The 115,343-nt window shown below is 65.6% G+C and carries 90 protein-coding genes and 2 pseudogenes (1 of these 92 cut by a window edge); 52 read left to right on the plus strand and 40 right to left on the minus strand.

Annotated elements, in window-relative coordinates; genetic code table 11:
• The first annotated feature begins 32 nt into the window (after positions 1-32).
• Together LJ754_RS12015 and LJ754_RS12020 are read left to right on the plus strand one after the other, a co-directional pair.
• Positions 33-1,250 carry an NRAMP family divalent metal transporter gene (locus LJ754_RS12015; RefSeq protein ID WP_227926761.1) on the plus strand — a complete coding sequence of 406 codons (1,218 nt, stop codon included), beginning with the start codon at positions 33-35 and terminating at the stop codon, positions 1,248-1,250.
• A 33-nt stretch (positions 1,251-1,283) separates the two neighbouring features.
• Positions 1,284-2,108 carry a putative hydro-lyase gene (locus LJ754_RS12020; RefSeq protein ID WP_227926762.1) on the plus strand — a complete coding sequence of 275 codons (825 nt, stop codon included), beginning with the start codon at positions 1,284-1,286 and terminating at the stop codon, positions 2,106-2,108.
• Positions 2,109-2,130: 22 nt separating this feature from the next.
• Here the strand turns inward: LJ754_RS12020 and LJ754_RS12025 are convergent, their stop codons facing one another.
• The 4 genes from LJ754_RS12025 to LJ754_RS12040 all read right to left on the minus strand — a co-directional run bounded on the left by LJ754_RS12025 (position 2,131) and on the right by LJ754_RS12040 (position 7,220).
• Positions 2,131-2,793: a GntR family transcriptional regulator gene (locus tag LJ754_RS12025; RefSeq protein WP_227926763.1), complete on the minus strand. Its 663-nt coding sequence runs from the start codon at positions 2,791-2,793 to the stop codon at positions 2,131-2,133.
• Between the two features lie 91 nt (positions 2,794-2,884).
• On the minus strand, positions 2,885-4,624 hold the full coding sequence (locus LJ754_RS12030) for an acetyl/propionyl/methylcrotonyl-CoA carboxylase subunit alpha (RefSeq protein ID WP_227926764.1): 1,740 nt from the start codon (positions 4,622-4,624) through the stop codon (positions 2,885-2,887).
• On the minus strand, positions 4,621-6,465 hold the full coding sequence (locus LJ754_RS12035; RefSeq protein WP_227926765.1) for a carboxyltransferase domain-containing protein: 1,845 nt from the start codon (positions 6,463-6,465) through the stop codon (positions 4,621-4,623). Before LJ754_RS12035 ends, LJ754_RS12030 begins: the two co-directional genes overlap by 4 nt.
• Positions 6,462-7,220: a LamB/YcsF family protein gene (locus LJ754_RS12040; RefSeq protein WP_227926766.1), complete on the minus strand. Its 759-nt coding sequence runs from the start codon at positions 7,218-7,220 to the stop codon at positions 6,462-6,464. Before LJ754_RS12040 ends, LJ754_RS12035 begins: the two co-directional genes overlap by 4 nt.
• A gap of 366 nt (positions 7,221-7,586) precedes the next feature.
• Between LJ754_RS12040 and LJ754_RS12045 the strand changes: the two genes are divergently transcribed.
• Together LJ754_RS12045 and LJ754_RS12050 are read left to right on the plus strand one after the other, a co-directional pair.
• Complete coding sequence (locus LJ754_RS12045; protein ID WP_227926767.1) at positions 7,587-8,006, plus strand: hypothetical protein; 420 nt, start codon at positions 7,587-7,589, stop codon at positions 8,004-8,006.
• 50 nt (positions 8,007-8,056) lie between these two features.
• Positions 8,057-8,578, plus strand: a complete 522-nt coding sequence (locus LJ754_RS12050; RefSeq protein ID WP_227926768.1) for a hypothetical protein — start codon at positions 8,057-8,059, stop codon at positions 8,576-8,578.
• A gap of 56 nt (positions 8,579-8,634) precedes the next feature.
• On the opposite strand, the gene LJ754_RS12055 is transcribed toward LJ754_RS12050, so the two are convergent.
• On the minus strand, positions 8,635-9,759 hold the full coding sequence (locus LJ754_RS12055) for a thermonuclease family protein (protein WP_227926769.1): 1,125 nt from the start codon (positions 9,757-9,759) through the stop codon (positions 8,635-8,637).
• A gap of 351 nt (positions 9,760-10,110) precedes the next feature.
• Between LJ754_RS12055 and LJ754_RS12060 the strand changes: the two genes are divergently transcribed.
• The 5 genes from LJ754_RS12060 (at position 10,111) to LJ754_RS12080 (ending at position 15,284) form a co-directional block, all read left to right on the plus strand.
• Positions 10,111-10,503 (plus strand): hypothetical protein, encoded by a 393-nt coding sequence (locus LJ754_RS12060; RefSeq protein ID WP_227926770.1) that lies wholly within the window; start codon positions 10,111-10,113, stop codon positions 10,501-10,503.
• A 248-nt stretch (positions 10,504-10,751) separates the two neighbouring features.
• Entirely contained in the window at positions 10,752-11,873 is a 1,122-nt protein-coding gene (chvE, locus tag LJ754_RS12065; RefSeq protein WP_227926771.1) for a multiple monosaccharide ABC transporter substrate-binding protein, read from the plus strand.
• A 122-nt stretch (positions 11,874-11,995) separates the two neighbouring features.
• The gene (gene mmsA, locus LJ754_RS12070; protein ID WP_227926772.1) at positions 11,996-13,558 is read left to right on the plus strand and encodes a multiple monosaccharide ABC transporter ATP-binding protein; all 1,563 of its coding nucleotides are present in this window, start codon (positions 11,996-11,998) and stop codon (positions 13,556-13,558) included.
• 23 nt (positions 13,559-13,581) lie between these two features.
• Positions 13,582-14,757: a multiple monosaccharide ABC transporter permease gene (gene mmsB / locus LJ754_RS12075; protein WP_227926900.1), complete on the plus strand. Its 1,176-nt coding sequence runs from the start codon at positions 13,582-13,584 to the stop codon at positions 14,755-14,757.
• A 110-nt stretch (positions 14,758-14,867) separates the two neighbouring features.
• Entirely contained in the window at positions 14,868-15,284 is a 417-nt protein-coding gene (locus LJ754_RS12080) for a VOC family protein (RefSeq protein WP_227926773.1), read from the plus strand.
• A 9-nt stretch (positions 15,285-15,293) separates the two neighbouring features.
• Here the strand turns inward: LJ754_RS12080 and LJ754_RS12085 are convergent, their stop codons facing one another.
• On the minus strand, positions 15,294-15,563 hold the full coding sequence (locus tag LJ754_RS12085; protein ID WP_227926774.1) for an Atu4866 domain-containing protein: 270 nt from the start codon (positions 15,561-15,563) through the stop codon (positions 15,294-15,296).
• Positions 15,564-15,717: 154 nt separating this feature from the next.
• On the opposite strand from LJ754_RS12085, the gene LJ754_RS12090 reads away from it, so the two are divergent.
• The gene (locus LJ754_RS12090) at positions 15,718-16,521 is read left to right on the plus strand and encodes a helix-turn-helix domain-containing protein (protein ID WP_227926775.1); all 804 of its coding nucleotides are present in this window, start codon (positions 15,718-15,720) and stop codon (positions 16,519-16,521) included.
• 30 nt (positions 16,522-16,551) lie between these two features.
• Here the strand turns inward: LJ754_RS12090 and LJ754_RS12095 are convergent, their stop codons facing one another.
• A complete protein-coding gene (locus tag LJ754_RS12095) occupies positions 16,552-17,100 on the minus strand; it encodes a VOC family protein (RefSeq protein ID WP_227926776.1) in 549 nt (182 codons plus the stop codon).
• A 98-nt stretch (positions 17,101-17,198) separates the two neighbouring features.
• Between LJ754_RS12095 and LJ754_RS12100 the strand changes: the two genes are divergently transcribed.
• From LJ754_RS12100 to LJ754_RS12110, 3 genes are all read left to right on the plus strand, one after another.
• Positions 17,199-18,053, plus strand: coding sequence for a helix-turn-helix transcriptional regulator (locus LJ754_RS12100; RefSeq protein ID WP_227926777.1), 855 nt, complete (start codon positions 17,199-17,201; stop codon positions 18,051-18,053).
• A gap of 53 nt (positions 18,054-18,106) precedes the next feature.
• Positions 18,107-19,264 (plus strand): GDSL-type esterase/lipase family protein, encoded by a 1,158-nt coding sequence (locus LJ754_RS12105; RefSeq protein ID WP_227926778.1) that lies wholly within the window; start codon positions 18,107-18,109, stop codon positions 19,262-19,264.
• A gap of 210 nt (positions 19,265-19,474) precedes the next feature.
• Entirely contained in the window at positions 19,475-20,215 is a 741-nt protein-coding gene (locus LJ754_RS12110) for a hypothetical protein (protein ID WP_227926779.1), read from the plus strand.
• Positions 20,216-20,220: 5 nt separating this feature from the next.
• Here the strand turns inward: LJ754_RS12110 and LJ754_RS12115 are convergent, their stop codons facing one another.
• The 3 genes from LJ754_RS12115 to LJ754_RS12125 form a co-directional block, all read right to left on the minus strand.
• On the minus strand, positions 20,221-21,801 hold the full coding sequence (locus LJ754_RS12115) for an SIR2 family NAD-dependent protein deacylase (protein WP_227926780.1): 1,581 nt from the start codon (positions 21,799-21,801) through the stop codon (positions 20,221-20,223).
• Positions 21,802-21,857: 56 nt separating this feature from the next.
• Positions 21,858-22,781: a GIY-YIG nuclease family protein gene (locus LJ754_RS12120; RefSeq protein ID WP_227926781.1), complete on the minus strand. Its 924-nt coding sequence runs from the start codon at positions 22,779-22,781 to the stop codon at positions 21,858-21,860.
• A gap of 69 nt (positions 22,782-22,850) precedes the next feature.
• On the minus strand, positions 22,851-24,323 hold the full coding sequence (locus tag LJ754_RS12125; RefSeq protein WP_227926782.1) for an ADP-ribosylglycohydrolase family protein: 1,473 nt from the start codon (positions 24,321-24,323) through the stop codon (positions 22,851-22,853).
• Positions 24,324-24,427: 104 nt separating this feature from the next.
• On the opposite strand from LJ754_RS12125, the gene LJ754_RS12130 reads away from it, so the two are divergent.
• The gene (locus LJ754_RS12130) at positions 24,428-25,090 is read left to right on the plus strand and encodes an NUDIX hydrolase (RefSeq protein ID WP_227926783.1); all 663 of its coding nucleotides are present in this window, start codon (positions 24,428-24,430) and stop codon (positions 25,088-25,090) included.
• 11 nt (positions 25,091-25,101) lie between these two features.
• Here LJ754_RS12130 and LJ754_RS12135 read toward each other — a convergent pair whose 3' ends face one another.
• Positions 25,102-26,799 (minus strand): nuclease-related domain-containing DEAD/DEAH box helicase, encoded by a 1,698-nt coding sequence (locus tag LJ754_RS12135; protein ID WP_227926784.1) that lies wholly within the window; start codon positions 26,797-26,799, stop codon positions 25,102-25,104.
• Positions 26,800-27,042: 243 nt separating this feature from the next.
• Here LJ754_RS12135 and LJ754_RS12140 point away from each other — a divergent pair, with 243 nt between their 5' ends.
• Positions 27,043-27,696, plus strand: coding sequence for a TY-Chap2 family putative peptide chaperone (locus LJ754_RS12140; protein WP_227926785.1), 654 nt, complete (start codon positions 27,043-27,045; stop codon positions 27,694-27,696).
• 15 nt (positions 27,697-27,711) lie between these two features.
• Here the strand turns inward: LJ754_RS12140 and LJ754_RS12145 are convergent, their stop codons facing one another.
• From LJ754_RS12145 to LJ754_RS12170, 6 genes are all read right to left on the minus strand, one after another.
• Complete coding sequence (locus tag LJ754_RS12145) at positions 27,712-28,104, minus strand: TY-Chap domain-containing protein (RefSeq protein WP_227926786.1); 393 nt, start codon at positions 28,102-28,104, stop codon at positions 27,712-27,714.
• Positions 28,101-28,751, minus strand: a complete 651-nt coding sequence (locus LJ754_RS12150; protein ID WP_227926787.1) for a hypothetical protein — start codon at positions 28,749-28,751, stop codon at positions 28,101-28,103. The genes LJ754_RS12145 and LJ754_RS12150 overlap by 4 nt, the downstream gene beginning before the upstream one ends.
• A gap of 47 nt (positions 28,752-28,798) precedes the next feature.
• Positions 28,799-29,299: a hypothetical protein gene (locus tag LJ754_RS12155; protein ID WP_227926788.1), complete on the minus strand. Its 501-nt coding sequence runs from the start codon at positions 29,297-29,299 to the stop codon at positions 28,799-28,801.
• A complete protein-coding gene (locus tag LJ754_RS12160; protein ID WP_227926789.1) occupies positions 29,292-32,606 on the minus strand; it encodes a UvrD-helicase domain-containing protein in 3,315 nt (1,104 codons plus the stop codon). Before LJ754_RS12160 ends, LJ754_RS12155 begins: the two co-directional genes overlap by 8 nt.
• Positions 32,603-35,419 (minus strand): PD-(D/E)XK nuclease family protein, encoded by a 2,817-nt coding sequence (locus LJ754_RS16950; RefSeq protein WP_227926790.1) that lies wholly within the window; start codon positions 35,417-35,419, stop codon positions 32,603-32,605. Before LJ754_RS16950 ends, LJ754_RS12160 begins: the two co-directional genes overlap by 4 nt.
• Positions 35,420-35,987: 568 nt before the next feature.
• A complete protein-coding gene (locus LJ754_RS12170; RefSeq protein WP_227926791.1) occupies positions 35,988-36,911 on the minus strand; it encodes a ribonuclease HI in 924 nt (307 codons plus the stop codon).
• 280 nt (positions 36,912-37,191) lie between these two features.
• Between LJ754_RS12170 and LJ754_RS12175 the strand changes: the two genes are divergently transcribed.
• Positions 37,192-43,695, plus strand: a complete 6,504-nt coding sequence (locus tag LJ754_RS12175) for a DUF4011 domain-containing protein (RefSeq protein WP_227926792.1) — start codon at positions 37,192-37,194, stop codon at positions 43,693-43,695.
• Between the two features lie 388 nt (positions 43,696-44,083).
• On the opposite strand, the pseudogene LJ754_RS17050 reads toward LJ754_RS12175, so the two are convergent.
• Together LJ754_RS17050 and LJ754_RS17055 are read right to left on the minus strand one after the other, a co-directional pair.
• Positions 44,084-45,868, minus strand: a pseudogene (locus LJ754_RS17050) (sigma-70 family RNA polymerase sigma factor); the annotation flags it as partial.
• A 51-nt stretch (positions 45,869-45,919) separates the two neighbouring features.
• Positions 45,920-46,576: pseudogene (locus tag LJ754_RS17055) on the minus strand (DEAD/DEAH box helicase); the annotation flags it as partial.
• A 91-nt stretch (positions 46,577-46,667) separates the two neighbouring features.
• Between LJ754_RS17055 and LJ754_RS12185 the strand changes: the two are divergent.
• The 8 genes from LJ754_RS12185 (at position 46,668) to LJ754_RS12220 (ending at position 61,583) form a co-directional block, all read left to right on the plus strand.
• A complete protein-coding gene (locus LJ754_RS12185) occupies positions 46,668-47,105 on the plus strand; it encodes a very short patch repair endonuclease (protein WP_227926794.1) in 438 nt (145 codons plus the stop codon).
• 71 nt (positions 47,106-47,176) lie between these two features.
• Entirely contained in the window at positions 47,177-48,532 is a 1,356-nt protein-coding gene (locus tag LJ754_RS12190; protein ID WP_227926901.1) for a DNA cytosine methyltransferase, read from the plus strand.
• Complete coding sequence (locus tag LJ754_RS12195) at positions 48,532-50,976, plus strand: hypothetical protein (protein ID WP_227926795.1); 2,445 nt, start codon at positions 48,532-48,534, stop codon at positions 50,974-50,976. The genes LJ754_RS12190 and LJ754_RS12195 overlap by 1 nt, the downstream gene beginning before the upstream one ends.
• 6 nt (positions 50,977-50,982) lie before the next feature.
• On the plus strand, positions 50,983-52,422 hold the full coding sequence (locus LJ754_RS12200) for a hypothetical protein (protein WP_227926796.1): 1,440 nt from the start codon (positions 50,983-50,985) through the stop codon (positions 52,420-52,422).
• Complete coding sequence (locus tag LJ754_RS12205) at positions 52,419-58,079, plus strand: ATP-binding protein (RefSeq protein WP_227926797.1); 5,661 nt, start codon at positions 52,419-52,421, stop codon at positions 58,077-58,079. Before LJ754_RS12200 ends, LJ754_RS12205 begins: the two co-directional genes overlap by 4 nt.
• A gap of 323 nt (positions 58,080-58,402) precedes the next feature.
• Positions 58,403-59,470, plus strand: a complete 1,068-nt coding sequence (locus LJ754_RS12210) for an MrcB family domain-containing protein (protein WP_227926798.1) — start codon at positions 58,403-58,405, stop codon at positions 59,468-59,470.
• Positions 59,471-59,638: 168 nt separating this feature from the next.
• Complete coding sequence (locus tag LJ754_RS12215; RefSeq protein WP_227926799.1) at positions 59,639-60,910, plus strand: arginine deiminase; 1,272 nt, start codon at positions 59,639-59,641, stop codon at positions 60,908-60,910.
• A gap of 61 nt (positions 60,911-60,971) precedes the next feature.
• The gene (locus LJ754_RS12220; RefSeq protein ID WP_227926800.1) at positions 60,972-61,583 is read left to right on the plus strand and encodes a phosphatidic acid phosphatase; all 612 of its coding nucleotides are present in this window, start codon (positions 60,972-60,974) and stop codon (positions 61,581-61,583) included.
• 4 nt (positions 61,584-61,587) lie between these two features.
• Here LJ754_RS12220 and LJ754_RS12225 read toward each other — a convergent pair whose 3' ends face one another.
• On the minus strand, positions 61,588-61,965 hold the full coding sequence (locus tag LJ754_RS12225; protein WP_227926801.1) for a hypothetical protein: 378 nt from the start codon (positions 61,963-61,965) through the stop codon (positions 61,588-61,590).
• Between the two features lie 184 nt (positions 61,966-62,149).
• Here LJ754_RS12225 and LJ754_RS12230 point away from each other — a divergent pair, with 184 nt between their 5' ends.
• Both LJ754_RS12230 and LJ754_RS12235 read left to right on the plus strand, forming a co-directional pair.
• On the plus strand, positions 62,150-62,632 hold the full coding sequence (locus LJ754_RS12230; RefSeq protein WP_227926802.1) for a hypothetical protein: 483 nt from the start codon (positions 62,150-62,152) through the stop codon (positions 62,630-62,632).
• 356 nt (positions 62,633-62,988) lie between these two features.
• Positions 62,989-65,745, plus strand: a complete 2,757-nt coding sequence (locus LJ754_RS12235) for a beta-glucosidase (RefSeq protein WP_227926803.1) — start codon at positions 62,989-62,991, stop codon at positions 65,743-65,745.
• Between the two features lie 46 nt (positions 65,746-65,791).
• Here LJ754_RS12235 and LJ754_RS12240 read toward each other — a convergent pair whose 3' ends face one another.
• Entirely contained in the window at positions 65,792-66,727 is a 936-nt protein-coding gene (locus tag LJ754_RS12240) for an alpha/beta hydrolase (protein ID WP_227926804.1), read from the minus strand.
• Positions 66,728-67,004: 277 nt separating this feature from the next.
• Here LJ754_RS12240 and LJ754_RS12245 point away from each other — a divergent pair, with 277 nt between their 5' ends.
• Complete coding sequence (locus tag LJ754_RS12245; RefSeq protein WP_227926805.1) at positions 67,005-69,752, plus strand: beta-glucosidase; 2,748 nt, start codon at positions 67,005-67,007, stop codon at positions 69,750-69,752.
• Positions 69,753-69,868: 116 nt separating this feature from the next.
• On the opposite strand, the gene LJ754_RS12250 is transcribed toward LJ754_RS12245, so the two are convergent.
• The gene (locus LJ754_RS12250; RefSeq protein ID WP_227926806.1) at positions 69,869-71,119 is read right to left on the minus strand and encodes a serine hydrolase domain-containing protein; all 1,251 of its coding nucleotides are present in this window, start codon (positions 71,117-71,119) and stop codon (positions 69,869-69,871) included.
• Positions 71,120-71,367: 248 nt separating this feature from the next.
• Here LJ754_RS12250 and LJ754_RS16955 point away from each other — a divergent pair, with 248 nt between their 5' ends.
• The gene (locus tag LJ754_RS16955) at positions 71,368-72,507 is read left to right on the plus strand and encodes a sensor histidine kinase (protein ID WP_227926807.1); all 1,140 of its coding nucleotides are present in this window, start codon (positions 71,368-71,370) and stop codon (positions 72,505-72,507) included.
• A complete protein-coding gene (locus LJ754_RS12260) occupies positions 72,504-73,178 on the plus strand; it encodes a response regulator transcription factor (protein ID WP_227926808.1) in 675 nt (224 codons plus the stop codon). The genes LJ754_RS16955 and LJ754_RS12260 overlap by 4 nt, the downstream gene beginning before the upstream one ends.
• 52 nt (positions 73,179-73,230) lie before the next feature.
• Here LJ754_RS12260 and LJ754_RS12265 read toward each other — a convergent pair whose 3' ends face one another.
• Positions 73,231-73,758, minus strand: coding sequence for a hypothetical protein (locus LJ754_RS12265; RefSeq protein WP_227926809.1), 528 nt, complete (start codon positions 73,756-73,758; stop codon positions 73,231-73,233).
• A 477-nt stretch (positions 73,759-74,235) separates the two neighbouring features.
• Between LJ754_RS12265 and LJ754_RS12270 the strand changes: the two genes are divergently transcribed.
• Positions 74,236-74,811 (plus strand): excalibur calcium-binding domain-containing protein, encoded by a 576-nt coding sequence (locus tag LJ754_RS12270; protein WP_227926810.1) that lies wholly within the window; start codon positions 74,236-74,238, stop codon positions 74,809-74,811.
• 180 nt (positions 74,812-74,991) lie between these two features.
• Positions 74,992-76,173, plus strand: a complete 1,182-nt coding sequence (locus LJ754_RS12275) for a hypothetical protein (RefSeq protein ID WP_227926811.1) — start codon at positions 74,992-74,994, stop codon at positions 76,171-76,173.
• On the opposite strand, the gene LJ754_RS12280 is transcribed toward LJ754_RS12275, so the two are convergent.
• Positions 76,170-77,330, minus strand: coding sequence for an acyl-CoA dehydrogenase family protein (locus LJ754_RS12280; protein WP_231706329.1), 1,161 nt, complete (start codon positions 77,328-77,330; stop codon positions 76,170-76,172). The genes LJ754_RS12275 and LJ754_RS12280 overlap by 4 nt on opposite strands.
• A gap of 329 nt (positions 77,331-77,659) precedes the next feature.
• Between LJ754_RS12280 and LJ754_RS12285 the strand changes: the two genes are divergently transcribed.
• Together LJ754_RS12285 and LJ754_RS12290 are read left to right on the plus strand one after the other, a co-directional pair.
• Positions 77,660-78,778, plus strand: coding sequence for a hypothetical protein (locus tag LJ754_RS12285; protein ID WP_227926813.1), 1,119 nt, complete (start codon positions 77,660-77,662; stop codon positions 78,776-78,778).
• 51 nt (positions 78,779-78,829) lie between these two features.
• Entirely contained in the window at positions 78,830-80,014 is a 1,185-nt protein-coding gene (locus LJ754_RS12290) for a thiolase family protein (protein WP_227926814.1), read from the plus strand.
• A 114-nt stretch (positions 80,015-80,128) separates the two neighbouring features.
• Here LJ754_RS12290 and LJ754_RS12295 read toward each other — a convergent pair whose 3' ends face one another.
• Complete coding sequence (locus LJ754_RS12295; RefSeq protein ID WP_227926815.1) at positions 80,129-80,785, minus strand: FMN-dependent NADH-azoreductase; 657 nt, start codon at positions 80,783-80,785, stop codon at positions 80,129-80,131.
• A 78-nt stretch (positions 80,786-80,863) separates the two neighbouring features.
• Here LJ754_RS12295 and LJ754_RS12300 point away from each other — a divergent pair, with 78 nt between their 5' ends.
• From LJ754_RS12300 to LJ754_RS12320, 5 genes are all read left to right on the plus strand, one after another.
• On the plus strand, positions 80,864-81,214 hold the full coding sequence (locus LJ754_RS12300) for a winged helix-turn-helix transcriptional regulator (RefSeq protein ID WP_227926816.1): 351 nt from the start codon (positions 80,864-80,866) through the stop codon (positions 81,212-81,214).
• 67 nt (positions 81,215-81,281) lie between these two features.
• Positions 81,282-81,686, plus strand: coding sequence for a VOC family protein (locus tag LJ754_RS12305; protein WP_227926817.1), 405 nt, complete (start codon positions 81,282-81,284; stop codon positions 81,684-81,686).
• 398 nt (positions 81,687-82,084) lie between these two features.
• Positions 82,085-82,402 (plus strand): hypothetical protein, encoded by a 318-nt coding sequence (locus tag LJ754_RS12310; protein ID WP_227926818.1) that lies wholly within the window; start codon positions 82,085-82,087, stop codon positions 82,400-82,402.
• Positions 82,403-82,492: 90 nt separating this feature from the next.
• Positions 82,493-83,107 carry a hypothetical protein gene (locus LJ754_RS12315; protein ID WP_227926819.1) on the plus strand — a complete coding sequence of 205 codons (615 nt, stop codon included), beginning with the start codon at positions 82,493-82,495 and terminating at the stop codon, positions 83,105-83,107.
• 33 nt (positions 83,108-83,140) lie between these two features.
• Positions 83,141-83,578, plus strand: a complete 438-nt coding sequence (locus tag LJ754_RS12320; protein WP_227926820.1) for a hypothetical protein — start codon at positions 83,141-83,143, stop codon at positions 83,576-83,578.
• On the opposite strand, the gene LJ754_RS12325 is transcribed toward LJ754_RS12320, so the two are convergent.
• The 11 genes from LJ754_RS12325 to LJ754_RS12375 all read right to left on the minus strand — a co-directional run bounded on the left by LJ754_RS12325 (position 83,575) and on the right by LJ754_RS12375 (position 94,671).
• Positions 83,575-84,381 (minus strand): HAD family hydrolase, encoded by an 807-nt coding sequence (locus LJ754_RS12325; RefSeq protein ID WP_227926821.1) that lies wholly within the window; start codon positions 84,379-84,381, stop codon positions 83,575-83,577. The genes LJ754_RS12320 and LJ754_RS12325 overlap by 4 nt on opposite strands.
• On the minus strand, positions 84,378-87,200 hold the full coding sequence (locus LJ754_RS12330; RefSeq protein WP_227926822.1) for a phosphoribosyltransferase domain-containing protein: 2,823 nt from the start codon (positions 87,198-87,200) through the stop codon (positions 84,378-84,380). Before LJ754_RS12330 ends, LJ754_RS12325 begins: the two co-directional genes overlap by 4 nt.
• Positions 87,197-88,381, minus strand: a complete 1,185-nt coding sequence (locus LJ754_RS12335) for an HpcH/HpaI aldolase/citrate lyase family protein (protein WP_227926823.1) — start codon at positions 88,379-88,381, stop codon at positions 87,197-87,199. Before LJ754_RS12335 ends, LJ754_RS12330 begins: the two co-directional genes overlap by 4 nt.
• Positions 88,382-88,385: 4 nt before the next feature.
• The gene (locus LJ754_RS12340; RefSeq protein WP_227926824.1) at positions 88,386-89,333 is read right to left on the minus strand and encodes a hypothetical protein; all 948 of its coding nucleotides are present in this window, start codon (positions 89,331-89,333) and stop codon (positions 88,386-88,388) included.
• 9 nt (positions 89,334-89,342) lie between these two features.
• Positions 89,343-89,894, minus strand: a complete 552-nt coding sequence (locus LJ754_RS12345) for a TerD family protein (RefSeq protein WP_227926825.1) — start codon at positions 89,892-89,894, stop codon at positions 89,343-89,345.
• Positions 89,895-90,413 carry a hypothetical protein gene (locus tag LJ754_RS12350; RefSeq protein ID WP_227913382.1) on the minus strand — a complete coding sequence of 173 codons (519 nt, stop codon included), beginning with the start codon at positions 90,411-90,413 and terminating at the stop codon, positions 89,895-89,897.
• Positions 90,414-90,451: 38 nt separating this feature from the next.
• Complete coding sequence (locus tag LJ754_RS12355) at positions 90,452-91,642, minus strand: toxic anion resistance protein (protein WP_227913381.1); 1,191 nt, start codon at positions 91,640-91,642, stop codon at positions 90,452-90,454.
• A gap of 98 nt (positions 91,643-91,740) precedes the next feature.
• Positions 91,741-92,322, minus strand: coding sequence for a TerD family protein (locus tag LJ754_RS12360; protein WP_227913380.1), 582 nt, complete (start codon positions 92,320-92,322; stop codon positions 91,741-91,743).
• A gap of 30 nt (positions 92,323-92,352) precedes the next feature.
• On the minus strand, positions 92,353-92,934 hold the full coding sequence (locus tag LJ754_RS12365) for a TerD family protein (RefSeq protein WP_227913379.1): 582 nt from the start codon (positions 92,932-92,934) through the stop codon (positions 92,353-92,355).
• Positions 92,935-92,958: 24 nt separating this feature from the next.
• Positions 92,959-93,549 carry a TerD family protein gene (locus tag LJ754_RS12370; RefSeq protein ID WP_227913378.1) on the minus strand — a complete coding sequence of 197 codons (591 nt, stop codon included), beginning with the start codon at positions 93,547-93,549 and terminating at the stop codon, positions 92,959-92,961.
• A gap of 12 nt (positions 93,550-93,561) precedes the next feature.
• Positions 93,562-94,671: a DUF475 domain-containing protein gene (locus LJ754_RS12375; RefSeq protein ID WP_227913377.1), complete on the minus strand. Its 1,110-nt coding sequence runs from the start codon at positions 94,669-94,671 to the stop codon at positions 93,562-93,564.
• A 307-nt stretch (positions 94,672-94,978) separates the two neighbouring features.
• On the opposite strand from LJ754_RS12375, the gene LJ754_RS12380 reads away from it, so the two are divergent.
• The 7 genes from LJ754_RS12380 (at position 94,979) to LJ754_RS12410 (ending at position 105,436) form a co-directional block, all read left to right on the plus strand.
• Positions 94,979-95,380 (plus strand): variant leucine-rich repeat-containing protein, encoded by a 402-nt coding sequence (locus LJ754_RS12380; protein WP_227926826.1) that lies wholly within the window; start codon positions 94,979-94,981, stop codon positions 95,378-95,380.
• A 763-nt stretch (positions 95,381-96,143) separates the two neighbouring features.
• Positions 96,144-97,301 carry a type I restriction enzyme HsdR N-terminal domain-containing protein gene (locus tag LJ754_RS16960; RefSeq protein ID WP_227926827.1) on the plus strand — a complete coding sequence of 386 codons (1,158 nt, stop codon included), beginning with the start codon at positions 96,144-96,146 and terminating at the stop codon, positions 97,299-97,301.
• Positions 97,302-97,454: 153 nt separating this feature from the next.
• Entirely contained in the window at positions 97,455-99,815 is a 2,361-nt protein-coding gene (locus tag LJ754_RS12390) for a hypothetical protein (RefSeq protein WP_227926828.1), read from the plus strand.
• Between the two features lie 181 nt (positions 99,816-99,996).
• On the plus strand, positions 99,997-102,423 hold the full coding sequence (locus LJ754_RS12395) for a DUF7937 domain-containing protein (protein WP_227926829.1): 2,427 nt from the start codon (positions 99,997-99,999) through the stop codon (positions 102,421-102,423).
• Between the two features lie 81 nt (positions 102,424-102,504).
• A complete protein-coding gene (locus LJ754_RS12400) occupies positions 102,505-103,617 on the plus strand; it encodes a GDSL-type esterase/lipase family protein (RefSeq protein WP_227926830.1) in 1,113 nt (370 codons plus the stop codon).
• A 159-nt stretch (positions 103,618-103,776) separates the two neighbouring features.
• Positions 103,777-104,574, plus strand: a complete 798-nt coding sequence (locus tag LJ754_RS12405; RefSeq protein ID WP_227926831.1) for an enoyl-CoA hydratase/isomerase family protein — start codon at positions 103,777-103,779, stop codon at positions 104,572-104,574.
• Between the two features lie 55 nt (positions 104,575-104,629).
• Positions 104,630-105,436 carry a 3-hydroxyacyl-CoA dehydrogenase family protein gene (locus LJ754_RS12410; RefSeq protein ID WP_231706335.1) on the plus strand — a complete coding sequence of 269 codons (807 nt, stop codon included), beginning with the start codon at positions 104,630-104,632 and terminating at the stop codon, positions 105,434-105,436.
• A gap of 23 nt (positions 105,437-105,459) precedes the next feature.
• Here the strand turns inward: LJ754_RS12410 and LJ754_RS12415 are convergent, their stop codons facing one another.
• Together LJ754_RS12415 and LJ754_RS12420 are read right to left on the minus strand one after the other, a co-directional pair.
• Positions 105,460-106,206: an anti-sigma factor gene (locus tag LJ754_RS12415; protein WP_227926833.1), complete on the minus strand. Its 747-nt coding sequence runs from the start codon at positions 106,204-106,206 to the stop codon at positions 105,460-105,462.
• A complete protein-coding gene (locus LJ754_RS12420; protein ID WP_227913369.1) occupies positions 106,203-106,829 on the minus strand; it encodes a sigma-70 family RNA polymerase sigma factor in 627 nt (208 codons plus the stop codon). The genes LJ754_RS12415 and LJ754_RS12420 overlap by 4 nt, the downstream gene beginning before the upstream one ends.
• 320 nt (positions 106,830-107,149) lie before the next feature.
• Here LJ754_RS12420 and LJ754_RS12425 point away from each other — a divergent pair, with 320 nt between their 5' ends.
• Positions 107,150-107,923 carry a hypothetical protein gene (locus LJ754_RS12425; RefSeq protein WP_227926834.1) on the plus strand — a complete coding sequence of 258 codons (774 nt, stop codon included), beginning with the start codon at positions 107,150-107,152 and terminating at the stop codon, positions 107,921-107,923.
• 8 nt (positions 107,924-107,931) lie between these two features.
• Positions 107,932-108,615 (plus strand): class F sortase, encoded by a 684-nt coding sequence (locus tag LJ754_RS12430; protein WP_227926835.1) that lies wholly within the window; start codon positions 107,932-107,934, stop codon positions 108,613-108,615.
• A 42-nt stretch (positions 108,616-108,657) separates the two neighbouring features.
• Here the strand turns inward: LJ754_RS12430 and LJ754_RS12435 are convergent, their stop codons facing one another.
• Positions 108,658-109,386 (minus strand): helix-turn-helix transcriptional regulator, encoded by a 729-nt coding sequence (locus LJ754_RS12435; protein WP_227926836.1) that lies wholly within the window; start codon positions 109,384-109,386, stop codon positions 108,658-108,660.
• A 203-nt stretch (positions 109,387-109,589) separates the two neighbouring features.
• On the opposite strand from LJ754_RS12435, the gene LJ754_RS12440 reads away from it, so the two are divergent.
• From LJ754_RS12440 to LJ754_RS12460, 5 genes are read left to right on the plus strand one after another with little or no spacing between them, the layout of a single operon-like run.
• Positions 109,590-110,558, plus strand: coding sequence for an ABC transporter substrate-binding protein (locus tag LJ754_RS12440; RefSeq protein ID WP_227926837.1), 969 nt, complete (start codon positions 109,590-109,592; stop codon positions 110,556-110,558).
• 2 nt (positions 110,559-110,560) lie between these two features.
• Positions 110,561-111,505 carry an amino acid ABC transporter permease gene (locus LJ754_RS12445; protein ID WP_227926838.1) on the plus strand — a complete coding sequence of 315 codons (945 nt, stop codon included), beginning with the start codon at positions 110,561-110,563 and terminating at the stop codon, positions 111,503-111,505.
• Positions 111,505-112,314 (plus strand): amino acid ABC transporter ATP-binding protein, encoded by an 810-nt coding sequence (locus tag LJ754_RS12450; RefSeq protein WP_442860328.1) that lies wholly within the window; start codon positions 111,505-111,507, stop codon positions 112,312-112,314. The genes LJ754_RS12445 and LJ754_RS12450 overlap by 1 nt, the downstream gene beginning before the upstream one ends.
• Positions 112,311-113,432, plus strand: a complete 1,122-nt coding sequence (locus LJ754_RS12455; RefSeq protein ID WP_227926839.1) for an aminotransferase class V-fold PLP-dependent enzyme — start codon at positions 112,311-112,313, stop codon at positions 113,430-113,432. The genes LJ754_RS12450 and LJ754_RS12455 overlap by 4 nt, the downstream gene beginning before the upstream one ends.
• Positions 113,429-113,839 carry a Rid family detoxifying hydrolase gene (locus tag LJ754_RS12460; protein WP_227926840.1) on the plus strand — a complete coding sequence of 137 codons (411 nt, stop codon included), beginning with the start codon at positions 113,429-113,431 and terminating at the stop codon, positions 113,837-113,839. Before LJ754_RS12455 ends, LJ754_RS12460 begins: the two co-directional genes overlap by 4 nt.
• 114 nt (positions 113,840-113,953) lie before the next feature.
• On the opposite strand, the gene LJ754_RS12465 is transcribed toward LJ754_RS12460, so the two are convergent.
• On the minus strand, positions 113,954-115,343 hold the 3' portion of the coding sequence (locus LJ754_RS12465) for an ROK family transcriptional regulator (RefSeq protein ID WP_227926841.1). 2 nt of this gene lie beyond the right edge of the window; 1,390 of the gene's 1,392 nt are visible here — the last part of the coding sequence; only part of the start codon is in view: it crosses the right edge, with 1 base visible at position 115,343; it ends in the stop codon at positions 113,954-113,956.

A 115,343-nucleotide genomic window follows, 5' to 3' on the forward strand; every position in this document is an offset into this window, starting at 1 on the left:
CCACCCCACACCTTCCAGCGATCGGAACCAGCATGGACAGCACGGCCACCAAGGCAAAGGTCCGGCCCAACGCCAAGCGCACCGCACTGCTCGGTGCCATGTTCCTGATGGCCACCAGTGCCATCGGACCAGGCTTCATTACCCAGACCACGGTCTTCACCGTCCAGCTCGGCGCGGCCTTTGCCTTCGCCATCCTCGTTTCAATCCTGGTGGACATAGCCGTCCAGCTGAACGTCTGGCGGATCATCGGGGTTTCCGGCCTGCGCGCCCAGACCCTGGGCAACAAGGTCCTTCCCGGCGCCGGCTGGGTCCTTGCCGGGCTCGTCTTTATCGGCGGACTGGTGTTCAACATCGGCAACATCGCCGGCACCGGCCTGGGCCTGAACGCCATGCTGGGGCTGGATACCAAAATTGGCGGAGCCATTTCCGCCGCCGTCGCCATTTTCATCTTCCTGTCCAAAAAGGCAGGCCTCGCCCTGGACCGGATTGTTGTGGCCCTGGGCGCGGTGATGATCCTGCTGATGCTCTACGTAGCCGTCAGCGCCGCACCGCCGGTGGGGGAGGCACTGAAGAACACAGTGCTGCCCGCGCAGGTGGACTTCCTGACCATCACCACCCTGATCGGCGGAACCGTGGGCGGGTACATCACCTACGCCGGGGCACACCGGCTGCTCGACTCCGGCACCACCGGCCCCGGCTACGTGAAGGACATCACCAAGGTCTCGCTGCTGGGCATCATTGTCACCGGCATCATGCGCGCACTGCTGTTCCTGGCCATCCTGGGCGTCGTCGCCGGCGGAGTCACCCTGGCCGGCGACAACCTGGCCGCCGACGCCTTCCGGCACGCCGCCGGGGAAATCGGGCTGCGGATGTTCGGCATTGTCTTCTGGGCTGCGGCCCTGACCTCGGTGATCGGCGCGGCCTACACCTCGGTGTCCTTCGTGACGACGCCGGCCACCAAGGACCGCACGCGCAGCTGGATTACGGTGGGCTTCATCGCCTTCTGCACCGCCGTCTACCTCCTGCTGGGCCAGGCCCCGCAGACCCTGCTGGTCTTCGCCGGCGCGTTCAACGGGTTGATCCTGCCGCTGGGCTTCGGCATCCTGCTCTGGGCAGCATGGCGGCGCCGTGACCTGCTGCAGGGATACGTCTACCCCAAGTGGTTGCTGATCATCGGCGTGCTGGCCTGGGCGCTGACGCTGTTCCTGGGCTGGAATTCCCTGTCCGGACTCGCCAAGCTCTGGCAGTAGCCGGACCCGGACTTTCGGAAAGGACAATAGGCAGTGGAGACTCCCACCGGCATCACCACCCCGCCCGCCGTACCTCCGCACCCCGCCGGCCTGGCCCCGGCGGAAGCCCGGGCACTGTTCCGGAACGGACTGGTCACCCCGACGGCGGGTTGGTCCGGCGGCTACGCCCAGGCCAACCTCATCATCGTGCCCAAGGAACAGGCCTTCGACGTCCTGCTCTTTGCCCAGCGCAACCCGAAGTCCTGCCCTCTCCTGGGCGTGCTCGACGCCGGTGAAACCGCCGGCCCGCTGCTCGCCGGCGGCGACATCCGCACCGATGTCCCCCGCTACACGGTCTACGAAAACGGTGTGAAGGTTGCCGAACCCACCGATATCACCGGGTACTGGCGCGATGACCTGGTGACCTTCATTGTCGGCTGCAGCTTCACCTTCGAAGCGGCCCTGCAGGAGGGCGGGATCCGGGTGGCTCACATCGACCAGGGCACCAACGTGCCGATGTACCGCACCTCGGTCCGCTGCGAACCGGCCGGGTCCATGTCCGGACCGCTGGTGGTCTCGATGCGGCCCGTGCCGGCCTCGCAGGTGGCCGACGCCGTGCGGATCACCTCCCGCTACCCGGCGGTGCACGGCGCTCCGGTCCACGTGGGCAACCCGGCCGAGATTGGCATTGCGGACCTGGGCCGGCCGGACTTCGGGGATCCGGTGGAGATTGCCGAAGGCTACGTTCCGGTCTTTTGGGCCTGCGGCGTCACCCCGCAGGCCGCCGTGATGGAATCCAGGCCCTCGCTGGCCATCGGCCACGCACCCGGCCACATGCTCATCACGGACGCCCGGGACAGCTCGTACCTGGTGCCCTAGCTGTTCCCTGAGCCCGCTGCACCTACGGGTGCATGTGTGCCAGCAGCTCGGCCTCGGCGCCATCCAAGTAGGCCTGCAGCACCTTCGCGGCCTTGGCGCGTTTGCCTGCGCGGAGCAGTTCCACCAGCCGGGCGTTTTGCTCCACGTAGGAGGAGTGGAAGTCCGGCTGGCTGCTCATGGCGTGGAAGACCAGGCGCATTTCGGCCAGCACCCGGCCCATGACCTGCTGCAGCTGCTCGCTGCCCGACATTGCCACAAGTGCCTGATGGAAGGCCTGGTTGGCGGCCGCCATTTCGCCTACCGCCCCGCGCTCCTTCGCTCCCCGTGCCCGGGCGATCACGGCGTCGAGCCGGTCCAGGTCCAGTTCCGGCCCCCACAGGACAGCCGAGGGTTCCAGCATCCGCCGCACCCGGTAGATTTCCCGAACTGCGTCCGCGCCGGGGGCGGCGACAAACACGCCCCGGTTCGGATACCGGGTGACGGCGCCTTCAATGCTGAGCATGGTGAACGCCTCGCGCAGCGTATTGCGGGAGACCTGCAGCGACGCGGCCAACTGCTGTTCGGAGAGCTTGGTGCCGGGCAGCAGTTCTCCGGCAGCAATGCTGCTGCGCAGCACATCGGCCACCCACACCGTGGTGTTGGCGTGGTCGGCTCGCTCGGTGGCTTCCCCCAGGTTCACAGGCATCTCCCTAATCTAGCCGTACGGCGGCGGTGCCGCCGCCTGAGGTGGAACCCGGAGAACCGGCCGCTGGGGGACGGCCGATCCTCCGGAGCTTTTAGGGGCGGATCTCGCCCAGGGCGTCACCGCGTCCGACGGCGGTGCCCGGTTCGGCGGCACCCTGCGCGAAGGTGCCGGCCCGGTGGGCGCGGAGGGTGGTTTCCATCTTCATCGCCTCCAGCACGGCGACCGGATCACCTTCGGCCAGCTGCGCGCCGTCGTCGGCCGTCCATTTCACCAGGTTCCCGGCCATCGGCGAGGCGAGCACAGCCTCGTCCACCGCCGCGCCGGCACCGCCGGCAGGCGCAGCAGCAGTGCCGCCGCCGGCGCGCAGCGCGTTCAGCAGCGCGGCGGGCACGCCCAGGGCCACAGCCTTGCCGTCGACGTCGATGGTCAGCGTTTCGCGTTCGGCGCCGGGCAGCGAGGCGGCGATTTGCGGTGACGCGGCCAGCGGTTCGGCGAATTCGGACTCGATCCACGTGGTGTACACGCCCAGGGCGTCCTCCCGGGTGAAGGCCTCCGAGCGGACCACGGCCCGGTGGAACGGCACCACGGTAGGCACCCCGCGGATCACCAGCTCATCCAGGGCCGCGCGGGCCCGGCGCAGCGCCTGCGGCCGGTCCTCGCCCCACACAATCAGCTTCGCCATCAGCGAGTCATATTCGGCCGGCACTACGGACCCGGACCGCACGCCGGAGTCCATCCGGATGCCGGGGCCGGTGGGTGGTTCGAAGGCCTCCACCGGGCCGGGGCCGGGCAGGAACCCGCGGGCCGGATCCTCGGCGTTGAGCCGGAATTCGAACGCGTGCCCGTGCGGCGCCGGGTCGGAGGTGTTGGACAGCGGCAGCCCGTCAGCAATGCGGAACTGTTCGCGGACCAGGTCGACGCCGGCGGTTTCCTCGGTGACGGGGTGCTCCACCTGCAGCCGGGTGTTCACTTCCAGGAAGCTGATCAACCCGTCCGGGGAGACGAGGTATTCCACGGTGCCGGCACCGGTGTAGCCGGCTTCGCGGCAGATGGCTTTGGCGGAGGCATGGATGGTGGCCCGCTGCTCATCGGTGAGGAACGGGGCGGGGGCTTCCTCGACGAGTTTCTGGTTGCGGCGCTGCAGCGAGCAGTCCCGGGTGCCGACGACGACGACGTTGCCATGCGTGTCGGCCAGCACCTGGGCCTCCACGTGCCGGGGCTTATCCAGGAACCGTTCGGCGAAGCATTCACCGCGGCCGAAGGCGGACACTGCTTCGCGCACCGCCGATTCGAACGCGTCCTCCACATCTTCGAGCCGACGGGCAATCTTCATGCCGCGGCCGCCGCCGCCGAACGCCGCCTTGATGGCCACCGGCAGCCCGTGTTCCTCGGCGAAGGCACGGACCTCTTCGGCACTTTGGGCCGGGCCCTGCGTTCCGGGCACCAGCGGGGCACCGGCGCGGACAGCGATCTCGCGGGCAGTGACCTTGTTGCCCAGGTCGCGGATGGCCTGCGGGGAGGGACCGATCCAGGTCAGCCCGGCGTCGAGCACCGCCTGCGCGAAGTCCGCGTTCTCGGACAGGAACCCGTAGCCGGGGTGCACGGCATCCGCGCCGGCCCGCCGGGCAGCGTCGATCAGCTTCGGGATGTTCAGGTAGGTGTCCGTGCTGGCGGAGCCGTGCAGCGGATAGGCCTCGTCCGCGATGCGGACGTGCAGGGCGTCGGCGTCGGGGTCCGAGTACACGGCGGCGGAGCTGATGCCGGCGTCGGAGCAAGCACGGGCCACGCGCACGGCAATCTCGCCGCGGTTGGCTATGAGGACCTTCTTCATGGGGTTCCTTCCGTGAACAGCCCGGCGGTTTCCTCTGCGGACAGCGGGGCCAGGGTGTCGGGGTTCGAGAAAACAAAGCGCACCGGGTGCCCGGGCGGCAGCTGGGCGGCCACGGGCAGGTCCTGCGGCACGACGACGGCGATCACCGGGTAGCCGCCGGTGACCGGGTGGTCGGCCAGGAACAGGACGGGCAGGCCCGACGGCGGGACCTGCAGGGAGCCGGCCACCACGCCTTCGCTGGGCAGTTCCCCGTCCCGGATGCGTTCCAGCGGGGCGGCGTCCGGGTCCTGCGGGTCGGCGGCCAGCCGCACACCGATCCGGTTGGACTCGTTGGTGGTGAGCCAGGTATGTCCGGTCAGGGCGGCTGCGGCGTCGGGGCCGAACCAGTCCTGCCGGGGACCGGCCGTGACCCGCAGCAGGGTGGGGGTGCCGCCGTCGCCCAGGCTACCGGGCGTGGTGCCTGTCGGCAGGGAAGAGGGTTCAGCGGTGCCCACCGGTGCTGCGCCGGAGACCGCGCCGACGGGCAGAACCACGCCGGCCTCGAGCGGTGCCGGGCCGATGCCACTCATCGTGTCGGTGCTCCGGCTGCCCAGCACCGGGTCCACGGCCACGCCGCCGCGGACGGCAACGTAGGAGCGGACACCGCGGAACGGGGTGCCCAGGGTCAGGGTTTCCCCGTCCAGCAGGGCAAAGGGGGTATCCAGCGGTGCGGGCCGGTCCCGCTCGCCGCCGGGGGAAACGACGGCGGCCGGAACCTGCGCCCCGGACAGGGCCAGGACGGTGTCCCCGCGGGCGGTCAACTCCAGGCCGCCGAGAAGGTTCTCGATCACGGCAGCGTCGGCCGGATTGCCGACCAGCCGGTTCGCCTGCCGGGCGGAACGGGTATCCGCGGCACCGGCTATGGAGACGCCAAGGTCCGCATAACCGGGGCGGCCCAGGTCTTGGATCAGGGACTGGAGGCCGGGGGCTCTGACCTCGAGCGTTGTTTGGTCGCCTTGGGTGGGTTCATCGTCACCTTGCGCGGGCGGGAAAGTCCCATCGTCCCTTAGACACCTCGTTCGTTCCTCACTCGGCGATGCGGGACTCACGGGACTTTCCAGCCCCGACCGGGCTGGGGATACGGATTCCGCAGTCAGCCGAGTTCCGTGAGGTGACTCGACCCCGTCCGTCTGAGCGTTCTTAGTGGTGATCAATTCCCGGACGGGATGGAAAATTACCTGGTCGCCAGGGCGGATGAGAGCAGGGTTTGGGCGGGAGAGGTCCCATAAAAGGGCGTTGGTATGGCCGATCAGTTGCCAGCCGCCGGGAGAAGTGCGGGGGTAGATCGCTGAATAGTCCCCGGCCAGGGCCACAGAGCCCGTGGGCACGGCTTTGCGGGGCGAAGTGCGGCGGGGGACGTTCAAGGCAGGGTCGCCGCCCACCAGATAGGTGAAGCCGGGGGCGAAACCGCCGAAGCCGCCGGTCCACGGTGTGCCGGTATGGGCGTTGACCACAGCCTCTTCGGAGAGGCCGGTGAGCTGCGCCACCTCGGCCAGGTCCGCGCCGTCGTACACCGTTTCGATGGTGACCGTGCGCGCGTCCGGCAGCTCGGCGTGGGAGAAGTCCAGGTTCTCCAAAAGTGCGGCAGCGGCGACCGTTTCCCGGCGGCCGTCGAACCGGACCAGCACGGTCCCGGCAGCGGCCAGCGCATCCACTTGCCCGGGCAGCGGACTGGACTGCAGCTGTGCGTGGAGGGCGACGACGTCGGCCAGCGAACCAAGCTCAACCAGCAGCGCCCTCGTCCCGGCGGGACGGATGCCGCGGATGTGCCCTCCCGCGTCCGTCTCCACGGGGGAACTCACACGAAGCTCTGGATGGTGACGCCGGCCTCTTCGAGTCCGGCGCGGACTGCCCGGGCCATGGCCACGGCGCCGGGGGTGTCGCCGTGCACGCAGATCGATTCGGCGGACATCGGGATCTCGGTGCCGTCGACGGCAGTGATGATGCCCTCCGTGGCCAGGCGGACCATGTTGTTGGTGACCTGGCCGGCGTCGTGGATCACCGCGTTGGGTTCGCGGCGCGAGACGAGAGTGCCGTCCGGGTTGTAGTTGCGGTCGGCGAAGGCTTCGGTCACGCCGCGCAGGCCGGCGTCGGCAGCGATGTCCAGGGCAACCGCTCCGGGCAGAAGCAGGACGGGCAGGTTTTTGTCGAAGGTGCGGACGGCATCGATGACTGCGCGGGCATGCACCTCGTGGCGCACGATCGTGTTGTACAGCGCGCCGTGCGGCTTCACGTAGCGGATTTCCGAACCGGCCGCCCGGGCCAGGCCCTGCAGCGCGCCGAGCTGGTACAGCACGTCGTCGAACAGTTCCGTGTAGGAGCAGTCCAGGAAGCGCCGGCCGAAACCGGCCAGGTCCCGGTAGGCGGGGTGCGCGCCGATGGTGACGCCGGCGGCGACGGCGTCGCGGCAGGTCTGCGCAATGGTGGAGGGATCACCGGCGTGGAAACCGCAGGCCACGTTGGCGCTGGAGACGGATTCGAAGACGGCGGCGTCGTCGCCCATGGTCCAGTTGCCGAATGACTCGCCCACGTCGCTGTTCAGATCAATGACGGTCATGGTTCTGCCTCCCGCTCGGTGGTGCAATGGTGTTCCTACAGTGTGCCCCGTCACGTCGGATTGTTCAACAATCAGTGTGAATGTCGTGGGTCAGGGCTCCGAAGTTCCGGCGGTGCATGGGTACTTCTGCCCATGTCCGGCGATCAGCACATGCCATAGGCTGTCCGCGACAAGGGGGAAGTTGTGAATGATATGGCTGTGCCAGCTGACAGGCTGAAAGTACGGGCAGCTGCGCTTGTTGCGTTTTTGGTGGCGGTCCTCTGCGGTTGCGCGGGCGCGGGCGATGCCGCAGATCCGGCAGAGGGCACAAACCATTCGTCGCAAGCGTCTACGAACAAAACCTCCCGGCAGGCGTACGACGAGTTTGTGGTTCAGCTGGAGGAAATCCTGGCCGTGACAGGTGAGACCACGGGCTGGACCACTGAATTCGGCAAGCCGTGGGACTCTGACCTGGATATCGTCCTGGTGCCGCGGGCCTGTGATACCGAGAACTGGGAGGACTCGCCGCAGCGGCTGCAGCTGACGGTGATCGGACCGGGAACGGAGGACCCGCAGACGGACCGCGCCGCCATAATCCAGTATATGGAGGACAAGGGGCTGACGGTCAGTGGTCTCTTCGGTGACCCTTCCTATCCCGACGGTGTGTCCTGGGATGCTTCCGGCCTCGGTGAAAACGGCTTGGAGATTACTTACGGCACGAGCTCCCAGTCACGGGTGATAAGCCTGTACGGGGAGTGCTCCAGCCACCCGTCCATGCAGAATAAGGTCTCCGGGGACACGCCCTAGCCATGCGGATTTCCCGGCGGCTAGTGATGATGGTGTGTGCTCTGTCCGTCGTGTCGGGCGGGCTTGCCGGCTGCGGAATTGGCGCCCAAGGGCTGGAGGATGCTCCTGCCGGTTCCGCCGACAAAACGTCCCGGGAGTCGTACGACCAGTTCGTAGCCCAGATGGACGAGATCCTGGCCGTCACCGGAGCAACCACGGGATGGACGTCTGAATACGGGTATGCATGGCCCCCGGAACCGGACAAGGCCCTGATCCCGAGGCCGTGCGACAGTGAAAACTGGAAGGATTCACCGCGTCAGATAACGCTCCAGCTCCTTGGACCGGGGACGGAGGACTTTGAAGCTGATCGGGATGCAATGATCCGGTACATGGAGGGGCGGGGCATGGAGATCAGCGGCGTCCTCGGGGATTCGTCATATCCGGAGGGGGTGGCCTGGAATGCCGTCGGCCAGGGCGCGAACGGGCTGACGATTGACTATGCCACCAGTCCGAGCCACCGGGCCGTGACTCTGTACGGAGAGTGCTCCAGCCATCCGTCCATGCAGGAGGGTGTTTCCCGCACCGCGCCCTAGCCCGCAACAGCAACGGCTGCCGAGCGAGCGGCAGCCGTTGCTGTTGCAGAACCCGTTTAGCAGGGACGCCAGGACTTGCCGCCGGGCGCGTAGCAACGCGGACCGGTGTAACCGGCATACGGGTTGCTCTGCACCGGCGGGGCCGGCGCAACATACTGCTGGGTCTGGCGGTTGGCCTCGGCCTGGCGGTTCGCTTCCGCCTGGGCCGCGGCAACGCGGTTGGCCTCGGCCTGCTCGGCCGCAACCCGGTCCGCTTCGGCCTGGGCAGCCTGCGCGGCCTCAGCGGCAACCCGCTGCGCTTCGGCTTCCGCCGCTACACGTGCTGCCTCGTCTTCGGCGGCCTGCCGTTGATCCTGCAGGGTGACGAGCTGGTCATGCCGGGTATGGATGGTGGACTTGGCCGCAGCAGACCGCGCCTTCAGTGCGGTGCGTTCCGCCTCGGTCAGTGCCTTCCACATCAGGTTGTCCCCGGTCTTGAGTGCGGCTTCCACGGCGTCCGCCGCTTCATCCACGGTCCGAACCAGCGCGTACACGACGGCGACGGCCGCGGCAGCCTCATCCGCAGTGGAACCGGTGCCGGCAGCGGCAGCCTGGGCCACCGCCTGCTCCGCGGCGCCGACCATGGCGGGCACCGTGCATCCAACAGTGGTGCTGTACAGGCCAACCTTGTTCTCCCGGGCCTCCTGATACGCCTCATCCACCGGCGGCCGGAACTTAACGTTCTTCCCGAAGGTCACCGGGAAGCCCAGGCCCGCCCGCGCCACTTCGGCGTTCATCAGCCGGTCCTTGGCGTCATACACCCCGGCAAGGGTGCGTCCGTAGCGGTCCTCGCGCTCGACGTCGTACTCCAGTTCCACGGTGCTGCCGGCCGGAAGTGCCTTCTTCAGGAACTCCGTGGCCTCCGGGCCCAGGCACTGCACGGGCTCGTTGGGGTCCTTGGTCTCGGGGGTGTCCACGTTCAGCAGCCGAACCGTGACGTCCTCGTTGTCGAGGTCAACCACCAGGGTGTCACCGTCGATCACCCGGACCACAGTCGCTTCGTCGCGAGGCTCCGGTGCTGCGTCGGCAGCAGCCGGAGCGGAGCAGGAGGATCCTGCCAGAACTACGACGGCGGCTGCCGCGACGGCAGCCGCCTTTCTTTTCAGTGCGGAGCAGTGAACTCCGACGGTAGTGCGATACAAAATGTTCCCCATCTATAGAAATAACCGGTAGAACTATCGGCACAAACCGTCGAGGGGGTAGCAGTAGGGCCGGAGGTGCACGGCACCGACTGAGCACATAACGGGCTATTGGCGCCCGGGGAAGCCCGGGAGCTGCTCAGTAGATGGGGAGCGGGCCCGGGGAAGCCCGGGAGCTGCTCAGTAGAACGCTTCCAAAAGAGATTGTGGCCACTCACCGGCGCCCGTGCACACAGTCGGCCGTTCAAACCTGAAAGAATGGGCAAAAGCCGGCTCGGGGGAGTTCAGCTGAAGAACCCGTTGTGGAATTCCCCGTGCCGACGCGCCACCGTCAGTCTCATGCAGGAGCCCCACATGTCATCCGAATCATCCGCCTCGCCCTTCGCCATTGCCGACGGCGCCCGCGTTACCGTCTACGGTGCGCACGGCCGCCCCGAGCTGTCCGCGTTTGTGCCTGCCACCGCGTTCCTGGCCGAGGACAGCGGACGGTTCCCGGCCGACGTCGTTGTCCTGTTCGTTTCCACGGCGGCGGACCTGGCCCACGAACTGGCCACCGCGGCGGCGTCGGTGGAGCCGGGCGGCGTGCTCTGGGTGTGCTATCCCACCGCAGAGGTGGACGGCGTGGCCCCGGACCTGAACCGGGACACCGTGGCGTCCCTGTTCGAGACCAATGACTGGGAACCAGTGGGAGACACTGTGCTCGACGGCGCGTGGTCGGCAGTGCGGGGACGTCCCGCCGGGGAGTAGTGCAAGTAAACCGGTAGGTAATCTGCTCAGTTCGAGTAGGTATCTGCTCAATTTCTCTTGTCGTAACCGCCGCAGGGTGGATATGTTGTCTGCGCCTACAAATAAGTTGACGGCCTCGGCCCTCAACGGGCGTTACAGCGTTGTATCCGCTCGATCCAGCCGCCGGGCCAGCCGGGTCCCCTCCGCCGTGTTTCCTAGGTGCCGGGTACCCGAATTCCGTCAGCAGGGTCCTTTTCGAAGGTTTCAGCATGAGCAGAATCGAAAATGTCTCGGCTATCCTCCTCGCTTTCGGTCTTGCCAGCGGCATGGCCGCGTGTGCCCCGGCGGGAACTTCGGGAGACGGGGAGGGGGAGGGTGAGGCCGCTTCCTGCAACGTCGGCATCTCTATGCCCACCCGGAGCCTGGAACGCTGGATCAATGACGGCGAGGGCCTGAAGGAAAAACTCGAGGCCAAGGACTGCACCGTGGATCTGCAGTACGCCGATGACAAAACCGACCAGCAGATCAGCCAGATCCAGAACCAGATTGCCGGCGGCGCGGAGATCCTGGTGGTCGCGGCCATCGACGGCGAGGTCCTCGGCCCCACCCTCGAGGACGCCAAGTCCCAGGACATCCAGGTGATCGCGTACGACCGTCTGATCAACGGCACTGACGCGGTGGACTACTACGCCACCTTCGACAACTACAAGGTGGGCCAGCTGCAGGGCGAGTTCATCGAGGAGCAGCTGGGCCTGGCCGACGGCGAAGGCCCCTACAACCTCGAACCGTTTGCCGGCAGCCCGGATGACAACAATGCGGCGTTCTTCTTCGCCGGCGCCTGGGACGTGTTGCTGCCGTACGTTGAAAGCGGGCAGCTGGTGGTTCCCTCCGGCAAGTCCCCGGCCAGCAACGAGGACTGGACGTCCATCGGTATCCTCGGCTGGAAGTCCGCGGATGCGCAGGCGGAAATGGACAACCGGCTGCAGTCCTTCTATACGGGGGACAAGAAGGTTGACGTGGTCCTCTCCCCGAATGACAGCCTGGCCCTGGGCATCGAATCCTCCCTGGACGCCGCCGGCTACGAACCGGGAACGGACTGGCCGGTGATCACCGGCCAGGACGCCGACGTCGCCAACGTCCAGGCCATGCAGGGGGACCGCCAGTCAATGACCGTCTGGAAGGACACCCGCGAACTCGGCACCCAGGTGGAAACCATGGTGGACGCGATCGTGGCCGGTAACGAGGTGGAGGTCAACGACACCGAAACTTACGACAACGGGGTGAAAGTGGTCCCCACCTACATCCTGGAACCGGTGGTCGTCACCAAAGACACGGTCCAGGAGGAACTGGTGGACTCCGAATTCATGTCCGCTTCCGACGCCGGCCTCTGATCCGGCGTCCTCTCCGGACTGATCCCGTCCCTCCTCCGGCCAGGACCAGGGGCACGACGACGGCGGCCGCCTCCCGCCGTCGTCGTACCCCCTGGCCCGCGTAAGCGATAGCGAGAACGCGTATGAGTGACGTCATCCTGCAAATGGACGGCATTGTGAAGGAATTCAGCGGGGTCCGGGCGCTCGACGGTGTCTCCGTGGACGTGGAACGCGGCGGTGTGCACGCGATCTGCGGCGAAAACGGTGCCGGGAAATCCACCCTGATGAAGGTGCTCAGCGGGGTGTACCCGCACGGCAGCTTTGACGGGACCATCACGCTGGAGGGCCGGCCGGTCAGCTATGGCTCGATCAACGACTCCGAGCATGACGGCATTGTGATCATCCACCAGGAGCTGGCGCTGAGCCCGTACCTCTCCATCGCGGAGAACATTTTCCTGGGCAACGAAGTGGCGCGTGGGGGAGTGATCGACTGGAACAAAACCAATATGGAGGCTGCCAAGCTGCTGCGGCGGGTGGGTCTGGAGGAAAATCCGGCCACCAAGATCGTGGAACTGGGTGTGGGCAAGCAGCAGCTGGTGGAAATAGCCAAGGCGTTGTCCAAGGAAGTGAAGATCCTGATCCTGGACGAGCCCACCGCCGCCCTGAACGACGACGACTCCGCACACCTGCTCGGCCTGATCCGGCAGCTGCGCGACACCGGCATCACCTCGATCATCATTTCCCACAAGCTCAAGGAAATCCGGTCCATCGCGGACATCGTCACCGTGATCCGGGACGGTAAGACCATTGAAACCTTTGAGGTTCAGGACAGCGACGAAATTGAGACCCGGATTATCCGGGCCATGGTGGGCCGGCCGCTGGACCACCAGTTCCCGGAACGCGAACCCCGGATCGGGGAGGAGAAGTTCCGGGTGGAGGACTGGACCGTGCACCACCCCATCGACGTGGACCGGGTGGTGGTGGACCGGGCGTCCTTCAACGTGCGGGCGGGGGAGATTGTCGGGTTTGCCGGGCTGATGGGAGCAGGCCGGACCGAACTGGCGATGAGTATTTTCGGCCGCTCCTACGGCAGCGGCATTTCCGGGCGGGTCTTCAAGGACGGCGTCGAAATCCGCACCCGTACGGTGGACGAGGCGATCGGCCACGGCATCGCGTACGTCAGCGAGGACCGGAAGCGGTACGGGCTGAACCTGATCGGCAGCGTCACGGTGAACGTGTCCGCAGCGGCGCTGGGCAAACTGGCCCGGCTGGGCATCATCGACCGGAACCGCGAATACGGGGTGGCCGATGACTACCGCAAACGGATGAACATCCGTACCCCCAGCGTCTCCTCCCTGGTGGAGAACCTTTCCGGCGGCAACCAGCAGAAGGTGGTGCTGAGCAAGTGGATCTACTCCGGGCCGGAAGTGCTGATCCTGGACGAGCCGACCCGGGGGATCGACGTCGGCGCCAAGTATGAAATCTACGGAATCATCAACGAAATGGCGGCGCAGGGCAAGGCAGTAATTGTCATTTCCAGTGAACTGCCCGAACTGATCGGGCTCGCGGACCGCATCTACACCATTGCCGAGGGCCGGCTTACCGCCGAAGTGCCGCGGGCCAAGGCCACGCAGGAGGAACTGATGCGCCACATGACCGCCGACCGGACCCAAGCTGACCGGACCCAAGGAGCACAAGCCTCGTGACCACCACAACTCCAGAGCAGGCCATGGCCCCGCTGCCGCCCAAGCCCGGAAAGACCGGCAAGAAACGACGCCGGGTGGACCTGCGCGCGTACGGCATCCTCGGCGCGCTGGCCGTGATCATCCTGCTGTTCCAGATCCTCACCGGCGGCCGGCTGCTGTACCCGGGCAACGTCAGCAACCTGTTCCAGCAGAACGCGTATGTGCTGATCCTGGCCATCGGCATGGTGATTGTCATTATCGCCGGGCACATCGACCTGTCCGTGGGGTCGGTGGTGGCCACGGTCGGGGCCATTGCCGCGCTGGCCATGAACAACTGGGGGATGCCCTGGTGGGCGGCGGTGCTGCTCTCCCTCGTTGTCGGCGCCGTGATCGGTGCGTGGCAGGGGTTCTGGGTGGCGTTTGTCGGGATCCCGGCGTTCATCGTCACCTTGGCCGGGATGCTGGTGTTCCGCGGCACGGCCCTGATCCTGCTCACCGGCGGCACCATCAGCGGCCTGCCCCGCCCGTATACGGCAATCAGCAGCGGCACGCTGCCGTCCACCGGGACCCCGGACCTGGTGACGCTGGGCATCGGGGCGCTCGCGTGCGTGGCGCTGGTGGTGCAGCAGCTGCGGGGCCGGGCGGACCTGAGCCGGCTGGACCTGCCGCGCGAACGCAACGGGTCCTTCATCTTCAAGATCGCGCTCGCCGTGGTGGCGATCATGTACCTCTGCTACCTGCTGGCCTACAGCCGCGGCATGCCGATCATCGTAGTCATCCTGGCCGTGCTGGTGCTTGCCTATTCGTTCCTGCTGAACCGCACGGTGTTCGGCCGTCACGTCTACGCGATGGGCGGGAACCTGAACGCTGCCATGATGTCCGGGGTGAAAACCCAGTGGGTGAACTTCTTTGTGTTCGTGAACATGGGGTTCCTGGCCGGGCTGGCCGCAGTGGTCAGCACCGCCCGGGCCGGCGGTGCCGTGGCATCGGCCGGCGGCGGGTTCGAGCTGGACGCGATTGCCGCCGTGTTCATTGGCGGAGCGTCGGTGCAGGGCGGCGTGGGCACCGTGGTCGGGGCCGTGATCGGCGCCCTGGTGATGGGCGTGCTGAACCAGGGCCTGTCCATCCTGTCCGTGGACGCCGCCTGGCAGCAGGTGATCAAGGGCCTGGTACTGCTGGCCGCGGTGGCCTTCGGGTTCAGCCGGCGGAAGGCGCGGTAGGTTTTTGCCCTTTTCGCCGGCGGTGCGGGAGGCCTAATCTGGCGGGGTACTGTCCGCGCGAGGAACCACCGTAAGGAACGCCCGTAAGGAACCCCCACAAGGAGACAGCTATGCCCAGCCAGATGAATCCCTACCTCAGCTTCCGGGACAACGCCCGGGAGGCGATGGACTTTTACCAGAGCGTGTTCGGCGGAACACTGGAATCCAGCACGTTCGCCGACATGAACATGGCCGAGGACCCCGCCGAGGGGAACAAGATCATGCACTCCGCCCTGACCACGGACAACGGATTTGTGCTGATGGCCTCGGACACGCCGTCGGGCATGAACCTGAACGAGGGCAGCAGCTACTCCATCTCGCTCAGCGGCAACGACGCGGACGAGCTGCGCGGCTACTGGGATCGGCTGCTCGCCGGCGGCCAGATGGACCTGCCGCTGGAGAGAGCGCCGTGGGGTGACCTGTTCGGGATGCTGACGGACCGGTTCGGGACGAGCTGGATGATCAGCATCGAGGGGCAGGACTCCTAGGGCCGGCTCTTACTGGACCGGAGTCTCCCGGTAGAGCACGAGGTGCTCGTGGTAGAGGACGCCGTCGCGGATGTCGCCCGTTGCGGTGAAACCGGTGTCGTCCCGGTAGTCCAGGTGGGCTCCGGTGACCGTGTAGCTGCCGGTGTAGGCACTGGCCCGGTCGCCGCGTGCCTCGTCGTAGCGTCCGTTGGGCAGCAGTTCCTGCCGGATGTAGCCGTCCGCGGTCACCCACATGCCGACGACGTCGAGGTCCTGGGTCTTGCTGCCGTGCGTTGCCATGCGTAGTTCTCCTAGTGTTCGTGCCGGGAAGCGTTGGGACTGCGGATCGATCGGGGTAGATCCCGGCAGTCTTGGTGTCGAGCCTAGGCAGAATCCCGTCGTCGAGCGTGGGTGCGCTTCACCCACCCTCCACACCAATCGATAGGCTGGTGACATGGGGGAAGACAATCTGGGGGCGTTCCTGCGGGCCCGCCGCAACGCTGCGGACGCAGCGTTGTATCCGTTCGCCAGCCACACCCGGCGCCGGGTGCCCGGGCTGCGGCGCGAAGAAGTTGCCGAACTGGCCGGGCTGAGCACCGACTACTACCTGCGCCTGGAGCAGGGCCGCGAGAAGAACCCGTCCGGGCAGGTTCTCACCGCCCTGTCGGCGGCACTGCAGATGACCCGGCACGAGGACGAGCGCCTGCATCTGCTTGCCGGGCGCTCGCCGCAGCGGACCCCGTCCCCTCGGGCGGTGGATCCCTCGCTGGCACACCTGCTGGAAACGTCCACGGATTCGGCCGCGTTCATTCTGGATTCGCTGCTGAACATCACGCAGCTCAACCCGTTGGCGGAGGCGCTCTTCAGCGGCTTTGCGGACAAGGGGAACTTTGCCCGGAACGTGTTCCTGGACCCGGCGGGCCGGCACTTCTTCGCCGACTGGAACCGGGCGGCAGAATCCTGCGTGGGCGCGCTGCGCACCACCATGGATCTCCACCCCGATCGGCAGGAACGGGACGCGCTGATCGCCGAACTGCGGACCAACTCGGAGTTCGACCGGTTGTGGCAGCTGTTCGCGGTCGAGCCGAAAACACGGGAGGGCAAGGTCCTGCACCACGAGCGGGCCGGCACGATTGCCGTCACCTTCTATACCTTCCAGGTGGCAGAAGCACCGGGCCAGCAACTGGTGGTGTACGTGGCCGAGGCCGACGGTTCCAGTGAGCAGCGCATGAAATCACTGATGGCTGTGCGCTCTTGATGGCCGCGCGCCCCTAGTGGCCGCGCGGTCCTAGCCGGACTGCTCCGCCGCCCATTCCGCGACCCGGCGGGCGCTTTCCTCCTCGGAAAGGTCTTCCACCCGGCTCATCACGGACCAGCGCACCCCGAACGGGTCGCGGATACTGGCGAACCGGTCTCCCGAGACGAAGGTACTCAGCGGCTCCCGGATGGTCGCGCCGGCGGCTTCGGCCCGCGCCACGGTCTCGTCGGCGTTGGCGCAGTAGAGGCCCATGGAGTAGCAGTCCTCGTCGCCGGACGGCATCGGGACCAGCCCGAACTGCGCGTTCGGTTCGCCCAGCTGGAGCCGCCCGGTGCCGAAGTCCAGGTCCGCATGCACCACCACCCCGCCCATCTCGGTGATGTCGACGGGCCGGGCGCCGAAGACGTCCCGGTAGAAGTCGATGGCGGTCCGGGCGTCGGGGACGGCCAGGAACGGGGTCAGGCTGGTGGCACCGTGCGGTATGCCGTTGGTGGTGTGGGCGCCGGTGACGCCGGCTGGGGTCTTGCCGGTTGTTCCGGTGTTCGGTGTGCTTGAATTCGGTGTGTTTGTTGTAGTCATGGTGCCAGCGTAGGCAGGGCGGCAGGGGTCGGGCTTGAAGATTCGCGACAGGGTCCGGGCCACTGGTTGAGGAAGTTCGTTGCGGGGATAGGGGAACGATGGTCGAGCAGTGGCGCGGCACCCTGTACCCGGCACGGCTGCCCGAGTTCCACCGAATCCTGCCGGCGGAAGAGTTGGCGGACCGGGTCCGCTGGGTGTGGATTCCGGAATGGAACCTTGCTCCGGGGCGGGTGTCCCGGCAGGAGGTCCTGCCCTTTCCTGCGTTGAACCTTGTGGTGGACAAGGACGGGGTCGCGCTTTCCGGTCCGGCCACCCGGCGGTCCTTCCGCGACCTGTCGGGAAGGGGCTGGGCGGTGGGCCTGCTGCTGCGTCCCGCCGCGGTGCCGGTCTTTAGCGACGATCCGGGTAGCCTCCGCGACACGGAAATCCCGGTCGATGCCCCGGACTTGCTGGCCGCGGTGGTGGCGGCGATGACCGGTAAGCCGGACGACGACGCAGCCGGGGCCGACCGCGACAGTGCCGGGGCCGGCGTCGTACCGGTTGTCGACCCCGCTGAGGCGCGCCGCACTGCCGCCGTCGCCGCGGCTGCCCGCTGGCTGGAAGCACGCGTTCCCGTTCCCGACGCCGAGGGGCGGCTCGCGAACCGGCTGGAGGACCTGATTCCAGCGGATGCGTCGATCACCCGCGTGGACCAGCTTGCCGGGCAGTTCGGCGTCTCGGTGCGGACGGTGCAGCGCCTGGCCCGGCGGTATGTCGGGCTGCCGCCGCTGGCCATGATCCGCCGCTACCGGCTGCAGGAAGCGGCGGAACGGCTGCGGCTGCATCCGGAAACCCCCATTGCCGACGTTGCCGCCGACCTGGGCTATGCCGACCACGCCCACCTTGCCGCCGACTTCCGTGAGGTGCTCGGCTTCACGCCCAGCGGCTACCGGCGCTCCGCGGCCGATTCCTAGGGGCACCGCAGGCGCTTTTCGGAAGTGACCGACCCTGCGATATGACTTAACCCATGATCACCACTGTCATCACGCCCTCACTCGTTCGCGGCGCCGCGGAACTCGAAACCACCGCCCGGGGGCTGCGGCCGCACCGGCTACCCGCGAAGGTGCGTACGCGGTTCCCCGATCCGCAGCTGATGATGGCCGAGTCCCAGCCCTCCGGCGTCCGGTTGGTGTTCACGACGACGGCGGAACAGGTCGAGCTGGTCGCGCATCCCACGCGTGTGGTCTACCTGGGCGCGGACCGGCCGCGGGGGTTCGTTGACCTGCTGGTCGACGGCGAGCTGCTGCACAGCGACGAACTCACCGGGGGTTCGTACACCGAGGTGAACATGTCCACCGGGGCGAGCCGGCAGGTGGAGGGGGAGTCGCACATCAGCGCGTTTTCCTTGCCTGCGGGATCCAAAGTGGTGGAGATCTGGCTGCCGCACAACGAAGCGGTGGAGCTGGTCGAGCTGCGGTCGGACGCTCCGCTGGCGGCGTACGACTCCGGGCGGCCGGTGTGGCTGCATCACGGCAGCTCGATCAGCCACGGCTCCAATGCAGCGACGCCGTCGGGCATTTGGCCTGCGGTGGCGGCGCGGATCGGCGGGGTCGAGCTGCACAACCTCGGCCTGGGCGGCAGCGCCCTCGTGGACCCGTTTACCGCGCAGCTGATGCGGGATACCCCGGCGGACCTGATCAGCGTGAAGCTCGGCATCAACGTGGTGAACGGAGACGTGATGCGGCTGCGTGCGTTTGTGCCGGCGGTGCACGGGTTCCTGGACACCATCCGCGAGGGGCATCCGGAGACGCCGCTGGTGCTCGTTTCGCCGATCTTCTGTGGCATTCATGAGGACACTCCGGGTCCCGGCGCCTTCGATCCGGCGTCGTTCGGGACCGAGCAGGTTCAGTTCGTGGCGACCGGTTCGCCGGAGGGTGTGGCTGCGGGCCAGTTGACGCTGCGGGTGATCCGCGAGGCGTTGGAGTCGCTGGTGGAGCGCCGGGCGGAGGACCCGAACCTGTTCTATCTGGATGGACTGGGTCTTTATGGGGCAGGGGATGCTGAGGTGCATCCGCTGCCTGATGCGTTGCACCCGGATACGGCTACGCACCGGCTGATCGGGGAGCGGTTCGCGAAGTATGCGTTTGCGGGGGAGGGGCCGTTTGCGAAGGGGACGCGGTCGTAAATCCCTCATTCCGCAACGGCACGGTCGTGCAGTGCGGAATTATCTGCGTGAAAAACGCATATACTGTTCTGGCAATTGGGCAGTTACCCGATAGCTACATGGGGAAACTGCACTGACGCTTGAATTTCCGCCCGCCTAATCTCGGCGCGGTCACAGCATTCGAATCTGCTGAGTCCCTTGTTCCGTTATGACTGAAACAAGGAGAGCAGAATGGCCGACGAAACAGATACCAGCGCGGATTCCAATAGCGTGAGTGACGCGGAGTCTTCAGAGAACCAGTTACAAAGTGCCGGATCAATTGATGCGCAGCCCGAGGCAGCAGAGAGCCTGCCCATGGAAGGACAAGCCGCAACTCCCGGGCAGCACTGGACAAGAATCTGCCCCAAGTGCAGTGTTCAGAGTTCGGTTCCCGGCGATTATTGCCCGAACTGCGGTGCCTCGTACAACCGCAAGCGTGGCCGGTTGAGCAAGAAAACCATCGCGATCATTCTGGCGGCGGTACTGGCCATCGGCGGCGGTACAGCAATTACCCTCGCGGTACAGCATTCGCAGGAGGTTGCCGCGCAGGAAGAAGCTGATCGGAAAGCGTCCGAAGCTGCGGAAAAGGCTGCGGAAAAGGCTGCGGCCGAACAAAAGAAACTGCAAGAGGCCGCGGAAAAGAAGGCCGCGGCTCAACGGGCAGTTCGAGCACTCATAGTTGACGGTTTGGAAGAAGCGGTGCAGAAAGATGCCACGGAGCGTGTAGACGCAGGGCGGCTGGACGGCCCGATTCAGCGCACCGAATGCACGCCACTAGGTGGAGGATCAGTCGACGACCTAACGGCGATAACCGGAACGTTTGAATGCATTGCCGTCAACGAGAAGCAGGACGACGGATCTGAAAGCGGCTACGTTTTCTCGGCGACCGTCAACTGGGACAAAGCCAGTTACAGTTGGCATCTGGGTCGATAGCTTCGTCAGGACCATGAGCTGGGAGCCGAAGCTCCCAGCTCAGCCAGCATCTCCCGCAGGCGGACGCCGCCGCTGCTCTGGGCTTCGGCGTCGGTAAGGCGTTTGCCCAGATCCAGCAGTGTCTCCCGCAGGGACCGTTCGGACTCGGTCAGTGCCCCTTCATATCCTTCGGCCAGCAGGTACGAGTGGCTGTCCGTGGACAGGGCCACCAGAAGGTCCAGGAAAATCTCGAGTGTCCTCCCGGAGGAGGCATTGAATTCTTTTCGGGACTCCTGACTCATCGGCACCAGCTTCAGCTGGTTGGACCACATCCGGGGGTCCAGCGGATCTGTGGACAGCATCAGTGCCGTCGCTGATCCTTCCCCGGTCCTGCTCTCCTTGGGGAGAGCCTGCTTCACATCGTGCAGGATCTCGTGGAAGTGGTCATCGGTGAGGCCAAACCCGACGAAGAGGAGGTGCTGCGTCATGAGGGTGGCTTTCACCAGCGCGGAAAGCGCGTTGCGGGACGTGCTGAATCCGAGGTAGTCGTCCCTGGTGAGGACTATCGAGTCCGGGTCCGTCACCGATCCATGGAGTTTCAGCAACCAGTCGTCGTGTTCGCCGGCGCCGTCGGGAATCACCGAGCGGGGGACACCGGCGTCGTCCGATGCAGCCTCAAAGAGTTCGTCGTAGTTCAGGGTGATCGCTTCCCTGCTGCCCAGGCTGGCAAGGAGCGCCGGAGCCAAACCGTATCGTTTCAGCTCCACCAGCTTCGCGATGGCCTGGTTGAAGGTTGGTGAATCCTGCCCAGCACGTTCCTCGTACATTGAGCGCAGAATGCTCGCCTGGTCCAGGTGCCCCCGGTGTTTCAGGGACTCGCGCTCGGAGTCTGAGAGGTGAGCAGCCGTGGCTAAAGCGGACAGCAGATCCGTCCAGCTTGGTGCCCCGGCACTCATGCTGACGCCCGCTCCCATGAAGGGAACGAGCCTGCCGTCGCGGGCATGAGCGGCCAAGCGGGCGGCTTGCTCCTGATGCTCGCGGTCTAGGGGTGCCCACCATTGCGGCTGGCGCTTCCGGAGTTCCTGGGCGAGGGCAAAGTCCTTTTCGTTCGCCAGCACCAGTACGACGTCGACGCCGGCCTCGGCGGCGGCCATGCGTGTCTCTTCGAGGAGCAGACGAATGACGTCGCCTTTCACCAGTCCTGCGCCGCCGCCTCCCGTGCCGAAAAGCGGCATCGCGAGCAGGGGGACGGGGCGGGACGGTTCGCGGCCAGCTACATGCCGCCGTCGTTTGGCGCTGTCCGCGGCCACACAAATGAATTCCCTTAGCGGAGGAATGAGTTCATTGACGGATGAAATCCCGTAGTACGGCACAGCGGTGAGGACCGGCAGCGGATCGTTGGCCGGCCACGCATGGACCGGCTGCGCGAGCACCGCTCCACCGGCGAAGCCGGGGTCTTTGCTCTTCTGCACGGCGTCCTCGAGGCCGGGCACAGTGTTACGCCAGTAGGCAGCAATGCTGTAGGTCCGGTCGGTGGGCAGCAGCCAGGCGTCGCAAGCGAAGTTGGTCAGGCTGCCTCTGGTAACGAAGACGTGTGATTCCCCCATGAGGGATTTGTATCACGTCCGGCCCTTCCAGCCCTTCCAACCATTCTTTCCGGCGCTCAGCTGATTGGTGTCTTGGTGCGCGGCCAATAATTCAGGGCGCTCCGGTCGCCCAGCAGCTTCTTTGGGGTGCGGTGCCCGAATGGACCAACTACACGGTCGAACATCTCACCGTCGAGTACGGGTTTTACTTGGAACCCGCGACGGCCGTCTTCGCTTGTTTCCCATGTTCCGGGGACAATCTCAAAGAGGGCACGTGTGACGCCGCGGTGCACGGCAACCACATGCTGAATGCCTTCCCGCTCAACGCGGACCTGGTCGACTTTCCACCAGCAGCGGACGGAGTCGGCAACTTGGTCGATCTCCTCCACAAGAGTGTCCTGATTGAACCAGGAAGCTTTGAAACCATATCCGGTCCGCATCGTGCCACCAGGCGTATCCAGCTCCTCGTCATTCCAGTTCTTGAGGGTGATGAGAAGCAGCGGGTCAACGTCGTGGGACAGCTCGGGTGCAGCGAACTCAGCGACAAGGCTGTCGAGTGTGCGAATACCATGGCCGCGGGTTGCCTCACGGCGGGCGTTGGTCAGCTGGGTCGGTGTTTCCAACGGGTAGGGCGGCTGAACGGGGGTGAGTTGAAAGGTCATCAGCAAGTCGATGGCAGCGGCTTCCACCTGGGTGTACTCGCTTCCCATTCCGTAGCGAAGAATCCAAATCTTCGGCTCTAGGCCTGCCCTTCGAATGTCTTTGATACTGCTGATCTTGCGGGAGTGTTCTGCGTCTTGCTCTTCTTCTTCGGGGGTGAGTGCTTCGGCTTCCAACCCGTGGGCCAGCATGCGTGTGCCAATTCCCTTGCCAACGTAGAACGGCTGGCGGGTTCGCGGATCTACCAAAAGGTAGACATAGCGGCCGAGGAGTGAAGCGACCTGTTCTATGACGCGCGAATTGTGCTTAGTTGCAGTTTTACTCTTCATGATTTCCCCCATTTGATAATTGTCGTTACACAATCGCAGGTGTACTTCTCAAAATCCCGAGGACACGTCACCAAACACCGGTTAGTTTCCTGCCGCCGCCAGCACTTCCCGAAACGCCGGATTCGGATGGGCATTCGGCAGCACCCGGCGTACATTCTCCAGCGATTCCAGCGGAGTCACTCCGGCGGCACGTGCCCCGTACAGGGCGGCCACCGTCGGCGTCCGGGATTCGGCCCGTACACAGTGCAGCAGCACGGTTTTCCCTTCGGTGCGGAAACGTTCGACGGCGGCCGCAGCTTCCTGCAGCACAAAGGCGGTATGCGAGTTGGACTCCGGGGACGCGGAGTCCACCAGCCAGAAGGTCGCCTGATCCTTCGGGGCAATGCCGGAAACATCCTCCGTGCCCAGCCGGCACAGGCTCACCACTGCATCGATGCCCAGCTCAGCCGTCCTGCCGAGTGCACCGACGCCGCCGAGCCACACGCCGTCGTCGTCCGGGTGCTGGACGAGCACGCCGGTCCGGGACCAGGAACTGTAGTCAAAGTGCGGCGTGCGCGGCCACTCGCGGGCCTGGCTGCCGTTGCCGGCCGCCAGTTCGACGCCGAGTGTCATCAGGTCGCGGGCCCGCAGGCCCGGCCAGCCGTGCAGGTTCCGGCGCCATTTGAACGGGACGGCGGAGAACCCATAGGCGGCTCCCAGCAGGGAACCGGCGATGGCGGCCACGGTGTCGGTGTCCCGGCCGCCGCGGACCGCCTCCTCCAGCGCGGCCTGCAGATGGTCGGGACCGTTGCTTCCGGCACGAGTGGTGGAGATGGCGCTCCAGGCGCCCTGCAGAGCTTCCACCACCCAGCCGTTCTTCGTGAAGTCCCGCGGCCGGGAGCGCTCGGCAACTTCGATCCGCTCCAGCCACAGGGCAGCACGGTCCGGCGGCAACAGCGGCAGCCCGGTGCGGATCTCCAGCCGGCCGGTGAGGACCGCCTCGCGGATGGCAACGCACCACAGACCGCACGCTTCCTGGGCGTCGGCCTCCACGTGTGTCAGCGCGCTGAGTACGCCGGCCTGGGCCATAAGCTCCGCCGGTTCCCGGTCCAGGTACGCCAGGGCCAGGGGAGCGGTGCGCATGAGCGACCCGTTGCCACCGCTCCGGCCGGTCCGGGCGTGGAAAACCTGTGCAGCGTGGGTAAAGTCCTCAGCGGTGACGTCGGACCGGCCAGCGGCCGCAGCTGCGTGACGTGCGGCATGGATGACATTGCTGGTCTGCGCGCCGACGTCCTTGGCTGCGGCAGCCCATGCGGTCCAGGCGCGGACGACGGCGTCCAGCGCGGCGGGGGTGGGGCCGGCGTCGAGGAGTGCTTCTGCGATGGGGATGGCCATGGAAGTGTCGTCGGTCCACTCGGCCGGATCGAACCCGAACGGGCCGCCGCCCTTCATCGTGACCTCGGCGCCGTCGGGCAGCGGGCCGCCGAATTCGTAGCCGGCGCCGAGGGCGTCTCCGGCGGCGAGGGCGACGAGGACACCCGCGGCGCGGTCGTTCTGTTCGGAGTTGAGTTTCATGCGGCCTCCAGGATGACGAGCGGATGGTTTTGAGCATTTCTGCGCTAAGTGATCCCAGTATGCACCGGTTGCATCTTTTGCGCAATATTGAGATAAATAGGGGTATGAGTGAGTCCCGCACGCCCCGGTCCCTCTTGGAGTACCCGCGGCCCTCGGTGGCCGTGGACACCGCAGCACTGACCGTGGATGGAGGCGACCTTATGGTCCTAATCGTCCGCCGGCGGGAGGAACACCACACGGGGGAATGGGCCCTGCCCGGCACCTTCCTGCGGGAGCGCGAAACCCTGGCGGCCGCCGTCCTGCGCTCGCTCCGGGACAAGGCCGGCATTGAGGGGCGGGTTCCGCAGCAGCTCCACGTCTTCGACGATCCGGGCCGGGATGACCGGGGCTGGACACTGTCGGTCGCGCACGTGGACGCGGTGCCGTTCCGGGACCTGGAGCAGCCACTGCAGTCCGATGATGTCCGGCTGGCCTCGGTCACGGCCGATGCGGACCTGATCGCCGGGCTGCCCTACGGCCACGCGGACATGGTGCGCCTTGCAGCGGAGCGGATGCAGCAGAACTATGAGCAGACTCCTGACCCGGCTGGCCTGCTGCTCGAGCCCTTCACGCTGAAGGACCTTCGGGACCTGCACGAGGCGGTGGCCGGCCGGCCGCTGATGCGCGACACCTTCCGCCGGCTCATGGAGCCGCAGCTGACTGGGACGGGGCAGATGTCCGACGGCGCCCGCGGACGGCCGTCGCGGCTGTGGCGGCGGGGGAGCTAGTACCGAGACAGCTAGGGGACGATGGTTTCGGTGACGGGCTGCAGCTGCGGCTGCCACTCCTGCATCCGGTCCAGAGCCCGTGCCAGCTCCGGTCCGCCGGCTTCGGTGATGAGGTCCGGATCCCCGACGACCACCAGCAGGCAACGCGCGCGGGACAAGCCAACGTACAGCATTTCCGCCGCACGGCTCATTTCCTTGAAACCGTTGACGCATAGGATCACCACTGAACGCTCCAGGCCCTTGAACCCCAGGACGTGCCCGTAGAACTCTTCCTCGTCGTCGTGGAAAGCATTCCAGTATTTTGAGAGGTTGTTCTCGAATTCCTTATGGATGTCATGCCGGTTCTTCGTGGTCAGGAACGCAATCTGGTTGTTGGCCCAGCCTTCGTCGATCAGGGCGTCAACGCAGTCCCCGGCCACATCGATGGCGTCCTCCGTGGAACACGGCACCAGCCGCACCGGAAGTCCGTCACCGCCGCGCGGCGAGAAATGCTTGCCCGCGAAGCCCTTGAACGTCTGGGCAATGCGCTTGGTGTTCCGGAGATTCTCATCGATGTGGAGCGTGACCAGCCCTGCGGTCGGGTCGAGTGCAGTGCCCGCGGACTGGGAATCCCAACGTCCGTAGACATTCTGGCGCTCGTCCATAAACGCGTAGATTTCCCCGTCGTCGGGATTCCGAAGGCAGGCGAGCAGGCTCTCCCACCAGAGCGGAGCGAAGTCCTGGGCCTCGTCGATGACAATCGCGTCCAGCTTCTGCCCCCGGGGGAGGTCAGCTGCAAGGTCCCGCATCAGTGCGGGCATGTCTTCGTCAAAGTAGGCCTGCCCCGAACCGTCGGGAACCCCAAGGGAGACGGCGTAGTCGTGGAACCCGCCGACGTACGCCGGTTTGGCTTGGCGCCAGCCGGCCACCTGCCGGCGCAGATGCTCGGCGAGACCCCGGTTGTAGCAGAACAGCCCCACCCGTTTTCCTTCCTTGGCCAGCCGCTTTGCCTTCTCCACGGCCAGCCAGGTCTTGCCGCTGCCCGCCCCTCCGACGAACCGTGCCCGGGGAATGGAGCGGCTGCAATCGAGCAGGACCTTCTGGCGTTCGGTGAGCTGCTCCTGAAGGTTTTCCAGTTCCAGAGCAGTCAATGACGGGGTGGTCCCGGCCTCGAGGTTCCCGGACAGCAGATCGGTGATGCGCCGGGCGTAGCTGAGTGCGAGCGGGCTTCCGCCCTGGGCCTGGGTCTCGATGGCGGCACGCAGGCGTTCACGGCAGTCGCCTAGATCATCGGCGTCCAGAATGAGCGGCCGGGGGACCCCGGCCATTTCCCAGTCATGGGGGACAGTGCTGTACGGGAACGCTGCCATGTAGGCGAACCTGCTGACCAGGGGAGACCCAAGCTGGTCCTGTACCCACATTTTGAAGGCATGCTGCGCGCCCTGGGACTGTGCAATCGGACTTTCGATCCTGTGCGGTCCTTGCCGGTCGGATTGGTACCACTGGCCCTGCTGGACGGAGATCCTGCCACCCTTGACCTCAATCGCGGCCAGCCCGACACCGGGCCACAGCACCAGAATGTCGATTTCGTGTTCGGCCCGTCCGTGGCGTACCTGGACTGAGTGTGCCAGTACGACGTCGTCGGGCAGCTGGGCGCGCAGTGCATCCCAGACTGCCTTCTCGGCGAGCCTGCCTTCACCGAACAACGGCTCTTCCGGTATGCACTTCACGGTTCCCCCTGGTGTGCCGGCGGTGCGCCAGACGTTGTGAGCAGGTTACCGTGCAGTATGGCTCATTCGGCGGTTGTCGGAGCGGTGTAGCCCAAGTGTCACCCTCCCCAGCGGAAGTCCTGCCGTTGAAGGCACAGACAGCATGGTCATTTTTTCGTAGAGTGCCAAGGCGCGTGCTTTAGCGAGATGATGTGCTGCAACCCGGATAATGAGGACTTCCGTTGTGTGAGATGAAGGGTCGTAATGCAACAGGCAGAACAAGGAACCATTGGTTACGCTCAGGTCAATGCGTTGTCTTGGCGGGTCGCCAGCGAGCTGGCTAGACGGGATCCCTCCGTTTTCGTGGGACTAACGGGCTACGGTGGTGGTGCATCCCATTCTGATGCTCTGATGCTCACCAACGGCGGCGGCATCAGTTATGCTGCGCGGCGTATGGGCAGTGGGTTTTCCGCATGCGTCAACAACGGAGACCATTTGATGATTCCGTGGGAAAGAGCCCTTCAAATGCGGAGTGCACGGGATATCGCGATAGCTCTAGAAAAGTCCGCCGGTATCCACTTACCTTCCAAGGCACCTGCCACCAGCGGACGCGCTCTGGGGTATCGACTTATTGCTTCCATTTTGGAGATGACGCTGGGCGACCGCCGTTCCTGGCAGGTATACGAGACTGAAGGGGGACCTCTTGCGGAGCCGCGCGAGGAGGTACTCGCCCGCCTCCAGAACTACGAAGACACTCGATGGGTTCTGCGGCGCGATGAGGAACCCGTAGCGATGGTCGATAACTTTGGTTTCCTCAAAGTTGACGGGAACGTCGTTGACCTAAGCGCCAGATACCAAGAGCTAAATCGAAGCATCTTCGCGCTGACCATGGACGTGTACGGAGGTTTGCTTCCGTAGTCCGCTGCCGCAGGTCTATTCAGCTTCCGGCGGTGTGGTAGCGGCATGCCATTCCATAAATTCGGGATCGGTACACGCCCGTCCGTACCGCAGACCGTGAATGACCGCGGCCGTAGCGGCCACGGAACCGGACCGTTCGCTGTACCAGTTCGGGCAGTCCTCGTCCGGCGGGCTCCTTCCGGCCTCACGCAAGGTGTCTCCGTGCAGCGGCCATGTGTCGCCGGGAAGGTAGGTGTTGGACACTATCTCGCACCAGAAGTAGTCGTCTTCGCGGGCCACCTGCGCGTAGGGAGACACCGCGTCTTCGATTTCCTGTCCGTATTCAATGGACACGAAATCCCCGTCCTTGAGCCACTTGATTTCCTCGTGGATGGATTCGTGGAAGGCGTCCCAAGTTTTGTCCTTCACTTGGTCGCCCCACTTTCGGGGGCTTGCCGCTCACGTTCGTACGCCCAGATGGCGTGGTCCAATTCCGTGGGAGTGGCATCAATGTGGTCGGCAACCTCGTGCAGCAGAGAACGCGCCTCGGCAGGCGTTAGATCTCGACCCAGCCCTCGGCTCACGAAGCGAAGAATCCATCGGTCTGCCTTCACTCCCGGCTTACAGAGCAGCATGCCGAAGTATTCCCAGGTCACCGGGCCGAGGCCGTGGACGCATGTGTAGGCCCGTTTCTGGGCCGGGTCGTGCGGATCGAGGTCTGAGGCCGTTTTCACTCCGAGAGCCAGCAGGTTCCCAGCGGCTTCGACGATGGCCGACGCCTTGGTGCGTCCGCTGACCTTCTGGTCGGTGAGGACAGCCTGCAGCTCGTCTGGATCGTAGGCGGTCAACCGTGCCAGATCATTCGGCCGGTCTGTGCCAACTGCCTTTCGATAGCGGGAGACCGCGCCACGGACCCCGTTTTCGGGTGTCCCGTACTGAGCGGCGATGCTAAGTACGGCGTCAATCAAGGCAGCTTCGATTTGCTCCGGCCAGCCGCCGGGCCACGGCTTCCATGTGTCACGCGGAAGCTCAGCCTGGACGAATTCAACCAGAGTGGAGATGTCAGATTCAGACAAGGTATTTCCTTTTCATAGGGGTGTTCGAGGAGGCCTGGAATTCGCACTTACCGCCGAAGGTTCGCAAAGGGTAGCTGTCCGTAAGCGACGAAAAATTCCTCCAGCAGCTCGTCTTCGGCGATCTTGGCGGAACGGTCGGTAACCGGAAGCCAGGCGATACGTAGGTCCTGGGAGTTGGAGAGTTGCCATATGTACCGCCCGCCCTTGTGGCCGACGGGTAGACCTTGGCCGAACTTGGCGAACTCGCTGATACGCTTCCGCAGACCTCGGGTGCCGTTCGTACCCGCATCGGCTTTGCCGATATAAAGCGTCGGTGCATCCCACAAGCGGCCCTTCAGCTTGACAGGATCATCGGTCGGATCTGCACCCTTGAACCATCCGCCAACACTGGTGTCGAGCACCTCGTGCGCACCGTTCGTGCTGCGCAGCACTGAGTACACACCGGGCTCGCGAGGAACGGCCGACAGATCGAGGTCGCCGAACGCTTTAAACCCGGCGAAGCCCCGACTTCTTAAATCCGTCTCATTGAATGCACCCACATCAACCACGCGTCCTCCTCAGAACCTCAGCACCGCTCGCGCGGCAGAAAATCAACACCAGTTCGCTGACCTGTTCACCGGTAATCCGGCCGATCATCTTGGCGTAGGTGCCCAGCTGCCGCCAATAGGCAGCCAGCTGATCCTCACTGACGCTGATATCGGTCTTGAAGTCGGCGACCACCAGTCTGCCGTCCTCCTCCCGGTACATCAGGTCGATGATGCCCTCCACGGTGTGTCCGGTCTCCGGCACCATGATCGGCAGCTCCAGCCAGTGCTCGCGTTCGGCAGCCCGCCGGACAGGTGAACTCTCCAGAGCGGACCGGGCGGACGCCTCCAGATCTGCTGCGTTGCGCAGGCCGGCGCCGGCGGCGACGTCGGCGGCCAGCCCGGGAAGCGACGGCGACAACTCCAGGTCCGTGAGTTCCAGCAGGCGGTGCAGCGCGGTACCGAACACCGTTCCGTGCTCCTCCGGCTTGCCGGCGAACCCTGGAAGCACTTCCTCACCCCCCGCCGCAGCGTAGAACGCGCCAGCAACGCCGTAGTCCGTCGTGACCCGGGCACCGCCGCCTTTCGCGAGTGCGGTAACCGAGGTCCGGGACACCCGCGCCGATTCCGCGGCCCAGTCAGCGCTCGAAGCCAGCCAGGCTCCAAAATCGGGCACCGGATCAGCCGCCGTCCGGGCTTTGGGTAAGGGCAGGAGCTCCGCCGGCAGCTCCAGGCTCGGCGCCCGCTCGACGTCGTTGACCGATTCCAGCAGTCCGCTGAGGCTGCTGGTCGAACCGTTGTAGTGCGAGACCACCAGATGGCTTTCGGCGCGGGTGCAGGCAACATAGAGCAGCCGACGGCGCTCGGCCTCCGCGAACTCCTTCTCCACTGCATCCGCGTCGGCATAACCGTGCGTCTCTATGCCCTTGAGGAAACGGACAAAAACGTTGCCCGCGTCGTCCCACAGCGCAGGCGCAGACGACGGCTTCGGCGCGGAACCGGCACCGGCCAGCACCACCATCGGGAATTCCAGGCCCTTGGAGGCATGGATGGTCATGATCCGCACGGCCTGCATATCCGTTTCGGGGACCATGGCCTCCTTGACGCGGGCGTTCTCCTCCTGCTGGGACGCGGCCCACACCAGATAGTCCCGCAGCCCGCCGTGGGTCGCCTCGGACCAGGCCCGCGCCTGGTCAATGACGAACCGGATCCGCCGCCACACGTCGCGGTAGCGGGGCGTATCCGTTGCCGCCTCCAGCACCCGCCGGTCCGCAGCGATCCGCTCGATCAGCTCCGCGGGGGAGAGCAGAGGCAGTTCCCTATGCAGGGCAGCCAGATAGCCCAGGGCTTTCCCGACGGGGGAGTCCTCCTGTCCCTCGGGAGCCGGTGCATACAGGTTCCACGCCCCGCCGGCCTGCTTCCACCGGAAGAGGTCGTCGTCACCGCAGGCAAACAGCGCCGAGCGCAGCGCCAGCACCAAGGCCGCCTGGTCAGCGGTGTTCGCCAGCGTCCGCAGCGCCAGCAGCAGATCGGTTACCTCCTGCGTGGCATAAACCAGCGAGGAGGCTTCCGCCCGGTATTCGATACCGGTGGCATCGAGGGCATCCTCCAGATACGGCAGTGCAGTGCGGGTGGGGAGGAGGACGCAGACGTCCTGCAGCTGGAGCGGCCGCCGGGCAAACCCTTCCTTGTTGCCGGCTTGATGCTGCCATGCCGGCACTCCGCCGGTGCCGGTGGCCAGCCGGATCGCGGCGGCGACATCGGCGGCTTCCTGCCGGTTCCGGTCGGCCGCACTCACCTTTCCGTTCTCGCCGGGAGTAGCGCCGTCGCGGCCGAGCACTACGACGGCGGGTCCGTCGCCGTCGTTCCAAACCGGCCGGGACGGGTCCGGAACCAAGGCAGCGTAGTCCGGTTGGACGGTCCCGTTGCCTTCGATCAATTCGTCGAAGACCGCATTGATCCAGTCCAGCAGTGCCGTTCCGGAGCGGAAGTTGGTCTGCAGGGTGGCCACCTTGGAACCCGGATCCGCGACGGCACGATCCCGGGTGGAGAGGAACGTGGCGATATCGGCCCGTCGGAAGCGGTAGATGGACTGCTTCGGATCACCGACCATAAACAGGCGCCCCGGTGCCACTGGAAGGTCTTCCCAGCCGTCGGTGCCGCAGCTGGTGTCCGCGGCCAGCCGGACGGCGATCTCGGCCTGGACGGGGTCGGTGTCCTGGAATTCGTCGAGCATGAGGTGGGTGTAGCGCCGGTGCAGGGGCAGGCGCGCGGGGGCATCGGCTTCTGTCTTGCCCACCAGTAGATCGCGGGCGTGGACGAGCAGGTCGTGGTACTCGAGCTCGCCACTGCGTTGCCGCACCTTCGCAGCAGCGAGGAGGACGTCGGCCAGAACAGCACTGACCGTGTTGACGGCCGGGGACACCTGCCCGGCGATAAGCGCATCCCGTTCTTCGACCAGCGCAAGGAACTGCTGCTGGACGCTTTTGACGTCGCCGCCCCAGTTACCCTGTCTGCCGATGGAATAGCCTTTGGCCGGCAGGCTCTTCAGCACGTCGATGAGGCGGCCGAGATCTCCGGACCCGCGGACTTCCTGCAGCCGGCTCCGCCACTCCTCCACGACGGGGAAGCGGCCCATGAGCTTGTCCGCGGGGTCGGTGCAGTCCGTCTTCCGTTCGAGGACGAGTTCGGCCGCTCGCAGCAGCGGCCCGACGTCGAGGACCGGAACGGTCTGCCGCTGCGGCGGGTGGGTCCGCAGCCGGTCCCAGTTGCCGTCCAGGGCAGCAGCGACCTTCCGCAGCTGGTCCAGGGTGATGCCGACGGCGAGCAGCACGCGCAGTGCGGTGTCGGCAGCCGGGTCGGTGAACAGCGCCTGCTGGGCGTCTTCCCACCGGCGTTCGAAGGCGATCTGGGAACGAAGCTCGTCCACCACGCTGATCAGCGGCGGCACCCCGGCCTCGATGGGGTATTCGCTGATCAGGCGGGCGGCGAAGGAGTGGATGGTGCCGATGGGTGCGGCGTCCAGCCGGTCCAGCGCCGTGTTCCGCCGTTCGGTCTCGACGGCATCCAGCCCGTAGATGTTGCCCAGTTCGCGGCGCAGCCGGTCCCGGAGTTCACCAGCCGCCTTCTCAGTGAAGGTGATCGCGGCAATCCCGCCGATGTCGACGCCGCCGTCCACGAGCGCGGCGATACGTCCGACGAGGGCGTGGGTCTTGCCGCTGCCGGCGCCGGCCTCGACGAAAACGGTGGTGTCCAGGGCGGTGCCGATGAGGTGCCGGTCGCCGTCGTCCTTAAGTGCCGGTTGGGCGGGGGAGGTCTTCGGCTGGCTCATTTTTCCTCCTGGAAGAAACGGGAATAGTCGCTGAGGGCGGGGTCATCCTTGAGCCGCTCCCAGGTGTGCCGCACGCCGGCGGCGCCCATCAGGGTGGTGTGGTTGGTGTATCCGTGTCCCTCCGGCTGGGGCTTCGGCGGGAAGACCCCGGCCTGCAGGGCCGCCATGACCAGGCCGGCGTCCTCGCGGAGCCGGTTTTCCACGTCGGGGCCTACGTCGTAGCCGACGCGTTCGTACTTCCCATCGGCGGTGATGAACCGGTATTCGGCCCGGACCTCCGCCCCCGGATCCGTAGCGAAACGCCGGGCGAACAGTCCGTAGACCGGCAGCTGGAACCGGGTTCCGCCAGCGGTGGGATCCTCGCGGGTCAGCTTCTTATACTTGTCCGCTTTGCCGGTCTTGTAATCAATGACGAGCACCTGGCCGCCGGAGTGCCGGTCCACGCGGTCCACCTTGCCGCGGAACCGGACGGTGCTGCCTCCCTGCAGGTCCAGCTCCACCGGCGGTTCGCCGCTTTCTGCACCGAACTCGGCTTCCACCGCGAAGTGCTGCCAACCGGCGTCGCGCGCCTGCTGGTCCGACTCGTGGGCCTTCTGGAGGTCGGTGCGGATCCGCGATTTGTCCCGGTCCCAGGTGTGCCGCAGCCAGGCCGGATTGCCGGTGGCTTCGAACGCGGCTTCGGCGATTTCCAGCAGCCGCTCGGAAGAGACCGTCTGGCTGCCGTCGGTCAGGCCGCGGACGTAGTCCTCCAGCACCTGGTGCATCAGGTTGCCGCGCTGGAGGTTGCTGATCTGGACCTCGAGGGTCACGTCCTCAAACAGTTCGGCCCTCAGGACACGGCGCAGGAAGTAGGCCAGCGGGCTGATGACCCAGTCCTCGAGGTTGGTGGGGGAGATGGGTTTCTGGGGATCGATGATGGAACCGGACACTCCGGTGAGGTTGCCGTTGAAGCGGGAGAAGGTGCCGGTCCGGCGGTCGGCCCGAATTTCGGACACGGCGTCCAGCACCGGATCGCCGGTCAGGGAGCCGGTGCCGAGAAGGTAGCGGACACGCCATTCCTGCCCCGTGGCCGCCACACCCGTGGGGGAGCCGTGCATCAGGCCGTGCGCGAAGGAGGGTAGATGCCGGACCTCTGTCCCTGCCAGCCAGCGCGAGGGCTGCAGGGTTCCGCCGGCGCGCAGGTTGCCGCGGGGAAACAGGATGGTGCGTTCGACGCCGGTGGCCAGCAGCCGCTGGAACTGGTCCTTCCGTGCGGACGCACGTTCGTGGATGGTCGGCAGCTTCACGGCGAGCAGGTGTCCGGCGCTGTCGGGAAGCAGCGGGTTTTCCCGGATGCGGGCGGGGGCGAGCCCGTCCGCCGCCCCGGTGAAGAAGACGACGTCGAGGTCGCGGCCCACGCCGTCGTCGTACGAGCCCAGGACCACGCCGGTGCCGCTGGTGCCGGTCCAGAACCGGCGGGCCTCGATACCGCGGGCGACGGCGGCGCGTACCGCAGCGGCGGTGGGCGCCGGGGCGATCCCGTGCAGCAGTTCCAGATCGCGGATCACGTCGCGGACCAAATCGCGGGCCTTGCCGAGCTCGGGGCGTTCCGTCGCGGCCCGGGGCCCGAGGAATTCCGAGACGAAGTCCGCCAGAGTGTCCGCAACCTCCGTCCAGGTCCGGGCAGCGAAAACTCCAGACAGGCGTTCGCCCAGGACCGCGATGAACGCGGTGAACTGGGCGTAGTCCTGCTGCCGCTTCTGTTCCGCTTCCGTTGGTTCGTGGTCCTCGTCCGCGTCCTCCTGATCAGCCGGGGGAGAGGCGTGCAGGCGCTCGCAGACGGCGCTGCTGGGCAGGCTCCCCTCCTGCCAATGCAGGGCGCCCTGCGCCATGACATCCAGGAGGATCCGGACATCGGGGTTCGCCGGGTCGAGGCTGAGGAGATTCACCAGCCCGCGGGCCAGCCCCGTATCGGCCAAGCCGTGTGCTGACGGTCCGACGAAGGTGATGCCTGCTTCGGCGAGGCGTTGGGCCAGCAGGGTGCGGTACGGATCGGCGGCGGAATAGAAGACGCCGATGCGGTGGCTCGGAGTGCCTGCTGCCAGCTTTTCGATGACCAGTCGGACGACGGCGCGGGCTTCATCATCGGCGTCGGAGGCACTAAGGACCTGCTCGACCGGGCCGGGGGAGGATGCTGCGGTGAGGTAGGCGGTTGCCGCGTGCTGCTCGAGGGCGGCACGGAAGGCTGCCGCGGACGGGTCCTGCTCGTCGGCGAGCTGGAAACCGATCACCGGGCCAAGGCGCTTGCGGATCCGCGGCGTCTGCACAGCGGCGGCTGCAGCGGAATAGAGGTCATGGCTGGTATACCAGCTGCTCCCCAGGATCCGAGCGGCGGCACGGTGCACGCGGGCAACCTCACGCACCAGCGGCGACAGGCCGGTCACGTCGTCGGGGCAGGCTGCGTCCAATGCTGCGGAGGTCGAGGCGATCGCGCGCGCGGTGGCCGGCTGGTCGGCGACTTCGGCAAACAGCCCGGGCGCTTCGGCCAGTATGGCGGTGACGGCGCCTTCGCGGACCATGGCCGGGAGCGGTGCGCGGCCGGACAACTGGCCGTCGGCGGCTACTAGTTCCTCGGCCAGATCGTCCAGTGTGGTGGTGCGGACCGCGGCGCTGCCGCGGCCTTCGTTGAGGACACGGCCCAGATAGTGGGACAGGTCCAGGGCCGAGGCGCGGCTGGGCGCGATGACCGTGACCGGCTGCAGCGGCAGGCCGTGCTGAGCCTGGGCAACGGCGTCGGCCAGCGCCTGCAGTGCTTCGGGCGTGCTGGTGTACACCTGTGTCCGGGCCCTTGGGCCCGGTGCTGAATCAGCACCGGATGAATCTGTACTCAATGAACTCCCCCTCGTTATTAAGTGCACTCAACCTAGCAGCTGGTGCTGCGGGTCCCTTGCCAGCAGGCCCCGCTATGGCAACTACCAATCCCAGCCGCAGGAACTGTCCATGCACCGCCATTGCGGCTGGGGCCCGTCAGTGATCACGCATCCCGCAGGCCAGACCTTGGGCTTCGATCCATCACTTGGCGGACACCACAGGCCGCGGACGATGGGCCAGGCCTCGTGTGAACAAATGGGACACGTTGCAACCCCTGCTTCAACAGTCGTTTCCTTCTTGCCGTTGGCCGCGGGGTCTCGAGTAGCGCCACTCGCGGCGGCCGTCCGCGCCACGGCTCCGTACGATGCCATGAAGGCTTGGGAGGCGGCGTTGATTTCCGCTTCCCGTTTGTACCTCTGCACCATGGCCTCGTCTCGTTTCTGCGCGGTAGTGCGCGAGGGACTGGGTGAAGATGTCTGTGATGTCTGGGTCATGGGATCCCCTAATTCTTGACGTTGATCAGAAAGGTGGTCAGGCTGCCAGTGTCATGTGGGAGCGCCGGAAGTCGTTCAATACGTCCTGGTGCGCCAACGCCGTGAGGCGCTGTACCTCATCGAAGCTGAGCTCGGCCTCGCGGGACCTTCGGGCAAGCACGGCCAACCGATCGGCTGCCATGTTGTGCGGGTCGCCGTTGTGGCCGCGCACCCACGCAAAGTTGACGCCGGCGTGCCGCGTGTACTGCAGAATGAGCGCCACCTCCTCCCGACAAAACCGATTGGATGCAGGCGGTTCAAAGCCCGGATCGGTGAGCATCCGTAAGGCGAGCTGGCTGTCCGAACGCACGGTAATGTTCGTGCTGCCGTGCATCGCTGCCGGGTAAGCGCCGCGTGCTGCCTGCAGCCCGTAACGGATCGACCGCAATTCGCCCTCCAAGATGCTGCCGCCCTCGGAGGCTTTCTGCCCCAGGAAGGGCTGCGTGTCGCCGCCGAAATTGAGGACCCAGCCATGGCCAAGGCAACGGGAAGACTTTCCACGGGACGAGTCAGTTGTAATAGTCAATTCCGCAAAGCGCGAGCGGATTACTGCCTGCACTGCAACGTCCATCGCGGTGATGGCAACAGCAGGCGGATAGCGGAAGCCCGCATTCACGCCCACCGCACCAAGCCCCTTCGCCGCGTTCTCGTCATCGCAGAAAACCTCCTCGTCAGGCGTGTCCTGCAAGCCCACGACTGCGGCACGAACGGCCTGGAAAAGGCAGTGCTGCGATCCTGATTGCGGAGCGTCCACTGCCCCGGATTCGAGGGCCAGAACGTCTTTGCCCACCGTCTTGGCAACAGCCCAGACCAGCAATCCGTGTTTTGGAGAAATGCGGACGGAAATTCCACCGCGCAGCGCAACGGCATCGGCGGCGGAGATGAAGGGCCGCGCCGGCGCTGCGGGTACGGGAAAACTCATAACTGCCTCCTGATGCTGGGACGGAATTGCTGCGACACGGATCACAGTAGGTCCCGGCACTGACATTTTCGGAATGGGGGCAGCTGAACATTTTTTGTAACTTGCGGGGCTAACTTTTTGTAAGTCCCTGAATGGGGACCGAGACTCACTGCACGACCAGCGAGACCGTGGTAGCCCTGATTTATACATGCGTACGAATGAACCCGGGAGCGAGCCAGCCGCGGTATATTCTGGCAAAGCGGCGCCAGGGGAGGGGTCGCTTGAAGCGTAGGGAAGTGGCATGGCGTTATCCAACCGGGAGTTCATCGGGCGAATCCTGGAAATCTTGTCCAAGGGGCTGGAACCCTACATCGATCGGGCGATGGCCGAAGTGTCGCCCGGAGTCGATTGGCCGTCGCTGCTGTCCCGGAAGGATGAACTGGCGGGCCGCGGCCTCAAGACGTACAAAGCCAACGACGTCCAGACCCAGCTCCGCATACTCACCGAACGCTTAGGGACGCTTGGCTACCCGTTTGCCCTCCCGCAGGAAGCCGGTGCCTATGCCAAGGAACTGCGCCAGGTCCGAAACAACTGGGCCCACAACGAGCCGTTTTCCGACGACGACGTCGCACGGGCCATCGATACGTCCCTGCGGTTGATGCGGTGGATGCGGCTGGACAAGCAGGCTGCGGCAGCAGAGCAGCTGCTCAAGGACTTTCGAGAAGCCGGCACAGCAGCTCCGGTCCCCTCTGCCCCCGCCCCGGTCCCCTCTGCCCCCGCCCCGGTCCCCTCTGCCCCCGCCCCGGTCCCTGCCGCACCGCGCCCCCGTGCAGTGGCTCCTACCCCAATCCAGGTCCCCTTGTCCCTTGATAAAGAGGATCTGCCTGCGCCAACCCCCGTCCCTTTGTCCTTGGACAAAGAAGTGCCCCTGCCGCCGGCCCCAATGGTCCATCCTCCGCAGGGAACTACCATCAGCCTCGAGACCGCCTCCGAGCTCAGCTATGCCATGTCCTACAACGGCGGGCAGGTAATCAACAGGCTCGTCGTCGCTAACCCGGGGCCGGAGCTCCGCGGTGCGGTGCTGGAGCTCAGCCTCACAGCAGAAATAGGCCTCGTCTCCCGGACCAGCGAGCACTACCTGGACATTCCCGCCGGTGGTTCCGTCACCTTGTCCAGCCCCAATCTGCAAGGCGATCCCGCCGCCATGCTGCAGCTCGAAGACCGCCAGCGCGGCACCGTACGTGCCGAACTTAGGGTGGAGAACGACGTCGTTGCTTCCGCCAGCCGGGACATCGAACTCCTGGGGGCGCAGCACTGGAAGCTGCGGCGCGGACTGCTGGCGCTGGAATCCCTCGCCGCCTTTGTCCAGCCCAACCATCCGGAAATTGCGAAGCTCTGCTCAGAAGCGTCCGACCTCTTGAAGGCCGAGACTGGCAACAGCGCGCTGAACGGCTACCAGTCCGGCTCCGAACGGGCAGACGCGATTGCCTGGGCCATCTTCCGGGCAGTACAGAACCGCGACATCCGCTACAGCGAACCTGCGCCGTCCTGGGGCCAGCACGCCCAGCGGATCCGGACGCCGGAACAGGTTCTCAATGGCCAGTTCGGCACCTGTATGGATACCACCGTGATCCTTGCCGCGGCGTTGGAATTCGCCGGCCTTCAAGCGAACCTCTGGCTGATGGACGGTCACATTTTCGTCGGCTACTGGCGCGATGAACGCAATTTCCAGACCCCCGCACTGGAAGAAGCCGCCTACCTGGTCAATGAAGTGGACCTCGGCAACATCCGCCTCATGGAATCGACCATGGTCACGGACGGCGGTGAAACCCTCCGGCCGCAAGACGTGCACGACGCCGCGTACAAGCGCTACCTCACGGGAGAGATGGAGGACGTCCGCGGGGTGGTGGACATCTTCGGTGCCCGCAGCGCGGGGATCCGACCCATCCCTGCCAGGCTCACCAACGTGGGCGGAAAAGTCAAAGTCTACGAGTACACGCCTCCCCGCCCGGTAACCCCATCCGTGCCCCAAGCCCGTACCAAGGGATCAAAGGACAGGGCGGAAGCCAAGCAGCTTCCCCCACGTATCAGCCAGTGGAAGAACGCGCTGCTTGACCTCAGCTTGCGGAACCGGCTCATTAACTTCACCAAGACCGCGCGCTTCCCGCTGGCCGTACCGGACAGCTGGATAGGGCAGTTCGAGGACCTGATCAGCGCCGGCACACCCATCACGCTGGCTGCCTCCGACGACGTGGCCGCCATGCAGCGCGAACGAGGCATCCGCTACGGCCGTGACCTGCCGCAGGAACAACTGGCGGACATGATGGTCAAGCGCCATGCTGTGTTTGCCGACGTCACCGAAGCCGGCTACCAGACGCGGATGCGCAACCTGGCCTACAAGGCACGAACCCTGGTCGAGGAAACCGGCGCGAACAACCTGTACCTCGCGCTGGGGTCGCTGGTATGGAGCCTGGACGGGAAGGAACTCCGGTCCCCGCTGGTCCTGGTGCCGGTACAGCTGCGCCCGACGTCGAAACAGGGTCCCTACGAAGTTGTCCTGGACGAAACAGGCGGCTCGACGCCGAACTACTGCCTGCTCGAAAAGCTCCGCATGGAACACGGGATGGAGATCCCCGGGCTGGCGGATCCGGAGGAAGACCACTCCGGCATCGATTTGGACGCTGCGTTGGGCGCAGTGCGCTCCGCTGTCCAGGCCAAGGGGCTGCCGTTCCGGGTGGAACCCACCGTCGACCTGTCCATCCTGCAGTTCGCCAAATTCCGGCTCTGGAAGGATCTGGACGAGCATTGGGAGGAACTGGCGAAGAACCCACTCGTTCGCCATCTGGTCAGCACTCCTACTGATCCGTTCACTGATCCGGTCACCACAGGCACTGGCGAAGACCTCGACGAACTCGCAGCACGGGTGCCCATCCCGGCCGACTCATCCCAACTGCAGGCCATCTCCGAAGCAGTGGCAGGAAAGACCTTCGTCCTGGAAGGTCCTCCCGGCACCGGCAAGTCCCAGACCATCACCAACTTGCTAACCCGCGCCGTGGCCGACGGCAAACGCGTCCTTTTTGTGGCCGAAAAGCGCGCCGCGCTGGAAGTTGTGCAAAAGCGGCTCAACGACGTCGGCATGGGTGTCTTCGCTTTGGACCTCCATGACAAGGGCAGCAAACCGGCCGCGGTCCGGGAACAGATCCGGCGCGCCCTGGACCACAACGCAGACCCGGACCGTCAGGGCCTCGACGCCGCAGTGAGCGAGCTCAATAAGGCACGGCGCGGACTTGTTCGCTACGCTGCCCGTCTGCATGACGAAAACAACGCCGAACTCTCGCTCTATAGCGCCCGGACCAAGGAACTCGCCGTTGGGGATGAAACCGAGCCGCTCGCCGTCCCGGAAGCCTTTGTCGAAAAGACCAGCATCGACCGGCTTCAGCAGCTGCGAAGCCTGCTGGCCGAACTCCCTGACGTGGCCGATCCAGCCTCCCCGGGAGACCGCACCCCTTGGGGGTTCATTGACCGCCCCCTCACGAAAAACAAGACGGAGGCAGTGAGCTATGCAGCCCGCCGGTTCCAGTCCGCCCTGGACCGGACCACGGGCGATCAGGAATTCGCCGGGGTAGTGGAATCGGCCCGAACCGTGGCCGACCTGGCCAAACTCGGGGAGGTGCTGGCTGCCGGCACTTTGGACCTGGACCTGCTGGACGAGGTGGCCTCCAGTCGATGGAACAACGCCATCGAGGGACTGGGCAGCCATGTCACGGCCTTTATCGGTGCGGCCCACCCTGGTTTGGACAAGGTGGTGCCCGAAGCCGTTGACCTTCCCATGGCAGATCTCCATGCCCAGGCGGTCGCCGCAGCGGAGTCCGGCTTCTTTGGGCGGAAGAAACGGCTGATCGCCGTCCGCGACCAGTTGGCGGACTACATCCGGCCCGGCGTTGTGGTGAAGCCCAAGGAAGTACCTGCCCTTACCGAAGCACTGCTCACCGTCCAGAGCGCAACGCGTGGCCTGGCCGGCGAGGCTGCGTCGGTGCCGGGCGTTCAGCTGCCGGAGTCCTGGAACCCGCTGACAGACGCGGGCTTGCAGATGCTGAACCACTCCGTGGACTGGCTCCGTTGGGCGTCGGACCTCGTCAAGGTCACCGGCAGGCCGGGCGAGCAGGCGTTCCTGGAGATCCTTCGCACTTACTTGCGGAAGTCTCCACAAGTATCCGAGGAAATGGAAAACGCCGCGGCGGACCTCGCGCAGGCGGCAGCCGACCTGTTTAGGGCTGCCGGGGTTGGTCCGAAGGATCTGGCTACCTGGCTGGGTGGCTCCACGCTGGTGGAGCGCTGGAACCAGACCAGCCGCGGCCGCGACGTCGAGCGAGCCGGCCTTCCGTCACTGGCCCGTTGGCTGGACTTCATCAGGGCGCTTGAGCCCCTGAACAGCGCCGGTCTGGGGGAGGTCCGGGAGCAGCTCAAATCAGGGACGATTCCGGCCGACGACGCCGTCAGCGCCTTCGAACGCGGTCTCGCCTTGGCCGCCCAAAGCGAGCGTTCGGCGGCCACCGGCCTGGAGCGGTTTGAGGCACGAAGCCACGAAAAGATGATCGACCGCTTCATCACCCGTTCGGCCGCTATCCGGCAACAGCTGAAGGTCGCTGTGCCCGCTGAAGTACTGGCGCAGCGCAGCTTCAATCCGCAGTCTGGTGCGGGACAAATGGGTAAGCTGCACCGCCAGCTCAGCGTCAAGCGCGGGATGAAGGTCCGTCCCCTGCTGGAGAACTTCGGGGAACTGATCACCCGGATTACCCCCTGCGTGCTGGTCAGCCCGGATTCGGTGGCCCGCTTCTTCCCTGCACGGGCCGATTTGTTCGACCTCGTGGTCTTCGACGAAGCATCACAGATCCGGGTGGCCGACGCCGTCGGTGCGATGGGACGCGGACGTTCCGTCGTCGTCGTCGGCGACAGCAAGCAGATGCCGCCCACCTCCTTCGCCGAAACCAGCCTGGACCGGGACGACGAAGAGGACGACGCAGCGGACACCGTGGCGGATGAGGAATCGATTCTCTCCGAATGTGTCTCGGCGCGGGTTCCGCGCCACTGGCTGACCTGGCACTACCGCAGCCAAGACGAGTCGCTGATCGCCTTCAGCAACCAGCAGTACTACGACAGCAAGCTCTCCTCGTTCCCGGCACCGGTACACGGCAGTGCCAGTGCCGATGTGGACGGGTACGGCGTGAACTTCATCCGCGTTGCCGGCGGGCACTTCAACCGGACCGGCAAAGGCAAGCTGCTCCGCACCAACCCGGTGGAGGCGGAGGCTGTGGTGGCGGAGATCCGCCGCCGTTTCCATGCATCGCCGCACGTGTATCCGTCGGTTGGCGTGGTGACCTTCAACCTGCAGCAACGCGCCTACATCGAGTCGTTGCTGCGCGACGCCGATGACCCCCGGATTGCGGAGGCTTTGGACGCGCCGGACGGGCTCTTCGTGAAGAACCTGGAAAACGTACAGGGGGACGAGCGGGACAGCATCCTGTTCTCCACCGGTTTCTCGAAAAACGAGAAGGGTTACCTGCCGCTGAACTTCGGTCCGCTGAACCGCAGCGGCGGCGAACGCCGCCTCAACGTTGCGGTCACGCGTGCCCGGCGGCAGGTCATCGTGTTCTCCAGCTTCGACCCCTCCGACCTGCGAGCCGAGGAGACCTCGTCGCTGGGTATCAAGCACCTGCGCAGCTACCTGGACCTGGCAGCTGGCGGTACCGATGCCCTGCCCTCCGACGGGCGGCGCAAGCCCGCCGTGGACCGGCACCGGGAACAGATCGCCGATGCCCTGCGTGAACGGGGGCTGGTGGTTTCCACCGACGTCGGGCTGTCCGACTTCAAGGTCGATATCAGCGTGGCGCTACCCGAGGAACCGGAGCGCCCGTTGATGGCGGTGCTGTTGGATTCGCCGGTCTGGGCTGCCCGCGGCACTGTGGGGGACAGAGACGGGCTGCCCACCGATGTGCTTTCACGGATGCTGCGGTGGCCGTCGGTCCAGCGGGTGTGGCTGCCGGAGTGGCTGTCCGATTCAGCAGCGGTGCTAGACCGGTTGGAAAAGGAGATCCGGCGGGAAGACCTGCTGACGGAGCCCGAGGTTGAGGTGCCGGAGCCGGTCGTGGCGCCGGTTCCCGCGGCACCTGCGGCCCAACCGTTGGTCAAGGCCGCGCCGGCGCTTCCAGCGCCTCCGGCTGCTCCGGTCTCGAACGGTCAGCCGTACGTCCCGTGGTCCTACCGGGGAACCGGCGGCATCGAGTATCTGGACAACCTCAGCTCATCTCCCCGCGCCCGCGAAACGGTGCGTGCCGTGCTGGAAGCGATTGTCGAAGCCGAAGGGCCCATTCATACGGCGCGGCTAGCGAAGCTGGTCTGCGCCGAGTTCGATCTGAACAAGGTGAGCGGCCAGCGGGCAGATTCCGTCCTGAAGCTGATCGACCGTAAAAAGTTCCGTGTGGATCGGGACGAGTTCGTCTGGCCTACGACGCTCGATCCACAGACCTGGGAAGGGTACCGGGAAGCCGACGAATCCGATCCGCGCAAAATCGAGCATGTCAGCCTGATCGAAGTCGGTAATGCCATGGCGGAGCTCTGCCGGGATGCCGCCGGATTGGCCCCCGACGAACTCAAGAGACAGGCAGTCCGGGTGTTTGGAGGCAAGCGGGTGACCGAAGGTATCGGGCAGCGGCTGGGCGAGGCACTGATTGCCGCGCTGGATTCCAGGAAATTGGGGATCACGGGTAACGGCTTACTGCTGCCGGGCAGCCGCGGCGGTGCGTGAGGGGCGAAACCGCTGGCCCACCAGCGTTGGGTCCCGGAGGAGCCCTGTTCTAGTTCCAGCGCCTTAGCTGGAACTAGAACAGGGCTCCAAGGGACTCTTCGATCTTCGAGACCTGATGGTAGCCAAGCGTGACCAGGGTTTCTCGCTCGAAGATTGTCACTCTAACGAGCAGTTGGCAGGCTTCCGGCCTGACCTCGGAAATAACGCCGTAAAGGGTTTCAAAGGGGCCGTCAAGAATCGAGACCGATTCACCGATTGTGAAATTCACGTCAATGGCCTGTTGATGATGTTCTTCGCTTTGGGATCCCTGTGTGGTACTGGCTTCTTGTAGCTCTTGCTTGGCCGCGGCCGGCCCCGGCGCCACGGTGGACGCCTGCGGCGGGTGGCTGTCGTAGTAGTCCTCAAGGACCGACGAACGGGAGGGATGCGCAAGTTTTGCCATCGTTTTCTTCTCAATCTGTCGAATACGCTCCCGTGTAACACCGTAGACTTTGCCAATCGCATCCAATGTCTTAGGTTCGCCGTCCGTTAGACCGAACCTCATGGCAACAACACCGGCTTCTCGTTCCGACAGCGTATCTAGCACCGAATGAAGCTGTTCCTGGAGCAATGTGAAACTTACGACTTCGAGCGGAGTCTGATCGTAGGGGTCGTAGATAAGGTCCGCGAGCGATTCATCGCCCTCAGTGAGGCCCGGGACCTGAAGATTCAAGGAAAGCGGAGCGTGCCCGTACGACTGCAGCTCCTCGACCTTCTCAACACTCAGATCCGCGCGTAGGGCCGTTTCCTCGGGTAAGGGTTTACGCCCAAGCTCCCGTGCGAGCTGGCTCTGGATTCCCCTTAGCTTGTTCATGGCTTCCACCATGTGAACCGGGATGCGGATGGTGCGGGACTGATCGGCCATGGCTCGGGTGATGGCCTGCCGGATCCACCAGACGGCGTAGGTGGAGAACTTGAAGCCCTTGGTGTAGTCGAACTTCTCCACCGCACGGATCAGGCCCATGTTGCCTTCCTGGATCAGGTCCAGGAAGAGCATGCCGCGGCCGGTGTAACGCTTGGCCAGCGAGACCACAAGCCGAAGGTTGGCCTCAATCAGGTGGTTCTTGGCGCGCTTCCCGTCGTGGGACACCCACTGCAGTTCGCGCTTCAGCTTCGGATCCATGCGCTTGTCGGCCGGGAGAAGCTCGTCGGCGGCAAGCTTTTCGTCGGCCAACAGGCCGGCCTCGATCCGCAGTGCAAAGTCGATTTCTTGGCTCTCGGTGAGTAGGGGAGTCCTCCCGATTTGGCGTAGATAATCACGGACCTGATCGACATCAACATCTGAAGATTGTTCATCCAGATCGTCGACCACCGGTTCCAGCACTTCCGGCTGGAATACTGAATCTCGTAGGTCATCTTGGAAGCCCTGACCGATTGGAGGAGCGGCTGCTGCTTCTCCGCCGGGACCCGAATCGGGCGGCGGATACGCCAGGAATGCAATGAGCCGGTCCAAGTCTCGAGAGATGTCGAAGTACTCAAGGTCCCTTGCATGCGGGAGGACGCGGCCGAGGTGCTCGTCCCCGCGGATAGCGGGATCCTCGACGGTGCCGTTGGCATAAAAGACGACTAGGCGGCCATGACGCCCATCGGCCTTCTTGCGAATGATGCGGCCCAGGCGCTGGACCATCTGCCGCTGGCTACGATTGGCAGCGACGATTATCCCCAGATCGGCTTCGGGAACATCGATGCCTTCATCCAGTATTCGCGGAGCTGCGAGTACCTGGGAAACGCCGGTGCGGAATTCTTCCATGTTCAAGGTCCGCTCTGCCTTATCCATTCCGCTGTACAGGGCGGATGCACGGCAACCGGCTCCATCGAAGATGGATTGCGCTGCGCGGGCGGACGCCTGGGTCTGGGTAAAGATAAGCGTCCCCTTCGAGGCTGCAGCGGTTTCCCGAAGGTGGGACATCGCGGCGTTCTTCGCTTCGGTTTCCGCAAGGAGCGCCAGCCTCGCCGCCATCGCCTTCATGTACTTGCGGGCCAGAGTGGGGCCCAAGCCCACGTCCTTGGATTCGGCCAGTTTGCCCACCGCAGCTATGAACTCAGCAAAGCGACGCCGCGAGATGTTTTCATACCGCTCCAACCACCGGCCGGCGTCGTTCATCACTTCCGTGTGCTTGAGGTACTCAGCCATCTCTGCGGGTGCAAGGTCTACCCCCACCAGAGCCACAATGAAGGGAGAAATCACCTCATCACGCAGGGCACGGTCGTACCAGAGGGAGTAGATCACTCCCCCGAAGAACGGATCAAGCCTGTCGGTGTGGCCGCCGTCGGTGCGCTCGTATGTGGCGGTGAGTCCTAGGCGCCAGTCGAATCCGTCCTGCAACGCATTCTCGAACATCGGCGATGCGTATCTATGGCACTCATCGGCTATGAGAAGTCCAGCCTTGTGGCTGGCGAGAAGCTCCCTAGTCGCGGCTGAATGGACAATGGCCACCAGCACATCCACTGTTGCCAATGAGTCCTGCCGTCCGTTCCCGAGGCTGCCCCGCCTGATATTGGGAAGAGCCTGTTTCAAGGTGCGGACCCATTGGTTCTGGAGCTCAGCCGTGGGTACGAGCACGAGCACCTTGAACCCTTTTCGAAGGGCATCCGAGGCAGCTGTGATACCCACGCGTGTCTTTCCAGCGCCCGTTACCGCTTCGACTACGCCCCGGCGCGCCTGGCTTCTCCAGGCATCGACCGCCTCTTGCTGCCAGGCATACAGGCCCGGGTAATCGACTGATGCAGGAAGCTCGTGCCGATAAGGCCCGCCGTGTACGTTGCTCGGTAGTGACCGTACCGAACCGCCTATCGCTGAATTGAGTGTGTTTTCCCCAACCCGCGCCTGACCGTTAAACATGCAACCCCCCTAGAAGCATCTGAGCCCAACTGTAATCTTCACCACGGACATTTTTGTTCTGCCGAAAGCGGTGGCTTCCTAGAATGGGGTTGTGGCAGACTTCATGGACCCAGGGCAACGCAGCGCCCACATGGCCAAAATCAAGTCAAAGAACACCAAACCCGAGCTACTCCTGCGGAAAGGTCTTCACGCTCTGGGGTACCGGTACCGGCTACATGACCGGAAATTGCCGGGAAAACCAGATCTCGTGTTTCCCAGCCGCAAGAAAGTCGTTTTCGTGAATGGGTGCTTCTGGCATGGCCATGAGTGTCCGGTGGGGTCGCGCCTGCCCAAGTCCAACACCGAGTTCTGGCGGGATAAGCGGGCGAAGAACCAAGCCAGGGACCAGCGGCAGCTAGCCGCACTGGACTTCTTGGGATGGGAAAGCCTCGTGGTGTGGGAGTGTGACATTAAGGCATCGCAGGGAGTTCCCGCCTCGGTGAGGGAGTATCTCGGCGAACCAACAAAAGCGCCCCCGAGCGCCGGTTAAGGAGCATATGCAGTCCAGGCTGGGGTACGTCCTGGACTTCTGTCCGTACCGTACGGCAGAATGGGACGGTGATGAAATATATTGACCTTTTTGCCGGCTGCGGCGGCCTGTCCCTCGGTATCGAACAGGCGGGCGGCGAGCTGGTACTGGCTGTCGAAAAATCCGATATGGCAGCCCGCACCTTCTACCACAATCTGGTAGGTGACGCCTCTGATATTTCGGGCTGGATGCGCCACGTCAACTCACCTGTTAAGGAACAGGCAGCAGCACGTGTAGTAGTGCGGGAGCTTTCTGCCCTCCTCAGCGACGAAGAGGTCATGAACGAGATTGCAGCTGAGGGGATCGATCTGGTGGTGGGAGGACCTCCCTGCCAGGGTTTCTCGCTCGCTGGTCGTCGTAACCCTGCAGACGCAAGGAACAAGCTGCCCTGGGAATACCTTCAATTCGTAGAAAAGGTCCAGCCGAAAGCCGTAGTTATTGAGAACGTCGTAGGCATGAACCAGCGGTTCTCTGAAGACCTCGAATCATCATTCGTGCAGCTGCAACAGGCCCTCCGGGAAACAGCACCCGGATACGAGGTTCAAGGAGTGCATGTCAATGCGATGCACTATGGTGCCCCACAGCACAGGCCACGGCTTATGATCATCGGCCTGCGTTCAGACATCGCCGCCGCCAAGGGGATCGCATCCGACGGCACCCTTTGGCGGTCCGGATTCGTAGACGAGATAGGGGACGTGCCTCCCCTTGCCCCACAGCCGACGATCACCCGTAAATCCCTGCGCACCGTCCGCCACGCCGTGGCCGATCTCCAGGACGGTGAACCCAATCGCGGAAACCGTGAATACCTGGCTGACCTCAAGAACAAGGAGGACATCTGCCGGTTGCCGCGTCAGGGGCGGGTCCTGAACCATGTCACTCGGAAGCATGCGCCAAAGACCACCCAGCGTTTCCGCCTCTACCAGTACCTTGGCGCCGAGGGCCTGGATCAAAAGGTTGTCTCCAAGGTTGCCGCACTTCCGTTTTCCGATGCACAGCTGTACGCGAAGACCCAGCTGGCCGGAGCAACCATGCCGGCGGAGTCCCCGGACGGTTCCCGGCTCGCGAGCAACCTTGAAGAGCTCGTGGATCTCGTCATTGAGCTTGGTACCAAGAAACACTCACAGAAGGTCCTCGGATGGGACATGCCGGCCCGGACGGTCGTCACCCTCCCGGATGACTACGTCCACCCAGAGAAGCCTCGGATCTTCACCGTGCGCGAGCTGGCCCGTTTCCAGGGGTTCCCCGACAACTTTGAGTTCCTCGGCAAGGAAACGACCGGTGCGCAGCGTCGTAAGGTTGAAGTTCCCCAGTATTCACAGGTTGGAAATGCCGTTTCGCCGTGGTTATCTAATGCGGTCGGACGAAAAATAGCGGAGGTCATTGCCTAATGGCGCCAATGGGGGATTTTACCGAGATCGAGCGTGCCAACCTCGCCAGTCTCGATGAACTAGGTCTCGAGTATGCACTCTTGTCTCCAACGAAGACGGGCCTTGAAAAGTCCATCCTCGATGCCACGTGGGAGTACCGAGGATTCCTACATCGACACGGCATCCACAATTACGGCAAGCAGCTAAACGGTCCTGAATACAAAGTATCGGTGACAGCAACGCTTCTCGACCCTGCTGGCGAGCTGATCGAGACCAAGGCAAACTTCTACCGGTCTGCCACGAGGGGCGATACTCGCCTGTGGGTCACCGGACTTAATGCGCATTGCGAAGGTGGCGAGGTCATTGCGAGCATCGTGGATGCTGGCCGTTTAGTCCTGATAAACGTGTCGCGTGGTTCTTTGGAAATCGAGACTGCCACGGATGCAGCAAAAAGTGGGGGAAATATGCAGGATTCAGTGGATTATTGGGGTGCGCTCCGAGAACTTTGGAGTAGATCGACAGGAGGATCCGACGTCGCTGCGCGGCCTTCCGATTCCGTTGAATCCTTCTGGCCTACCGCACCCCGGGCGGCAGGGGTCGATGAGGCAACAGAGTGGTTCAGTGACGGACTCCGAAACGGTGGTCTTCCCCGGATGCTCTTCCTCATCGGAGGACCCGGCGCAGGGAAGTCCCATGCGGCAGCGGCAGTGGTATCGGAGTGGCAGGAGTCCAACGCCCGAAACGACGGCCTCGCGCACAGGACTTACGAATACGCGGTCGGCCCTTCCCGTAATAGCCGGCTGGTCGTCATCAACGATGCGACCATCCGTAACCACGGGCAGGAACACGGTTCACTTATCGTCGATGCCTCGAACGCTGCGCGAGAAGGCGCAAACCTCCTCGCTTGCGTGAACCGCGGCATCCTTGTCGAAGAATCGACCGGGCGACTCACGGAGTCAGAGGATTCCGAAGCAGGGGCATGCCTCTTGGCGTGGCTCCACACCGGAAAATATCCCGAAGGACTGTGGAGGATTTCCCCTAATATTGAGAAGGACTATCTGAAGGCCGGCACCCTTACAGAAGGCGGTGCCCCACGAGCGGAGATCCTGGCCGTCTATTTGGACACCTGTTCCATGATGGAAGCCAGCCCGGAAGTGCAAATAACCCAGAGTGAGACTTCCACTCCTCGGATTCAGGCAAAGGGATACGCCGTTCAGGATTACCTCGAGCGGGCAACACAGCCACGGGAAACGCCGGCCGGGATTCTATTCTCGGCAGTGGCTTGCATTCTGCAGCAGGCAAAAGAACGCAGTGCCGATACAGGTCTGGTAGACCCTATTGCCGCAAACATTGAGGCACTAGGCCAACCGCGACTCCGGACGAATCTGATGTCTATCCTGCGCGGTGCCGAGATTGCCTCTACCCAGCGGATGACCTTCAGGGAATTGTGGGGCGCTATCACTCGGAGTTTCATTGGCGAGCTGCCGAGCAGGATATCCCAGGACGAATTACCGTCGTTCTTGAGGGAAAACCAGCCGGACGCCACCGCCGATGCGCAATCGCAGTTCAACTCGTACAGGCGTCTGGCAGAACTCAGGTACACACAGTCGATTTTCGGCGCTCGAGAGCCGTATGAGCCGTTGTCAAATCCCATCACCCGTCTCACACACATCGTCGACCCGACAAAGGACGCTCGCCCCGGGTACTTCGACGGGTCTTGGGATACAGGCTGGGCGACTCCGGTTTCTGACGCGTTTACCGGCTATATGACAGACGGTTCCCCGATAGCCAGTCTGGAATCAACCCTCCCAGATGGAGACTCCTTCCGCGCGGCCATCACAAGCTTTGACCGGGCCCTCGACGCCAGCTTCGTGGCGTTGGTAGGAGAGCCGACAGTCTCGGATGCCGCACGCTACGACGCTATTTCCTGGTACGGGGATTATCTCACTCGCTTATATGCGGTTGCTAACGGAATCCCCGCTTTCCGGGCCGAAATTGTTCTGTGGACGCAGACCTGGGATCAGGCCCCGGTGGTGCCTGATCAGCTTGATGCCCGGCTGCGGACACTCCTCCGACCTTCAAGCCGCCCCGGAGAGTATGGAGCGTCATCGATGATTCCGGTTTTCGACAGCCGAACGAACCCCATCCGAGGGACACAGGTCCAGCCTAAGCTCGCGCTCAAGCTCGGGGACATAGCGATGGACACGGCGGCTGCGTCCGACTCGGTTGTCCTGCACCTGTCCGAGCATGCACAACGCGTTGCTTCTATTGCGCTGGACTTTTCCCTCATTCGGGAAGCGCTGGCTTCCAACGATGGATATGCGGGGGTGACGGAATTGACTGACGCTACTTCTCCGCGTCTGGAACGATTCCGCGCAGCCAGGCTGGTGCCTGCCCAACTGGCTGGTGCGCACTACAGCGTGGTCACTAACGATGAAGAATCAAACCTTAGCGTGAGGGGCTAGAAGAACATGTCGATCCAACAGAAGATGATTCTTCCCCTTCCACGGCCGCAATACGTTGCTGTTCCCGAGGCCCTGATCTCTGCACTTGCGTGGAGGGCGTACGACGTGGAGCTCGACGGCGAACCCATCGGCCTCGTCTACCGGGCAGATTTGGGGAACAAGCAACCCAAGACCTTCACCCTCCGGGCAACGGAGCCGGGTAGCAATGAAAGCCTGGCGAAGTTCGGCGAGGCGCTGAAGGACTCCGGTGTGAAGTCGCAGGTTGCTCCGGAGATGCTTGCCCGGGCGGTGCTGAACAGCGTGGTGGGCGTGCGGGCGGAAAAAAGCGGGAAGCAGCCTGCCACCCCGATAACGCCGGGTCTGGCGTTGCTGCAGAATATGCGCGGACTTCAAGGGGCAAAGAATCCGCCAGACCTCGCCGAGATCATGGAAACGATGTACGGACTGGGCGGTGGAGCGAAGTCGGCCCGCGGGAGCATGACCGCCCAGTGGCTCCATGCAACCGCGACGCGAATGGAAATGGACAGTTTGCTTCGGGCGCTGGATGCGGCTGTCGACGGCTCACTGCTGGGGGAGCCCCGCAAGGATGCACGCGAGGATCCTATGGACAAGACTGCCGCCCGACTTGCCGGAAGCAGCGTCCTTGCCGGCACACCGTACTCCTGGCTGGCACGCTCCTGGGACACTCTCACCTCCCGCCCATGGGTCGAGGCCCTGCCTGCCCGGGTATGGGTCGACTGGGCGACGACGGTACTTCGCCTGGGGGTGGGGATGGGGTTCCTGTGGGAAGCTGCCTGGTATGAAACCATTGCCCGAAAGCTTCTGAGGAGTGAAGGTCCTGCTAAGGGCCAGGACCTCGTGGATTGGCTTGCTTCCGAAGTTGGGGAAGTCCTGCCATGGAAATCCTCGCGCTCCATGACGTCAGTTCGGGATGTGGCGCCCGTGCTGAGTTGGCGAATCCATCGAGGAGACAAAATCCGCAGGCTCTTGGCCGACGAGCTTAAGGATTATCCCGCTAGCGAAAACCTCACTCAGGGATGGGAACGCCTTGGTTCAAACGGCGAGCTGCGTTCCGACCTTACCGTGGCCTTGGGCAGCAAGGAAAAAGGCGCCAACAACGCCTGGGAAGCAGTGAAGTATGCACTGCTGACTCGCGACGCCACCGGGCCATCCGCCGACTACTACGGCCTCCTCAGGTCCAACGGCCGATATATGACGGTTGATCCTGGAACCGAGTGGATCGCTGTCGTTGCGAGCTTGGCTTGCGGTATACCAGGGCAGGAGTCCAACGTACGGGATGTGATGGCCTCGCTCGCGGATCTAGGCATGCAACCAGAACTCAACGATCTGGTCGCCCTCCTCGAGAGGGCCGGATTGGCGCGCGGGAGCGCGGATGCGGATCAGGCAGTTATTGTGCAAAGCGCTTTCTCAGGGGGAACAAAATGACGGAATCAGCTGGAATATTCGGACGCGTGCTCGGGCGGCTCCTAGCCAATGAGGACGCATTGACAGCTGCTTACCTTCCGCACGGCGTAAGCGAACGCATGGGCGAAGACATTGTTCGTGCAGCAAACCAGGCCCGGCCCGCCACTCCGCCCTACGCGATCCTCGTCACCGCGGGGACGGAGAACCTTTCCGATACTGAATGCCTGAAGCTCACGTCTCAGTCCGCCATCCAATACCGGCAAGGATCCCGCCTCGCTGTCGTAGTTGGGCGCCACCCGGACCTTGCCTCATTTATCCAGGCGTTCCGCGAGGTGCTTGGACAGGATTTCCCGATTGCGCCGGCTGGTCGGGTCTCACTCTCTGCCATTGCCTCCGAAGCGGTTGACCTGATGCTCTCCGCCGCAGGAAAGCTCGATGCCGCGTACTGGAACAGGGATGCTGCCGTACAACGGTTGGCTTCCTGCCTGAATGATCTCCGCCGCGTCCAAGAGAATCTTCGGCAAGGTTCCAAGGCATGGAATGCCCTGTGGCTTGAGAATGCTTCGGACGGATTCGATCGTTTACACTCAATCCTCGACCACTCCGCCACGCACGAACCAGAGCTGGTTCTGGACGAAGTCTTCGAGCGTTACACCTATGCAGCGTTTGGCCTGCCCAAGGCTGCGAAGACCTCCGGACTGACCAGCAAGCACGGGGTCCTCGTTGACGCATTGGAACAGTGGTGGTCCGACGAAGACCAGGTCCAAATGACGGTCAAGCAGCTCGAGTTCCACCCGGAGACAGCTGGGGAGACGCATCCACTAGGCGGGATGGACTGGGCTGGTTTTGACCAGACGCTAGCTGCGGAAGAGAACACGCTCTCAGCGCTGATCCGTCACGGCAACAACATTCAGTCCGTGCAGGCCCTGGCAGGCTTGACCGAAGGGCAATTCGTCGACCCCCAGAACACGAAAAAGAAGAAGGGGCAGCTGACCCTCCTTTCTGAAGACGGCCACGACCGCGAAATCCCCACCGGCGGCATGGCCCCCTTCCTCCTCGACAGCTTTGTATCCGGAGAGCAGGGCAACCTCCAGCTGATATCAGAAACCGTTCGTATCTTGATCCCCACCCTGACCGCCGTCGATGAGGTGGACGGTAGCCGCCTCGAGCTAACGGTACGGGCACCGAAGACACGTTGGGAGGGGTTCCTTGAATTGGATCCCGAGGGAGACCTGTGGTTCGTCGGCAACCTGATCCGCTCCCTTGGTAAGGAGCCCTTCGCTCACGTTCCCAAGCCTCTTGCCGTCGGTCTTGAGCTTGGTGCACAGGATCCGCTGGCCGGGAGGGTCGATGACTCTGCTACGTGCACCGTCATCCTCAAAGGACCCTTCGGGCCAGGGCTGATTTACTGGCCAGACAAGGGGAAGGCAGGCGCCGGCAAAATAGCGCACCTGGGCCGGGAGAAGTATGGCGCCTCCGGGAGTCTGCCTCCTGTCGACGTGCCTTATTCCGCAGAGCTGCAGGACATCAGAAACCCATATATCGCGGTAATGTGGGACAGCCAGACGTCGGAGGTCCTTGTCGAAGGAAAGGAGGCCGCTCCTCTCGACGGCCGGACCAATGCATGGTGGTCCATGCTTCCGATGGGGAATGCCTCAACGGTCTTGATCGGCGATCAGGCCTTCAACCTAACAACCGCACAGCCAAAGACTGCTTTCCAGTCGCCGGTGGTGGCCGCAGTCCAGAATCAAGTGGTTGGACCAGTCAGCGCGGATCACGACACGCAGAAATCGATCCGTGGCGCGTATGAGTCCTTCCTCTCTGAGGCATTGGAGGATGAGAATGCTGACATGCTCTTGCAGACCATGGGCCATGTCGCCATTCCTATCGACCGGGAAGCCGGTTTCGAAGACCTTTCTCCTGTCCATGGCCTGCTTATGGAAAACAAACTTGGAGCCTTATGGCCCAAGATTTCCGATTTTTCCGTTCCGGCCGAAATTGCCCAATCCGCCGAAGCGGATGAGCTGCGTGAAGCCTTCAAGAAACTAGAGGTGGGAAAAGCGACACGAAGCCGGACAGCCGATGGCGTGGATTTCCGGGCCTGGCCCTCGCGATCATCATGGCGGCACCTGTGGGAAAGTGTCGAGGGTAAAGCTGCGCTACGGCGTTATCTAGACGCGTATGCATCTTTGGTGGAGTTCGCGCGGCAGAGCGGGGATGCGGAGGCAATTTTCTGGGCCACCTATCCGTTTAGCATTTCCGCTTGGAAGACGGAAGGTGGGATTGGTTGCCAATCCATTCTCCTGAGCCCGCTCCATCCCGTCCGTCTGGCATGGGTGGCCGGAGTCGAAAGCACGTTATGGCATGCGTCTAAGGCTGAAGAACTTGCGGGGACAGTAGAAGGCTGGAATATCCCCCTCATCGGGCCGAGGAATAGCGGCAACGGAAAAATGATCGCAGTCCCTACCGACAGCGGAAGCGGTCAGGTTTTCCTTGGTTGGTCGATGCTGGTCGCGGCATCTGTGGACGGTCCAGAACCGCTGGTTGCACCACGAAAGCTCGGTTCCTACCCCGCACCGGGCAATGCCGCAAGCGGTCTCAACGCTACTGCGGCAGCAGCGGCGCTCAGGAACTATCGGAAAATGAATCCCCATGTTTCTACTTTGACGGTCGATCTCGCTGCCTTAACGCCGACGTCTCGACTTAGCGAAGTCGACGATGCCGTGCTATCGACAGTGAAGGAATGGTCAGCCAAGTCCTCGCTTCAGCTGAGTGGCGGAGCGCGTATCTGGGATTCGTTGAACCGTGGAGGAGAGGCGCCAAGGGAAGCCGTGACCAGGCTGGTCAGGGAATCCGGGGGAGTTCCCCTCACTTGGTCGCGGTATCAGCCTTCAAACGGCACATCCAAGGCATGCAATATCCGCATCCTCCAAGATAGTGGCGTCCGATTGGAAGTAGGTGTCGGTGGCCAAGGCAACTATGGGGTTATGGGTAGAACCCCCCTTCGCAGGCTGGAGGCATACCTTCCGCCTTCTACGGGTGCAAGGAAGACTGAATCACACCCTGCGCTCAGGACCGGAACGGGGTGGGAGCCGTTCACCCGCGCACTCATGGCCCTCGAGGGAGCCTCTGTCCAACCCAAGGTCATGTCGAAGCTTTTCAACGCGTTGCTAGTCGACGAGTCGGCGGACTGGACGGTGTCCGGCGAAGCGCTCATGAACCCCAGTGCGATGGCCGAACTCATCAAAACCTCCAGTGGAAGTGCCCAAATGCTTTGGGAATGGCGCCCGCCATTCTTGGAAAAGTCACGGGATGTGCCGGCCTTGGAGCGTCGACCATTTGTCTCCGTGACACGCGTTCCGCAGGGATTCCGCGACCAGATCCGTTCCCTCCTCGCAAAAGCGCTCGGCACTGAACCCTCCGAGAATGCCGTCGACGAGTTATTGGGAAAGCTCGGCTCGCGTGGAGTCGGGCTGTCCTCGCTGTTGTCCATGGGCGGCACCCATGCGTCCGGCGCGCTCGGTTTCTATTTGGCTTTCGCGCTCATGGATTCGGCAACCCCGAACGAAACTGAACAGTTCGTACTCCCGATCGATGCCTGCGATACCTTCCTGCGGGCGCTCTCGGGAGAAGGGGCAAAGGAAAGCTCCTCCCGGCGCGCGGATCTTCTGGTGCTCAGTCTGGACGATACCGGCCTGACATTGACGCCCATCGAGATCAAGTTCTATGGCCTCAAATCCAACGGGGGTAGTAAGACACTGCCCCTGGCGGGACAGTCAACCTTGAATGAAGCGGTCGAGCAGTTGGCGTCCACGATGGAGCTCCTTTCCAAGGTGAAGTCCAGATGGGATGAACTTCGGGACGGCGAGCCAAGCGCGGACCGCGAGCTGTGGGCCAACGCCATGGCCACGCTGGTCGAGACCGGTGTCCGCCTTACTCCGAGCCGGAGCCCTAACCCGGACGCCCTTGCCGACAGGCTTCAGAATGTGGCGCTTGGTGAGTTGGATATCCAGCTGGGTAAACCACTAATCACCTATTTCCTTCATGATGCGGAAACCGAAGCGGGGGAGGGCTTCGCAACCTTCACCGACCGGGCAACCGGGTTTGGCGAATACGGTGCACTGGTCGCTAACGCAGGCGTGGCCCTAAGCCAGGTCGAAGACGGACTGGGTGCCGTGATCGACGAGTGGGCCAGTTTGCTGAAATGGTCTGCAACACAGGACGCCGACGCCGAAGAAACACAATCTCGACCGACTCCCACTCCGACTCCCACTCCGACTCCGACTCCGGCTCCGGCTCCAGCCCCGGCCCCGGCTCCGGCTCCGGCTTCCGTTCCGATCCCGGAACCGGGTATCGAGACTGGGGCTAGACGGCCCAAGGAGGTGCCTGACGGTTCGAATAAATCTGGCACTGCCATAGAGGATGATCAGGATCTGGCCCCGCGGGAGGAAACCCCGCCGGTGGTCAAGCCAACACCGGAGCCCTCTGACCCGATGCCCGAACCCGTTGATCCTGTGCCCGAAGCGGAAGTTGATGGACCTTTCAAGGAAGGCATCCGCGGTGAAGGCGTAATGTTCACGGTCGGCCGGGTACTCAACTCGATTGGCGACAAGGAAGCTGTCTTCTGGCCGGGTAACACTGCCCTGAACCAAATGAACGTTGGTGTAGTTGGCGATTTGGGAACTGGCAAGACCCAGCTGCTCAAGGCCCTCATCACCCAGCTGCGGTCCCAAGCAGCTGAAGCCCAGGAGACGCCGGTCTCTACGCTGGTCTTCGACTACAAGCGGGATTTCCAGGACGAAGAGTTCCTGTCCGCAGTTGGTGGCCGGGTTCTGCGCCCGCAGGGTATACCGCTCAACATCTTTGCGCTGCCTAATGGCTACACAAAGTTGGCGGCGTATCAGCGGGCAACCGCCTTTACCGACATCTTGGCGAAAATCTATTCCGGCGTAGGACCGGTCCAACGCGAGCGGCTGGTTACCGTAATTACCAAGCTCTACGAAGACCAGAATGGAAGGCCGCCTAGGCTGTCCCAAATCCTCGAGGAATACCGGGAAGTAACCGGCACGGCCGACTCTGTAACCAGTATGTTGAGCACGTTTGTTCTGGGAGAGATATTCAGCGATGATCCGGACCATCTGGTCCCCTTTGGTGACCTGCTGGAAGACACTGTCCTCGTAGTCGCGCTCAGTGATTTGGGCGCGGATCAGAACGCGAAGAATGCCCTTGTCGTGCTCTTCCTGAACATGTACTACGACTACAAGCTGCAGAGCAAAAAGTGGCCATATGCCACCTCGGAGTCGGGGGAGCAGTTGCGCCGATTGAACTCATTCCTCCTGGTTGATGAAGCGGTGAACATCATGAGGTACGACTTCCCCGTGCTCATGGACATCATGCTTCAGGGCCGCGAGTTCGGGTTCGGTGTTATCCTCGCTTCACAGTACCTCTCCCATTTCAAGAACACGCACACGAACTATGGTGAGCCGCTACTTACGTGGTTTATCCATAAGGTGCCCAACGTGACGCCCAAGGAACTGGATCAGCTTGGACTTAGCGGTGTGCCGAAGGAGACCGCGGATCGGATCACCAAGCTGAAGGTCCATGAGGCCCTGTATAAATCCTTGGACTTCCAAGGGGTGTTTGTAAGGGGAACTCCGTTTTATGAATTGACCGAATAGCTGTTTGAATACGTACGGCCAACCGGCCGTACGTATTCAAACCGACAGTCATGTTTCATTCGCGCCGCGGTACAACCTGTTAATACCTCCTCAAGGTTGCTTTGGAGTCCTGACACCGTGTCGTCCATGCAAGGTTGATAGAAGTCATTTAAAGGAAGGGGTTATTGCCGGTCGAAGCCCTGTCAGCAAGTCGTCCCAAAGGAACCTAAACCTCAAGTCATTGGCAATCACGCCGAATGGATGCCGAAAAGTCAAAAAGTCGGCAGGTCAATAATTAGTATCCCAGGCAATGCCTACACGTGTTCAGCAGATACTATAAGCCAATGGACATACGGGAATATCTGCAACAAATCGCCGCGGGCTATGCGATGGACTCTCTTCACTCCGAGGGCCACCGCTTGCTGCGGCTTGCGGAGGGTGTCTTCAAGCCGCTGTTACCTGGCGGGCTTAAGGTGGAGGGCAGCGGCGGGAAGGGAACGGCAACGTTCACTCCGTGGATCGGCATTATGGATCCGGACGAGGCCCCTGATCCGGGTAACGGCATCTACCTCTTTTACATGTTCCAGCAGAACCTTACGGAGGTCGTGCTTACCCTGAATCAGGGCATCACCAAACTAAGCAAGAGTATTGGATACAAGGATGCGCGCCCAGTCCTTAGGGAATCGGCAGAACGGATTCGGGCAGCACTCACTTCGGACCTGACAGGTCTGGACACCGAGGTCGACTTTGGCACCGAGCGGCGTCAAGCCGGCTACACGGCAGGAAACATCGCTGCGACCACCTACTCGCTGGCCGACCTGCCGCCGGAGGAGCAACTCATTGAGGATTTGCGCCGGATGGTCGGGCTATACCAGAAGTCTATTGTAGCTAAGCGGGCATTGCTTGTGACTGAGCCCGGAGCGGTTCGGACCGGAAGCCCGGTTGGGAGGCTGGAGCCGGGAGAGTCTGCATATGGATTCAAGCCCAAGGACCGCCAGGACTACCTAGTGCAACTTGAGGGCGGAACCCATCGTCGGCGGGCAGACAGGCATGAGCGCCTTCTGGCTGACTACGCGGAAGTCGCGAAGAGCCTCGGACACCAACCGCGGAACGAACGAGTGCATCCACGGGATCTTACCTTGGAGGCTAATGGAGGGCACTGGCTTGTGGAAGCCAAAGTCATCTATAACGGGAATGCGGCGCAGGCCGTCCGAGCCGCTATTGGTCAGCTCATGGAATACGCGTACGTTCTGTATGAGCAGGAAAATAAACCGCATCTGATGGCATTGTTCACCGAGCCGATCGGGGAGCTGTATGTAAAGTTGTTAGAGGGTCTCGATATCGCCTCTGTTTGGAAGGGCGAAAACGGTTGGCAGGCCTCAGAATCTGCTTTGAAGTTCGGTCTGATCTAAGCTGTTCTTCGGCAAATTTGGAGATGCAATCCTTTGCGGAAGAAGCTGAAGTCGAGATGTTTCATATTTGCGGCCATCGGGATGTCGAGCCCGCAGGACTCCTCCGATTCGGCCCCTGCCCCTCCGTCTGCAAGGATGCTGGTAAGCCTGCTGATAAAGGAGTCACCCATGTCTTCCCCCGTCCCCGCCGCCCCACAAGGCCTCGCCTCCACCTACGGCGTCCACTCCGAGGTCGGGAAACTGCGCAAGGTCCTGGTCTGCGCCCCGGGCCTGGCGCACGAACGGCTCACCCCCACCAACCGTGAAGACCTGCTGTTCGACGACGTGATGTGGGTGGAAAACGCCCAGCGCGACCACGCCGACTTCGTCACCCAGATGACCGACCGCGGCGTCGACGTCGTCGAACTCCACGACCTGCTCGGTGCCACCATGGACATCCCCGAAGCCCGGACCTGGCTGCTGGACCGCAAGATCATCGCCAACCGGGTCGGCCTGGGGCTGGTCGCCGGCACCCGGCTGTTCCTGGATTCGCTGACCGGCGCGGAGCTGGCGCGCTACCTCATCGGCGGGCTGACGACGTCGGACGTTCCCGATGACTACCTCGGCAGCTACGTCGCCCTGGTCCGCGAATCCACCGGCCGGCCGGAGTACCTGCTGCCGCCTTTGCCCAACACCCTCTACACCCGGGACACCACCTGCTGGATCGGCTCCGGGCTGACCATGAACCCGCTGTACTGGCCGGCCCGGCACGACGAAACCCTGCTGATGCAGGCCATCTACCGCTTCCACCCGGACTACGTAGGCGCGAAAATCTGGTGGGGCGATGCGGAAAAGGACTGGAGCCAGGCCTACCTGGAGGGCGGCGACGTCATGCCCGTGGGCAACGGCACCGTGCTGCTGGGCATGGGGGAGCGGACCTCCCGGCAGGCCATCACCCAGCTCGCGCAGGCCCTGTTCAAGGATGAAGCCGCGGAGCGGATCGTGGTTGCCGGCATGCCCAAGCTGCGCTCGGCGATGCACCTGGACACCGTGTTCACCTTCGCGGACCGGGACCTTGCCACCATCCACCCGGCCATCGTGGACGGAATCCACCCCTTCACCATCCACCCCTCGGACAAGGCCCCCGGGATGGAGATCCGCGACCACCGGGACCGCCGCTTCGTGGACGTGGTCGCCGAAGCCATGGGCTACAAAAAGCTGCGCCTGGTGGAGACCGCCGGGGACTACCACGCCACCGAACGCCAGCAGTGGGACAGCGCGAACAATGCCGTCGCCCTCGAGCCCGGGGTGGTGTTCACCTATGACCGCAACACCCAGACCAACGCCGCGCTGCACAACGCCGGCGTCGAGGTCATCCCGATCGTCGGCGCCGAACTGGGCCGCGGCCGCGGCGGCGGGCACTGCATGACCTGCCCGATCATCCGGGATCCGCTCGACTAACAACGACGGCGGCCGGCGGCGGCACGACGCCCCGGCCGCCCCGCCCCAGTAGAATCGACTGATGCCCTCCACCCTGCAGCAGCACACCCCGCAAGCCTCCGCCGCCTCCACGCGCGCGGCGCGCATCGTCACCGAAACAACCGCCCCGACCGTCCTGGTGGGGATCCTCCTGCTGCTCCAGCCCCTGCTCACGCCGGGCGTGACCTGGCTGCAGGGCACCCTCGCGGCGCTGTTCACCGTTGGGCTGCCGTTCGCCGGGATCCTGGTGCTAAAACACCGCGGCAAGGTGAGTGACCACCACATTGGCGTGCGCAGCCAGCGGGCTCCGATCCTGGGTGCTTCCGCAGCGTCCATGGTCATCGGTGCGCTGGTCCTGTTCCTGCTGGATGCCCCGGCGGAATTGTTCGGCGAAATCGGCGGCGTTTTCATCGGCATGATGCTCTGCCTGGTAGCGAACCTGGTGTGGAAGCTCTCGGTGCATTCCGCTGTCGCCGCCTACGTCGGCCTGGCCCTGCTGGCACCGGTCCCGGCACTCGGTGCGGCGCTGGCCCTGCTGCTGGCCTCGGCCACGGGCTGGTCCCGGATAAAGCTCGGCGCGCACACCCCCACGCAGGTCCTGGCCGGTCATGCCGCCGGCTGCCTCGCTTTCGCCGCCGCCCTGTTGCTGCCCTAACCACTCACGCGGGCTGCACGTTGTTCCTCTCCACAGTCTTCTGGGCGGCAATGTTCCGTCCATGAAGGACCAGCGCAATAACGATCAGCGGGACGTGAATCGCGGGAAGGTTCTTCGCCAGCCGGTGCGGGAGATAGATGTCGGTGACCGATCCGGTTTCGTCTCCCAGATCCCGCGCCACCGCCGTAAGCGGGCAGTGAAATCCGTTGCCGGCGAAGATCAAGGTCTCAGCAGCGACCACCGCGGCCGCGGCCCCTGCCCTGCGGTCGGAGCGTTTCCGTATTCCGGCGATCAGCACGTAAAGCATGCAGCCCTCAACGGTTAACCACACGAACGTGTGAAACGCCTTCACCGCCCGGAGCAGCAGCCTGCGCTTATGCATGCCCCATTATCGTGTCGGTTCGGAGAGCGACCACCTTCGCTCCTCAGGCGCCCCCGCCCACTCGCCACGCCACTGCCCCCCCACCGACTCCCACCCCAACGTGCGATAAAGTCGGTTCAGTCTCTTTCCATAGACGCAACTTGTGAAACACGGACGCGTGAAACAACAGGGGGAAGCAATGCCAATGCGTTTTCGGAAGCCGAAGCGGGCAACCTCGAAAGCGGTAGTCGACGCCCTGGAGCTGGACGAGCACGTCACCTTCGATGACCTGCTCGCCGCCGTGACGAAAACGCACGGCAAACCCATTGAACTGCGCGACATTGACTCCTCCGTGATCCCGTCCGTCACCGGGCTCTGGATCGAGAAGGAAACCAAGTCCATCATCCTGCTGCCCTCCGGCGACCACCGGCTGCACCGCACGCACGCCGCCTGCCACGAATTCGGGCACATCCTGCTGCGCCACCGCGGCTGCGGGGGAGTGGAAACCACCATGCCCTCGGTGTTCCAGCACGTCGGCAGCCGGCAGGGCATCCGCCGGATGCTCGCCCGGTCCCTGGACTGGAACGAAACAGAACGTGCCGCCGAACAGGTCGCCTACCTGCTCTCCATGGCCCTGCTGCCCGAGGACTGCGACAGCGACAGCACCTTTGAACGAACCTTCCGGTAATTACCCTGTAAATCCTGCCCGGCCGCCGCGCTGTGGGCAGTGGTTCCCCTGCCGGGGAGGGCGGGCCCTGCTCAACCTGGTTGTCCACCTTGGTTGCGCACCCCCTCGGCAGCACCAATCTGCCCGCGTCGCTCCCAACCCCGCACATCTCGGTTGACCCTGCCCGGACGCCTCCATAGCGTTCCCCCATCACTCGCCGCACCCCCACTGACGGGGCCGGCAGGTCAGCGGCCGGGGCACCCCGTGGGGGACGCAGGGGAGCCCCGGCGGCGTATTGTCCGCACGCCAGTGGCGGCGGATTCCAGCGGTAGCCGCCGCGCCCAGGGGGTGAACGCGGCCCGTATGAGGGAAGCACCATGGAACCAAAGCGAAGTATCAACCAGTCACCCCGCCGCCGGGCCACCCGGTCCCGGCCAACCCCACACATCTTCCGCAAAACCATCCCCAAGAGAAGCATCCGCAAGAGAACCACCGCCCTGCTCGCCGGACTGCTGATGGCCGGCAGCTTCCTGCCGGTGGCCGCCGTGGCCGCCGAACCGGCGCAGACCGGCGTAGACATCCTGCAGGCCGCCCCGCCGGACATCTCCCAGTTCCCCTGGGGCGATCCCAGCCTTTCCCCGGACCTGCGGGCCACCCTGGTGGTTGCCGCCATGTCCCTGGAACAGAAGGTGGAACTGCTGGTCCAGAGCGGCGGCACCGGGGTACCCGAGTTCGGCATCCCGCCCATCCGCAGCAAGGACGGCTGCTGCGGGCTGGCCCTGGAAACCGAACCCAGCACCTCCCTCCCGGTGGGGCTGAGCCTGGCATCCGCCCTCGATCCCACCCTCGGCCGCGCCTACGGTGCCGTTGCCGGGGAGGAAGCCCGCGCCACCGGCTACAACACCATTGCCGGCCCCACCATGAACCTGGGCAAAACCCCCTACAACGGGCGGCTCTGGGAGGCCTTCGGCGAGGATCCGCTGGTCAGCGGGGACAGCGCCGTCGCCCAGGTGCAGGGCGAGCAGGGCGCCTCCGTCTCCGCCCTTCCCAAGCAGTACATGCTCAACAACTTCGAGACCCGGCGCGGAAACGTGGACGTGCTGGTGGACCAGCGGACGCTGCAGGAAACCTACGTCCGGCCCTGGGCGCAGATGGTGGAGGAGTCCGATCCCGGCTCCATCATGTGCTCCTTCAACAAGGTCAACGGTGAGTACGCCTGCGGCAATGACCAGCTGCTGAACCAGATCCTCAAGACGCAGACCGGGTTCGCCGGGTTTGTCACCTCGGACTTCAACGCCGCACACAGCTTCGCGGACTACGCCGCCGGGCTGGACGTCTCCGGTCCGGGGCTGGAATTCTCCGGCCCGAACCTGCTGGCCGCGGTACAGAACGGCACCGTGTCCGAGGCGCGGGTGACCGACGCCGCCCGCCGGGTGGCGCGCACCATGTTCGCCAAGGGCATTGTGGACAACCCGCCCATCGACACCTTCGTGAATCCGCAGCCCACCGATATTCCCATCCCGGCGAACATGCTGGACGCGCACGACGCCATTGCACAGAGCGTCGCCGAGGCGGGCACGGTGCTGCTGAAGAACGACGGCGCCCTGCCGCTGGCAGCGGGCACTCCATCCATCGGGGTGATCGGCTCCGACGCCGACTGGTACATCGACGGCGGCGGCTCCGGTGCCGTGCCGACCCCGGCAAGGCTGACCACCATCCTGGACGGCATCACCGCCCGGGCCGGGGACGCAAGCGTGGAATACGCCCGCGGCACCGACCCGGTGGGCCTGGGCGACACCATCCCCGGCCCGCCCCCGCTGCCCAGCGGAGTGCTGACCGACGTGAATGCCGAATACCGGCTCGGGCTGAACAACTTCGAGGGAACCCCCACCCTGGCCCGCACCGAACAGCAGGTGAACCTGCGCACCGGCATCTCCGCGGACGAGATCAACACCTCCCAGGTGCCCGGCGTGGGTGGGGAGCTGGCCGCCTCGCCCATGACGGCGGTGTGGACCGGCACCATCGTGGCGCCGGCCACCGGGAACTACACGTTCTCGCTGACCCACCTTGGCACCGCCCGGCTGTTCCTGGACGGTGCGGAAGTGATCAACGAGCCGGCGGACAACCTGGCCACGCAGGAAATCGGCGTGAACATGGCCGAAGGCCAGCGCATTCCGATCCGGATCGAATACATCACCGACGCCCCGAACCAGTTCAACGGCGGACTGAACGACCAGCCGGGCGCAATGATCCGGCTGGGCTGGACCCCGCCGGCCGGCGTGCTGCAGCCCTCCATCCAGGAGGCCGTGGACGTTGCTTCCCGCAATTCCGTGGCCGTCATCGTGGCCCGGGACTACACCGGCGAGGCCGCGGACCGCGGTTCCCTGACCCTGCCGCAGAACCAGGACGCGCTGATCAGCGCGGTCACTGCGGCGAACCCGAACACCGTGGTCGTGCTGGCCACCAGCGGCCCGGTGACCATGCCGTGGATCGACGCGGTACCCTCCGTCCTCGAAGCTTGGTACCCCGGGCAGGCGCAGGGCCGGGCGGTGGCGTCCGTGCTGTTCGGGGACGTGAACCCCTCCGGCAAGCTGCCGGTCACGTTCCCGGTCAGCGACCAGCAGGCGTCTGCGGTGACCCCGCCGTATCCGTTCAACTTCCTCACCACGGTGTCCCCGGTGGTGCCGTACGCCGAAGGCGTTTTTGTCGGCTACAAGGCGTACACCACCCAGGGCGCGGTGCCGCTGTTCCCGTTCGGGCACGGGCTCTCCTACACCCGGTTCGACTACGCGAACCTGTTCGCGACGCCGGAGGTGGACGCCAACGATCCGGACGCCGAAGTGGCGGTGCAGGTGACCAACATCGGCACCTATCCGGGAGAGGAAACCGTGCAGGTGTACGTGGGGAACCTGCCCACCGGCGTGCCGACGCCGGCCCGGCAGCTGGCCGGCTACGGCAGCATTTCGCTGCCGGCCGGCGGGATCGGGACGGTGAATATCGACCTGGATCCGCAGTCCCTGCAGTACTGGGACGTCAACGCGGGCGGCTGGGTCACCCCCACCGGCCAAGTGCCCATCTACGTGGGCCGCTCCGTGGATGACATCCGGCTGGCCGGGTTCATCACGGTGGTCTAACCCGGACGCAGGGGCCCGGAGCGCTACGCTCCGGGCCCCTGTTTTCCTATCCGGGCAGGACCGCGTCCGCTGCCAGGGCCTGCCGGAGCCGGGCGCCGATGAACTCCCGTGCCGCGCCGGCGTCGTCAATCAATCCGGCCATGTACAGGAAGGGATGCACCTGCCCGCCGAAGCGCACCGCGGTGGTGGGCACGCCCGCCTCCCGCAGCTGACGGGCATACGCCTCGCCCTCGTCCCGCAGCGGATCGCACTCGCCGGTGATCACGGTTGCCGGGGCCACACCGGAAAGATCTGGATTCCGGGCCGGGGAGAGCCGGATATCCTTCAGGTCCGCACCACCGGCGTAGGTGTCCACGAAGTACTGCATGTCCCGCCGGGTCAGGAAGTGCCCGTCCGCGAACTCGGCGTAGCTCGCCGTGGAGCCCACGCGGGCATCGGTCACCGGATAAACCAGCACCTGGTGTGCCAGCGGCGGCATGTGCCCGGCCAACTGCTGGGCGGTGACCGCTGCCAGGTTGCCGCCGGCACTGTCCCCGGCCACGGCCACCCGGTTCGGATCGATGGCCAGCCCCGACTCCCCGGAGAGCAGGGCAAGGGTGACCGCTTCGGCGTCGTCGGCGGCCGCGGGAAACACATGCTCGGGCGCCTTGCGGTAATCCACGCTGACGACGACGGCGCCGGAATGCCGCGCGAGGGCGCGGGCCGTCGTGTCCGCGATCTCCAAATCGCCGAGCACCCAGCCGCCGCCGTGGAAGTAGACAACTGCCCCGGGCAGCGTCCCGTTCGGCGCGTCCGGCGAATAGACCCGGACCGGCACCCCGGCAATGGTCCGGTCCTGGACCGAAAACAGGTCAACAGCGGCGCCGGTCAGGGGCAGGGCGTTCTCCAGATCGGCGCGGTTCTGCTCGGCGGTCTGGGTGTCCAGCGGCGGAGCATCCTTCAAGAGGTCGAGAAACGCCTGTGCCTGGGGATGGACCTGCATGTGCTGCTCCTGGGGTCGCCGGATGGGACAAGCAATCTAGCACGCCCCGCACCCAACCCCGCACATCTCGGTTGACCGTGCCCGCACGCCTCCATAGCGTTCCCCCATCACTCGCCGCACCCGCACTTTCGGTCCGGCAGTCCAGCGGCCGGGGCGGCCTCACCGGGGGATACACCGAGCGCCCCGCCGTGCCCTGATCCGCCCGTAACTCACGGCGGATGTCCAGCGGTAGCCGCCGCGCCCAGGGGGTGAACGCGGCCCGTATGAGGGAACCACCATGGAAGAAAACCGCAGCACCGGCGGGCCGCCCCGCCGTCGTACATCCAACTCCTCGAACCCCGCCAAATTCCTCCGAAGGGTGCTGGCACTGGTGGCCGGCACACTGCTCGCCACCACCAGCTTCCTCCCGGCAGCCAGTGCTGCCGGCTTCCCGGCCACGGTCCCGGCCACCGTTCCAGCGATAAACCTGGACGCCCCCGAACCGCAGCAGGTCGAGGACCAGCCCTGGCGCGATGCCTCGCTGTCCCCGGAGCTGCGGGCCCTGCTGGTGGTCAACGCCATGACCCTGGAGCAGAAGGTCAACTATCTGGTCCAAAGCGGCGGCCCCGGCGTGCCCGAGCTCGGCCTGCCGGCCATCCGCAGCAAAGACGGCTGCTGCGGCCTGGCGCTGGAAGACACCGTGACCACGGCGCTGCCGGTCGGCGTCGGCCTGGCCTCCACCTTCAACAACACCTACGCCCGCGCCTACGGGGCCGTGGGCGGGGAGGAAGCCCGCGCCACCGGCTGGAACGCGCTCGCCGGGCCCACCATGGACCTGGTCAAGACCCCGTACAACGGGCGGATGTGGGAGGACCTGGGCGAGGATCCCCTGCTCAGCGGGTCCATCGCCGCCTCGCAGGTGCAGGGCGAACAGGGCGCGGACATTTCCGCGCTGGTCAAGCACTACAACCTGAACAACTTCGAATCCCGGCGCGGACACGTGGACGTGGAAGTGGACGAGCGGACCCTGCAGGAGACCTACACGCGGCCATGGGAAACCGTGGTCCGCGACGCCGATCCGGGCGCCATCATGTGCTCCTTCAACAAGGTCAACACCGAGTTCGCCTGCGGCAACGCGCCGCTGCTCAACGGGATCCTCAAGACCCAGCTCGGCTTCCGGGGGTTTGTCTCCTCGGACTTCAACGCCGCGCACAGTTTCGCGGACTACGCCGCGGGGCTCGACGTCGCCGGGCCGGGCCTGGAGTTCTCCGGGCCGGCGCTGCTGGCGGCAGTGCAGAACGGGGAAGTGTCCGAGGCACGGGTGACCGACGCCGCCCGGCGGGTGGCCCTGACCATGTTCGCGAAGGGCATTTTCGACAACCCGCCTCCGGGGTCCTTCGTGAACCCGCAGCCCACCAACGTCCCGGTGCCAACGAACCAGCTGGACGCGCACGCCGTGATTGCCGAGGACATTGCCGAGGACGCCGCGGTGCTGCTGAAGAACGACGGCGCGCTGCCGCTGGCCTCCACCACGCCTTCGGTGGCGGTGATCGGTTCCGACGCCGACTGGTACATCGACGGCGGCGGCTCCGGGGCCATTCCCAACCCGGCACGGCTGACCACCATCCTGGACGGGATCACCGCCCGGGCCGGGGACGCGGACGTGGAATACGCTGCCGGCACCGACCCGGTATCGCTGGCCGACACGCTGCCCGGCGCCCCGCCGATCCCCAGCACGGTGCTGACCAACGTGCAGGCCGAGTACCGCAGCGGGATCAACAACTTCACCGGCGACACGGTGGTGGCCCGCTCCGAACGGCAGATCAACCTGCGCACCGGTATTTCCGCGGACACCATCAACACCTCCCAGGTGCCCGGACTGCCGGTCCCGCTGGTCTCCGCGCCCATGTCCGTGGTGTGGACCGGAACCCTGGTGGCTCCGGCCACCGGGGACTACACCCTGACCATGGCGCATCTGGGCACCGCCCGGCTGTACATCGACAACACCCTGGTCAGCACCGGGGAACCGGCCCCGTACAACCAGACCGAGTCCGCGATCAACCTGGCAGCGGGGCAGCAGGTGCCGATCCGGGTGGAATACACCACGGACGCTCCCAACCAGTTCAACGGGGGCCTCAATGACCAGCCCGGCGCCATGATGCGGCTGGGCTGGTTCGCTCCGGAGAACGCCCTGTCCCCGTCCATCCAGGAAGCAGTGGACGTCGCCTCGCGCAACTCGGTGGCCGTCGTCGTCGCCCGCGACTACACCGGGGAGGCCGCCGACCGCGGCACGCTGACCCTGCCGCAGGACCAGGACCGGCTGATCCGGGCCGTGTCCGCGGCGAACCCGAACACCATTGTGGTGCTGGCCACCAGCGGGCCGGTCACCATGCCGTGGCTGGATGCCGTGCCGTCGGTGCTGGAAACCTGGTATCCGGGGCAGGCGCAGGGCACCGCGGTGGCGTCGCTGCTGTACGGGGACGCGAACCCGTCCGGCAAGCTGCCGGTCACCTTCCCGGTGTCCGAACAGCAGGCCACGCAGGCCGGGCAGCAGAACACCTTCTACCTGATCAACGAGGTGGATCCGGTGGTCCCGTATGTAGAGGGTGTGTTTGTGGGCTACAAGTCCTACACCACGCAGGGCCTGACGCCGCTGTTCCCGTTTGGGCACGGGCTCTCCTACACGCGGTTCCAGTACGGGAACCTGCTGTCCACCTCGGTGGTGGACGCGGCGGATCCGGGCTCCGCGGAAGTCTCGGTGCAGGTCACCAACCTGGGCACCCGCGAGGGGCAGGAAACGGTGCAGGTGTACGTGGGGAACCTGCCCACGGTCATCCCGACGCCGGCCCGGCAGCTGGCCGGATACGCCAGCATCACGCTGCCTCCCGGGGCGGCCGGGACGGTGAACATCGACCTGGATCCGCGCTCCCTGCAGTACTGGGACACTGCGGCGAACGGCTGGGTGACGCCGACCGGGCAGGTGCCCATTTACGTGGGCAGCTCCGTGAATGACACCCGGCTCGCGGGGTTCATCACGGTGGAGTAGCTGCTGCTGAGCTGACAGCAGGAGTGCAAGGAGGGAGTGCAAAGCAGGGAGCCCGGGGCGTTTTCGCCCCGGGCTCCCTGCCGTGAGGACCCGCTTTCCGCGTCGAGCACCAGCATCTACTTAGAGCACAAGACCGTGTCCAGGGCCTGCGTCACGGACTTGTAGTTCTCCAGGACCAGCTCCTCGTTTGCCGGGTCACCGATGGCTGCGGGGAGGGACGTGACGGCAATGGTGAAGGCAGTGCCGTCGGCGGTCACCCCGTTGCGCGTCTCGTAGCCCTGGATGTCTCCGCCGTGGCCCCAGATCTCGCCGCCGCAGCTCAGCGGGTAGCGCTCCAGGCCGAGCCCGTACTGGGCGCCCGGAAACAGGGTCTCGTCCGAGGGCACCGTCTTTTGCATTTCGGCCATTGACGCCTCGGAGAGCAGGCGGCCGTCGACCACGGCCCGGTTGAACTCGTTCAGGTCGCTGGGACTGGCGATGATTTCCCCGGCCGCCCAGGCCCAGGAGGGATCCAGCTCGGTCACGTCGTATCGCTGGAGGTCGGCCTCCATGTGGTAGCCGAACGGGTGTGCACCCCGGAACTCCTGTTCGCCCTGGGCCGGGAAATAGGTGTGCTGCAGGCCGAGGGGTTCGATGATGCGGCGGGTGATTTCCTCGCCGAGGGGGCGCTGCGTCACCTTTTCCACGAGCAGCCCGAGCACAATGTAGTTTGTGTTGGAGTATTCCCAGCGTTCCCCGGGGCTGAACAGGGCCGGCTGCGCCAGGGCCATGTCCATCAGGTCCCGGGGAGACTTGTAGGAGTGCTGCATCTGCTTGAAATCAACGGCCAGTGCGTCCGTATACTCGGGCAGCCCGCTGGTGTGCTGCAGCAGCTGCCGGACGGTGATGTTCGCGCCGTCGATCCCCTCGCCGTGCAGCAGGCCGGGCAGGTACTTCTCAATTGGAGCGTCCAGCTCCACCTGTCCCTGCTCCACCAGCTGCAGCACGGTGACGGCGGTGAACATTTTCGTGTTGCTGCCAATGCGCACCTCCCCGTCCACCGGAACGTCCTCGCCGGTTTCGACGTTTCCGACGCCGGACACAAAGTCTTCATGGCTGCCGTCCGGATGCGTCAGCGAGGCCAGGGCTGCGGGAAACCCGCGGTCCACCAGGTGATCCAACTGCGTTTGGATCACTGTGTTGCCGGCAGCCGCGGTTGGGGCGTCGGTGGTGTCGGCGGCGGCAACGGAGCTGATGCCCCACCAGGCGCCGGCGCTGACCGTGCCGGCCGCCAGGAGGCCGGTCGCCGCGAAGGCAATGGTGCGCTTGAACGACGACGGCGCCCTGGTTTCGTGGGTGGTGGCCGCGGGTTCTGTTTCGGGATTCATGGTGGTGTTCCTTCCGGTTATGGCGGGGCACCTGGTGCTCGTTGCCCTCGGTTGGTGGTGAGAACCAGCGTTCCCGGAAGCGGAACGCAGCGCCCCCAGCCTGCGAACAGGATCGGACCTGTTCTTGCGGATAGGGCGCCCTCCACCTGGGGTAAGCGAGAATGATCCGATGCTCATCAATTCCGGCCCGGCCCCGGCCCAGGCCCAGCCCCGGGGCGCGGAAGGCCCGCTGGAAGTTCGCGCCCACCGTGCTCATTGTTTTGCTGGCAGTGGGCTATGTGTGGGGCGTCCTCACCTTCGAGGCGGATTCGGTTAAAGGTCCGCTGGATTTAATGCCGGTTCTGCTGATGCTGGCCCAGGCCGCGGTATTGCCCGCACGCCGCCGTTTTCCGTTCGGTGTTCTCCTTTTGGTCACCGCCCTGGACGGCCTCACATTGTTGTTTTCCGCGGGCGAGGTGGGCACCGGAACTATTGCGGTAATAGTTGCCGTGTATGCCTATGTCCGTGAAACCGCCGGCCCGAAGCGTTATCTGGTGCCGGCAGGGCTTGCCGCGGTCGCCGTCGTCGTGACGATGTTCGCCGTGCAGGCCAGCGCCGTGGTTCCTGCCGAACTCATTCCGACCTTTGCGGCGGCACGCACCGCTTTGGTCTTTGGGTTGGGAGTGGTTGCCGCCGAGATTATCGGCGGCCGGGTCCGGCTCCTGGCGGCACTGCAGGAGCGGGCCGAAGCTGCGGAACGCGAAAAGGAACGCCTGGCCGAAGAGGCCGTGCTGCGGGAGCGGACACTGATGGCCCGGGAACTGCACGACGTCGCGGCCCACCATCTGACCGGCATCATTGTCAGCGCCCAGGCGGCGCAGGCACTGCGGACCTCCGACCCTGAGGAAGCCGGCGAATACATCCGCCAGGTGCAGCGCGCGGCGAGGACCACACTGGACAATCTCCGCCAAACGGTGGGGCTCCTGCGGCCCGACGCCGAAGGCGAGCTTGCGCCCGTTGCCTCCATGGAGAACCTTCCGGCGCTGGTGGCCGAAGCATCGCAGGCGGGGACCGAGGTCCGCTTTGAAGAGTCCGGGACGCCGCGGGAGCTCCGGCCGCTGGCGGGGATCGCGGCGTACCGGATGGTCCAGGAATCCCTCGCCAATGCGCTGAACCACGCTCCCGGTGCATCCCGTGCTGTCCGCGTGGACTACGGGCCGACGTCGGTGCGGCTGACGGTTGCCAATGACGCGCCGTCGGCTAAACCGCGGCAGGGATCGCGTTCCGGGTACGGTTTGATCGGCATGGCCGAGCGTGCGGAACTGATCGGCGCAACCCTGCGCACGGGGCCCGATGACGACGGCGGCTGGACCAATACCCTGGTGATTCCCTATGAGGACGAGACATGACGATCACAGTAGCCATCGCCGACGATCAAGCGATTGTGCGGGCCGGACTCCGGGTGATCCTGGAAGCCGACTCCGACGTCGAAGTGGTGGGTGAGGCCAGCGACGGAAACGAGGCCGTGGCGCTGGTGCGTGAGCTGCGCCCGGACGTCATCTGCATGGACATTCGGATGCCGGGCCTCAACGGCATCGCTGCGACGCGGACCATCACCGGCGATCCGCAGAACACTACGGGTGTGCTGATGCTGACCACCTTCGAACTCGATGATTATGTTTTCGGCGCCCTCGAAGCCGGAGCCTCCGGGTTCCTGCTGAAAGGGGCCGACGAGGACGCCCTGCTGGGTGCAATCCGTTCCGTCTCCCGCGGGGACGGCACCCTGGACCAGCGCCTGACCCGCCGTGTGCTGATTGAGTTCGCGAACCGGACAGCCGGGCCGCGCAGCGCGCCGGCGTCGCTGGTTGTGCCGCTGACAGCGCGGGAGACCGAAATCCTGACGCTCCTGTGTGAAGGGCTGTCAACGCAGGAGATCAGTGAGCGGCTGTTCGTGGAGGCCACCACCGTGAAGTACCACGTGGCGGGAATCTTAACGAAGACCGGTGCCCGCGACCGGATGCAGGCCGTGGTGTGGGCGTTCCGGAACGGCGTTGTGCCCCTGCCCCGGGTTGGCGGCTGACAGGGGGAGCGTCAGGGAAGCATCAGGGGAGCGTCAGCGGGGTGCGGCCAGGTCAGCGGGCGAGGTGGTCGCCTCGTTTCCGCGGCCGGTCCGGTTTCTTTTTAGGCGCCGCTTTCCGGGCTGCACGTTCCGCTCCGTGCTCGCCCGGTCCGCGGTACAGCACGTCCCGCCGGCCGTCGCTGAGGATCCGCAGTTCCCCGACCAGGCCCCGGCGCAGTTCCATGAGCTCGAACTGGTAACGTGCGGGATCGTCGCCGGCCACGCGCAAATACCGGGTGCATGCTGCGGCCATACGCATCAGCACTTCGTTGGCTCCGGACCGGGTGTGTACCTGTGCCAGGGTTTCGATCACTTTCTCCCGGAGGTCGGCCACTGCGGACCGGGCTCGGTCCACCTCCGGCCCCGGGGTTGCCGCCCGCGGCTCTATGGGCGCCAGGGTCTGCTTCAGGTGCAGGTACGTCACCAGCTCGTTCAGGGCGCGCGACCCCTCCCGCCGGTCGACGGACGCCTTGGCCAGCCAGCCGGTGCCAAAGCCGACCGCAAGCACCAGCACCACGGTCAGAACAAGCAGCCAGTCCATAACGCGCCTCCGAAGCTCACCCGATCACCGTGCGTGCGCCGGTGGTGCCTGGTCACAGGGGGATGGAAGCTACGTGCCCGGGCGGGGACAAGCCAGAGAAGCCGGGGGAGCAGAAGGGCTGCGGGCCTCGAATCGGCGGTCAAGGTGCCTCAACTACTTGGATTCGGACGGCTGATGAGAATCTGGTTACTGGCCGGTAACATTTCGGCCCGCGGGCTGCTACTGTGTCACTCGATGCGTTCGCATCCACTTTCACACGCTTTCTTTCCTGGGGGATCCATGTCATTTCTGCCTCGCGCCCGTTCACTATCGTTAGGCGCGGTCACCCTGACTGCGGTCCTGGCCCTCACCGCTTGCGGTGGCGGGTCGGAAGGCTCTGAGCCGACGGCGTCCGCAACGCCGTCGCCCACCAAATCCACCGCGTCGGCGTCGCCGACGCCAACCGTTGTTGCCAACCAGGCATGCAAATCGGCCGGAGTGACACAGACGGTCAAGCAGTCAGCGACGCCGACGCCGACGCGGAGCGCGAAGGGCTCGACCGCCAAGGCCAAGGCTTCGCCGTCGTCCTCACCCACGACCACTAAGGCTTCCCCCGCGGCGACGCCCACCGCCCAGAGCACCGTGTACGTATGCACGGAAAATGACAACGGCAAGCTCGTCTGGATGACTAAAGACGATTCCACGAAGATCGTCGCCGCACGCCAGGAAAAGGCCGACAAGGAGGCTGCCGACAAGAAAGCAGCCGAGGAAGCGGCCGCGGCTGCCGAAGCGGCCGAACAGCAGCGCCTTGCCGACGAGGCCGCCGCCGCAGCGGCCGCTGAAGCGCAGCGGGTAGCGGATGAGCAGGCCGCTGCCGCTGCTGCCGAAGCCCAGCGGGTAGCGGACGAACAGGCACGCCAGCAGTATGTTGCTCCGGCCCCCGCTCCGGCAGCGGCCTATTACCCGAACTGCGCGGCAGCGAAGGCTGCCGGAGCAGCCCCGGTACGGATCGGTCAGCCGGGTTACGGCACCCATCTGGACCGTGACGGCGACGGCGTCGGCTGCGAACGGTAGCCATCAGTTTCGGCAACCCCTAGATGTTGCCCTTGGAGCCGCCTAGCGTGGTTCCAAGGGCAGCCCCCGCCGGAGTTCACCGGAGCCTCGAACCCGGACGGTAAAGCTGCTGCAACAGATGCCGGACCAATCCCGACTGTCAGCGGCGGGAGCGCACCGGCACCGTCCCGCCGAGGCCCTATGTCCCACCAGCCCACGCCCGACCAGCCGGATCCCGAGTCCGTTTCCTCCGCCGGTCCGTCGGCCAATGCCCGACCCTCACCGCTCCGCAATCCCCGCACCGCTTGGCCAGTCCTCGGAGTGGTGGCGGGGCTGTTGTGGGTCGCGGTGCTCCAGGGAGTCGGTGGGGTAGCGGTGTGGATCCTGGCCGCCGGAGTCCTGCTGCTGTGCAGCGCCCTCTATGCCCTGGGTTTCCGGCGCCGCAGCTGGGCCGGGCTGAACACGCTGCAGCAGCGGAAGTTCGCCCTCTCGGTCAGCGGCGTGGTGCTGGTGGTGGGTGTGGTTGCCGGGGTGATGTCCGTGCCGCAGCCGGCACGCACCACCAACGACGACGGCGCCGCGGCCCCGCCGCCCCCTGCGACGGAGCTCGAGCAGTCTTCCCCCGAGCCGTCTTCGCCCGAGACCGCAGACCCGCGGCCGCAGGATGTCCGCGCCGATGTGCAGGGCGCTCGCCTGCCCGCGGACACACCGGAAAGCAGCCCGGCGGCCGAAGCCGCACTCGCCAACTCGCCGTGCACCGCCGACGGTGCTTCGCGGCTGCAGCGCGAAATCGAATACCGTTGCACAGCCAACACCGCAGGGGAGCTGGTCTGGATGGATAGGGCAACAGCGGACCTGCTTGTCGAAGCGCGGGCCGCGGCGCAACGCGCTGAAGCGGACAGGCTCCAGGCCGAACAGCAGGCCCGGGAAGCCGCGCGCCGGGCCGCCGAACAAAACCCGTCCGCCACCCTGCCGCCTGCACCTCCGCCCGAAGTTCCGGGCGAGCCCGGACCTCCGGATCCGCCGTTCCCGCCTGACCCCACCGAACCGGCAACGCCGGACCCGACGACGCCGCCCCCGGCACCGGGCACGCCACCGCCGGGAACACCGGACCCGGGAACACCCGCCCCGGGCACGCCGGATCCGGTAACGCCACCGCCTGCCCCCGGCACGCCGGACCCCACCGTGCCGCCGACCCCGCCGCAGCCGGACCCGACCGTGCCCCCGAGCCCGCCCGCACCTCCGGATCCGACTGTGCCGCCGCCGTCGGGCCGCTCCGTTACACCTCCGGCACCACCCCCGGTGTCGCCCCCGGCGCCGACCCGGGACGCGGGCACCGACAAGCAGGACCTGGAGGCAGCGCAGATCCCGGCACCGGTCTAGCGGAAGGCCGGGATGCCGGTGAGGTGCTGGCCCAGGATGAGGGTGTGGACCTCATCGGTGCCCTCGTAGGTGCGCACCGATTCCAGGTTGTTGGCGTGACGCAGCGGCGAGTAGTCCAGGGTGATGCCGTTGCCGCCCAGCAGGGTGCGGGCTTCGCGGCAGACGGCGATGGCTTCGCGGCAGTTGTTCAGCTTGCCCAGCGAGATCTGGTGCAGGCCCAGCGTGCCGGCGTCTTTCTTCCGGCCGATGTGCAGGGCGAGCAGGAAGCCCTTGTTAATTTCAAGGGCCATGTCCACCAGCTTCTGCTGGGTCAGCTGGTACCCGGCCAGGGGTTTGTCGAACTGCATCCGGGTCCGGGAATAGGCCAGCGCGTCTTCGAAGGCATCCCGGGCGGCGCCCATGGCACCCCAGATGATGCCGTAGCGGGCCTCGTTCAGGCAGGAGAACGGCCCCTTGAGGCCCACGACGCCGGGCAGGACAGCGTCGGCGGGCAGGCGGACATCGTCGAGCCGGACGTTGCATTGGATGGAGGCGCGCATGGACAGTTTGGGTTCAATGGGGGTGGCGGTGAAACCCGGGGTGTCGGTGGGAACCACAAAGCCGCGGATGCCGCCGTCGGTCTGCGCCCAAATCACGGCCACCTGCGCCACCGAGGCCAGTCCAATCCAGCGTTTGGTGCCGCTGAGGACCCAGTCGCCGCCGTCGCGCCGGGCGTAGGTGCTCATGCCGGCCGGATCCGATCCGGCGGTTGGTTCGGTGAGGCCGAAGCAGCCGATCGCCTCGCCGGCGGCCATAGCCGGCAGCCAGCGCTGCTTCTGTTCCTCGGAGCCGTGCTTGTGGATGGCGGACATGGCCAAGGAACCCTGCACCGAGACGAAGGTCCGTAGCCCGGAGTCCCCGGCCTCCAGTTCCGCGGCGGCCAGTCCGTATTCGACGGCGGAGCGGCCGGCACAGCCATAGCCCTCCAGGTGCATGCCGAGCAGCCCGAGCTTAGCCAGCTGAGGGACGATCTCCAGCGGGAACTCCGCGTCCTCGTACCAGCGGGCGATGTTCGGCTTGATTTCGGCGGCCACGAAGGCGCGGACGCTATCGCGCAGAGTGATTTCCTCCGCGGTCAGGAGGCCGTCGAAGTCGATCAGGTCTCCGGGGTCCGGCAGGGAGTTAGCCGGCAGGGAGTCAACAGTTGTCACGGGGAGGCCTTCGCGTTGGCAGGGGTAAAGAAGAGTATGAGGAATGCTAGCGGAGCGTGCGGGGATTAGCCTGCAAAGGGGCGGCGTCGAGGCGGGGACGTCGGGGTGCCGGTCGCACCGGGGCGGCGGCGGGGCGGCGGCGTCGTTACCGGTCGCGGCGGGCGATGTTCGCCCTCGCCCCTAGAGGTTTGCCCGTGGCCGCGCCTACCGTTGATGCCAAGGGCACTGGCCGTGAACGGGTGCATGGGGTCCGGGACGGCCGCTGCTGACGAGCTGAATCTCCTCCTCGAGGCGCCATGCTCTACGACCCCACTCCGCCGCGCGGTCCGCGCCGGCGCCGCCCGCAGGTCCCGGGCCAAACCCCGCGCTCGGCCTGGCCCGTCGTCGTCGGCGCCGCAGTTCTGCTTGGCGTAGCGGCGTTTTTCGGGGTGATGGGCCTGGCCGTCTGGATCCTGGTTGCCGGTTTCCTCCTGCTGCTCACGGGGGTGTACGCGCTGGCGCTGCACCGCCGGTCGTGGGCCGGACTGGACACCGGCAGGCAGCGGAAAGCGGCGCTGGCCGGCAGCGTCGTCGTACTGGCTGTCGGTACGGTGGCCACGAGCATCGCCGCCCCCTCGGTGGGGACTGAGCGGCCCGCCGCAGCACTGGGCTTTATCGCACCGCTCGAACCTGGGCCGTCCCCGCAGCGCGGTGGCCTGCTGGAACGGGCACCCAGCCCGCAGGTGGATGTGGACCCGCCGACGCCGCCGCGCAGCAAGGCAACGCGCTCGCCGTCGCCGACCGCCGGGCAGGAGGCATCGCTGATGAACCGGCGCTGTTCCCCGGACGGGGCCGCCCGCACGCAGGGCCGCACGGCCTACCGCTGCACCCGGGACATGGCCGGGAAACTGGTGTGGATGGACCGGGCCTCTGCGGAGCGGATCACTACGGCGCGTGCCGCCACCGACCGGCTCAATCGGCAGGCAGCCGCGGACCGTGCGGAAATTGAACGGTTGCGCGGCCAAATCGACGCGGAACGGCAGGCCGCCGAGCAGCGTGCGGCAGCGGAGAAGGCGGCGGCTGAACAGGCAGCGGTGGAGAATGCCCGTGTTGCCGCCGAACAGGCCGAGGCGCACCGGCAGGCGGACGCCGCGCGCCGGCACGCAGCCGAAGAGCCGGGCAGCCAGCCGGGCCCGACGCTGCCCGCGGCACCGCCAGTGCCGACGGATCCAGTGCCCACGGATCCCCAAACTCCACCGCCGTGTCCGACCCCGCCTGCTCCGACACCCACTCCCACCGCAACTCCCACACTAACGATGCCTCCCGTTCCGGTCCCAACCGTCCCAACGCCGCCGTCGACCCCCTCGCCGTCGACCCCCTCGCCGTCGACCCCCTCGCCGGCGGGCACCCCACAGTCCCCACCCAGCGGCACATAGGCACCGCCGCCGGAACCCCTAAGTGGCGCGCATCACAGTACGATGGCCAGCATGACTGAGGCCTATCTGATCTCCGGTGCCCGTACTCCCGTGGGACGCTACGGCGGTGCCCTGTCCTCCGTCCGGCCCGATGACCTGGCTGCGCTGGTGCTCGCCGACGTCGTCGCCCGCGCCGGACTGGACCCCGCCGGCGTCGACGAAGTGCTGTTGGGCTGCACCAACCAGGCCGGAGAGGACAACCGGAACGTGGCGCGGATGGCGACCCTGCTGGCCGGCTTCCCGGACGCCGTGCCGGCCATGACCGTGAACCGGCTCTGCGCCTCCGGCCTCAGCGCGATACTGCTCGCCTCCCAGATGGTGAAGTCCGGGGCGGCGGATGTGGTGGTGGCCGGGGGAGTGGAGTCGATGTCCCGAGCGCCATGGGTGCTGGCCAAACCGGAGAAGGCGTTTGCGAAGCCCGGGGAGCTGGCGGACTCGGCCATCGGTGCCCGGTTCACCAACCCGAAGTTCTACGACCTGCCCGGCACCACCTACTCCATGCCCGAAACCGCGGAGGAACTGGCCTCCCGGGAAGGGATTTCCCGGGAAGACTCGGACGCCTTTGCGCTGCGCTCGCACACCCGGGCGCTCGCCGCCGTGGACGAGGGCCGGTTCGCGGCGGAAATCGTCCCGGTGGAAACGAAAAAGGGCGTGGTGAAGACCGATGAGGGTCCGCGCCGGGAGACCAGTACCGAGGCGCTGGCGAAGCTGCGGCCCATCGTGCGGCCCGACGGCGTGGTGACCGCCGGGAACGCCAGCTCGCTGAACGACGGCGCGTCCGCCGTCGTCGTCGCCAGCGCCGAGGCGGTGCGCCGGTTGAAGCTGGACGCCCGCGCCCGGATTGTGGACGGCGCCTCCGCTGGGGTGGAGCCGGCGGTCATGGGCATCGGCCCGGTGCCGGCCACCCGGAAAGTGCTGGAACGGACCGGCTGGTCACTGGGGGACATCGGTGCGGTGGAACTGAACGAGGCCTTCGCCGCGCAGTCGCTGGCCTGCATCCGGCAACTCGGCCTGGACGAGGAGCTGGTGAACCGCGACGGCGGGGCCATTGCGCTCGGGCACGCGCTCGGTTCGTCCGGGTCGCGGATCACGGTGACCCTGTTGAACCGGATGGAGCGCGAGGGGGCATCACGTGGCCTGGCGACCATGTGCGTGGGGCTCGGCCAGGGTGTGTCGATGCTGCTGGAACGGGTGTAGCCACTGGCAGCAAAGCGGCACCCGGCCTTTGGGCGGGTGCCGCTTGTGCGCGGACGGTCGATAAGCGCGCGGACGGTCGATAAGCGCGCGTGGTGGTGCGTGTACGGAGGGAGCCTAGCCGAGGGGGCTGGGGCGCAGCCCGGCCAGTTCCCGGCCGAACTTCACCGCGGCGGTTTCCGCTTCCTCCTTCAGGGCGGCGGCCATGTCCTTGAAGGGATCCAGGGCGGGGTTCATGCCCACGAGGGTGAAGGGGCGCTCGACAACGCGCAGGTCCAGGCCCCAGACGTCCGCCAGTACACGGCGCAGCCAGGGGGTGGAGTGGTCCCACCCCTCCTTGGGAGTGCCCGGGTTGTAGTTTCCGCCCAGCGAGGTGACCAGCACGGCCGGCTTGCCGCGCAGTGCGGTGCCCTCCGGGCTGATCCGGGGATCGGTGTAGGCGAGGTCGAACCAGGTCTTGAAATGCTGCGAGACGCCGAAGTTATACAGGGGAACGGTGAACAGCAGCGCATCGGCACCGGTCAGTTCATCAGCCAGTTCAGTGGCGAAGCCAAGAGCCTGGTGCTGCTCCTCGGTGCGGGCCGCTTCCGGAGAGAAGCCGCCCAGGACGGCATCCTGCCAGACCCCGGTCGGGATCGGCTCAGCGGCGAGGTCGCGGCGTCGAACGCTGGAATCAGGGTGAGCGGCAGTCCACTGCTCCTCGACGAGGTCGCCGAGGGCACGGCTGGCGGACGTGGCGGGCAGGATGCTGGCATCCAGGCGGAAGAGCGTCATGGGGTCTCCGATCAATAAGTTCCTTAGTAACTCTGTTTTTCAGAGTGACTAGGCTGACAGTAGCGGTAGAATCGCCGTATGGATAGAGGCCCGGTTTCAATGCACACATGTGATTCCGCGGTCAGCCTTGCCTTCACCATCCTGGGTAAGCGCTGGAACGGGATGATTGTGGATGCCCTCAGCGCCGGGCCGTTGTCCTTCGCGGCCCTGCGGCGATCCGTCGAGGGAATCAGCGACGCCGTACTCTCCGACCGGCTCACCGAGCTGGCCGAGGCCCTGCTGCTGACACGCGTTGTGGAGCCCGGCCCGCCGATCTCGGTGGCGTACACCCTGACACCCAGCGGGGAGCAGCTGGTGCCGTTGCTGCGGCAGCTGGGGCAGTGGGCAACAGCCCACCTTCCCCAGTCGGAGGAGCAGCCCGAGCGGTGACCGCCCGGCGGTGACCGCCCGGCGGGCCGGAGGCAAAATTTCCGCAACGGGCCGTAGGCTTCCCCGCATGACTGCTTCGATCTCCCACACAACCTTCGACAGCCTCGACCCGTACGCGCAGTCCGTGTTCTGGGCACAGGTGCTCGATTTCCACGCAGATCCGAAGGAGCCCTTTGGGCCCGGCGACGACGAGTGCATGATCTACTCGCCCGACGGCTCCCAGCGGCTGCTGTTTATCAAGGTGCCGGACCGCAAACAGGTCAAGAACCGCCTGCACCTGGACCTGCAGCCGGAAGAGTCCGGCGGACGGGACCAGGAGCTCGCGCGGTTGCTGACACTCGGAGCCACGCAGGTCGATGACCAGCGCCGCCCGGATGGAACCGGCTGGGTGGTACTGGCTGACCCGGAAGGCAACGAATTCTGCATCCTGCGCAGCCACGCGGAACGGTACGCCACGTCACAACAGGGTTGACTCGGGTTCAGAGCTATACACAGGTGGTCTGCGTTTGCTTGGTTTCCACGTGGCATCCAGAGGCTTTGACCGGCGACAGTGTCGTGCACTCGATACACGGCGGGAGCGGGATAGGCTGTGACGCGGTTTTTGATTACATATAAATAAATAGATATGGGGAACAAATGCGCAAGCAACTTATTGTGGGAGTTTTGATTTTGGGTGCTCTCGGACTTGCGGGGTGTTCTTCCGACAGTGAAGCTGCGGCGCCGTCGGGGTCCGCTACAGCGTCCAAAGAAGCAAAGTCAGCCGAACCTACTCGTGTAGAGACGCCGAACGAGAGCCCGGCGGAACCGGTAGAGGCGGAGACCGCAATGAGTGTGGCAGGCCGTTTGCAGGGGAAAGTTCCGAGTATCAGCATGGTCACTGAAGTGACCGAAGCTAACGATTCGAATGGGCTCATTGGGCGTCCAGGACAGTACACGAGCGCCGCATGGATCGCCGACACCTCGGCGGATCCCGCCCAGACCGGCGTCGACGGTGGGGCTGTCGTCGAGGTCTTTGCCACCGAAGCAGATGCCCAGACCCGTGCTGCCTACATCCAAGATGTGCTCAAGAGCATGGGACCGGCATTCGGTACTGAGTATCACTACCTCAAGGGTTCAGTCCTGCTCCGGGTTTCCGGGAAGCTCATGCCCAGTCAGGCATCCCTGTACGAACAGGCCTTCACCGAATAAGGCAGCTCCCGCGCCGAGAAAGGTCGAAGAAAAGTGCTCGATCCCGCGGAGTAGGCTGTGCTCATACCAGGTCTCTAATTGGGGGGAAGAATGCAAAAGGGAAGCATTGCCGTGCTGTTGCTCGCCGCGGCTGTCGGATTAGCGGGATGTTCATCCTCCGCCGAGGCAGCCAAGGAATCCGCTCCGGCCACGCCTTCCCGGAGCGCGTCGTCGTCCGCCGCGACAACTCCGCCGGCCCCGCCGTCGCCCGCCCCCACTCCGACGCCGACGCTAACGCCCCCGCCAACCCCTTCCGCGCCGGCGCCGGCCACCCCGGCCGAGCCCGTCACCGCCATAGCCATTGCCCAGCAGCTGCAGGCAGTTGTCCCCGGCATCACCTCGGTCACTGAAGTAACGCCGGAGAATGACCCGGGCGGATTCATCGGCCAGCCGGGCTATTACACCTCGGCGGCGTGGATCGCCGACGCCTCCGCAGCCGCGCCGGAGAACAGCGTTGTTGGAGGGGCTGTGGTGGAAGTCTTCGCCACCGAAGCAGAAGCCCAGTCGCGCTTCGCCCAGCTGCAGGAGCACTTGGCCCTGGGCGCCGCCTACAAACGGGAATACATGTATCTGCAGGGAACGGCGCTCCTCCGCGTGACCGGAAAGCTCGGCGACGAATCGGCCGCCCTTTATGAGCAGGCCTTCTATGCGCTCGGTATCGGCTAAATCTTAATCCAGGCATCAAAAGGGGGAATTGCCATGGCATTGTTCAGCACCAAACCGATTGTGGAGAAGAAGGAACAGTGGACAGCGCCTCAGCCTCCGCAGGCGGTCCTGGCAACCCTGGCCGCGGCCTTTTCCTTTCACGGTGAAGATGTCCGGCGGGAAAAGTCCTCGGTGGAGGTGCACCTCGGGTCCAATGCGGAATACCGGATGTGGGGCAACATGACCGAAGAAGGGCGCAAGCACCTGCCGATCGCCCTGACGTTCACTGCCTCCGGGTTCGATACTGGCACCGCGGTGGACGTGTATGCCCGCGACACCTTCGGTTTCCGCGTTGGCAGCGGCAAGTCCTTCGGGGTGCCGGAAACGTTCAACCGGCGGATAGAGGAATTCCTCAGTTACGCGGCCGGGACGCTTGGCATTACCCGGCCGGTCTCCGGACCGGTCCCGTCCCCGCCGCCCATCAGTTTCTAGCCCCGCACCAGCCCGAGCACCCGCCGCAGGATTTCCTCCCCGGCCAGCACTCCGCGGGCCGCGGTGACCTGCAGGTGCCGCTCGCGGTAGCCGGCGTCGTCCAGTTCGCCGTGCGCGGGGCGGAAGGCGACATCGGCGGCCTGGAGCATCGGCCGGTCCAGCAGTGAATCCCCGGCAGCGATGATCTGCTCCGCCCCGGTCCGCCGGGCGACCTCGGCCACGGCATCCTGCTTGGTCACGGGCACCGGCACGCAGTACAGCTTGCGGCCCTGCAGCGAGACAGTCCAGCCGCGCTCCGCACACCAGGTCTCCAGCTCCAGCAGGAACTGCCCCGGCAGCGCCGCCCGGTCCACCACGGCGTAGGCAAACAGGTCCTCGGCAGTGCGCAGCTTCAGCGTCCAGGCGGCGAACTCCGGGCGGGCCAGATGCGCCGACACCTCGGCCAGGGGAGCGCAGCCGCCGGCCACCAGGGAACGGACCTTGTCCTGCCAGTCGGCGTCGGGCTCCCCGTGGTGCAGGATCACCCCGCCGTTGGTGGTCACCGCGTACTCCGGTGCCGGAGCGGGCAACTGGATCCGCCGGTACTGGGCCACCGTCCGCGTGGTCACGGGAACAAACACCGCAGCCTCCGCGGCGGCCACCAGCAGGTCCTCGGCCGCACGGGTCATAAAGGACAGCGGTTTGCCCTCGTACACCTCGGAGACCACCAGGCCCGGCGCGGCGGCATCCTCGGTGTCCAGGAACAGGGCGTTGGCGGAATAGATCAGTGTCCGGTCCAGGTCCGAGGCGAAGAGGGTCCTCACGCGTCGGCCCCCGAGGCGGCTCCGGAACCGGCTGGAGCCCCTGCGCCGGCCGCTGCACCGGCAACAGCCTTGCCATCCGCACCCACCGCCCCCGCGGTGAACCGGGGATGGATCAGGCCCACGCAGCTGAACGGCAGGTCCGGGACTTCCTCCACCGGCACGCCGCGCTGTTCGGCCAGCAGCAGCACATGTGCCACGTCGGTCCGGGCCGCCGGATGCACCAGTACTTTCCACGGCACCCGGCGCAGCAGCACCCGCGTGGTCTCGCCGACCCCGGGCTTCACCAGGTTCACGTTTTGGATGCCGTACTCCTCGCTCAGCCGTTCCACCGCGGCCCAGCCGACCCAGGTGGGTGTCCGGTCGGTGCCGGCCAGCTCGGCGGCGTGCGCGACGGCGGCGGCCCGAACGGCGTCGAAATGCGCGGACACGGCGGTCAGGAAGTCCCGGGAAACGTCCGCTGCGGCCAGGTGGGAGTAGAACTTCGCGCCGTGGAAATCCTCCGGTCCAATGAGTTCCTTGTTGAACACCGTGCGGGATACCAGGCCCGAAACGGTGGAATTCAAGCAGGCCGAGGGGATCAGGTAATCCTCCCGGGTGCCGAACAGCTCCACGGAATGCCCGGGATCGGCCAGCACCGCCAGCTGCGCGGAGAACCGTACGCCGTCGGTTGCCTCGAACTTCTCCAGCGCGGCGGTCAGCTCGCGGGTGATGGCTCCCTTACCGGTCCAGCCGTCCACAAACAGGATCCGCGCCGGATCGTACCGGGAGGCGAGGTAGCGCAGCGCGGTTTCATCCATGCCCACCCCGCGCACAATGCTCATGGTGTAGTGCGGCAGGTCCAGGCCGTGCATCTGCTGCGCCCAGCGGCGCATCAGGATCCCGATGGGTGTACCGGCCCGGGCCAGGGACACCAGCACCGGCTCGCGGTTGCGGGCCGCCAGCGCCAGTTCGGTGACGGTGCCGACGGCGGCGGCCACCCGGGGTGCGGAGCGGACCAGGGCCTCCTCGTACAGGTCCTGGTACTGGGCCGAGGGCAGGTATTCCATCGGCAGCGACTCGGCATAGTTCGCGCCGCCGGACTGGATGGCCGCTTCCCGCTCGGCCGTGGGTGCCTCCAGCTGCGCATCGCGCAGGTCCTTGAGCAGCCAGGTCACGTCCTCGGCAGCATAGGAGCCGAACTCCGGTCCCGTCAGCGGCACCGCGGAAACCGGTACCGCGGCGACCGGCACCGGGGAAAACGGCACCGCGGCGGGAGCGGCTGCCGGGTGTCCGGCCCACTCATCGGCGGCGGGCAGGTCCGCGGGGGCCAGCAGCACGACGACGGCGGGAGTCACCGCGCGCAGCGCCTCGGTGACGCTGCCCGGGCCTGTGATGGAGGCCAGATCCGTCCCGGGTTCGGGCACCAGGACAATGCTGTCGAAACCGACCGCGGACTCTCCCGTGCCCTGAACCGTGCCGAGCCGCGGGCCGACGTTGTAGGCGTGCCGCGGGCCGGGGCCGTCTTCGGTGAGGTCATGGCTGGCAAAGTCCACCGAGTTGTTGATGGCGTAGTCGGGCCGGTCGATGGGCACGATGGGGGAGCGGGTGGTGGTGGAAAAACGCACCGGACCGGTTTCGGCCAGGGCGTTGGCCACGGTCAGGGGCACGTGGATGAATTCCTCGCAGCCCAGCACCAGCACCGGCCCGGTGCCGGAAGGCAGGGCAGCGCGCAGCGCGGCAGCGACGACGGCCAGGTCCTCGCCGGACACGGCGCCCGGCAGGGCCTCGGGCAGGGTGCCCAGGTACTGAGAGGACATTCCCGCGGGATTGCCGAACCGGTCGCTGCGCAGCGGCCGCTGACAGTCCTTCGCTGCGTCCAGCACGGTCAGCGTGCCCGGTTTCTGCGCCGTCGCCTCCACTGCCGCGGGGCCAGCGCCGTCGTTTGCTGCGGCGGCGGGCAGGGCAGCGATGACTTGCTGCGCCCGGGCCAGGATGTCTTCGCCCAGCTCGATGCGGCCGGTGCCGAGGGCAACTACTTCGATCCGGCAGCCCAGCGCGGCGGCCAGCTCGTCGAACCGCGCCCGGTCGGCGTCGGAACGCAGGTCAATCAGCGAGGCCACCACGTACACCGGATGCGGGGCCGCGGCGTGCAGTTCGGCGATGGTGTTGATGACCGTGGCACCGGTGCTGAGCTCATCATCCACGAGCACCACCGGGACGTTGCCGTTCAGCAGGGCCGGGTCGGTGGGCAGCAGGCGGTGCGAGGTGGCGTGCGAATGGGCTTCCTCGAAAGCGCCGTAGGCCAGCGCGCCGTCCGGGGCGTGCCGGGTGGAGTGGATGTAGTAGGAGCCCAGTGTGTCCGCGACCAGCCGGCCCAGCCCGGTGGCCGTTTCCGCGTACCCGATGGTCAATACTTCGGGGTGGGAAATCGGCAGGTCCCAGAGCTGTTCCCGGGCATGCATGAGCCGGGCGCGCGCCGACCGGCCCGCAGCCGGGCGGGCGCCGGCGCCGCGGGCGTCGCCGTCGACCGCCGCGCCTTCACCGCGCAGCACCGCCTGCACCTCGGCCGCGACCGAGCACAGGACGGCCTCGTTCACCGTGCTGCCCAGCGCGGCGCCGGCCAGGGAGCCAAGCAGCTCGCCGGCGGCCAGCACCAGGGCGGGTTCGGTGGGGACGTGCTTGGCCAGCACGCGGGAGACCAAGAGGTGCGCCCGGCGCGGGTTCCGGCGCAGCGCCAGGCCCACCAGGTCTTCCACGGGCAGCAGCGCGGAGGGGTCGGAGGTGATCCGCACGCCAAGGGCCTCGTGGACAAACCCGCCGGTCCAGGGGTGCTGGCTCAATTCATGCTCGCTTCCAGAAGATCTACATAGGTGGTGTCGGGGGCGGCCACACCGAAGGCGGCGGCCCGGACGAGGGTGGAAGCTGCCCACGCCTGATGCGGTTTCATTTCGTTCATCTTGTTTTTATACGGGGACGCCGCCGCCCCGCCGCCGGCCGCACCGGAGATGTGCAGGGCGTCCAGGTAGGCCTCGTGGCTGATCACGGACATGGCGTGGACCAGCGGAACGTGCGAGGGATGGATAACGGTTTTGCCGAGCAGGCCGTTGGCCAGGTCCAGTTCGATCTCGCGGATCAGCCCGTCCAGGTTCGCCGTCAGCAACCGTTGCCGCAGGCCCAGCTCGTCCGCCTCCGCGAACGGGGTGGAGCGCAGCATGGACCGCAGGACCCGTTCCCCGGAGCCGTAGTGTTCCCAGACCGGTCCGCTGATGATGAAGCCGTCCGGCCGGCCCAGGATGTTCACGATGTCGCCGATCACCGCGGAGACCACCTTGACGTCATAGATGGTCAGGTCCCGGGACCGGCGCAGCCCGTAGGCGCTGGACATGTCCGTGGCGCCTATCCGCACCGCGAGGACATCCGCCCGGTTTGCCTGCAGCACGTCCTGTATCCCGGTGAGGGTGTGGGTGCGGGTCTCGGCGTGGATCATCAGCGGCGATTCCAGGATCGGCATGATCCGCAGCGGCCGGGTGCCCGGCACGGCAGCTTCACGCGCCGCGTTCACAGTGTGCAGGGCGTCCAGGAAACGCTGCGCGGACCCGGTGGTGTTCTCGAACTTCGGGATTACGAACCCGGTGAGCACGTCCAGTGCCGTGCCGGCGCGTTCGGCCAGGCTGAGCAGCTGTTCCGGGGTGCGTACCCGGACGAAAAGCATCAGGTCCGCTGCGCCGCCGCTCCGGCTTTCCCGCTCCAGCTGGACCAGGGCGCCCACCACATTGGTTTCCGCCGCCGGAACATCGGCGTCCGCAATGGAATCCTCCAGGCACAGCACCATGCTCAGCACGCCGCGGGCGGCCTGCTTGCGGACATCCTTGACCAGGTCCGGGCGGGTGCCGGGGCAGTACAGGGTGGCGCCAAGCGCAGTAGCCAGCAGGCCGGGGTCGGAATCCAGGCCCAGATCCTGCGGCGGACGGTGGAACAGGCGGGCGGTTTCGGCCTCGCTGAGGCTGGAGAAGTGGCGCACGGCGTCAATTCCCCCGGAACGGGAAACGTGCGGTCATGCTGAATCCGAAGGCCTCCCAGATGGATTTCAGTTCCATGCCGTAGGGCATCACCTCGGCGCGCAGCTCCAGCACGTTGCCGATCCGCAGGACCGAGAGCACGTAGAAGCTGCGTTCTCCGGCCGCTTCCGGGATGGTGACTGATTCCCCGTTGAACAGGCCCACGTTCATGGGCTGTTTGGGCTTGGGGAAGAACAGTGCCCGGCGCAGCATTCCGGAATGGCGCAGCGCGATCAGGGCCAGGTCATCTTCGTAACTGACCAGCCGGCGGTTGCCCGGGGTGTCCACGGCCACGCCTTCGAGGGCGTCGGCGGGGATTCCGGGACCGGGTGCGGGCTGGCTGCCGGTGCTGAAGTCCCGGCCTTCCCAGACGGCGCGGATGGTCCCGGCGACGGCAAGGCTGCCCACTGCCGATTCCATCGGAGTCAGGCGCAGGACCGGGTTGCCGGTGTCCAGGGTGCGCAGCTCCTTGATGCCCGGGGCGGGGAACAGCCGGGTGTGCAGCGGGGCGGGGGCGGAGGGTGAGGCCGCGGGCGCGGCTGGGGACGACGGCGCGGACGACGACGGCGCCCCGGAACCGCGGGACTCGGAACTGCGGGAGCCGGCGTCGTTGGCGGTGGCCCGGTTGCTGTGCGCCTCGGCGTTGGGGGAGAGCCCCAGGGACAGCGAAGTGCTGACCGTGGGCGGTGCCGTCTGCTGCCGGGGCGGGGACAGCGAGAGGGAACCCGGGGCCGGAGCTGCGGGAGCCGACGTCGTGCGGGGCGGGCTTGCCGGCGTCCCGGACGGGACCGGAGCCGACGGCGAAACCGGCGCCGAGGCGGCCGGTGCAGCAGCAACCGAGGTTGCCGCGGCACGCGGCTTGACCCGGCGGCTCAGGTAGGGGAGGTCGGTGCGCACGGCACGCGAACGGTTCACGGCCATTGCCTAGAGGTCGAATCCGAAGTCGGCGGCGAGCCCGCGGAGCCCGGTGGTGTATCCCTGGCCCAGGGCCCGGAACTTCCAGTCGCTGCGGTGCCGGTACAGCTCGCCGAACATCATGGCGGTGATGCTGTCCCGGTTGGCGGCGGGCAGGTCGAAGCGGACCAGTTCCCCGCCGTCGGCCCGGGCCACCCGGATGTAGGCGCTGCGCACCGCGGCGAAGGTGCCCGGGCCGCGCAGTTCGGGGTCCGCGTAGACGGCAAACACAATCTTGGTAACGGACTCGGGCACCCGGGAAAGGTCGACGTCGATCTGTTCCTCGTCCTCGTCGCCGGCGAACTGCACCGAAGCCTCGGGGCTCGCGATCTGGTTGAAGAACACCAGATGGTCATCGGAGAGGACCCGGCCGTCGGGGCCGCAGAGCAGGGTCAGCGGCACCAGCTCGGACTGCGGTCCGCGGCTGGGAATCACGTTCCAGCCCAGGCCCACCAGCACCGAGGTCAGGCCCGGGTTTTCCGCGGTCAGGGCGGCGTTGGCGCCGGCCACCAGGGTACCCATTTACTGCTCCCCAAAGGTCAGGGAGGAGGGGGAGAACTTGTCATCCAGGAACCGGCCGTGCGTGGACAGCTCGGCGATGGCACCGGTGCGGACCTGGTTCTCCAAATCCCGGGCGATGCCCTCGAGGATGGTCAGTTGTTCAACGAGCAATGCGGTGGCCTCGGAATCGTCGGTCCGCTCCCGGTCATTCAGGGCCACGTAGGCCCGCAGGGGAGTCGGAAGGTAGTTGGTGATGATGGCGTTGAGCAGCACCCGCTGCTCGGTGGACGCGCCGTTGCTGCCCACGTACTCCAGCAGCGGGGCCAGGATGTCATCGATCTGCCGGACCATGGAAGAGACCATCGGCGGCAGGGCAGCTCCGGCGCGGCGGACGGCGGTGCGCAGGTTCACCAGTGACCGTACGGTCTCCCGGTGTTCGGCGTCGGGGCCCGACGGCGGCTGGTCGCCTTGCTGCGCCAGCTCCGCCACCGGTTCCGGCGTGTTGCCGAAAAGGGACCCGAAGAACCTGCCTATCGCCACGGCCGTACCTCATGCATGGAAGCTGCCCTGCCCGGCATTTAGCGGGACTCGCTCTGGCGGGAGCGCTCCAGGTACGGCTTCGCCTGGGTGATGGTGCTCTCCAGGGACTTCACCGTGCCCTCCATGTTGCGGGCAGCCTCGGAACGGAAGTTGTCGATGGCGTCCATGGTCTGGAACACGTTGTCGAAGGCCCGCTGCAGGGTCTCCACGCTCACGCCGGAGCTGGAGGCCTGCTGGTGGATGCGCGCCGTCTGGTCCTTGAGCATTTCGCTGGTGCTCAGGATCATGTTGTTCGTGGTGGCGTTCACGGCGTCGATCTGGTCCAGGACCATCTTCTGGTTCGCCAGTGCCTGGGCCACGATCACGGCGGTGCGCAGTGCCGAAATGGTGGTGGTGCGGGCCCGTTCCACGCCCTTGATCAGTTCCACGTTGTTCTTGCGGATCAGGTCCATGGCCAGGTAGCCCTGCACGGAGACGGCCAGCTGGGTCAGGATGTCCTGGCGGCGCTGCCGGATGGGGAAGAGCACGTCCGCTTCCAGGGCGTTGGCCTGTTCAATCTGCCCGGAGTTCTTGAGCTTGTCCACCTTCTCCACGCAGGCGGCGTCCAGGGACTCGGCCAGCACGGAGTATTCGCTCAGGGTCTGCATGGTCTTCCACAGCTCCACCTTTTCCCCGGCGAGGGAGGCGTTGTCCTTGAGCAGCTCGTCCTGGCCGGCCATCAGCGACTTGATGATTTTGTCCAGCTGGACCTGCGCGGACTCGTACTTCTGGAAGTACTTGGCCAGCTTGTTGCCGCCCGGGATGATGCCCAGGATCTTGCGGCCGGTGCCCAGGTTCGCCTGGTTCGGGGTCAGGTCCTCCACGGTGCTGCGCAGGTCGCCCAGAGTGGTGGCGACCTTCTTCTGGGCGTCGTTGCCGGAGCGCTTGGCGCCGGCCACCGAGGTGGAGGAGCGGTCCAGCAGGCGGCTGGAGTAGCCGGCGGACGTGGTCATTTCCTGTCCGGCCAGCTTGTTGATGGAATCCACCTGGGCGGTGAACTCCGGGCTGCGGGCGTCCAGCTTGGATACTTCCTCCATGAAGGAACGCGCCTGGGCGGCAATTTCCTTGCGGCGTTCTTCCGGAACCGGGACCATTCCGGGAGCGTCATTCGGCGCTACCGGGGCGGGCGGTTCGGGTGCCTGAAGCACCAGGGCTTCGGAGGCGTCCGGGGGAGTCAGCGGTGAAGTCATGGTCCAGCCTTTTCGTAAGGTGAGCTGCGGTATGGGTGCGGGGAGTGTTCCGGCCCGCGGAAGCACTCCCCGCAGGGGTGTAGCTGAGAAGCTAGAGCCTAGCTGAGCTGGACTCCAAAATCGGTAACAATTCCGGCCAGTCCCGAAGCGTAGCCCTGGCCCACGGCCTTGAACTTCCATTCGCCGTTGTTGCGGTACACCTCGGCGAAGATCATGGAGGTTTCCGGTGCGGCGTCCTCGCTGAGGTCGAACCGGACAATCTCGGAGTCGTTGTCCTGGTTGATCACCCGGCAGTATGCACCGCGGACCTGGCCGAAGTTCTGGTGGCGCACGTCGGCCTGGTCAATGGAGACCACAATGACCACGCGCTCGACGTCGGCGGCCATGGAGGTAAGGTCCAGCAGGATCTGCTCGTCGTCGCCTTCACCGGCGCCGGAGCGGTTGTCGCCCAGGTGGGTGACGGAGCCGTCCTTGGCTGCGGGCTGGTTGTAGAAGATGAAGTCGTCGGAGGACCGCACCTTGCCGTTGGCGCCGATCATCAGGGCCGAGGCGTCGAGGTCGAAGGGTTCGCCCGTGGTGGTGCGGGGATCCCAGCCCAGGCCGACAACGGCCTTCTGCAGCCCGGGGTCGGTCTTGGTGAGGGAAAGGTTGTTGCCCTTCGCGAGGGTCAGACCTGCCATGGTATTCAGCTCCTAGTACGGGGGATGGGTTTAGTCGAGGGCGATGCCGAAGTCGGTGGCGACTCCGTACAGTCCGGAGGCGTAGCCCTGGCCGATGGCGCGGAACTTCCACTCTCCGCGGTTGCGGTAGATCTCCGCGAAGATCATGCAGGTTTCCGCTGCTGCGTCTTCGCTGAGGTCGTAGCGGACCACTTCCGCGTCCGTGTCCTGGTTGACCACCCGGCAGTACGCGTCGCGCACCTGGCCGAAGTTCTGGTGGCGGGCTTCGGCCTGGTCGATGGAAACCACAATGACCACGCGGTCGACGTCGTCGGTCAGGATGCTGAGGTCAATCAGGATCTGCTCGTCGTCGCCGTCGCCCAGGCCGGTGCGGTTGTCGCCCTGGTGGACCACCGAGCCGTCCTTGGCGGACAGCTGGTTGTAGAAGATGAAGTCGTCCTGGGAGCGCACCTTGCCGTTGGCGCCCAGCAGCAGTGCCGACGCGTCCAGGTCAAAGGGATCCCCGCTGGTGGTGCGCGGGTCCCAGCCCAGGCCGATCAGGGCCCGTTCCAGCCCCGGATCGGCCTTCGTGAGGGAAAGGTTGCTTCCTTTGGACAATGTCAGGCTGGACAAGGTGCTCTCCTTTGAGACGTGTGGTTAGAGCGAGCGGGCGGCGGTGGGGATCAGGTCCATGACCGTGCGGCCCTGGGCCCGTTCGCCGAGAGCGGTGAAGCTCCAGCCCGAACCGTCGCGGGACACCTTCGCCATGACCATGGCCGTGTGGGTGCCCGAGTCGGTCAGCTGGTAGCGGGCAATTTCGGGGCTGCCCGGCGTCGAGTCGTCGATCAGGCGGCAGAAGGCGTTCTCCACCTGGTCGAAGGTCTGCCGGCTGTAGCTGGAGATCACGAAGACAATCTGCTGCACGGCGGGGGAGACGGCCTGCAGGTTCACCAAGATGACCTCGTCGTCGCCCTCGCCGGCACCGGTGAGGTTGTCACCGGTGTGCTTGGCGGAGCCGTCCTTGCTGGCCAGCTGGCCGTACCAGACCTGGTCAACGGCGTTGCCGTTGGCATCGAAGAAAATGGCTGAGGCATCCAGGTCCACTTCGGCGGCCTTCTTGGTGCCGAAGATTCCACGCTTGACCGGGGCTGCGGAATCCCAGCCCAGTCCCAGACGCGTCTTGCTCAGTGCGCCGCCGTCCTTCTTCGTCAGTGACAGCGACTGACCTTTCTGCAGGCTCAGGCCCATGATTCTCCTTTGTTATTTGGTGTACGCGGGTTCATTGGCGGCGTTGGCCGCTGCCACGCGCTTGTTGCGGACAATCGAGGAGGTCAGGGCGGCGAGGATGAAGACCACGCCGATCAGACCGGTGATGACCTCGTTGATTTCGAGCTCGATGGTGAGCAGCAGGATGGCGGCCAAGGCACCGATGGCCCAGTGTGCGCCGTGGTCCAGGTACACGAACTCGTCCAGGGTGCCCTGGCGGACCAGGAAGACGGTCAGGGACCGGACGAACAGGGCGCCGATGAGGCCGAGGCCGAGGGCAATGATGATCGGGTCCGAGGTGATCGCGAAGGCGCCGATGACGCCGTCGAAGGAGAAGGACGCGTCAATGACTTCCAGGTAGAGGAAGAGCATGAAGGCGGCCTTGCCGGTGGCCTTGACCAGACCGTTGGGGCCCTTCTTCGGCTCGTGCGCCTCGGCGTCGTCGGCGTCGTAATCCTCATCGCCGTCGACGTCGAACATGTCGCCCAGCCCCGTGACCAGCAGGTAGGTGATCAGGCCGGCTACACCGGCAATGAAGATGTCGGTGGTGTGCTTGTCATCGGCCAGCAGGGCTGCGGCCAGCAGGGCGGCGAGGCCAACCACGAGGGAAGCGCCGTTGATCTTGCCGATCTTGCCCAGCGGGGCCTCAAGCCAGCGCAGCCAGCGGATGTCGCGTTCCTCGAACATGAAGTCCAGGAAGATCATCAGCAGGAACAGGCCGCCGAAGGCAGCGATCTGCGGGTGTGCCTCGTGCAGGATGTACCCGTAGGTGCCTTCCTGCTCCGGGTCGCCCTTTTCCAGGGCCAGTTGCAGCGCATCGATGGGGTTCATGCTGGCACTGATGCCCACAATCAGCAGCGGGAAGATGATGCGCATGCCAACGACGGCGATCAGGATGCCGACGGTGAGGAACATCTTCTGCCAGAAGGGGCTCATTTTTTCGAGGATGCGCGCGTTGACCACGGCATTGTCGAAGCTGAGGCTGATTTCGAGAACACCCAGGATGGCGCAAAGGACAAGTGCCTCTACCCCGCCGTAGAAGAACGCGATGACCAGCGCGACGGCCGTAATGGCGAACGACCAACCGAAAGTCTTGAGAAACACTCTGCTTGCAGCTCCTTCAGTTCCTGCACGCAGCCGGTGGCCGGGGTAGGCAAAAACTAGGTAGAGGATGGCTTTGTTCCAAACGGAATTAGGGGTTCAGTATGTCGCACCGGAAAGGGCGCGGGCAACTACCACCGGTAGCGGCGGCGGGGACGCCGGAGCGGGGCGGTGCCGCGGCGCGCGGCGCGGCGTCTGAGGGCCGGGGTCCTGGGGTGCTTGCTGAGGCGCTTGATTGGGCAGGGGCGGCCGCCGTCTGGAAGGATAAAGGAAAGCCTACTTACCAAGGCGCCGTTTGAAGGAGGACTGCATGCAGGACCACACTCAGGACCACACTCAGGACCAGGATCATGTTCAGCCGCAGGACCAGGCGCTGCCCCAGGACCAGGCGCTGCCCCAGGACCAGGCGTTGCCCCAGGACCAGGGGAGCCGGATCGCCAGCCCCGTGATGAACATTCCGGCGGCCGACATTGTTGGCGGCGGCGCCTCTGCTGCCCCGGCTTCGCAGGTGGATCCGGCCGAGGTGGCCATCCTTGCCGAAGCGGAGGATCCGGGCACAAGCCATCTGCGGCTCCAGGAACTGGCGACCGATCATCCCCTGGCCCGGCCTGCCGTTGCCGCGAACCCCGCGGCAGGCCCGGAACTGCTTGAATGGCTGGCCGCACTGGACGACGCCGGCGTAAACGAGGCCCTCGCGCGGCGCGGAGCCTAGCTGCAGGCCGATTGTGCTTTGCACGGCCTCGAGCCGAGGCGGGTGCAACTCACTGCATCACTGCAACTAACTGCAACTAACTGCATAACTAAGGGACATCCCGCTGCACCAGGACCTGGGCGGCGGGATGTCCTGTATCCCGGGGTCGGGTCGGTCGGCAGGTCGGCGGGAGGGGCCGGGGTCGGTCGGCGAGGGGGAGTGCGGGGCGCTGCTTCTTAGGTGAGCAGGTTTTCCCACGCTCTGTTATTGGTGAGGCTGGTGGTTTCCCTCGAATCACTCCAGTAACAGAGCGTGGGAACCCGTGTGTGCTGGGTGTATTCGCCGCCTCTGCTGCCCACCTGTGTACAGATAACGGGCTTATCGCCGGCCTATAACCCCGTTATCTGTACACAAGACCGTCCCTTCGCGTGTCGAGGCTCCCTGAGACGCTTTCCCACCAAAACAGTGAGCAGCAGATGCCCCAAGACTCGCGTCTAAGCGGCACTCACTGCACTCTGATCAGCGGGACGGCTGCTTGATAGGGACACCTGCGAAAAAACCGAGAATTTGTGCCTTTCCGTTCGCCGGTCTCCTGCATGGGGATCTTGTGATTGTTGGGGAGTTCCATTCCAGGGAACGGACCGGTCAGGTGTCCTGAGTGTTCCGGTGTTCAGCCTCGGGGACGGGAGGGCTAGGTTTGGGGGAACCGGACGATAGTCTTTGCAGGAAAGAGCCAAAAAGAAAGCCCGCGGTCGACGCGCGCCGTTTTATAGGGGGATATCTGGTGGATGCCAAATTCGAAGCACGGTTGGCGGTACTGGCTGCATGGGCACAGGAAGCAGCATCCACGGGGCATGCAGTCCCTTCCGAGGATGACCTGAAGACCATTAGCCTGCTCAAGGATGCCACCACGGACCAGGTTGACAGGCAGGCGGTGGAGCCGTGGCTGGCGACTATTCAGTGGCTGCTCAAACAAGCGGCGTTTGGTGTTGCTGCGCCGCATCTGCAACTGCCAATCGAACTTGCACGTCCTCTCGGTTTCGCTGCAGAAGCAGCGGCTGGCCAGCAGAAACCGATCGTTGCCGAATCTCCTGCCACCGCCAGTGGCGTGGCGGCCGATTCGCTTGCTCCCGTGCCGGTCTCTGGTCAGCCGGCAGCCGTGGAGGTCAGCTTGGTGGATGTTGCCCCTGCGGAGCCCGGTGACGAAAAGGGGGCTGTGACGGTAGTCGCCAAGATCAAGCCCGCGGGTACCACCAACCGGATGACCAAGTGGGAATCTGATGCAAGGGAACAAGTCACTGCCGCGGTGAAGAAATTCGCTAAACCGCTGCGGGACCTTCTCGAGCGGGATGCTAATGAAGGCGACACGCGGCTGGTCGTCACCGACCTCCTCTGTGAAGGCTTGGGGTACGACAAGTTCCGTGACCTCACCACCGAGTACATGGTGAAACAGGATTTCGCGGACTACGGGGTCCGCATCGACAAACAACTGGTGGGCTTCATTGAGGTGAAGCGCATCAGTCAAAAGCTGAACGAGCGGCATCTCCGTCAGGTCCAGATGTACGCGGTAAATGAGGGCGTTGAATGGATGATCCTGACCAACGGCCAGGTCTGGCGTGCTTACCACCTGACGGGCGGACTGCCCGTTGTTGTGGACATGGCCTTTGAAGTGGACTTGCTGGGGCCGGAAAGCATCGAGGCGAAAGCTGAAAAGCTCTTCTACCTGCACCGCGAGGCACTCAAGCGGCGCCGCATTGATGACCTCTGGCGGCACAGTGCTGCAACTGCTCCTGAGGCCCTGCTGGAGATTCTCCTTTCAGACACTGTTCTTGATGCCATCCGTAAAGAGGTCAAGCGCAACACCGGAATATCCACGACCGTGCAGGACCTTGCCACCGTCTTGCGGACCGAAGTTGTGGACCGAAAACTCATCGCGAAGTAGTTGGGATTGGGCCGGCGGTCCGTTGGATAGCCGCCGGCCGGTTGGGCGCCGCTGTAACCGATGAACAGCGTGCTAGGGTCTTCTGCGATACGTATCTGTTGGCTCGGGGGGACCATCACTTACTCCTTCCGGGCGTAACTACCTGGGGGAGAATTGAAAAACTGCACGAGCTGCGGCGCTGCACTACAGCCGCACTGGAAATTCTGTACCAACTGCCAGGCGCCTCAGCCGGCGCAGCATGACAGTGGAACCGCAGCTCCTGCCGACCCGGATGCTTCGCGCACAGCCGGTTCCGGGGACCAAAATGAGCAGCCGACGCAGCGCTTCGAGCAGCCGACCCCCTGGCCTACGGATTCCCAGCCGACGCAGCGCTTCGAGCAGCCCCCGGCCCAAGCGGGTGCGTCCACCCCGACAACCTCGGTATTTGATCCGCCCGTTGTCGCCCCCACCGGCGCCTACGCAACGGCCGGAAGCTTCGCCCAGCACGCCCCGGGCCAGGGTGCTGGCGCTTCCGCCAATCCCGGCGGATACGGCCCGGGCAACGGCAATAACTTCAACGGCCCCGGCAACGGCGCGAACAACAACGGCAACGCCCCCGCCGGACCCGGTGTGCCGCCGTCGGGCTCCGAAAAACCGAAAAAAACCAACCGCAAGGTAATCATCCTGGTTGTGGTCCTGGCGATCCTGCTTGCCCTGGGCATCGGAGCGTACTTCTTTGTGCAGAACATCGTCCGCGGCGGCGCCGGCTCCCCGGAGGCTGCAGCAGACAAGCTGTTGGAATCTATCGAATCCAAGGACGTGGTGTCCCTGGTCGGGCTGGTTCCCCCGAACGAGCGTGAGCCGCTTCAGCGGCTGCAGGAACACGTCGAAGAGAAGATGGACGAATTCGGGATCCAAGACGCCATGGACAAGGTTGGCCGCGGCGAGGAAGAAAACGAGGACGAACTGACGTTCGACGGCGTCGACATCACCTTCACGGACGTTGCGCCGGAAATCACCGAGATTGACGAGAACACGGCCCTGATCAAGTACACCGAGGGTGAAGTCCGGGTGCAGATGGACCCGGACGCCACCAACGGACAGCTGCGGTCCCTGCTGGACGCATCCGGTGACGCGGGCGAGGAAAAGATTGACGAGACCACAAAGCTGTCTGAGCTGGGACCGGACGGATCGGCCCTCACGCTGGTCGCCACCAAGCGTGACGGCAGCTGGTACATCAGCCCCACGTACAGCGTGGTGGAAATGGTCAACCAGAGCGAAGACTTCGGCCACGGCTCCGTGCCGGATTCCGCAGGCGGCAGCAACAGTCCCGCCGAGGCGGCGCAGGCCATGGTGGAGTCGCTGCCCGAGGTGATGGACAAGGGGAGCGTGGAGCCGCTGGCCGGAACACTGTCCGTCCACGAAGGCGGCCTCCTGTACCTTTACGGCGAAATGTTCGACTCGGTCTTGGAGGGTGTGGCCGGGGAAGAGCTGAACGTGAGCGACGTGCGCTTCTCCGAAGGTGAAACGGACGGAGACCGTGCCAGCGCCGTCGTCGAGAACATCACGCTGGAAAGCGGATACGGCGACGAGATCACAGTGACCAAGGACTGCATCGAGGGTGAAACAGATTCGGACAGCTTCTGCCTGAACGGTTCCGGCTACTCCTCGAACGCGTCGCCGGAGATGTTCGGCGGGGTCAAGGAGTTCTCCCTGACCACGGTCAAAGAGGACGGCAAATGGCGGGTCAGCATGGAGGACACCGTTGTTGACTGGATGATCCGGTGGTCGGATTCGCTCACCCGGGAGCAGGCCCTGGCCTTGATGCAACTCGCCAGCAGCGAGGATCCCAGCGGAGATATCGTGCTTGATGAAGCCACTGAAGTGGAGTTCAACTCGGCTGGTTACGCGGTGCTCTCCCTGAGCCTGGATGAGGACATGGAACTGACGGCCGATGACGAATACGAGTTCGGCACCATCACCGTGTACTCCGAGGACGGCAAGGAAGAGATCGGCACCCTGGGCTACGGCGACGAGATTCCGGCAGGCGACTACAAGCTAGTGGTCTTCGCCGGCTATGAATGGGACGGCGAGTTTGCCGAAAACGGCAGCGACACCAACTATTCCAAGGAACTCACGCTGACCGAGGACGCCGGCTATTCGTCGTCGACGTCGCCGAAGTCGCCTTCGACGACGCCGTCACCCTCCGCCTCGCCCTCGACGGCGCCTGACGCCCCGGAGGACTCTGCCTACGGCTTGCTGATGCCAGGGGAAACCATGAGCCACGACATGGCCGCCAGCGACGGCGAGTCAGAGGCCGTGGTGACTGTGATGGGTTCCTCCACGTCACCGATTGTCATCGGCGTGACCCTGGACGGCCAGGAACACAAGCTGGACATTGCGCAGGGAGGACGCGGTGAGCTCCCCATCCCGTATCCCAATGACGGCAAGGGCCACACCATGACCGTCCGGATGATCGACGGCGGTGACGGCTCCATGATGCTCAGCTACAACATCAGCATCGAACGCAAGTAACGTGCACCGGCACCGGGACGGCATGCCCGTCCCGGTGCGGGTGCACCAGTCTTCAAGATTTCCCGGCGACTGCCGGCGCACACGACGTAGAAACCCAAGGGAAGGCACCATGAAATTCTGTCCAGAATGCGGTAAACCACAAGAACCGGGAGGCCGGTTCTGCCCGGAGTGCGGGCACGCCATGGGCGCCGACACTTCGCCGGAAACCAGCTCCGCCCCGGCGCAGCCCGTTTCGGGTCCTTCCGGAGAAACTCCTGCGGCCGGTCCTGCCGGCGAAGCCGGAACGGCCGGACCGGAGTCCGCCGGCGCGGGGACCCCTGCAGCCGCCGCCGAGGTACGTGTGCCGCAGTTTGCCCCCGCCGGTGCCCCCGCCGCAGGCCACCCCCAGGGCATCGCGCAGCCGGGTCAGGGTTACGGTCAGCCGGGTCAGCCGCAGGGTTACGGCCAGCAGCCGCCGCAGGGTTACGCGCAGCCCGGTCAGCCGCAGGGTTACGGCCTGCCGGGTCAGCGGCAGGGTTACGGCCAGCAGCCGCCGCAGGGTTATCGCCTGCCGGGGCAGCCGCAGGCATACGCGCAACCCGGTCAGCAAGGTTATGGCCAGCAGCCGCCGCAGAGTTACGGCCAGCCGGGCCTGCCGCGGGGTTACGGCCAGCCCCAGCCGCAGCCGCAGGGCTATGGCCAGCCGCCGCAGGGCTACCCGTACCCGCAGCAGGGTTACCCGCAGCCGCCCGTGCAGCAGGCGCCCAAGCGTCCGTCCGCCTTTGCCGGCGTCCCGGTCAGCGACTATGTCCGGGACGGCATTGCGTTCCTGGCCCTGTTCTTCTCGCTGTTTATGACCTGGTGCTGGGGACTTGACACCTACGAAGAGAACGAGGCCAAGGCCTGGGGCCGGGTCGACGTCCTGCTGATCACCATCCTCAGCATGCTCTCCCTTGGCGTCAGCTACCTCTGGCGTGCCGGAATGCTGGGACAGAAAGTTGGTTACCGGGCCATTCAGGACATCAGGCTCCTGGCCAATGTCCCGTACGTGGTGCTGGTGCTCGTGTACCTGGTCCTGAGCATGCTGGCCAAGGACACTTACTCCGACTTCTACGGGCTGGGCGCAGCGGTGGCCTTCGGCCTGGCCGGAGCGCTGCTTGCCGCACAACCGCGGCGCGCGGAAATTGCCGATGGAGATGCCGACGGCGCCCGGAACCGGCGTTGGCTGTTCATCGCGTTTGGCGTGGTGGGTCTCGCCGCAGTTGTCGTAGTTGTTGACCTTGTCCAAGCAGCGATCCAGATTGTGCCGGAGGACATCGATGTGGACCACATGGGGGTCAGCCTGGTCCTGGCCATCCTGGGTTCGGGCCTTGCCGTATTCATCCTGGCCTTCATCACACTGCGGGTCCGGCGTGGGGAAGACCCCTGGCGTTTCCTGGGTGTCGTCCTGGGCGTGGGCACCGCGTTCCTGGCCCTTATTTCGCTAACCCGCGCCGATGCCTTCAACATCTCAGTCACCCCGAGCTGGATCGGCTTCCCTCAGATGTTCTGGATGGCGTTCGGCGTTGTGATGTCAGCACCGTCTGTTGCCCGTCTCACGGAACGTACTGTCCCGGCCCCCGGCGACCGCAAGGCTGCACTCAAGCCGTTCCTGTTCCTGGCGTTGCTCCTGTCCAGCGCCGTCGTGGTCTTTTCGCTGGTGGGCCTGACCGTGGCCTTGGCGAACGAGTACGACGTTATTGCCCCCTGGGTAGTTACGCTGATTCTGGGCCTCGTTGCGGCCGTCGGCACCGTGCTGGCGCCGCGGCTGCTTTACCGCGACGGGCGGTCCACGTTCGTGATGGGCAGTGCCTACGCCGTCGGGCTGTTCGTTATTGCCCTGATCCTGATGATTGTCTGGGCGGTCGCGGGATCCGACGGCTCACCGTTCAGTGAGGGTATTCCCAGCTCGCCAGTCGAGTCCATGGTCCTGGTGCTTGGCTGGATCCTGGCCTTCGGTGTGCTTGCCGTGCTGTGGCTGAACCGTGCGGTCCGCGCACACTTCACCTCGCTGCCTGCTGCCGGCAGCCGTACCGGGTTCAACTTTGCAGGAGCTCCGGGCCAGCAGGCGCCGTCGCACACTCCGGGCATTCCGACGCCGGCAGCTCTCTACGGTGCGCAGCAGGTTCCGTTCCAGCAGCCGGCACAGCCCGGGCAGTTTGCCGGTCCGCAGGGTCAGCAGCCGCCGCAGTTCGGCGGACAACCGGGCCAGCAGTTCCCCGGGCAGCAGTCCGCTCAGGGAACCCAGCAGGCACCTGCGCAGCCGCAGCACCAGCAGGCACCTCAGGAGCAGGCCCCGGTCCAGGAGCAGGCAGCACACGTGGCGCCGGCCGAGCCTCAGCAGCCCGCCGACGAGGAAGCGACCGAAGAAACCGTCCGCCGCGTCCCCGCTGCCGATCCCGATGCCGCACTCCTGGCAGAAGCAGCGGATCCGGCAACGCCTTTGGCCCGGCTGCAGGAGCTGGCCACCCATCCGCGGGCGCGGGTAGCGGTGGCGGCGAACCCGTCCACGTACCCGGATCTGCTCAGCTGGCTTGGCCAGCTGGGCGATCCGGCCGTGAATGAGGCATTGAACCGCCGCCAGCAGTAGGTACCGCACCACGGCAGCCGGCGTCGTCGCACCAGCGACGGCGCCGGCTGCCTTTTCATCCGACACCACCCGAGAGGCGTTATGAGGACACCGAAACTGCCGTTCTCCGGGCGGTACCGCAGGAACATGAGGGTACGGCGCAGGACGGCGGCCGCCGCGGGCATGGCCGTGTTCCTGGTTGCCTGTTCGGGCACCACACCGGAGCACCGGCCCGCCCCATCCGCGCCAAGGCCAGCCGGCTCCAGCTCTGCAGCGCCAATCCCGGCCCCGTCCTCGACGCCGGCCCCGTCCTCGACGCCGGCCCCGTCCTCCACAACGGCCCTCCCGGTGCCCTCCGGCTGGCTGGCCGGCAGAAGCGGCGACGCCGGCCGCCTGGTGCTGCTGGGCGACTCCTTCGCTGCGGGTGAAGGCGCCGGAGATTATCGGCCGGCTGTTCCGGGCTACCGCGATTCCTGCCACCGCAGCCTGCACCCGGTGGGAACGGACCTGTTTGCACCGCAGAACATAGCCAATATCGCCTGTTCCCGTGCCACCACCGGCCACCTTGAAGCGCTGCAGCAACTCGTGACCGGCGATTCCGGCCGGGACGCCGAATCTGTGCCCGCCCAGCTCGAACAGCTCCAAGCCGCAGACCCCACGCTTGTACTGCTTTCAGTAGGCGGCAATGACCTGGACTTCGCCGGCCTCCTGCAGGCGTGCCTGCTCGAGGCACAGTCCTGCAGCGAGAACCCGCAGCTGCGGGAGGACGCGGCAGAGCAGCTCGCCGGCCTGCAGCCGGCCCTGGCCGAGGCCTATGCCCGCACGGCGGCCGCCGTCACCGTACCGGTGCTGGTGCTCCCGTATCCGCAGCTGTTCGATGCTCCGCAGGACGGCTGCGGACGCTTGGACCCCGGCGAACAGGCCTTCGCCCGCCAGCTGATCACCGACCTGAACGCGACCATCCGCTCCGCCGTGGTTGCTTCCCCTGCCGCCAACATCTTCTACGTGGACGCGGTGGAGGGCGCCCTGACCGGCCACGGCGCCTGTAGCCGGGACCCGTATGTCCATACCGCCAACGTTTCCGGCCTGCTGGAGGCAGCCGGCTCACGGGCCGCGGACCAGGAGCTGCTGCACCCCACCCGGGACGGTTACCGGGCAATGACCCGTGAGCTGATCCGCTGGGCGGATCAGAACCCGGCACCGGGAACCCAGTGAGCCGTGTCATATCGGACGGGCATGCTGGGTAATACTGGACCGGGACAGCCTGCAAGGACGCGGGCGGGAACGAAAGGACGTGCCGCCGTGACAAACCGCCCGCCAGGCGCTGCAGCGCTGGACGGATTTTCGACGCTGGGAACGAAAGGACGTGCCGCCGTGACAAACCGCCCGCCAGGCGCTGCAGCGCTGGACGGATTTTCGACGCTGCTGGTCACCGAGGGAGATGACCGGATCCATGTCCGGCTGAACCGGCCCGAGGTCCGCAATGCCATCGACCAGCTCATGGTGGATGAACTCCACGCAGTATGCGCCGAGCTTGAACGCCGGCCGCGGACGCTGATCCTCTCCGGCACCGAGGTGTCGGGGAAGGGAGTCTTTGCCTCCGGAGCCGACATTGCCCAGCTGCGCGAACGGCGCCGCGACGACGCGCTGGCAGGCATCAACTCCGGGATCTTCGCCCGCCTTGCCGCGTTGCCGCTGCCCGTGATTGCCGCGCTGGACGGGTACACACTGGGCGGAGGCGCTGAACTGGCCTATGCTGCCGATTTCCGGCTGGGCACTCCGCGGCTGAAGATCGGCCAGCCCGAAGCAGGCTTGGGCATTATGGCCGCCGCCGGTGCCACCTGGCGGTTGAAGGAACTGGTGGGGGAACCGTTGGCCAAGGAAATGCTGCTGGCCGGCCGGATCCTGGACGCTAATGAAGCACTCGCAGCACGGCTGGTTACCGCACTGCACGAACCGGCCCAGCTGCTGCCGGCCGCCCACGCGCTCGCAAACCGGATCGGTGCCGCCGATCCGCTGGCCCTCCGCCTGACCAAAAGTGCGTTTTCCGCTCCGCGGGAGGCCCACCCGCTGATCGACAACCTGGCCCAGGGCATCTTGTTTGAATCCGCCGCCAAGTTTGAACGCATGCAGGCGTTCCTGGACCGCAAGGAGACCGGCCGTGACCGATGAAAACGAGAACACCGCCGTCGTTCCGGACCGGGTGGGTGTACTGGGCGGCGGACGGATGGGCGCCGGCATAGCCCATGCCTTCCTGCTCGCCGGGGCGGAGGTGGTGGTGGTGGAACGCGACCGGGACGCCGCCGACGCCGCCCGCGCCCGTGTCACCGGGTCCCTCGCCAAAAGCGTGGAACGAGGCGATACCGATGAAAGCGCACGCGAGCTGGCCGAACGTGCCGTGTTTGCCGTGGACTATGCCGAGTTTGCCCGCTGCGGGCTGGTGGTGGAAGCGGTGCCGGAGGACTTCGCGCTAAAGGCTGCCGCGCTGCGGGCTGTGGAGGAACACCTCGACGACGGCGCCTGGCTGGCCACCAACACCTCCTCCCTGTCCGTGGACAAGCTGGCCGCCGAACTGGCCCGCCCCGAACGCTTCTGCGGCCTGCACTTCTTCAACCCGGTGCCTGCTTCCAAGCTGGTGGAACTGGTCCTGGGGGCGGCCACCTCCGACGTACTGGCCCGCACCGCCCGGGACTGGATCAGCGCCCTGGGCAAAACCGCCGTCGTGGTCCATGACGCCCCCGGCTTCGCCTCCTCCCGCCTGGGTGTTGCGATTGCCCTGGAAGCCATGCGCATGGTGGAGGAAGGCGTGGCCTCCGCCGAGGACATCGACGCTGCCATGACGCTGGGCTACCGGCACCCCACCGGACCGCTGCGCACCACGGACCTGGTGGGGCTGGATGTGCGGCTTGGCATTGCCGAGTACCTGCACTCCACGCTGGGGGACCGGTTCGCCCCGCCGCAGATCCTGCGCGACAAGGTGGCCCGCGGCGAGCTGGGCCGCAAGACCGGGCAGGGGTTCTTCAGCTACGAATAGCCCTTGGGCCGCACGGGTGAATGCTAGAGTTCGGCGACGGCGAGGATCGGCAGCGTAGGTGCTTCCGAGCCGCCCTCCGGTTCCACGGTCATGGCCACTGCCCCGGCCGCGGACACATCGCCGTCGAGCCAGATCCGGACATCACCGCCGGTGAAGCGCACATTGGGGATGGGTGTATCGTCCTCAAGCAGCCACAGCTGGTATTCCTCACCCTCGCCCGCATCCGGCAGGCCGCCGGCCACGAATAACGCCGCGTCCTGGTCCTGCGAGATGACCAGTGTGGCCGGCGAACCGTTCACGTCCAGCCGGTGGGTCGTGACATCGGGTGCGGACAACAAAGAATTCTCACGGACCTGTTCGGCTGCTGCGGACTGCTCCTGCTGCCGTTGCTCCCACTGGACGCCCAGTCCCCAACCGCCCAGGGCAATGCCCGGAATCAGGACGGCGGCTGCCGCCGCGGCCAGCAGGGAACGAAGGCGGCTCCGTCGCCGCTCGTCCAGGGAAGCGACCTCGGCCACCTGCCCCGGCTTGGTGCCGTGGATGGCCGCTAGCACCGAACTGCGCAGCTCCGCAGGAGGCTCTTCCTGTGTTTGGGCTGCCAGATAGGCGCCGACCTCGGCGTACTCCGCCACCTCGGCCCGGCACTGCGGGCACTTTGCCAGGTGCTGCTCGAAGCCGGCGCGTTCCTGCGGCTCAAGGGCGTCCACGGCATACAGCGGCGCCAGCTCATGGAGGGTGTCGGCGCCAACATGGCGGTCTGAGCTGTTCACCGTTCTCCCCCCAGCACTGATTTGAGACTCTTCAACCCGTCACGGATCCGGGCTTTGGCCGTGCCCAGTGGAATGCCGAGGTGCTCGGCCACCTGACGGTGCGTGCATCCCTGATAGTAGGCCAATGCCACCGCCTCGCGCTGGAGGGGGCTGAGGGTATCCAGCCCGTCGCGGACCTGGTGGGCGTCCATACTCTGTTCCACTTCCTGCCAGGTTTGGTCAGCTGGCGGTTCGGTCCGCTCTTCTTCATAGGTTTGTTCCCGCTCACGCTCACGGACCAACTGGCGGATCCGGTCCACGGCCCGGCGGTGGGCGAGGGTGCACAACCAAGCCGGTACCGAGCCCAGCGCCGAATCGAACCGCTCCGACTGCTGCCAGGCCATCAGATATACCTCCTGGACAACTTCAGCGGCGATCTCCGGGGACCGGACCACGCGTAACGCCAAGCCGTAGACCTTCGAGGAGGTGGCGTCATAGAGCGCCGCGAAGCTCGCTTCATCTCCGTTGCCGCTGCGCCGCACCAGGTCTGCGAGGTCCGGCCCGTGGTTTTCGCCGCCTTCGGGGGACGTATCCGCGGAAGCCGGTTGACCGGGATCCCTCCGGTCTATGCGCGGGTCATTCATTCGCTTCCACGGATTGTCCCTTCGACTACCCCGCCCCAACCGCGGTGCGGTGGCGGGCGTTCCCGCCGAGAAGACTGTCACATCACCACTCCGCGGCGCCACCCGCACCGGGATCCACGTCCGCTGTCCGGCCCATGTGCGCCGTTTATCCGCTGTCTGTCCATATGTACTGTTCGCCGCCGGACGCCGAACGGACGGGTCCGGCGGGAACGGGCGGTCCGGGAAGCTTCTGCAGGTTTTTCTTCCCGCGACCCATCCGCTCGCGGCTCGGCTCCGAACCTGTGCTGTTACACACACCCGACCTCACGAAGGACACGATCATGAATAAGAAGATGCGTCTGCTTGCTGTTCCTACCCTGGCCCTGGGCGCCGTGGCGCTGTCCACCGGTCCGGCGATGGCCCACGGTGAGGACTCCTGGTCCAGCCAGTCCACACTGAACACGATGAACAATTCCGGCACCACGGGACAAGCCATGGTGGAGGTCCACGGAACCGAAGCCAAGGTCACCGTCAACGTGTCCGGTGCTGCCGAGACCTTTATGGACGGACCCTTCCCGCATGCCCAGCACATCCACATCGCAGCCCAGGGTGTTTGCCCCGGGCCGGACGCCGATACAGACGGCGACGGCGTGGTGAACACCACCGAAGGCCACCCGTTCTACGGACACATCGGTACCTCGCTGACTACTGAGGGCGACAGCAGCCCCGATTCCGCCCTGGCTGTGGAACGCTTCCCGGGCGGATCCGCCTACACCTACGAGCGGACCCTGGAACTGAGTCCGGAGACGGCCGCCTCGCTCAAGGACGGCAGTGCGGTGGTTGTGGTGCACGGTGTGGACCCGTCACGGATGCCTGAGGCCGCGGCCGCGAAGATGTCCGACCTGGACCCGTCCCTGCCCGCAGCGGCAACCCTGCCCGCCGCCTGCGGCACGCTGGTCGGCTCGCAGATGGCCGACATGCCCGCCGGCGGTGCTGATACCGGAGTGGAGAGTGACAACGGTGCTGCCGGCACCGCCGTCGCCGGCGCCGGATTTGGCTTCCTGGCGCTGGCCGGTGCAGCGGTAGCTGTTCTCCGCCGCCGCGCGCGCGCCTAGCGGATGCCATGAAGGTATCTGCACACGGCCGCCGCGTGCTGACCGGCGCGGCGGCCGCCCTCCTCCTGCTGGGCGGCTGTGCGGGAAACACCATGCCGGAGGGCGGGAGTCCGGCTGCGTCCACGGCGTCCACGGCCCTTCCGGCACCGGCGCCTGAATCAGCTGCGCCGGCGGTGTCCCCGCCTGCTGGGTCGGCGGCCCCGCCCACTGCGACGGCGGCCCCGCCCGCTGCGCAGCCTGCGGCTGCCGCCCCTGTTTCCTTGTCCATTCCGGCCATCGGAACAAACTCGCAGCTGCTGCCATTGGGGCTGCGCGATGACGGCACACTTGAGGTTCCCCCGGAACCACCGGGCTCACCGGCGGGTTGGTACACAGGCTCGCCGGCGCCCGGCGACCGCGGCCCGGCAGTCCTGCTGGGACACGTTAATGCCACCGGCGGCGGCCCGGGCGTCTTTGCCGGCCTGCGCGACCTCCGCCCGGGGGACCGCATCAACGTTGCCCGCGAGGACGGTTCCACGGCGGTTTTCACCGTGGACCGCGGAGAGCAGTACGGGAAGGCGGACTTTCCGACCCTGGAGGTGTACGGCAACACCGAGGCGGCGGAGCTGAGGCTGATCACCTGCGACGGATTTGACGCAGCCAGCGGCGAATTCGACGACAACTACGTGGTGTACGCGACGCTGGTGCCCTGAGGCACCGAGCCCGGACCGCCGGCCGCGGGAAGGGGCCGGCGGTCAGGCCTCCTGCCGGACCTGCTTGAGGTAGCGGTAGACCGTGGGTTCGGAGACGTGCAGGGCGGAAGCTGCCTTGGCTACTGAGCCCTTGAGCAGGAAGGTGCCGGCTTCGTCGAGGTCCCGCACGATGGCCATCTTCTCGTCCGACGTCATTCGAAGCGGCGGAACATTCTGGGATGCAACGTGACGCGACACGCTGTCGAGGGTGAGGTCCTCAACACTCGTACTCAGGCGTTCAGCTACGGCACCAATAGGTGCAGGGGGGTAGGGAGAAGGCGTCGAGTTCGGAGCGGTGGCGGCCTCTTTGCGGATGCTTCCGGTGGCGGTCAGCGCGTCCAGGGCATCGCGGGCAGCCACGAGGGCTGTGTCGTCAATGTTTATGCAGAGCAGGCCGATCACTGCCGCTTCACTGTCGCGGATAAAAAAGGTGGAGGATCGGAACCGTCCGCCCGCGGCCGACTCGGCGAGGTAGTTGGCGAAGTAATCGGTGTCATGGTGCTCGCCGTTGCGGAGCACTTTCAGGACCAGATCGGTGGCCGGGGCGCCGAGGGCGCGTCCGCTGACGTATCCGTTGGTCAGTGCGACCACGGAACGGTTGAGGTCGGTGGTGTCGTGCAGCACAATTTCGCTGCGGGGTCCCAGCAGGGCGCCAAGGAAGTCCATCATCCCCAGGTACGGGGCAAACTCCGGGCGGAGTTCCCGGGCCAAATCGACCTGGGTTGCTCGCATCGGTTCCTGCAATGGCCCGTCCTTTCGAGAAATCTGCCGGCGTACCCACGGGCCGTGCCCGCTGCGCAATGAAGCCACCCTACTACCGGAAACCGTGTTTCAGTCGCGTAAATAAATTAATTGCATGATGAGAAACTATTGTCATGGTGAGATTTGTGGATTAGTTTTCGAGGACGACTCCTGCTCAGAAAGGGCTGACCACCATGCCTCGAAATTCCTCACGTACAGCTCTGGGTGCCGCTGCCAGCGGGCTTGTCCTTGCCATGCTCCTCACCGGCTGCGGTGACAGCGGCTCCGACACCGCAGGCGGCGAAAGTGCCGATCCTGCCGCGGGCTCCGCCTCCGTCATCCCGGACACGGCCGCGATCCTGGACTCCGTCACTGTGGATGAGAGCCTCGCAGCGGCCCTGCCGGCCGGGATTGCCGACGATGGCGTCCTCACCGTGGGCTCCTACGTCCAGTCCGCACCCAACAACTTCTACGCTGCTGATGGTTCCACGGTGGTGGGCAACGACCATGACCTGATCACCGCCATGGCGAAGAAGCTTGGCCTCGACGTCAAGTACGAGAACCTCGACTTCCAGGCGCTGATCACCAGCCTGCAGTCCGGCCGGGTGGAAGCCACCATCGCTGCCATGAATGACACTGCGGAGCGCCAGCAAGCCATCGACTTTGTGGACTACCTGACCTCCGGCATCACGATCATGGTCCAGAAGGGCAACCCGGCAGGGATCGACGGGCCCGATGCGCTGTGCGGGAAGAAGATCGCCGTCGTGACCGGTACCAGCCAGCAGGACTTCGCGCAGTCGACCAGCGACAAGTGCGTTGCGGACGGAAAGAAAGCACTCGAGATCTCCGTAACGGACAGTGACAGCCAGAACCAGACGCAGCTGAGGACCGGCCGCATTGACGCCATCGTCAACGATCTGCCCAGTGCCGTCTACATCTCGAAGACGACCAAGGACGGCGAGGCCTTCGAAGTTGTTCCCGGCGACGTCATTGACGGTGCCCCGTACGGCATCGGAGTGAACAAGGACAACCCTGAACTGCGTGATGCCCTCGCAGGAGCGCTGGATGCCCTGATTGAAGACGGCACCTACGCCGACATCCTCGCCGCCTGGGGCGTTGACGACGGCGCCGTGGACGCCGCCGCAGTCAACGGCGGCAAATAACCATGAGCAACACCACCGTGGTGCAACCCGCTGACGGTGAGCTGCTGCCTCAGGTACACCTGAAGCGCTGGGGCCGGTGGGTCAGTGCCGTGGTGATCGTGGCCGCGCTGGTCCTCCTGGCCGGCGCTGCCGCGCAGGGCGACATCGATTACGGGTCAATTCCCGCGTACCTGGTATCGCCCGTCATCCTGGAAGGGCTCGTCAACACAATTGTGCTGGCCGTGGTCGCCCAGGTTTCGGCCATTGTCATCGGCGTGGTGATCGCACTGATGCGCATCTCCAAGATGCCGGTGGCCTCTGCCTTCGCTGCCGGCTACACCTGGCTTTTCAGGGGCCTGCCCGTTCTGCTGCAGATCCTGCTTTGGTACAACCTCGCGCTGATCTTCCCGCGGCTAACCATCGGTATTCCGTTCACCGACGTGACCCTCGTGGATGTGAGCACCAATTCACTCATGACCACCTTCGTGGCGGCGTTCCTAGGCCTGGCCCTCAACGAGAGTGCGTATATGGCCGAGATTGTCCGTGCCGGGCTGAAGAGCGTGGACCGCGGCCAGATCGAGGCGGCTCAGTCCATCGGTGAGACCCCGGCGCAGCGGATGAGCCGGATTGTCCTGCCGCAGGCCATGCGGGTCATCATTCCGCCCACGGGCAATGACTTCATCAACATGCTCAAGGGCACGGCCATGGCTTCCGTCATCGGCTACATGGAACTCATCAAGGCAGCCAATAACATCTCTTCCTTCAACCTGCAGGTCATGGAGACACTCATCGCCGCAGCCATTTGGTACATGGTCGTGGTCAGTGTGGCCAGCGTTGGACAGTTCTACCTGGAACGTGCCTTCGACCGGCAGGACCGAAGCCCGGGCGGCAGGCCGAAAGCCGCCCTGCTGCGCCGTAAGATCGCGGCCGAAGTTGGCCGCGCACCCCTTGTCAGGAGCACCCCTTGATCGACAACACTACGAACAGTGCTGCAGCGACACCGGACGTTTCGACCGCGCCGGTGCTCAACGCGCGCTCCATTTCCAAGTCCTACGGGCACCACGAGGTCCTGAAGGATGTCTCGCTGCAGGTGTATCCGGGTGAGGTGGTCTGCATCATCGGCCCCTCGGGTGCCGGGAAGTCAACCTTCCTGCGTGCCCTGAACCGGCTGGAAGTTCCCGATGCCGGCGAGGTCTGGGTGGGCGGGGAACCAATGGGTTTCGAGCTGCGCGGAGGCAGGCTCCACGAACTGTCCGAGCGCCGCCTCTCCGGACAGCGGGCAAAAACGGGGATGGTGTTCCAGCACTTCAACCTTTTTCCTCACCTGACAGTCCTGGGCAATGTCATTGAAGGGCCTGTCCGGGTCCAGAAACGGCCCGCTCGGCAGGCACGGGCGGAAGCAACCGTCATCCTGGAACGGATGGGACTCGCGGAAAAGGCTGACCAATACCCGGGCCAGCTCTCCGGCGGCCAGCGCCAACGTGTTGCCATTGCGCGGGCCGTGGCCATGAAACCCTTATTCCTGCTCTTTGATGAGCCGACCTCCGCGCTCGATCCGGAGCTGGTGGGGGAGGTCCTGACCGTGATGACGGATCTGGCCCGCGACGGTATGACCATGCTGGTGGTCACGCATGAAATCGGCTTTGCCCGCCAGGTTGCCGACCGGGTGGTCTTTATGGCCGACGGCGCGATTGTCGAGCAGGGCCCGGTCTCGCAGGTGCTGGAAACGCCGCGTGAAGCGCGGACCCAGCAGTTCCTGCAGCGGGTCCTGGCATGACGGCCATTCCCGCTGCCTATGTTGGGGCCTTCGGCGCTCCCGAGGGATACCTTAACTTCGCCAGTTACGGACCGCCGTCATCCCCGGTGGTCTCGGAAACCGCTCGGCTACTGGAGCTCGCGCACAGCGGGGCGGACTCGGGGCAGTACCTGCATGCCATGGACAGGCGGGCCACCGGCGCGGCAGCACGCCTGTCCGGCTTCGCCCCGCAGAATGTGGGGCTGGTGCCGAGCACCTCGCACGGACTGTTTCAGGCGGCCTTCGGGGTGTCGGGCGGCGAGGTGCTGGTGTCCTCGGCGGAATTCCCCGCCAACCTCTATCCCTGGTGGCGGGCACGCGACGCCGGGCTGCTCCAGGTACGCACGCTGCCGGAGAACGGATGCCCCCTGGCGCCGGTGACCCCCGAGCGCGTACGTGCGGCCCTTACCGAGTCGACCGTCGCGGTTTCCGTGAGCGCTGTCGACTTCCGGACCGGATACCGGGCGGACCTTGCCGGCATCCGGGAGGCCGTGGGCGACCGTTTGCTGGTGGTGGATGGAATCCAGGGATTCGGCGCCATTGAGTTGCCCTGGGACGCTGCCGATGTGCTGGTGGCGGGCGGCCAGAAATGGATGCGGGCAGGTTGGGGCTGTGGGTTCATGGCTTTGTCCGATCGCGCATTGGAACGGCTCGGCAACACGCTTGGAGGCTGGACCGCAGTCAACCAGCCCACCAATTATGACGGTGTGCAGCACCCGCCGCTGGACGGTGCTGCCAGACTCTCGGTCACCAACGGTTCACCGTTCGCATCGGGCGCCCTGTCTGCCGCCCTTGAACTGGCCGAGTCCGCCGGAGTCGAAGCCATCGAAGCAGCCATTGCGGAGCGCATGGACTACTTCATTGATCGGCTCGACGAGGCCCGCGTCTCCGTTGCCTCGCCGCGTGCCCGGGAGGACCGCGCGGGCATTGTGGTAGCAGAATTCAGCGACGGCAGCGCCCCGGCGATGCATGAACGGCTCGCGGAAGCAGGCATCACCGCGACGCTGCACGGCAGTACCCGCATCCGGCTGTCGGTGCACGCCACCACTACGGAAGCGGCCGTTGACACAGCTGCAACCATTTTGAAAGGCACATCATGACGGATACACAGGCGCCGCTGTCCACGCTGACGGCCGTTTCGACGTCGGCGGCCCCGGCGGCCATCGGACCATACTCGCAGGCAGTCCGTGCCGGCGGACTGGTGTTTGTCAGCGGGCAGCTGCCTCTTGACCCGGTCACCGGTGAGCTGACCGGCAGCACGGCCGCGGAGCAGGCCGAGCAATCCCTGCGAAACATCGAGGCGATCCTTGGCGCCGCCGGGACAAGCCTGGACAAGGTCGTGAAGACCACCGTCCTGCTTGCCGACATCAATGACTTCGCGGCCGTCAATGAGGTCTACTCGCGGTTCTTTCACGGGGAGGTGCTGCCGGCGCGCGCCGCTTACGCGGTAGCCGCACTGCCCAAAGGCGCGCAGGTGGAAATAGAACTCGTAGCTGCCGCGGGCTAACCGCACCATCGCTCCGTTACCCGGGGCAGCTACGGAGCCACCACCGAATGGCCGGCGCCGGCCGCGGCGGCAGCAAAGGCCGCCCAGCGGCCCTTTCGGTGCCTGCGGAACGGTTCAGCTAGCCTCGACGTCGGAGAGCGCGGCGGCGCCGTTCGCCGGGTCCGCCGACGGCGCGGCCAACAGTGGTGCGAACACCAGCTCTGCGGCGCCCACCAGCAGCAGCTCCGAGCGCAGGGCCGCTCGGCGCAGCTGCACCCGCCCGCCCAGGCCGGCGATGGCGTCGCCGGCCACGGAGCCCTGCAGCCGCTCCGGGTTGCAGGCAAACAGCGTGCCCAGGAAACCGCCGAGCACTATGGTCTCCGGGTTGAAGATGTTCACGAAGTTGGTCAGCGCCACGGCGAGGTGGTCCAGCTGCCGGTCCGCTTCGGCCCGGACTGCGGCGGAACGGGGTTCGGCCATGGCGGCATCCAACGTGTCCTGGTCCGCGCGTTCCAGACCCAGCGCCGCCAGCAGGCGGGGCAGGTTCACTTCCGTTTCCAGGCAGCCGCGCCGGCCGCAGTGGCACAGTGCCCCGTTGCTGCGGACCATGGTGTGGCCCAGTTCGCCGGCGTATCCGTCGGCTCCGCGCAGGGGTTCGCCGGCCGCGATGATTCCGCCGCCGATGCCGCTGGCGCTGCCGTTGAGGTACACGGCGTTACCGGCGTCGACGGCGGCGCCGAATAGGCTTTCGGCCACGGAGGCCAGCGTGGCGTCGTTGCCGGCGAAGACCGGCAGGTCCAGGGCTTCCGCCAGCGGTGCGGCCAGCGGTTCGTTCCGCCAGCCCAGGTGCGGAGCCAGCAGCACCAGGCCGTCGGTGGTGCGGGTGAGCCCGGGAACGGCTACGCCCACCCCCACAATCCGGTCCAGGGTTTCCAGCTCGCCGGACATTGCGGCAAGGGCGGCACGGGTGAGCTCCACAGTGTCCGGGACGCCGGGGGCGGCGGGTGTTTCGCAGCGGATTCGCCGGTGCACGCGCCCGCCAAGGCCCACCAACCCCACGGTGACGGCGTCGACGTCGGGATGGACCGCCACGGCTGCCACCTGCTCATTGGGGTGCACCAGGGGGCTGGGCCGCCCCACCCGTCCGGCGGGCGGATTGGTTTCATACGCCAAACCCATGGCGGCCAGTTCCCCGGCCAAGGCGCCCACGGTGGAGCGGTTGAAACCGGTCCGGCGGGTTAGCTCGGCCCGGGACAGCGGTCCGTGCCGGTGCAGCAGGGTCAGCACCCGGGACAGGTTAGTTGCCCGCAGGCTGTCGGTCCCGCCTCCGGCCGGTGCCGGCTGCGCACTGCCCGTGGTCTTGCTGTTCCTGCCGGCCATGCCGCCGATCCCCCTGCCCGTGAAACTGCCCGTGAAGCTGCCCGTGTACCAGCCTGCCAGCCCCTGCTGGGGCCCGGCTGCCGCTTTCAGCGTACCCGCTGAAACCGTTGACACCCCCGCTTCGCCGGAATATGTTGTGGCTACC

Origin of the sequence: Arthrobacter sp. zg-Y40 (genome assembly GCF_020731535.1) — a bacterium.
Classification (GTDB): domain Bacteria; phylum Actinomycetota; class Actinomycetes; order Actinomycetales; family Micrococcaceae; genus Arthrobacter_B.

Excerpts from the sequence above, each read along its gene's own strand:
- LJ754_RS12030 (WP_227926764.1), bottom strand. The coding sequence starts at position 4,624 with ATGAAGAAGGTCCTCATAGCCAACCGCGGCGAGATTGCCGTGCGCGTG.
- LJ754_RS12240 (WP_227926804.1), bottom strand. The coding sequence starts at position 66,727 with ATGCAGGTCCATCCCCAGGCACAGGCGTTTCTCGACCTCTTGAAGGAT.
- LJ754_RS12460 (WP_227926840.1), top strand. The coding sequence starts at position 113,429 with ATGACGGATACACAGGCGCCGCTGTCCACGCTGACGGCCGTTTCGACG.
- LJ754_RS12400 (WP_227926830.1), top strand. The coding sequence starts at position 102,505 with ATGAGGACACCGAAACTGCCGTTCTCCGGGCGGTACCGCAGGAACATG.
- mmsB (WP_227926900.1), top strand. The coding sequence starts at position 13,582 with ATGGCCCCGCTGCCGCCCAAGCCCGGAAAGACCGGCAAGAAACGACGC.
- LJ754_RS12455 (WP_227926839.1), top strand. The coding sequence starts at position 112,311 with ATGACGGCCATTCCCGCTGCCTATGTTGGGGCCTTCGGCGCTCCCGAG.
- LJ754_RS12395 (WP_227926829.1), top strand. The coding sequence starts at position 99,997 with ATGGGCGCCGACACTTCGCCGGAAACCAGCTCCGCCCCGGCGCAGCCC.
- LJ754_RS12285 (WP_227926813.1), top strand. The coding sequence starts at position 77,660 with ATGCTCTACGACCCCACTCCGCCGCGCGGTCCGCGCCGGCGCCGCCCG.
- LJ754_RS12125 (WP_227926782.1), bottom strand. The coding sequence starts at position 24,323 with ATGAAACTCAACTCCGAACAGAACGACCGCGCCGCGGGTGTCCTCGTC.
- LJ754_RS12420 (WP_227913369.1), bottom strand. The coding sequence starts at position 106,829 with ATGAATGACCCGCGCATAGACCGGAGGGATCCCGGTCAACCGGCTTCC.
- LJ754_RS12210 (WP_227926798.1), top strand. The coding sequence starts at position 58,403 with ATGGACATACGGGAATATCTGCAACAAATCGCCGCGGGCTATGCGATG.
- LJ754_RS12195 (WP_227926795.1), top strand. The coding sequence starts at position 48,532 with ATGGCGCCAATGGGGGATTTTACCGAGATCGAGCGTGCCAACCTCGCC.
- LJ754_RS12320 (WP_227926820.1), top strand. The coding sequence starts at position 83,141 with ATGGCATTGTTCAGCACCAAACCGATTGTGGAGAAGAAGGAACAGTGG.
- LJ754_RS12345 (WP_227926825.1), bottom strand. The coding sequence starts at position 89,894 with ATGGGTACCCTGGTGGCCGGCGCCAACGCCGCCCTGACCGCGGAAAAC.
- LJ754_RS12215 (WP_227926799.1), top strand. The coding sequence starts at position 59,639 with ATGTCTTCCCCCGTCCCCGCCGCCCCACAAGGCCTCGCCTCCACCTAC.
- LJ754_RS12170 (WP_227926791.1), bottom strand. The coding sequence starts at position 36,911 with ATGAGTTTTCCCGTACCCGCAGCGCCGGCGCGGCCCTTCATCTCCGCC.
- LJ754_RS12110 (WP_227926779.1), top strand. The coding sequence starts at position 19,475 with ATGGCCGACGAAACAGATACCAGCGCGGATTCCAATAGCGTGAGTGAC.
- LJ754_RS12225 (WP_227926801.1), bottom strand. The coding sequence starts at position 61,965 with ATGCATAAGCGCAGGCTGCTGCTCCGGGCGGTGAAGGCGTTTCACACG.
- LJ754_RS12250 (WP_227926806.1), bottom strand. The coding sequence starts at position 71,119 with ATGAATCCCGAAACAGAACCCGCGGCCACCACCCACGAAACCAGGGCG.
- LJ754_RS12015 (WP_227926761.1), top strand. The coding sequence starts at position 33 with ATGGACAGCACGGCCACCAAGGCAAAGGTCCGGCCCAACGCCAAGCGC.
- LJ754_RS12425 (WP_227926834.1), top strand. The coding sequence starts at position 107,150 with ATGAATAAGAAGATGCGTCTGCTTGCTGTTCCTACCCTGGCCCTGGGC.
- LJ754_RS12105 (WP_227926778.1), top strand. The coding sequence starts at position 18,107 with ATGATCACCACTGTCATCACGCCCTCACTCGTTCGCGGCGCCGCGGAA.
- LJ754_RS12235 (WP_227926803.1), top strand. The coding sequence starts at position 62,989 with ATGGAACCAAAGCGAAGTATCAACCAGTCACCCCGCCGCCGGGCCACC.
- LJ754_RS12430 (WP_227926835.1), top strand. The coding sequence starts at position 107,932 with ATGAAGGTATCTGCACACGGCCGCCGCGTGCTGACCGGCGCGGCGGCC.
- LJ754_RS12310 (WP_227926818.1), top strand. The coding sequence starts at position 82,085 with ATGGTCACTGAAGTGACCGAAGCTAACGATTCGAATGGGCTCATTGGG.
- LJ754_RS12315 (WP_227926819.1), top strand. The coding sequence starts at position 82,493 with ATGCAAAAGGGAAGCATTGCCGTGCTGTTGCTCGCCGCGGCTGTCGGA.
- LJ754_RS12360 (WP_227913380.1), bottom strand. The coding sequence starts at position 92,322 with ATGGCAGGTCTGACCCTCGCGAAGGGCAACAACCTTTCCCTCACCAAG.
- LJ754_RS12200 (WP_227926796.1), top strand. The coding sequence starts at position 50,983 with ATGTCGATCCAACAGAAGATGATTCTTCCCCTTCCACGGCCGCAATAC.
- LJ754_RS12090 (WP_227926775.1), top strand. The coding sequence starts at position 15,718 with ATGGGGGAAGACAATCTGGGGGCGTTCCTGCGGGCCCGCCGCAACGCT.
- LJ754_RS12100 (WP_227926777.1), top strand. The coding sequence starts at position 17,199 with ATGGTCGAGCAGTGGCGCGGCACCCTGTACCCGGCACGGCTGCCCGAG.
- LJ754_RS12445 (WP_227926838.1), top strand. The coding sequence starts at position 110,561 with ATGAGCAACACCACCGTGGTGCAACCCGCTGACGGTGAGCTGCTGCCT.
- LJ754_RS12265 (WP_227926809.1), bottom strand. The coding sequence starts at position 73,758 with ATGGACTGGCTGCTTGTTCTGACCGTGGTGCTGGTGCTTGCGGTCGGC.
- LJ754_RS12220 (WP_227926800.1), top strand. The coding sequence starts at position 60,972 with ATGCCCTCCACCCTGCAGCAGCACACCCCGCAAGCCTCCGCCGCCTCC.
- mmsA (WP_227926772.1), top strand. The coding sequence starts at position 11,996 with ATGAGTGACGTCATCCTGCAAATGGACGGCATTGTGAAGGAATTCAGC.
- LJ754_RS12305 (WP_227926817.1), top strand. The coding sequence starts at position 81,282 with ATGACTGCTTCGATCTCCCACACAACCTTCGACAGCCTCGACCCGTAC.
- LJ754_RS12295 (WP_227926815.1), bottom strand. The coding sequence starts at position 80,785 with ATGACGCTCTTCCGCCTGGATGCCAGCATCCTGCCCGCCACGTCCGCC.
- LJ754_RS12060 (WP_227926770.1), top strand. The coding sequence starts at position 10,111 with ATGTCATCCGAATCATCCGCCTCGCCCTTCGCCATTGCCGACGGCGCC.
- LJ754_RS12440 (WP_227926837.1), top strand. The coding sequence starts at position 109,590 with ATGCCTCGAAATTCCTCACGTACAGCTCTGGGTGCCGCTGCCAGCGGG.
- LJ754_RS12115 (WP_227926780.1), bottom strand. The coding sequence starts at position 21,801 with ATGGGGGAATCACACGTCTTCGTTACCAGAGGCAGCCTGACCAACTTC.
- LJ754_RS12120 (WP_227926781.1), bottom strand. The coding sequence starts at position 22,781 with ATGGGGGAAATCATGAAGAGTAAAACTGCAACTAAGCACAATTCGCGC.
- LJ754_RS12025 (WP_227926763.1), bottom strand. The coding sequence starts at position 2,793 with ATGCCTGTGAACCTGGGGGAAGCCACCGAGCGAGCCGACCACGCCAAC.
- LJ754_RS12260 (WP_227926808.1), top strand. The coding sequence starts at position 72,504 with ATGACGATCACAGTAGCCATCGCCGACGATCAAGCGATTGTGCGGGCC.
- LJ754_RS12095 (WP_227926776.1), bottom strand. The coding sequence starts at position 17,100 with ATGACTACAACAAACACACCGAATTCAAGCACACCGAACACCGGAACA.
- LJ754_RS12380 (WP_227926826.1), top strand. The coding sequence starts at position 94,979 with ATGCAGGACCACACTCAGGACCACACTCAGGACCAGGATCATGTTCAG.
- LJ754_RS12080 (WP_227926773.1), top strand. The coding sequence starts at position 14,868 with ATGCCCAGCCAGATGAATCCCTACCTCAGCTTCCGGGACAACGCCCGG.
- LJ754_RS12230 (WP_227926802.1), top strand. The coding sequence starts at position 62,150 with ATGCGTTTTCGGAAGCCGAAGCGGGCAACCTCGAAAGCGGTAGTCGAC.
- LJ754_RS12130 (WP_227926783.1), top strand. The coding sequence starts at position 24,428 with ATGAGTGAGTCCCGCACGCCCCGGTCCCTCTTGGAGTACCCGCGGCCC.
- LJ754_RS12175 (WP_227926792.1), top strand. The coding sequence starts at position 37,192 with ATGGCGTTATCCAACCGGGAGTTCATCGGGCGAATCCTGGAAATCTTG.
- LJ754_RS12355 (WP_227913381.1), bottom strand. The coding sequence starts at position 91,642 with ATGACTTCACCGCTGACTCCCCCGGACGCCTCCGAAGCCCTGGTGCTT.
- chvE (WP_227926771.1), top strand. The coding sequence starts at position 10,752 with ATGAGCAGAATCGAAAATGTCTCGGCTATCCTCCTCGCTTTCGGTCTT.
- LJ754_RS12245 (WP_227926805.1), top strand. The coding sequence starts at position 67,005 with ATGGAAGAAAACCGCAGCACCGGCGGGCCGCCCCGCCGTCGTACATCC.
- LJ754_RS12160 (WP_227926789.1), bottom strand. The coding sequence starts at position 32,606 with ATGAGCCAGCCGAAGACCTCCCCCGCCCAACCGGCACTTAAGGACGAC.
- LJ754_RS12205 (WP_227926797.1), top strand. The coding sequence starts at position 52,419 with ATGACGGAATCAGCTGGAATATTCGGACGCGTGCTCGGGCGGCTCCTA.
- LJ754_RS12140 (WP_227926785.1), top strand. The coding sequence starts at position 27,043 with ATGCAACAGGCAGAACAAGGAACCATTGGTTACGCTCAGGTCAATGCG.
- LJ754_RS12290 (WP_227926814.1), top strand. The coding sequence starts at position 78,830 with ATGACTGAGGCCTATCTGATCTCCGGTGCCCGTACTCCCGTGGGACGC.
- LJ754_RS12370 (WP_227913378.1), bottom strand. The coding sequence starts at position 93,549 with ATGGGCCTGAGCCTGCAGAAAGGTCAGTCGCTGTCACTGACGAAGAAG.
- LJ754_RS12410 (WP_231706335.1), top strand. The coding sequence starts at position 104,630 with ATGGGCGCCGGCATAGCCCATGCCTTCCTGCTCGCCGGGGCGGAGGTG.
- LJ754_RS12040 (WP_227926766.1), bottom strand. The coding sequence starts at position 7,220 with ATGACCGTCATTGATCTGAACAGCGACGTGGGCGAGTCATTCGGCAAC.
- LJ754_RS12300 (WP_227926816.1), top strand. The coding sequence starts at position 80,864 with ATGGATAGAGGCCCGGTTTCAATGCACACATGTGATTCCGCGGTCAGC.
- LJ754_RS12435 (WP_227926836.1), bottom strand. The coding sequence starts at position 109,386 with ATGCGAGCAACCCAGGTCGATTTGGCCCGGGAACTCCGCCCGGAGTTT.
- LJ754_RS12085 (WP_227926774.1), bottom strand. The coding sequence starts at position 15,563 with ATGGCAACGCACGGCAGCAAGACCCAGGACCTCGACGTCGTCGGCATG.
- LJ754_RS12275 (WP_227926811.1), top strand. The coding sequence starts at position 74,992 with ATGTCCCACCAGCCCACGCCCGACCAGCCGGATCCCGAGTCCGTTTCC.
- LJ754_RS12190 (WP_227926901.1), top strand. The coding sequence starts at position 47,177 with ATGAAATATATTGACCTTTTTGCCGGCTGCGGCGGCCTGTCCCTCGGT.